Genomic DNA, 114,822 nt, shown 5'->3' with positions numbered 1-114,822 from the left:
GGAAAAGAAGTTGAAAAAAATGTGGCGGATAAACGCACTGCATCGTTATGGCGTCAGGCCATCAGGGAAGCCGCAGCCCCCTATACCTGTTCGGAAATTATGCTGGATGTCGATAAAGAGTTCGGAACCGACACAAAATCATTATGGGGTAAGATCCTCGATTTGCTGCCCACGTATGCGATTTTCAAAGCCGACAGGGAAAGCAGCGACGGGGATTCCGAAGCTAAAAACCCCTTACAGCAGGCCGTAAAAGACGCTCAGGCTGCGCTGCAGGACAAAATTACAGCGCTGGAAAATGAGATTCAGGACAGCGTCCTGGATGTCGCACAGAGAACGCTGGATAAATTACGTGAAATGGCCCCCGAACTCGCCAGTGAACTGACTCCACGATTTAAGGAGAAACCCAAGTGGACCTTCAATTTCACCCTGGACGGGGAAAATGGCATCCCCATCAATAAGCGCGGCAGCGGGATAAGGAGGCTTATCCTGTTGAATTTTTTTCGGGCTGAGGCTGAAAAGAATGTCGCGGGGACGCCCAGAAATGTGATTTATGCCATAGAGGAGCCTGAAACGTCACAGCATCCGAACTATCAGATGATGCTGATGAAAGCGTTACTGGCACTGGCAGGCCAGCCGCACCGTCAGATTATCGTCACCACCCATGTCCCGGCGCTGGCCGGATTAATCCCTGTCGAAGGCGTACGTTATGTTACCCGAAATGAGGCGGGTGAACCCGTAGTAAAAATGCCGGATGACGCAGTGCTGAAGGAAGCCACTGAAAGCCTGGGGGTGCTGCCAGAGACCGGTATGGAAAGGGCGCAGGGGATTGTTCTGGTAGAGGGAAAGTCGGATGTTACTTTCCTGAGGCATGCGGCCAGTTCATTAAAACAGTCAGGTGCGCTGCCAGCCTCTCTGGAGGACGTGAAAATAGTGCCAGTCCTCATAGGAGGGTGTGGTAGCGTCAAACACTGGGTTACATTGAATCTGGCCAAAGATCTGGGGCTTCCCTGGTGCGTATTTCTGGACTCCGATATTGGGGGAGACCCTGCACAGGTTCTGTCCATCCAGAAGCGTAAAAAAGAAGTAGAGGAGGCCGGTAAGGTATTTTTCGCTACGCGCAAACGTGAGATAGAAAACTATCTGTGCCCGGATCTTATCGAGGAAATTACTGGTGTAGCCGTCACGTTTACGGACACCTGTGACGCTAAAAAAATAATCGGCCGGGCTGTGGGAATGAAACCCGATAATGTACTAGATAAATTCTGGCCTCAGATGACATCAGAAAGAATCATCTCAAGATCAACCTATCATGACGGAACGCAGGAGAGAAGCGAGCTGGTTGAGATCCTGAGCGACATTGTATCCATGACGAGATAATGTATTAAATAAGCATCTCAGGTGCATATATTCCGGTCCTCAACAAAGGACCGGAGTACAGAGTAGTAAAAACCCGAAATTAATCGGGTTTGAATTATATAAAGATTAACCGACTCCCGCGCCCAGGAACGATGTAAAATCACGCTTGTCGTGACATTTCTACAATGTTTACTTTTGACTATCAAGCCATTTATTCATCTGCTCAATTTCACCTTTTTGAGCTTTAATGATGTCCTGCGCGAGCTTTCTCATTTTCGGATCTTTTCCGTATTTGAGCTCGGTCTCAGCCATTGCTATTGCCCCTTCATGGTGCGCTACCATGCCTTTCGCAAAAGCCTTGTCGGGATCGGACTCATTTACGGCAGCCATCATTTTGTCATGCATGTCTTTCATGCCAGCCATATATTCCTGTGACGAAGCCGAGGTAGACATATCAGTCATTTTCATTTCTGAATGTTCTGCTGAAATCGCTGGCAGGGATAACATTAATACTGCAAATAAAGTGTTTCTGGCTTTCATAAAAAATATCCTTTTAGCGTTGATGCCCGTTAACTGTAGCAGAATCTGATAAAAATGCCCCCTGTAGGGGGCAAAGATGTTGCCATATATCCGGTTACGGAAAAATCTATCAAGGAAATAAGGACAGCACAGATACTTCCCTCGCCGTCAGCCTGCACTGAGCATGCGACGATGCGCTTCGGCCATGGCCTGATGTGGGCCAGACTGACCGTTATTCATAAATTCATGGGCAACTGCAGCTCTTTCATGCTCATTCATTGCCGCTAATGACTTCGACGGCCCGGTAGGGGAAACGGTCTGACTTCCCATCATCCTCTGATGACTTTCCACCATTTTCTGGTGCGCATCCGCCGACCCGTTCGTCATGGTTTCATGAGCAATAATGGCCTGTTCATGCTGGTCCATACCGGCCATACGAGGTGCAGTCCCCTGGATCCCGACAGGAGCCGCAGCAGACTGCATCTGGTGAGCAGGTGCCTGTGCATTGTTGACCCGCTCATGGATATTCACGGTTTCAGTGGCCCAGGCCGAAGAAATTAAGCCAAAGCCCAGCAAGGATGCTAATACGATATTTTTCATGATAACTCTCCATTTCTTAATTAGTGATGTCCGGGGGAGTACAACCGGTGTTTTCAGTTCCATAACTGAAACAGGTTCGGAAGTGTTTATTTCTCCGGGAGGGGACTGGATATTCATTTCCTGGCGTCCACTGACGCCGGATATTGATAAAGCAATCCAGCCTTCCTGATAAGTTGCACTAATTATATCGAATGGCTTCTGTTTGCTGCATGACAGGCTAATGACATCTTTGTCATTTAAATCTTTATTCCCAGCACTGGGTGTCCGGAATCATTTTCTCCAGTCTGGGCACGGATAAGATAAAACGCGTTGAGTGTACGTCCGATTCCACCTGCACTCTTCCGTGATGTGCTTCCACGATTGACTTCACAATCGCAAGGCCGATGCCGCTGCCTTCTCCTTTTCGTTGTCTGGACGGATCCACCCGATAAAAACGGTCAAACAACCTTGATAAATGCTCTTCAGGGATTGGTTTCCCCGGATTTTCAATCACAAGGTCAAAAAAGCTCTCCTGCTCTCTTATTGAGACGGTGATTGCCTGTCCCTCCGGGGTATAACGCAGGGCATTGGATAACAGATTATTGATCGCCCTTCTGAACATTTGTGGATCTCCCTCAACCAGGCAGGGCATCCCGTTAAATTTGAGCGTGATATTGCGTTCTTCGGCCCAGGCTTCGAAAAACTCGAAGACTTTCATGACTTCCGCTCTGAGGTCAAACATGACCCTGTCAGGTATCAGCTGATTATTATCTGCCTGTGCCAGGAACAGCATATCGCTGACCATTTTGGTCATCCGGTTATACTCTTCAAGACTGGAATAGAGGACATCCTCAAGTTCCCTCTGTGTTCGATCCTGACTCAGTGCGATTTCAGTCTGCGTCACCAGATTGGTGATGGGCGTTCTGATCTCATGCGCGATATCGGCAGAGAAATTGGCCTGGCGGGTAAAGACATCCTCAATCTTTCCAATCATATGATTGAACGAGATAACCAGTTGCTCCAGCTCAATGGGAACGCGTGTCGGTTCCAGTCGCGCATCAAGATTCTCGGAGGTGATGTTTTTAATGGCATTGCTGACATTACGAAGGGGCAGGTGCCCCTGACGGACAGCGATTCGAATGATCAGAACAATCAACAGGCTTATCACGACGGCAATCGCAATCAGGTTCTTTTTCAGCGCATCGAGGTAATGGAGATGGAAATTAATGGATAGGCCAGTCAGCATGACATAGTTCTGCTGTTTGCCCTGAAATATCGCCTGACCAGAGGAGGCGATAATCCTGTATGTTTCCATCTTCATTTCGGACCCGGTATCCATCGGTCCCGCAGGATCCTCCACCGTCCAGAGAAAGACATCCCGTGCGCGGCTGTGCTCGCTAAAATCTGCTGAATTCACTGCCGGGCGTAGTGCCGCCCCCTGAGCTGAGCTAAAGAGCACTTCCCCCCTGGGATTGAGGAGCAAAAGGGCAACGTTGCGGTAGCTGGCAATTGATTCCTTTATTTTGCTTATTTTTTTATCATCCGGATCCACCGGGGACTGCAGTATACGGTTCAGTGTGGTGCTGATTTGTTGAAGATCGCTGACATCCTGCTCGGCAAAATGATTTTCAACAGAATGCAGCATAAACCAGGTGAATGCGATAAAAGCCAGTATCGTGGACAGGCTGATAAAAAAGGTCAGCCGCAGAGCGAGTGAGAAAGGGCGTCTGGAAGGTTTGCTATGCATCCGGGACCTCCAGCATGTAGCCCACGCCCCGGACTGTCTGGATCAGCTTTGTCTCGTAATCGTTGTCTATTTTAGCGCGGAGTCGCTTTACTGCGACATCGATCGCATTAGTGTCGCTGTCAAAATTCATGTCCCAGACCTGAGAGGCAATCAGGGAGCGGGGAAGAACCTCTCCCTGATGGCGAATGAAGAATTCCAGCAGGCTGAACTCTTTACTGGTGAGCACAATGCGGTTTCCGGCGCGACTGACTTTTCTGGATACGAGATCAATCGAGAGGTCAGCCACCTTAAACTGGCTTTCCGTGATCATCGTGTTTCCCCGCCTCAGAAGGGTTCTCACCCGGGCGAGCAGTTCGGCAAACGCAAAGGGTTTAACCAGATAATCGTCCGCACCCAGTTCCAGTCCTTTGACCCTATGTTCGATCGTGCCGAGGGCTGTCAGCAGTAAGACCGGCATACCCTTTCCGGCAGTGCGCAGCATGCGGATGATATCCCAGCCGTTCACATCAGGTAGCATGATATCCAGAATGACTAAATCATACTCGGCTGTCATGGCGAGATGATATCCGGTAAGACCATTATCAGCGTGATCCACTACGAACCCTGCCTCTGTAAGCCCTTTGCTGAGATATTCACCTGTTTTAATTTCGTCTTCGACGATCAATATTTTCATCTTGCTCCCCGGCTGGCTGCTAATGTCATTCTATTGCGCCCACGATCGTTATCAACGGATTACAGCAAAAATGACAACATTGTCATTATCCTGTCACCCGGCAAACAGAGAGCGTTAGGTAAAGTACCCCTATCAATACTCTGGACTTCATTTGAACCATTTACCAGGTCTGCCTGGACGAGAAGCGTTATGTTCAAATTAAAATTACTCAGCATTAGCACGATATTCATCCTGGCAGGCTGCGTGTCGCTTGCGCCTGAATATCAGCGGCCCGCAGCACCGGTACCCCAGCAGTTTTCACTGTCCCATAACAGCCTGACGCCAGCGGTAAATGGCTATCAGGATACGGGCTGGCGTAACTTTTTTGTCGATCCCCAGGTTACCCGGTTGATCGGTGAAGCTCTGACTAATAACCGTGATTTGAGAATGGCTGCCCTGAAGGTTGAAGAGGCCCGAGCCCAGTTCAACGTCACGGATGCAGATCGTTATCCCCAGCTGAATGCCTCATCCGGGATAACATACAGCGGTGGTCTGAAAGGTGACAAGCCGACCACACAGGAGTACGACGCGAGACTGGAGCTCAGCTATGAGCTCGATTTTTTCGGCAAACTTAAGAACATGAGTGATGCTGATCGCCAGAACTACTTTGCCAGCGAAGAAGCCCGTCGGGCCGTACACATCCTGCTGGTATCCAACGTTTCACAAAGCTATTTCAGCCAGCAACTGGCGTACGAACAACTTCGTATTGCGCGGGAAACGCTGAAAAATTATCAACAGTCCTATGCTTTCGTTGAGCAGCAGCTCGTGACCGGGAGTACGAACGTTCTGGCACTTGAACAGGCGCGAGGACAAATCGAAAGTACCCGCGCCGAAATAGCCAAACGAGAAGGCGATCTGGCTCAGGCAAACAATGCCCTGCAACTGGTGCTGGGAACGTACCGCGCACTTCCGTCAGAAAAAGGGATGAAAGGCGGGGAGATAGCCCCAGTAAAATTGCCACCAAATCTGTCTTCACAAATTTTGCTGCAGCGACCGGATATTATGGAAGCGGAATATCAGCTGAAAGCGGCTGATGCCAATATTGGCGCAGCGCGAGCGGCCTTTTTCCCCTCAATTACCCTGACCAGTGGTCTTTCCGCAAGCAGTACGGAGCTGTCCAGCCTGTTTACGTCAGGAAGTGGAATGTGGAATTTTATCCCTAAAATTGAAATTCCTATATTTAATGCTGGCAGGAATAAAGCCAATCTGAAGCTGGCTGAAATTCGCCAGCAACAGTCGGTGGTTAATTACGAACAAAAAATTCAGTCAGCCTTTAAGGATGTTTCCGACACGCTTGCGCTGCGCGACAGCCTTAGCCAGCAACTTGAGTCACAGCAGCGTTATCTTGATTCACTTCAGATAACTCTCCAGCGTGCCAGAGGATTGTATGCAAGTGGTGCTGTCAGTTACATCGAAGTGCTGGATGCAGAACGTTCCCTCTTCGCTACCCAGCAAACCATTCTCGATCTTACCTATTCCCGGCAGGTTAACGAAATTAATCTGTTTACCGCGCTGGGTGGCGGTTGGGTAGAGTAAATTTATTTAATTAATCAGGAAATTAAAATGCGTAATTCACTTAAAGCCGTTTTATTTGGTGCCTTCTCTGTCATGTTTTCTGCCGGTCTTCATGCTGAAACACATCAGCATGGCGATATGAATACTGCCAGTGATGCTTCGGTACAGCAAGTTATCAAGGGCACCGGTGTCGTTAAAGACATTGATATGAATACTAAGAAAATCACCATTTCGCATGAAGCAATTCCAGCGGTGGGCTGGCCTGCAATGACCATGCGCTTTACTTTTGTTAATGCAGACGATGCTATTAATGCCCTGAAAACAGGCAACCATGTCGATTTCTCGTTTATTCAGCAGGGCAATATCTCCTTACTCAAAAGCATTAACGTGACGCAGTCCTGATTGGCTGTCCGGAGCGATTACATCCTGTGCGCCTGTACATTCACATAGGTATATGTGTGAGTTAACCGTCAGGCGCATATGCCAGGTGTTTTGATTTTTTAGCGGAAAATTGTATGGCTTCTTTAAAGATAAAATATGCTGCAATAATTATCAGCAGCCTCATAGCAGGGGGGCTGATATCGGTTACTGCCTGGCAGTATGTAAACTCAGCACAAAAGACAGAAAAAACAGAACAAAAGGCACCGGAACGAAAGGTGCTTTTCTGGTATGACCCAATGAAACCGGATACCAAATTTGATAAACCCGGAAAATCGCCCTTTATGGATATGGACCTGGTGCCAAAATATGCTGATGACAGTGGCGATAAAAGCAGTGGCGGGATCCGTATCGACCCAACCCAGGTTCAGAATCTGGGATTAAAAACGCAAAAAGTCACGCGAGGAATGCTGAATTATTCTCAGACAATCCCGGCTAATGTCAGCTATAACGAGTATCAGTTTGTTATTGTGCAGGCGCGTTCTGACGGGTTTGTCGAAAAAGTCTACCCCATGACGATTGGCGATCATGTGAAGAAGGGGACGCCACTTATCGATATTACCATTCCGGACTGGGTGGAAGCACAGAGTGAATTCCTTCTGTTATCCAGCACCGGTGGTACTTCCACGCAAATTAAAGGCGTTCTGGAACGGCTTCGCCTGGCAGGTATGCCGGAAGAGGATATTCAGAGACTGCGTTCTACCCGGAGCATTCAGACCCGTTTTACCATTAAAGCACCTATTGATGGTGTCATTACTGCATTTGACCTGCGCACCGGCATGAATATTTCGAAAGATAAGGTGGTGGCTCAGATTCAGGGAATGGACCCGGTCTGGATCAGCGCTGCAGTGCCAGAATCTATCGCCTATCTGCTGAAAGATACGTCGCAGTTTGAAATTTCGGTACCGGCTTATCCGGATAAAACATTCCATGTCGAAAAATGGAATATTCTTCCCAGCGTGGATCAGACAACCCGTACGCTTCAGGTCCGTCTCCAGGTTTCTAATAAGGATGAGTTTCTCAAGCCGGGCATGAATGCCTATCTGAAACTGAATACCAGAAGCCAGGAGATGCTGCTGATACCAAGCCAGGCCGTTATCGATACCGGCAAAGAACAGCGCGTGATTACTGTTGATGATGAAGGCAAGTTTGTGCCGAAACAGATCCACGTTCTGCATGAGTCACAGCAACAGTCCGGCATCGGCTCCGGCCTGAATGAAGGCGATACCGTGGTGGTCAGTGGCCTGTTCCTCATTGACTCTGAAGCCAATATTACGGGCGCACTGGAACGTATGCGCCACCCTGAAAAAACAGAAAGCAGTATGCCAGCAATGTCTGACCAGCCTGTAAATATGCATTCAGGGCACTGAGGAGACGACGATGATTGAATGGATTATCCGGCGCTCTGTCGCCAACCGTTTCCTGGTCATGATGGGGGCCCTGTTTCTCAGCATCTGGGGCACATGGACGATTATTAACACGCCTGTCGATGCCTTGCCTGACCTGTCAGATGTGCAGGTCATTATCAAAACCAGCTATCCCGGCCAGGCCCCGCAGATTGTAGAAAACCAGGTCACCTATCCACTTACCACCACCATGCTGTCCGTGCCTGGCGCAAAAACCGTGCGTGGTTTTTCACAGTTCGGTGATTCGTATGTGTATGTCATTTTTGAAGACGGCACCGATCTGTACTGGGCCCGTTCCCGCGTGCTGGAGTACCTGAACCAGGTACAGGGAAAACTGCCCGCCGGTGTGAGTTCTGAAATCGGTCCGGACGCCACGGGGGTGGGCTGGATATTTGAATATGCCCTTGTCGATCGCAGCGGAAAACACGACCTTTCAGAACTGCGTTCTCTGCAGGACTGGTTCCTGAAATTTGAGCTGAAAACCATCCCGAACGTGGCTGAGGTCGCTTCGGTTGGCGGCGTGGTGAAACAGTACCAGATTCAGGTCAATCCGGTAAAATTGTCTCAGTATGGTATCAGCCTGCCCGAAGTGAAACAGGCCCTTGAATCGTCTAACCAGGAGGCCGGTGGCTCATCCGTTGAAATGGCCGAAGCTGAGTATATGGTCCGTGCCAGCGGTTATCTTCAGAGCATTGATGATTTTAATAACATCGTCCTGAAAACAGGCGAGAACGGCGTGCCGGTTTATCTGCGGGATGTTGCCCGCGTGCAGACCGGGCCTGAAATGCGGCGTGGTATTGCCGAGCTGAACGGCCAGGGCGAAGTCGCTGGCGGCGTGGTGATCCTGCGGTCGGGTAAAAATGCACGCGACGTTATCACGGCAGTGAGGGATAAACTTGAGACGCTGAAGGCCAGCCTGCCGGAAGGCGTTGAAATCGTGACCACCTACGATCGCAGCCAGCTCATCGACCGGGCGATTGATAACCTCAGTTCCAAACTTCTGGAAGAGTTTATCGTGGTGGCCATCGTCTGTGCCCTGTTCCTGTGGCACGTACGTTCTGCCCTGGTGGCGATTATCTCTCTGCCGCTTGGTCTGTGTATCGCCTTTATCGTCATGCACTTCCAGGGACTGAACGCCAATATCATGTCGCTGGGAGGGATAGCGATTGCCGTCGGTGCGATGGTGGATGCCGCCATTGTGATGATTGAGAATGCGCATAAGCGGCTTGAGGAGTGGGATCATCAGCATCCGGGTGAGCAGATTGACAACGCCACCCGCTGGAAGGTGATTACCGATGCCTCCGTTGAAGTGGGACCCGCACTGTTTATCAGCCTGCTGATCATCACCCTGTCCTTTATTCCTATCTTTACCCTGGAAGGTCAGGAAGGACGTCTGTTTGGCCCGCTGGCATTCACGAAAACGTACTCCATGGCGGGCGCGGCCGCGCTGGCCATCATCGTCATTCCGATTCTGATGGGATTCTGGATCCGGGGGAAAATTCCTGCAGAGACCAGTAACCCCCTGAACCGGGTACTGATCAAAGCGTATCATCCATTGCTGTTGCGGGTTCTCCACTGGCCAAAAACAACCCTGCTGGTTGCGGCCTTGTCCATTTTCACCGTTATCTGGCCGCTGAGCCAGGTGGGCGGTGAGTTTCTGCCGAAGATTAACGAGGGCGACCTGTTGTATATGCCGTCGACCCTGCCGGGTGTCTCTCCGGCTGAAGCTGCAGCGCTCCTGCAGACGACGGACAAGTTAATCAAAAGCGTTCCTGAAGTGGCCTCTGTATTTGGCAAGACCGGTAAAGCAGAGACCGCCACGGATTCCGCACCGCTCGAAATGGTTGAAACCACGATCCAGCTCAAACCTGAGGATCAGTGGCGTCCAGGCATGACGATTGACAAGATTATTGAAGAACTCGACAGGACCGTCCGTTTACCGGGGCTGGCAAACCTCTGGGTGCCGCCAATCCGTAACCGTATTGATATGCTCTCAACCGGGATCAAAAGCCCGATAGGTATCAAGGTGTCCGGAACGGTTCTGTCCGATATCGATGCAACGGCGCAGAGTATCGAAGCGGTCGCCAAAACCGTACCCGGCGTAGTGTCTGCTCTCGCAGAGCGACTGGAAGGCGGGCGCTACATTGATGTGGATATCAACCGGGAAAAAGCCTCCCGCTACGGAATGACGGTGGGCGATGTGCAGCTGTTCATCTCATCAGCCATCGGCGGCGCGACGGTAGGGGAAACGGTTGAAGGCGTGGCCCGGTACCCGATTAATATCCGCTATCCGCAGGATTACCGGAACAGCCCGCAGGCCCTGAAACAGATGCCGATCCTGACCCCGATGAAGCAGCAGATCACGCTGGGCGATGTTGCGGATATTAAGGTCGTTTCCGGGCCGACTATGCTGAAAACGGAAAATGCCCGTCCAGCCAGCTGGATTTACATTGACGCGCGCGGCAGGGATATGGTGTCGGTGGTTAATGACATTAAAACGGCGATCAGTCAGAAAGTGAAACTGAGACCGGGTACCAGCGTGTCATTCTCCGGACAGTTTGAACTGCTTGAGCATGCCAACAAGAAACTGAAGCTGATGGTGCCGATGACGGTGATGATCATCTTCATCCTGTTGTATCTGGCATTCCGCCGGGTTGATGAAGCCCTGCTGATCCTGATGAGCCTGCCGTTCGCCCTGGTTGGCGGGATATGGTTCCTGTACTGGCAGGGCTTCCATATGTCTGTCGCAACCGGAACGGGGTTTATCGCTCTGGCCGGGGTGGCAGCAGAGTTTGGCGTGGTCATGCTGATGTATCTGCGTCATGCCATTGAAGCGCACCCGGAATTGTCCCGTAAAGAGACGTTCACACCGGAAGGCCTTGATGAAGCCCTCTATCATGGTGCCGTACTGCGTGTCCGGCCGAAAGCCATGACCGTGGCGGTGATCATTGCGGGTCTGCTGCCAATACTCTGGGGAACCGGTGCAGGTTCAGAAGTCATGAGCCGTATCGCGGCACCCATGATTGGTGGGATGATCACGGCTCCGCTGCTGTCCCTGTTCATTATTCCTGCCGCCTACAAATTAATCTGGCTGCGCAGACATAAAAAAAGCGTGTCCTGAACCTGAAAGGGCACCCCTGTGGGTGTCCTTCTTTACTGATTCACCCTGACGTCAGGGTTTAAATCGATAATATACAGAGGTGAGTATGAAAAAAGTGGTTCTGATGGCGCTGGCTCTCGGCCTTTCACTGCCCGCGATGGCGAGTGAAAAAGTGATTGATATGTACAAATCTGAAAACTGTGGCTGTTGTTCCCTGTGGGGCAAAGCGATGGAAAAAGACGGGTTTGAAGTACGAACTCACGTCATGAATGATCAGGCGCTGTCAGCCCTGAAAGAAAAGCATGCTATTCCTGCAGGACTGCGAAGTTGTCATACCGCGGTTGCCGGTAATTTGATCATTGAAGGCCATGTGCCTGCGACAACGATACATAAGGCAATGCAGTCTGGTTCAGGTATATACGGTCTCGCCACCCCCGGTATGCCAGCAGGAAGTCCTGGAATGGAGATGGGAGCCCGAAAAGAGGCTTACGATGTTATCGCATTCTCACCGGATGGAAGTAAAAAAGTCTTCCAGCGAATCGAATAGTCAGCGGAACGGCTGATAACGGGACGCCGGTAGCAGGCACTCCTGTGCCGGCGATATTCGTGGTAATCGCATCCATGACATACCCTGAAGACAGAAGATGCTTCGGTATGCATAAGGAGAGTTACTGTGAAAAATGACAATGCAGTGCAACACAACAACCAGACTGCTTCTGAGCAGACATTATCCCCGGACGAGGGCCACGTATTGCATAAGGTGAGAGATCCCGTGTGCGGGATGGCCATCCTGCCCGACAGGGCGCACAGCAGCATTCGATACCAGGACCATCAACTTTATTTCTGCTCCGCCAGCTGTGAGAGTAAATTTAAAGCCCATCCCGATCGTTATCTTACCGAAGATGCCAGTGAACATTCCCATCACCATCACCACGATCATCACGAAGTCAGCCCTGATCAGATAAAACAGCCTCACCACCAGGCGGAAAAAGAGAATTCTGAAGGTGTGTGGACATGTCCGATGCACCCGGAGATACGCCGCAGTGGTCCCGGAAGCTGTCCTGTCTGTGGAATGGCACTGGAGCCGCTCGTAGCTACGGCATCCACGGGGCCGAGTGATGAACTTCACGACATGACAAGACGCTTCTGGCTGGGGTTGTTGCTGGCGTTTCCGGTTCTGGTACTCGAAATGGGATCTCATCTGTTTCCCGAGTTGAGGAATACAGTACCGCCACAGTACAACACATGGCTGCAGCTGCTTCTGGCCTCCCCTGTCGTGTTGTGGTGTGGCTGGCCATTCTTCGCCCGGGCCGGAATGTCGTTACGTAACCGCTCCCTGAATATGTTTACCCTTGTTGCAATGGGGACCGGCGTAGCCTGGGTTTACAGCGTCATTGCAACCGTCTTCCCCTCCTGGTTTCCTGCATCGTTCAGAAACATGGATGGCCTGGTGGCCGTTTATTTTGAAGCCGCAGCAGTTATTACGGTGCTTGTTCTGCTGGGACAGGTTCTTGAGCTGCGGGCACGGGAACAAACCTCAGGCGCCATTACTGCGCTTCTGAACCTTGCCCCCAAAACCGCCAGACGGCTGGATCATGACGGTCATGAAACGGATATTAATGCGGAAGATGTCCTGCCTGGCGATAAGCTCCGCATCAGACCTGGAGAGAGTATTCCGGTCGACGGTATCGTGATCGAAGGCAAAACAACCGTTGATGAATCGATGGTGACCGGGGAATCTATGCCGGTTACCAAAACGGAGGGTGACCCTGTCATCGGGGGGACCATTAATCAGACAGGGAGTCTCATCATCCGTGCAGAGAAAGTCGGTGATGAAACAATGCTCTCACGAATTGTTCAGATGGTCGCTGATGCACAGCGTTCGCGTGCCCCCATCCAGAGAATGGCTGACAGCGTTTCAGGCTGGTTTGTTCCTCTGGTGATACTTATCGCGGTTGTTGCTTTCGTGATCTGGTCTGTCTGGGGGCCCGAGCCCAGGATGGCGCACGGTCTCATTGCGGCTGTGTCGGTCCTGATTATTGCCTGTCCCTGCGCGCTGGGGCTGGCCACGCCGATGTCGATAATGGTGGGGGTGGGCAAAGGAGCCCAGGCCGGGGTGTTAATCAGGAATGCCGAAGCCCTTGAGCGTCTTGAAAAAGTGGACACGCTGGTTGTCGACAAAACAGGCACGCTCACGGAAGGTTCGCCTACGGTGACAGGGATTATCAGTCTCAATCCGGGTGGGGAAACATCTCTTTTGCGTGTAACAGCCGCAGTGGAAAAAGGCTCGCAGCATCCGCTGGGTATGGCAGTAGTTAAAGCAGCACAGGAAAAGGGGATCGCAATACCCGCAGTCACTCATTTCGATGCACCGTCGGGTAAAGGTGTCTCAGGCGATGTCGAAGGTCAACGGGTTGTTATTGGTAATGAACTGGCTATGCAGGAAAACAGTATAGTTATTGATAATCAAAAGGCCGTTGCGGATACGTTGCGGATGGAAGGCGCTACCGTTATCTATGTGGCCACAGACGGGGACCTTGCAGGCCTGATAGCTATCTCGGATCCCGTGAAAACAACCACGCCGGATGCGCTTAAAGCTTTGCGTCAGGCGGGGATCCGCATCGTTATGCTCACCGGGGATAACCAGCTTACTGCTGAAGCAGTCGCACGGAAACTGGGAATAGATGAGGTTGAAGCCGGAATTCTGCCGGATGGCAAAAAAGCAGTGATAACCCGACTGAAAGAGTCTGGCCATGTGGTTGCGATGGCCGGAGACGGTGTGAATGATGCCCCGGCGCTGGCAGCGGCTGACGTGGGTATAGCCATGGGAACGGGTACAGATGTGGCAATTGAAAGTGCCGGAGTCACCCTTCTCAAAGGCGACTTGATGATACTGAACAGGGCCCGTCATCTGTCAGAGATCACCATGAAAAATATCCGTCAGAATCTGTTTTTTGCATTTATCTACAACGCACTTGGCGTGCCTGTGGCTGCAGGTCTGCTTTATCCTGTGTATGGAATACTGCTGTCGCCAGTTATTGCGGCGGCGGCCATGGCTCTTTCCTCCGTCAGCGTCATTGTGAATGCGTTGCGTCTGAAAAGTGTCAGGCTCGGGAAATAACACTGAGTGAAGGGTCAGTTACGAACAGAAGGAGTCCAGTATGAAAAGTACCACCTATGCGCTTATTGCTGTCGCCGCGATCGCGGCATTTGCCCTCCTGCGCGAACACTGGTCACATGTGGCAGGTTACTGGCCATATCTGTTATTGCTGGTCTGCCCGCTAATGCATCTTTTCCACGGCCACGGAGGGCATGGAGATCATCAACATCACGGAAGTGAAAACGATAAAAAAAATTAATCCGGCAGACGGGGCCGCGTCGCGGTCCCGTTATCAGTCCAGGTATCGTTCGTAGTCTCTGGCATGCGCAAAGGCATGCTGTTCGAGTTTGTTATCAGCGGGTGCCGCTGCCCGGAACGCCAGAGAGTTAACAGGGTTGTTATTGATGACCAGCTCGTAATGCAGATGAGGACCGGATGAACGTCCGCTGTTACCGGATAACGCAATAGCACCTCCCCGTGTAACCCTGGCCCCTTTAGTAACGAGTATTTTATTGAGGTGGAGATAGCGAGTTTTAACACCGGCTTTTCCCGTTACTTCAACAAAATATCCCATGGTACTGTTGTATTCGGCCCGGGTGATTTTTCCGTCGATGACGCTGACTATTTTCGTGTTCATGGGCATGGAATAATCAATGCCATTATGGGGACTCACTTTTCCCGATACCGGGTTAAGTCTTGCAGGATTGAAAGGCGAACTGAGTCTTGCTGTGGCCGGTAACGGATAATCGAGACTGCCTTTCCCGGAAGTATCGGAAAGGTTATAGAACTTTTTATCTGATATACGATACGCCGTGTAATTAAATGAACCGGACGTAAATTTATAGGCCACGACACGTGATTTTCCCGCTTTCTTTTGCAGTACGAGTTTTAATGATTCATTTTTTTTCAAATGCCGCAGATTAAACCGGGAAGGCAAGGAGCGCTGAAGAGTAGCGATCTCGTTCGATTCCAGCCCCGAGCGGGTGGCTGAAAGGTAGGCATTTTCTTTTACGACATCGGTAGAATACATTTACTGGAATTCGCCGTTAGCATGAACACTGCGGCGTATGCTAGGGGTTTTCAGGAGGCGTGTCATCTGTCAGTTAATCGGGAGCACCGTTGATGGTCGTCATTTTTGTAACATATCTTGTTTCCCGTTTGCTCCTGAAGCTCTGGGAACTGTATGACCAGCCCGACGGTGATGATTAACGGGACTGAAACAGGTTACGGCAGAGCAATATGGGGCTCATGTCCTGCTACGTAACCCGTCAGTAAAGCCCTGCTGCGCACCTGACGCTAAGCACTAACCCGCCTGCAGTTACCTGGTCGAATACAGCCCGCGAAGCTTTCTTGCCTGCGTCTGATGTGCTTCCGCACCGGCATTATTGACCTGCTCATGCACGAGAGCGGCTTTTTCTCCGGCATTCAGTTCGTTAAAAGAAGAAGACGAGGTCTTTGAATTTGCATCACTGCCGGACAGCATTTTTTTATGTTCCTCAATCATTTTCTGATGCGCATAGGACGCGCTGTTGTTCATAAATGAATGAGCAACAATGGCCCTTTCATGTTCATTCATTTCAGAGAATGAGGGCGTGTTGTTTTTATTAACCCTGTCCGGTAAGTTTTCATGCGTCGAGGAATTCACATGACTGACGGCTGAGGCATTATTAACAAATCGATGTGCTTCATGGGCAATATCACTGGACTGAGCAAAAGCTGCCCCACAAAATAAAGCTGTAAACGCAGTGGTCGTGATTAATATATTCATGTGTAATTACCTTCTGAGGTACATAAAAGATGTCCTTATGATCATATATAAAAATAATCAACCTGTGGGGAAGATGACGTAAATGTAATACAGCTATGTACATTACACGATTGTAATGAATTTGTTTCTTAAGGTGTGCTAGATTCATTTCATTGTAAGTGGATGAACCAGTAATTTAATTTAAATCGGTTCTCGAATTCTGTCAGTAACCATACTTTAAATAAGGGAATGCGCATGCTGTTGAAAACGTCTCGACGAACTTTCCTGAAGGGGTTAACCCTCTCTGGCGTAGCCGGAAGTCTTGGCGTATGGAGTTTCAATGCGCGTTCCAGTCTGAGCCTGCCAGTTGCCGCATCCCTGCAGGGTACTCAGTTTGACCTGACCATTGGTGAAACGGCCGTCAATATCACGGGCAGTGAGCGTCAGGCCAAAACAATCAATGGAGGCCTGCCGGGGCCCGTTCTTCGCTGGAAAGAAGGTGACACCATTACCCTGAAGGTCAAAAACCGTCTTAATGAACAGACGTCCATTCACTGGCACGGCATTATTCTTCCGGCCAATATGGATGGTGTTCCGGGGCTGAGTTTTATGGGCATAGAGCCTGATGATACCTACGTTTACACCTTTAAGGTTAAGCAGAACGGGACTTACTGGTACCACAGCCATTCCGGTCTGCAGGAACAGGAGGGGGTATACGGTGCCATTATCATCGATGCCGGGGAGCCAGAACCGTTTACTTACGATCGTGAGCATGTGGTCATGTTGTCTGACTGGACCGATGAAAATCCTCACAGCCTGCTGAAAAAATTAAAAAAACAGTCGGATTACTACAATTTCAATAAACCAACCGTTGGCTCTTTTTTCCGCGACGTGAATACCAGGGGGCTGTCAGCCACCATTGCCGATCGGAAAATGTGGGCTGAAATGAAAATGAATCCGACTGACCTCGCGGATGTCAGTGGCTACACCTACACCTATCTCATGAACGGGCAGGCCCCGCTGAAAAACTGGACCGGACTGTTCCGTCCCGGTGAAAAGATACGCTTACGGTTTATCAACGGCTCGGCAATGACCTATTTCGATATCCGTATCCCCGGGCTGAAAATGACGGTCGTGGCTGCAGATGGCCAGTATGTAAACCCGGTTACCGTTGACGAATTCAGGATTGCCGTTGCCGAAACCTATGATGTCATTGTGGAGCCTCAGGGTGAGGCCTATACCATCTTCGCACAATCCATGGACAGGACCGGTTACGCTCGAGGGACACTGGCCACGAGAGAGGGGTTAAGTGCTGCCGTTCCCCCCCTCGATCCCCGTCCTCTGTTGACCATGGAAGATATGGGTATGGGGGGAATGGGACATGATATGGCAGGAATGGACCACAGCCAGATGGGAGGCATGGATAACAGCGGAGAGATGATGTCTATGGACGGTGCTGACCTTCCGGATAGCGGGACATCCTCCGCGCCCATGGATCACAGCAGCATGGCCGGTATGGATCATTCCCGGATGGCCGGAATGCCGGGTATGCAAAGTCATCCTGCGTCAGAAACGGATAACCCACTGGTTGATATGCAGGCGATGAGCGTCTCTCCGAAATTAAATGATCCGGGTATTGGTCTTCGAAATAACGGAAGAAAGGTTCTCACGTACGCGGATTTGAAAAGCCGCTTTGAGGATCCTGACGGACGTGAACCTGGCCGTACCATAGAACTGCATTTAACCGGCCACATGGAAAAGTTTGCCTGGTCATTTAACGGAATCAAGTTTTCAGATGCCGCACCGGTGCTGCTGAAATACGGTGAGCGGCTCAGGATCACGCTGATCAACGATACCATGATGACTCACCCCATTCACCTGCATGGTATGTGGAGCGATCTGGAAGATGAAAACGGTAATTTCATGGTTCGTAAACACACAATAGATGTTCCCCCTGGTACAAAACGCAGTTACAGAGTGACAGCAGATGCGCTTGGCCGCTGGGCGTATCACTGCCATTTGCTCTATCACATGGAAATGGGAATGTTTCGTGAAGTCCGGGTGGAGGAATGATGCGAATGAAGAGAAATTTGAAGGCCATACCTGTTCTGGTCGCCGGTTTGTTTACCTCACAGCTTTCTATTGCGGCGGGCTCCGTCTCTGCAGATCCCCACGCCGGGCACGACATGTCTGCCATGCAGATGCCAGCAGATGAGAATTTCACTGAGATGACGTCAATGGAGCCCATTGTAACTGAGAGCAGAACGCCAATTCCGCCTGTTACCGATGCCGACCGGAAGGCTGCATTCGGCAATTTACAGGGGCATGCGATTCACGACAGTGCGATTAATTATCTGGTTCTGCTGGATCAACTGGAATGGCAACGGTCGGATAACACCAACAATTTCAGCTGGAGTGTTAACAGCTGGATTGGAGGCGACACAGATCGGATTTGGCTAAAGAGTGAAGGTGAACGAAGCAATGGGGAAACGGAGGCGGCTGAAGCGCAGTTACTCTGGGGACATGCGGTTGGCCCATGGTGGGATTTGGTTGCGGGTGTCAGGCAGGATTTCAGACCTGCTTCTGCCCGGACCTGGGCTGCTGTCGGTTTTCAGGGGCTGGCACTCTATAATTTTGAGTCTGAAATTACGGGTTTTGTCAGTAATGGCGGAAAAGCAGCCCTTCGTCTGGGAGGAGAATACGACGTTTTACTGACTAACCGGCTCATACTCCAGCCATCCTATGAGGTGAATTTCTACAGTCAGGATGATGAATCGCGGGGTCGCGGCAGGGGACTGACTGACACAGAGCTGGGGCTCCGGCTGCGCTATGAAATACGCCGTGAGTTTGCACCCTATATAGGCGTTTCCTGGAATCAACTTTACGGGAAAACATCCGATATGGCGAAAAGAGAAGGTGAGAAAGACCATCAGGTAGTATTCCTGGCGGGAGCCAGAATCTGGTTTTAACGCACTGATATAAAACACTCAACTAAACAGGTAAATAAAATGTCGATTTTAAATAAAGCCATTCTTACAGGTGGCCTCGTTATGGGCGTTGCTTTCTCTGCTATGGCCCATCCGGAATTAAAAAGCTCTGTGCCACAGGCTGATTCAGCCGTAGCGGCCCCGGAAAAGATTCAGCTTAATTTCTCGGAAAATCTGACCGTGAAATTCTCAGGTGCAAAATTAACGATGACGGGTATGAAAGGCATGTCATCACATTCTCCGATGCCGGTCGCGGCAAAAGTGGCGCCAGGCGCTGACCCTAAATCGATGGTCATTATTCCGCGAGAGCCTTTACCCGCTGGCACTTATCGTGTTGACTGGCGCGCGGTTTCTTCAGATACGCACCCTATTACCGGTAATTACACCTTTACAGTGAAGTAATATTATGAACGACCTGATTATGATTGTTATTCGTTTTCTTCTTTATCTGGATTTGATGGTAATATTTGGATTGCCATTTTTTCAGATATATGGAATAAGCGGTGTCAGACATGAAACCTATAACCTGACTAATTTCAGGTCGTTTATAACTTTTGCTGTTGTTACAGGCATCATTCTTACTGGCATTAATATGCTCCTGGTATCTAATGCCATGAGTGGAGTAACTGACCTCAGAGAATTATCCATCCATGTTATCGAGATGGTGATAGAAGAAACTGATGTGGGTATTAGCTGGATTGTCAGGCTCTGTGCCCTGTTTACCACACTCGGTGCTTTGTTCCTTTACACTAATAAGAGAGTATTGTCCTGCCTGCTGATGACGATGAGTGGGGGCGTGGCGCTGGCTACACTTGCCTGGGGAGGACACGCCGTTATGCATGACGGTCTGCATTACTATCTCCATTTACTGAGCGATCTGACCCATCTCGGCGCTGCAGGTGCCTGGACAGGTGCTCTGGTTGCATTTGCTATCCTGCTGATGCGCAGAAACGAGCATAATGCACAGAGCGTCATTGTGATATCTGACTCCCTGGCAAAATTTGCCACGGCAGGAACGGTGATTGTTGTAGCCCTGATCCTGAGTGCGCTGGTCAACTATCTGTATATTGCTGAGGGTAACTTAACTCCCTTATTCAACAGTTCCTGGGGGAGGATATTGCTTGCCAAGACGGCTCTGTTTGTTCTGATGCTTCTTCTGGCTGCAGCAAACCGGTTTCACCTGGGTCCCCGGCTTGAAGTTATGGTCAGGGAAGGGAATTATGATCGCAGCGTTGCCCTGATGCGAAACAGCATCCTGACAGAATTCGTTGTTGCGATTATCATTCTGGGCGCCGTAGCGTGGCTCGGAATGCTTGCTCCGTCTCAGGTCAGCTAGGGGACAGCCAAAGCTCATGCGTGAGATTTTTACTTTCATATCAGCGAGTTGACCATGCAGCGTATTTTAATCGTTGAAGACGAACAAAAAACAGGTCGTTACCTGCAGCAGGGACTGGTTGAGGAAGGCTATCAGGCCGATCTCTTTAATAATGGCCGCGATGGTCTCGGGGCCGCGTCGAAGGGACAGTATGATTTGATAATACTGGACGTGATGCTGCCTTTCCTCGACGGGTGGCAAATCATCAGCGCACTGAGGGAGTCCGGGCACGAAGAACCGGTCCTGTTTTTAACCGCAAAGGACAACGTGCGGGACAAAGTGAAAGGACTGGAGCTTGGCGCAGATGACTACCTGATTAAGCCCTTTGATTTTACGGAGCTGGTTGCACGTGTAAGAACCCTACTGCGCCGGGCACGCTCGCAGGCCGCAACAGTCTGCACCATCGCCGATATGACCGTTGATATGGTGCGCCGGACCGTGATCCGTTCGGGGAAGAAGATCCATCTCACCGGTAAAGAATACGTTCTGCTTGAGTTGCTGCTGCAACGCACCGGAGAAGTGTTACCCAGGAGTCTTATCTCGTCCCTGGTCTGGAACATGAATTTTGACAGTGATACGAATGTGATTGATGTCGCCGTGAGACGTCTGAGAAGTAAAATTGATGATGACTTTGAGCCAAAACTGATCCATACCGTTCGCGGTGCCGGATATGTCCTGGAGATCAGAGAAGAGTGAGGTTCAAAATTTCCCTGACCACACGCCTGAGCCTGATTTTTTCTGCGGTGATGCTTACGGTATGGTGGTTATCAAGTTTTATCCTGATTAGCACCCTTAATGGCTATTTCGATAATCAGGACCGCGATTTTCTGACAGGTAAACTTCAGCTCACCGAAGAGTTTCTTAAAACAGAGACGTTCAGGAACAAAACGGATATTAAGTCATTATCAGAAAAAATAAACGATGCGATGGTGGGGCACAATGGCTTATTCATTTCTATAAAAAACATGGAAAATGAAAAAATTGTTGAACTCTATGCCAAAAATTCTGTTGTTCCAGCGGTCCTGCTTAATAAGTCGGGTGATATTCTCGACTATATGATCCAGACGGAAGAAAATAACACCGTGTACCGCAGTATCTCGCGGCGGGTTGCCGTGACGCCGGAACAGGGTAAAAGCAAACATGTCATCATTACGGTTGCCACGGATACTGGGTATCACACCCTGTTTATGGACAAACTCAGTACCTGGCTGTTCTGGTTCAATATCGGTCTGGTCTTTATTTCTGTTTTTCTGGGCTGGCTGACCACACGTATTGGTCTGAAACCGCTACGGGAAATGACCAGTCTGGCTTCCTCCATGACCGTACACAGCCTGGATCAGCGTCTAAATCCCGATCTGGCTCCGCCGGAAATCTCTGAGACCATGCAGGAGTTCAATAATATGTTTGATCGCCTGGAGGGGGCATTCCGGAAACTGTCAGATTTCTCGTCTGACATCGCGCATGAGCTGCGCACACCAGTCAGTAATCTGATGATGCAGACGCAGTTTGCACTGGCTAAGGAAAGGGATGTTTCGCATTACCGCGAAATTTTATTCGCTAACCTGGAAGAACTGAAAAGGTTGTCACGAATGACCAGTGACATGCTTTTTCTGGCACGTTCAGAGCATGGTCTGCTGCGGCTGGATAAACATGATGTGGATCTGGCAGCCGAACTGAATGAATTACGTGAGTTGTTCGAGCCCCTGGCAGACGAAACAGGAAAGACAATCACGGTTGAAGGAGAGGGCGTTGTTGCCGGAGACAGCGATATGCTCCGACGTGCTTTCAGTAACCTGCTTTCCAATGCAATCAAGTATTCTCCCGATAACACCTGTACAGCGATACACCTTGAGCGTGACAGTGACTGTGTGAACGTGATGATTACGAATACGATGTCCGGCCAGGTTCCCGCTAATCTGGAACGTTTGTTTGACCGGTTCTATCGCGCAGACTCATCAAGGTTCTACAACACGGAAGGCGCGGGGCTGGGATTATCAATTACAAGGTCGATCATTCATGCTCACGGCGGCGAGCTGTCAGCAGAACAGCAGGGGCGTGAAATTGTGTTCAAAGTGCGCCTGTTAATGGATTAATCCCGTTGTTCAGGAGAAACCTGGAAGGTGACAAAATTGTCATCATTCAGTCACGCGATAAACAGAGGCGGTTTTTTATAATTATTCATAAATCAGGAGCAGCGTGATAACACAATCACCTGGTTCCTGGAGTGATGATTAACCCGCCCTGAGATCAACTGCTTTCTCTGTTATAAGCCATTGATTGTTTGGGTATGTAAACACCGGAGACCCAACCATGAAAAAGATTCTCGTATCATTTGTTGCCATTATGGCTGCCGCTTCATCTGCCATGGCTGCAGAGACAATGAACATGCATGACCAGGTAAATAATGCACAGGCACCTGCCCACCAGATGCAGTCATCTGCTGAAAAAAGTGCAATTCAGGGAGACAGCATGACAATGATGGATATGAGCAGTCACGATCAGGCCGCAATGTCCCATGACATGATGCAAAACAGCAATTCTGCTGCCCACCAGGACATGGCTGAAATGCATAAAAAAATGATGAAAGCTAAACCCGGAGCTACCAACGAAACAGCAAAGTCATTTTCTGAAATGAGCGAGCATGAGAAGGCCGCAGCTGTACATGAGAAGGCGAATAATGGTCAGTCTTCCGTTGTTCACCAGCAGCAGGCTGATAAGCATCGCAGTCAGATTACCCAGAATTAACCCGCAGCTCCACTTGTTAGACCCTCATTTGACGCCGAAGTCACTGGCTTACGCTCCCGTCCGGGAGCGTTTTTTTTCCCATATATCAAACTTTAACTCTGAAGAGGTGGAAGTATCTGACCAACACTGTCACGTAACGCCAGATAACTACAAAAACACCTTTTTCCTCCTGTAAATTGCAGTTCCTGCAAGAACATCAAGGCATAATGTTGGAACAGCGTGTGATACACACTTAGCATCATGTTTTGTATGTGTTTTTTTAAAACTTTACAACTTTAAAGTCTTTTTCAGGTTAAAGGATACAACTTTAATGTCTCTACACAGCTGAGGGTAAATGACAAGCGGGCGCGGTCATTCATCATTGCATTTTAGGGGCTGACGGCGACGTCAGTCAGGTGAACAACGTCCAGAATATTGCTGGCGGCCACGGTTCCCATCTTGATGTATGACGCTGCGCTGACGCCGCCAATATGCGGCGAAATGATGACGTTATCGACGGTCTGCCACAGGTTCGGGGCGGTCAGTGGCTCGCTGGTAAAGCTGTCGAGTGCCGCGCTGTGCAAGGTTCCATCCTTCAGCGCGTGTAACAGGGCTTCATCGTTAATTAACCCGCCGCGCGCTGTGTTCACCAGAATCGCGTTACGTTTACAGTGCGCGAGCGTGTCTGCGTTGATCATTCCTCTGTTGTCGTCAGTGAGCGGACAATGCAATGAGATAACATCGGCACGGGATAAAAGGTCGGGTAAGGTGTTTGCCCGTTCACAACCAGATGGCATCGTTTTAGCGTAAGGATCATACGCCACAATCTGCATGCCGAATGCCTGCCCCACCAGCGCAACCCGCGAGCCAATCGCCCCCAGACCGATAAGCCCCAGCGTCATGCCTTCCAGCTCGATAGATTTGTGCGTGGCTTTATCCCAGTGCCCGTCGCGCAGGCGTTTATCAAGGGTGACCACGGATTTGGCACAGGCAAGAATCAATGCCCAGGTATGTTCTGCAACCGCTGCCGCATTGGCGCCGGGGGCGGAACGAACGGCGATATTACGCGCCGCTGCCGCTGGCTGGTCTATCACGTCAATGCCGCTTCCGTGTTTCGATATAACCTGTAATGCAGGGGCTGCATCCATGATCCTTGCGGTTATTTTGCCGTAACGCACCAGGATGGCCACAGGATTGTGCCGTTCGCACAGCGTAACCAGCTGATCTTCTGTGGGCTGGTGACCGGCATACACCACGTCAAAGTCTCGCAGCATGCTGACAGCCTGGTCCGCCAGGTCGCATCCCGTGACCAGTACAACGCGTTTATCTTCCATTACAGCGTCTCCCCGTCAGATAACATGCCTGCCTTACGCAGCGCGTCGTTAAGCCAGTGTGGACGTAAATCGCCCTCACGAATAGCAGCAAGACGTCGGGTCTCTGTTTCGAGTTTCCCTTTGGCCATGGCGATAACGGCCTGCACTTCATCACGCGGGATCACCACCACGCCGTCGATATCCGCGACCACCAGATCCCCGGCTCGTACCGTTGCACCAGCGATAGAGATGGGGTGATTAACCCGGCCAGGAATGGATTTTGTCGGGCCACAGGGGTTAAGACCGGCGGCGAAGACGGGGTAGTGCCCTTTACTCAGGGTATCGGCATCACGTACCGCCCCGTCAATGATGATGCCCGCAATACCGCTTGCCTGGGCCTGCGTCGCCATAATCTCACCGAGCAGCGCACAGGTCAGGTCGCCTTTCCCGTCAACAACCAACACATCGCCAGGCTGTGCTACGGCCATTGCGGCATGGATGGCCAGATTATCTCCCGGGCGCACCTCCACGGTAACTGCCGGGCCCGCAACGGCCATGTGAGGCGCGAGCGGTTTGATACGACCATGGAGTGTACCGCGGCGACCGGCAACATCCGCCAGAATGGCGGCCTGATACTCGGCAGCCTGGTGAACCTGTTCAGCCGATACGCGTTCGACCTGACGATTAATCAATGATTTTTCAGAAACGGACATATATGCCTCCATATTGTTTTACTGTGTACAATGCAGGTGTACAATACAAAACAACTATAGCGGTGTTACTTTCCCATTAGCCAGATCTGCGATGGCGTTTGTGATGTAAACACGAAGTGACTCACAAAAATTGAGGTACACTCACTGCCGAGCAGAAAAGGAGATGATGATGGGTAACGAAGGCGTTGTAGCGGTCGAAAAGGCGCTGGCTTTACTGGATTGCTTCCGTCCCGGCGATGAGAGCCTGACGCTGACCGCGCTGGCGCAGCTATCGGGTTATCACAAAACCACGGTTTACCGGTTAATGAATTCGCTTGAGCGAATGAACTATGTCGTCAGGCATGATGACGGCAATTATGCGCTTGGCCCACGTCTGCTTTACCTTGGCAAACTTTATGAACAATCTTTCCATCTTTCCCGGGTGGTGCAGCCTGAGCTTCAGGCGTTATCACAGGCCTCTCAGGAGAGCGCCAGCTGGTATGTGTTAGAAGGCGGGCAACGTCTGTGCCTGTTCCGGGCAGAAGCATCGCACGGGTTGCGTCACAGCAATCTGCCGGGTACTCAGTTTCCGCTGGACGATTCTGCCATCAGTAAAGTGCTTCGCCACTGGGGCCTTAATGACGCGCTGCCAGAGGGGGAGCCCGCTGTTCCGCTCTATACCGCAGGCGCCCGTGACCCGCATACTGCGGCGTTCGCAATGCCCGTCTTCGGCGTCAATGACAAGCTGATTGCGGCGCTGGCGTTGACCGGGCCCATCTCCAGACTGACTGAAGATCGCCGTGAACAGGGGATCAGCCAGCTAATGCATGCCACCGCCAGCCGCCTGTCACAGAAAATGGGGGCCAGTAAGCCTTTTTGCCAGCAGTTTTATGGGGAAACGCAGGATACTGCGGAAGAGAGTCTCTAAGCATAAAGCGGGACGTGCGTCCCGCTTTTGTTATGTCTAATGGGTGACCTGCTTTTCATGCAACTGAGCATTGCTGGCCTGGCGTCCCATCACCAATACCGCGATACCCCCCGTGACGCATAACGCCGCCAGAGGAAGCATGGCCAGCGTGTGGCTACCCGTCCGTTCGTTGATAATACCGTAAGCGTTGACCATCACCGCACCGCCGATAAGGTTAGCGATGGCGCCAATTGCAGCCAGGCCCGCAGCCGCCGACGTGCTGCTCATCCAGCCTGACGCCAGCGCCCAGAAAGGCCCCTTCATTGAATACGCCCCTATCAGCATGATGCTCAGGATAACAATGGTGGCGGAAAGAGAGACGCTGACAAAGGCGGCAAATACGCCTGCGGCAATAATGAAAAGGGTCAGAGCGGTATGCCAGCGGCGTTCGTTGGTTCGGTCCGAACTGCGTCCCCACACAATCATCAGTACGGATGCCAGACCGTAAGGAATGGCGTTGAACAGACCCGTCTCCAGATTATCCAGGTGGAACGATTTCAGCAGCTGCGGTGACCAGACGCTGATGGTGGTGCCCGCTGATGACGCGCCTGCGTAAATCAGCGCCAGCAGCCAGATTTGACGATGCCTGAGCAGCTGCCATGTCGTCTGGTGTCCGATATTTTTTTGCTGTTGACGCTCGGTTTCAAGCGTCGTTTCCAGCCATTTTTTCTGTTCCGCGTTAAGCCAGTTAGCCTGGTGCGGACGATCGCGAAGAACAAACCAGGCGGCAATACCCAGCAGGACGGCGGGTAAACCTTCAATGATAAACAGCAGATGCCAGCCGCGCAGACCCAGCCATCCATCCAGCGACAGAATCAACCCGGACAGCGGCGAGCCAATAAAATTGGCCAACGGGATCGCGACCATAAAGGACGCGATAATTCGCGCACGGTAGCGGGAAGGGATCCACCAGGTCAGAAAGAGTACGACGCCGGGGAAGAAGCCCGCCTCCGCGGCACCCAGCAGAAAACGCACGATATAAAGCGACGTCGTGTTTTGTACCAGTGCCATACACATGGATACCACCCCCCAGCTGATCATAATGCGGGGGATCCACAGACGTGCGCCAACTTTCTGCATTGCCAGATTGCTTGGAACTTCAAACAGAAAATACGCCACGAAATAGAGGCTACTGGCGAAGCCAAACGCCGCTTTGCTGAGACCGAGATCCTCATTCATCTGTAGCGAAGCCATGCCGATATTGCCGCGATCGATAATGGAGACCAGATAACTGACTATCAGAAACGGGAGGATACGCCAGATCACCTTGCGCATAGTCTCTCTTTCTATGTCCTCAGTGGCGGCAGTGCCATTACGAATATGTTCTGTCATGTGTTCCTCGCAGGGTCTGTTCTTGGTTTTATTAGGTACAACTCGGTTTTATTAAACAAAACCACTATAGCGTCGGCGCCTTCTTTTTATCCAGTTAATGGAAGGTTTAAATGATGTAAATAAGACGTGACTCACAGTTAACGGGCTTTACCTCGTGAGCCTAAACGACAGATGCGCCACCCCCCGTTGTGAGGTAAAGTACACACCTTGCGCAGCCAAAGAGCTGCGGTTTTGTGGGGTATAGGCGAATAACACGCTCCCCCATTCTCACTTCTGGTTTACGCCAGCCTGCATGGTGTTGTGTTTTGTCTTCTTAAAAGGGTTGTCTATGTCTGCTGCTCATCTCGGTTTCCCGACGGAAACCGTTGTTGTCTTTGTGGTGATGGCCGTTGGGGCGATGTTTATCGACCTCTTCATGCACCGTCACGATAAACCGATCTCGCTGAAAAGCGCGGCCATGTGGTCCATCTTCTGGGTCATGATGGCGATGGCGTTTGCTGGCTTCTTATACGTGCACCACGGCGCGGAGATGGCCAGTCTGTTCCTCACCGGCTATGCACTGGAAGAGGTGCTCTCCGTCGACAACCTGTTTGTGATGATGGCGATCTTCGCCTGGTTCGGCGTGCCGGATAAGTATCGTCACCGCGTGCTCTACTGGGGCGTGCTGGGGGCGATTGTGTTCCGCGGTATTTTTGTTGCCATCGGCACCAGCCTGCTGAGCCTGGGGCCATACGTTGAGGTGATTTTTGCGCTGGTCGTCGGCTGGACCGCGGTGATGATGCTGAAACGCAATGAAGAGAGTGATGAAGTCGAGGATTACTCCAACCATCTGGCGTACCGCCTGGTAAAACGCTTCTATCCGGTCTGGCCAAAAATCAGCAGCCACGCGTTTATCCTGACCCAAAAAGAGGTGGACGCCGAGCTGGAGAAGCCTGAAAACAAGGATGTGATGGTAGGTCGCGTGAAGAAGGCGAAGCGCTACGCGACGCCGCTGCTGCTCTGCGTGGCGGTGGTAGAGCTGTCCGACGTGATGTTCGCCTTCGACTCCGTTCCCGCGATCATTGCCGTCAGCCGCGAGCCGCTGATTATCTACAGCGCCATGATGTTCGCAATCCTCGGCCTGCGTACCCTCTACTTCGTGCTGGAAGCGCTGAAGCAGTATCTGGTGCATCTTGAGAAAGCGGTAGTGTTACTGCTGTTCTTCGTGGCGTTCAAGCTGGGGCTGAATGCGACCGATCACTTCTGGCATCACGGCTATAACATCGGTGCCACGGCAAGCCTGTTTGTGGTGCTGGGGGTACTGGCGCTGGGGATTATTGCGAGCGTGATGTTCCCGGGGAAACGTGAGGCCTGATGTATCGCTTTTCTCCCTCTCCCTGTGGGAGAGGGCCGGGGTGAGGGCACCGGGCCGCACCTAACCCTTAATTGGTGAGTTTCGGCGCTTGCGCGGATGATGGAAATGGCGCCAGTGCGGATCCTGCGCCGCCGCCAGCAGCTCGTGGTCGCCACGCGTGTCGCCCCAGGCGCGCAGGTGATATGCGTTCAGATCGCCATACACCTTTTCCAGCCTCGCCACTTTCTGCGCGCAGCGGCAGTTGTTACCGGTGATCCGCCCGGTCAGCTTGCCGTCTTTCACTTCCAGCTGCGTGCCAATCAGCTTAATGCCGAGCTTATCGGCCCACGGCTGCAATACCAGCGCCGGGGAGGCGGAGCAAATCGTCACTTCCGCACCGGAATTAACTTCGTTGGCGACAGCCATGACCCCTTCCGGGCGCATCAGCTTGTTCCAGTATTTTTCACAGAAGGCCTCTGCCTGCTGACGTAACCAGTGCTCATCCACCCCCGTCAGGAAGGTTTTGATCAACACCTCTTTCAGCTCATCACGCGTCAGCTTGCGACGCACGCAGTGCAGCGTAGGCAGGGCCATGCGCACCAGGCGACCCGCAAAGTAGCGCTTGCCAAAGGCAAAGCGCAGGAACGGAATAAAACTGTCGTGGTGCGTCAACGTACCATCAAAGTCAAAGACAGAGAGCACGCTGGACTTCGCCACGGCTTCGTCGGCAATCATATTGGTCATAAATACGTCTTAGCTGAAATACACATTCTGTTCACTAGTTTACCTGCTTTACCTTCACAGTCCTTCTATCCGATCTCATTTTTTCTCGAACCTGTGGCCTGACGGGTCAAACTATGTCATCCACCACGCCACCGTCAACGCGCAGCGCCGCGCCGGAAGTCGCGGAGGCCTGCATGGAACAGACATACACCACCATATTCGCCACTTCTTCTACCGTTGCAGCGCGCTGAATAACCGAGCTGGGGCGATTCTCCATCACGAACGCTTTCGCCAGCTGCTCCAGCGATTTGCCGGTTCTCTCCATCTCGTCTTTCATCATCGCGGCAAAACCGTCCGACATTGTCGGGCCCGGCAGCACGCTGTTCACCGTGACGCCGCTGCCTGCCACGAACTTCGCCAGACCGCGCGCCAGCGAGAGCTGGGCGGTTTTTGTCACGCCATAGTGGATCATATCCGCAGGAATATTGCAGGCCGATTCTGACGAGATAAACACTACCCGACCCCAGCCTTTTTGTACCATACCGGGCAGCAGGGCACGGGAGAGGCGCACGCCGGACATCACGTTGGTTTGCCAGTAGCGTTCCCAGGTCTCGTCGTCGGTGGAATAAAAATCCTGCTGGCCATAGATCCCGGCGTTATTCACCAGAATATCGACGTGCGTGGCGACCCTGAGCAGATCGTCAACGCCCTCCTGCGAGCTCAGGTCGGCGATGGCGGCACGGACCTGTACGCCTGGCACCACCTGCTGTAGCGCCTGAATGCCTTTGTTCACCGAGTCGACGCTGCGCCCGTTGACGATCACTTCTGCACCGCTCTCCGCCAGTCCGCGGGCGATGGCAAACCCAATACCGCCGGTGGACGCGGTCACCAGCGCTACTTTCCCCGTTAAATCGATTTTCATCGTTCACTCCTTGTCGTTTTATGGTTCAAAACTTAAAGCGTAGCAGTTGACGATGACGGCTCCTGTTTAAAAAGGCGCAACAGCGTCTCAACCTGCTCGTCCAGCGGGCTGAGGGAGCGTTTAACGATGAGGTGCAGCGGCGTGGCGCGTCGAACGCCGTGGCTGAGGGGCAGGATTTTGAGGATGCCCTGCTGGAGCGGGGTCTGAATGCGTTCTTCCGGTAACCAGCCATATCCAACCTGATACATCACTGCTTCGATCGCGGCATCGATGGTGGAGAATGTCCACGACTCCCCGGTGGGGCGAACGGTGGGCTGGCTGTCTGCGATCTGAATGCGCGGCCACGGTCGAAGCATCTCGTCGTTAAGCGGTGTATCCAGCGCAAACAGCGGGTGCGCGTGATGCGCGACGGCAACAAAATCGATATTCATCAGCCATTCGCCCAGGCCGGTAATGTCCTGGCGGCGGGTTAAGACCATCACGTCGGCCTCATCATTGAGCGCATCTGCGCGGCTGTTTTCCAGCACCTCGGTAAGCCGCACCTGCGTTTGCGGGTACAGCTGCTGAAACTGGCGCAAAATCGCGAACAGCCGGCTGCGCGGAAAAATACTGTCTACCATCAGGTCGATACGGGTTCGCATCCCGCTGCGCAGGGTCGCAGCGCGCGTTTCAACATAGGCGAAGGCTTTCAGCAGCGGTTTAACCTGGTTCAGCAACAGCTCACCCGCCGGGGTCAGCACGGCACGGCGTCCCTCTGTCATCAGGAGCGCTACGCCCAGCCGCTCCTGCAAAAGCGACAGGTTATAGCTGACCGAGGACTGGCTGCGATGGGTCTCTTCCGCCGCCTTAGCGAAGCTGCCAGCCTCGATGACTCTTTCCAGCAAGGCCCACTGTTCGAGCGTCGTCTTGTGCATGATTAATCTAAATTTTGGATGAATTTGATTCAAACATAGCGTTATTCATTCATTTTTTGAAGGGGTACGATCGTCTCATCAAAACAAAGGAGACATCTTATGAGCACCTTCGATAAACATGATTTAAGCGGCTTCGTCGGCAAACATCTGGTATATACCTACGACAATGGCTGGAACTACGAAATTTACGTTAAAAACGAGAACACGCTCGACTACCGTATTCACAGTGGTCTGGTGGGCAATCGTTGGGTGAAAGATCAGCAGGCCTACATTGTCCGCGTCGGGGAAAGCATCTATAAAATTTCCTGGACGGAGCCAACCGGTACCGACGTGAGCCTGATTGTGAACCTGGGCGACCGCCTGTTCCACGGCACCATCTTCTTCCCACGCTGGGTCATGAATAATCCGGAAAAAACCGTCTGCTTCCAGAACGATCACATTCCGCTGATGAACAGCTACCGTGATGCCGGGCCAGCGTATCCAACCGAAGTGATTGATGAATTTGCGACGATTACTTTTGTACGCGACTGCGGTGAGAATGACGATAGCGTTATTGCGTGTGCTGCCAGCGAGTTGCCAAAAAACTTTCCAGATAATTTAAAATAAGCTTAGCAACGCGTTAAATGCACAACGGCCATTTCGGTTTTAACCGGAATGGCCGTTTTTTATGCCGCAGAAATACCGGAGTAAGTCACCGATTCCGCCGTTAAGGTGAAAGGCGTAGGGGTACAGACCGCCAGACTCAGCGAGCCGAAGCGCAGCTGGCTGACCGGGAGCGACTGGGCGGTGCTGTCAATGCTGACAATCTGCCACGCGCTGCCGCCACGCTGTTTGACGATCGCCTCTTTGCGCGTCCAGATGCGCCAGAATGCGGAAAGCTGTTCTTCCGGCGCTTCACGCTCCAGCTCGTCATGCTCGGTGAGGCTGAAAACGGCATTCGCCAGCGCCTGCCAGTTCTCCCGCGGGCGGATCACTTCGATATCGCAGCCAACCTCGCCTTCATCGCTTATCAGCATGGCAATATCGTCCCCGCTGTGGCTCAGGTTAAACCACAGCGGATGGCCGTTAGCGAAGGCCGGTTTTCCCTGCTCGCCGTAGATTATCTCGGGAAGCGGTGAGGGGGATAAAGTTCTGGCGAGCAGCGTCCGGCCTGCAAGCCAGGAAGCGTATCGCGCACCCTGAGGTGCCATGTCTGCGAGCGTTGACGCCAGGGGGTCCGCGCTAAGGGTGGAGATCTTTCCCAGTACAAACTGGTACATAGTTACGCCCAGCGTTTAATGATTATCGAGGTATTAATGCCGCCAAAGGCAAAGTTATTGCTCTGAATAAATTCGCAATCAATCGGGCGGGTTTCCCCCATAATATAATCTAAAGCGCCGCATTGCTCATCCGGTTGTCTTAAATTGAGCGTCGGCGTGAACCAGCCCTCCCGCATCATATGCAGACTCAGCAAGGCTTCCAGCGCGCCGCAGGCACCCAGGGTATGGCCGAAATAGCTCTTTAAGGATGAAATGGGCACGCTGTCGCCGAAAATAGCGGCGGTCGCCTGACTCTCGGCGATATCCCCGCGATCGGTTGCCGTGCCGTGGGCAGAAATGTAGCCAATGTCCTGAGGGCTAAGGCCCGCCATCGCCAGCGACTGCTCCATACACACCTGCATGGTTTCACGCTGGGGCTGGGTGATGTGCGCCGCATCGCAGTTGGTGGCAAAGCCCACGATCTCACCATAGATTGTCGCCCCGCGTGCTCTGGCGTGATCCAGCGCTTCCAGCACCAGCGTGCCCGCCCCTTCGCCAATCACCAGGCCATCGCGCTGAACGTCAAACGGCGACGGCGTGGTTTTGGGCGCGTCGTTACGCTGGCTGGTGGCAAACAGGGTATCGAAAACCGCCGCTTCCGACGGGCACAGCTCTTCCGCGCCGCCTGCCACCATCACGGTCTGGTAGCCGTGACGAATCGCTTCCCAGGCGTAGCCAATCGCCTGGCTGCCAGAGGTACAGGCGCTTGAGGTGGGGATCACCCGTCCGCGCAGGCCAAAGAACAGTCCGGTATTCACCGCCGTGGTGTGCGGCATCATCTGCACGTAGGTGGTGCCGGTGATGTTGTGGGTGTGTTTTTCGGTGAGCATGGAGGCAAACTCGCTGACCGGCCCGGTGCTGCCCGTCGACGAGCCGTAGGCGATGCCGGTCTGACCGTTGGTCAGCACCGCGTCGTCGATCAGTCCCGCCTGCTCCAGCGCCAGCTCGGTGGCGCGGGTTGAGAGCAGCGACACGCGGCCCATGGCGCGAATGCGCTTACGGGTATAGTGAGCGGGCAGAGTGAAATCTTCAATCGGCGCGGCGAGCAGGGTTTGCAGGCCGTCATACGCCTGCCACTCCGTCATGGTACGTACCGCATTTTCATACTCGCGCAGACTGCGCGAGATGGTCGGCCAGTCCTCGCCGAATGCGGTGATGCCGCCCATACCCGTAATCACTACCCGGCGGGTCATAGCATGCCTCCGTTGATCGATATCACCTGTCGCGTCACATAGCCTGCTTTATCCGACATCAGGTAGCTCGCCAGCCCGGCCACTTCCTCGGCCTGGCCCATACGCTGCATCGGGATCATCGACATCGCCGCGTTCAACGCGGCTTCATCCATCTCGATCATACCGGTATCAATCAGCCCCGGAGCGATGCAGTTGACGGTGATTTTGCGTTTTGCCAGCTCGGTGGCGAGCGCTTTGGTGGCGCCGATGATCCCGGCTTTCGCCGCGCTGTAGTTCACCTGCCCACGGTTGCCCATAATGCCTGACACCGACGACAGGGTGATGATCCGCCCGCCCTTGCGGGTGCCGATCATCGGCATAATGCAGGGATGAATAACGTTATAAAAACTGTCGAGATTGGTGTGGATCACGCTGTCCCAGTCATCGTCGCTGAGCGCCGGAAATGCGCCGTCGCGGGTAATACCGGCGTTACTGACCACGCCATACCACGCGCCGTGGTCAGCGATCGCCTGTTCCAGCACCGTACGGCACTGCTCGCGGTTGCCCACGTCGAAGGTGAGTAAACGGCCCGCGCCGCCTGCCTGGACAATCGCCTCAAGCGTCTCCTGCGCGCCCGCTTCATCACGATGGTAATGCACGCCGACGGTGAAACCGTCCGCCGCAAGCTGAAGGGCGATAGCGCGGCCAATGCCTTTGCTGGCGCCGGTGACCAGTACGGATCTCATTATGGTGTTCCCTGGTTGAAAAGTGTGGTTAATTCTTCCTCGCTCGGCTGGAAGGTATTCACGCGGCCCGTGGCGAGGGAGACATTGTCCGCATGAATGGTGCACTCGAAGCTGCCAAAGCGCTCATCCTGCATCAGACGTTCGATGGTGATGGTCAGCGTGCAGCCTGCGGCAAAATGCCCTGCGTCGCACACCAGCTCGCGCGCGCCCAGCACCATACCCAGCGCACAGTGCGGCAGCCCTTTTTGCATCCGGTGCCATTCAGACCAGACGCCCACGGTCTGAGCCATCAGCTCCAGCGCAAACCAGCCGGGCAGGTTGCCGCCTGCGTCCAGAAACGGCGCCAGAACGCCCCGTTCGTTCACCGTCACGCTGCAAACGGCGCGGTCATCGGTGACGCTTTCCACGCTCTCAAGCAGCATCATCGGCGTGTCGTGAGGAAGATAATCCCCGGGTGGTAAGTAGCGCATCATACTCTCCCCAGCAGAAGGCTGGCGTTGTTGCCGCCAAACGCGAAAGAGTTTGACAGGATCACTGGTTTATTCAGCGGTGCGCTCTGGTGCAGTAGGCCGAAGGCGGGCAGGGTGTCGTCCGGCGCGTAGCGGGAAAAATCCTGCGGCGGCAGCGGCAGGTCTCGGGTCAGGATCAGCCAGCTCAGGGCGGCCTCGGTGATCCCGGCGGCACCCAGCGTGTGGCCGGTAAGATGTTTCGTGGAGCTGCACGGCACGCGGTCGCCAAAGAGATCGTGGATCACCTGCGCCTCAATGCGATCGTTCAGCGGCGTGGCGGTGCCGTGCAGGTTGATATAACCGACGTCCGCCGCCGTCATGCCCGCCTCGTTCAGCGCCTGGGTGATGGCGCGGATCGCCCCTTCGCCCTGCGGATGTGGGGCGGAAATATGGTACGCATCGCTGGATTCCCCCGCGCCCAGGAGCGCAATCTCGCCCGGCTCGCGGGTCAGTACCATCAATGCTGCCGCTTCGCCAATGGTGATCCCACGACGGTTGCGGCCAAACGGTTCGCACAGGGTCGGGGAGAAGGATTCCAGGCTGTTGAAGCCGTTGACCGGCATGCGGCTCAGGCTGTCGGCTCCGCCGACGATGGCGACGTCCACCAGACCGGCGTCGATCAGGCGACGGCCGCTGATGATCGCCCGTGCGCTGGAGGAGCAGGCGGTCGAGATGGTATACGCCGGGCCGTCCAGCGCAAGCCAGCTGGCGAGAAAGCGCGACGGATCGCCCAGCTCCTGCTGCGGATATTGCCACTGCGGACTGCGCTCGCCGTTCTGCGCGCGGCGCACGTACTCATCACCCTCGTCCAGTCCGGAGGTGCTGGTGCCCAGCACCACCGCCACGCGGTCGCGCCCCACGCGCGCAATGGCCGCATCGACGGCGGGCCGGATTTGCGCCAGCGCCGCCAGCAGCAGCTGGTTGTTGCGACTTCGATGCGCAGAAAAAGACCCGGGAACAGGGGGAAGATCACCCTCCACCCCGCCCAGCACGGCCTCGGGTAAGCCCTGTAGCCAGCCCGCACGCTGGCGCATCCCGGGGGCCACGCCAGCGTTCAGGTTTGCCGCTATTTCATCAGCCGAGTTGCCGAGCGCGTTGACCATGCCAACGGCAGAAAGGTAAATCATCTCAGTCACCCAGATATTGAATGGTGATGTGGTAGTGAAAAGCGTGCTGCACAATGCTAATCGGTTCGCGCCTGCCGTTACGGTTCAGGTAGGCAATTTCCGTGACCAGCTTGCCATCGGGGTTGCGCAGTTCGCGTCTGGTGTCAGTATCGTTCAGCGTCCAGCCTTTCGGCAACTGCGGCTGCCAGGCGCTGAGGGGCCAGTGGCTGAGCATCACGTCGGCCAGCACCTGGCTGGCGGGCGGCAGCTGCGGCATCACAACCGACTGCTCGGTGTGGATCCCGGTGTCGTCGTAGGTGGCGAGGAACAGGCGGATCCCGACGGAGGAGAGGCCGGCAAGCGTCACTTTATCGCCATCGGCGTTCAGCATCACCAGCAGCGACTGGGTCTGGCCTTTAAAACTGCCGGTAAGCAACTGCTGCGCGCGGATGGCAGGCGTGATGCCCGGCGGTGGCAGCGTGACGCGGGTGCCGGGCTGGAGCCAGGCCTGAGGGCGCGCGTCATCGCGGTTCGTCGTATGGCTACACCCCGCCAGCAACAGGGCCATCATCACTGCCGCCAGGCGAATGAAACGGGTCATGGTAAGTTCTCTTTGTTAGTCGGCATCGCCAGCGGGGCGAGCAGGAACGCGGTGAAGATACCGCTCACCAGCACAATGCCAAAGCTGCTGATGGCCTGAGTGGTGCTGAACACCAGCATCCCCAGCGTCAGCAGGGTGGTCATCATGGCGAGGGTAATCGCCAGCATGGAGGTCAGCGGCGTGCCGCGCGGGTTGCTGAAAAACAGCGTGTAGTTGATGCCAATGCCGAGGACCAGCACCAGCGCCAGCAGGGAAAACAGGTTCACCGGATGGCCCGTCACGGCCAGCGCCGCCAGCCCGCCGCCCAGCGACAGCACGGACGGCACCAGCGCCACCAGCCCTTTTCGCCAGCCGAGGCGCACCACCGCGCCGCAGGCAATCACCGCCAGCGCCACGCCCAGCAGCCCCGTCAGCAGCGCGCGGTAGAGTGCAAACAGGCTGTCGAAGCTGGCCTTACGGTCAACCCAGACGACTCCGGGATGGCGGGCGGCCAGCTCACCGAGCGCAGCGCTGTTTCTGACGCCATCGACCGGGACCAGCACACCGCTTTTGCCGTCCGGCAGCGTCAGCCACAGCAAACGCCAGCCCTCGCTGGCCGGGCTGGCGAGCCACGCCTCTACGCTGACAGGCATGGCGTTCAGATTCGGGGCGACGGCATTCAGCCCCGTGCTTTGCAGCATTTTCGTCACCGTCGGCGCGGCGTTACGCAGAAGTTGCAGATCGCTGTTCTGCCGCGCCAGCGAGTTCAGCGGCAGGGTGCGCCAGCGGGTTAATTCTCCGGCTTTTTGCGCCTGCGCCAGCGCCGGGGTAAACGCCTCCAGCCGCTCCAGCGTTTCCTGAGCCGACTCGCCATACACCACGAACCACTTCTGATCGACATTTTGCCCGGTCAGGGCGGTGATGGTTTTTTCCTGCGCCAGAATGTCCTGCGGCAGCGCCTGAAGCCGGGCGATATCGTCATCCACCCGCAGGCTGGCGATCCCGATGGCGGAGAGCAGCGCCAGTGCTACCGGCAGCCCGACGGAGAGGGCTTTGCTGTCGCGCCAGGCGTTCAGCCAGCGCTGCATCATCCCTCTAAGGGGGATCGGGCGAACCGGCATGCCACGGCACAACCACGGGTGCCAGAACATTACCGTCAGGCACGAGGCGCTCAGCCCTGCGGCGGCGAACACCGCCATCTGACGAATGCCGGGGAAGGGGGCCAGCATCATGAAGAGATACGCCACGACGGTAGTCAGCAGCGCCAGCAGCAGCGCGTTACGCACTTTTGCCAGGCTTTGCCAGGGCGAGTGTTCCGCGCCGTGCACCATCCGCTCCGTGAGGTAGTAAATCGTATAGTCCGCCGAGATGCCGATGATGCTCATGCTCATCACCAGCGTCATCAGGTGCAGCTCACCGAACAGCAGGAGCGTCACGACCGTCCCCGCCAGCGCGCCGATGGCAATGGAGAGCAGGCTCAGCAGCAGCGGACGCACGGAGCGAAACACCGACACAATCAGCAGGATCACCCCGAGCACCGTGGCGACGCCGAGCGTGGAAATATCTTTTTTAGCCTGCTGGCTGGCGTAATCGCTGTAGAACACCGTCCCGCGCGAGAGCAGCTGCGCCTGTGGATACTGGCTTTTCAGCGTCTGATGCAACGCGTTGAGGGTGGTCACCAGCTGGTGGGTTTGCTGCATGTCAAACGACGAGCCTGCCAGCTCGCCGTGCAGCAGATACCAGTAGTTCCCGGCCGCATCTTTTGTCACCAGCCAGCCGTCCATCAGCTGCATCTTCTGGCTGTTCTTCGCCAGCGCGAGCTGCGCGCCGCGCATCAGCATCAGCGGATCGTTTTGCAGCTCCTTGCCGCTCACGCCGGAAAAGGCGGAGTAGAGCTGGGACAGGATCCACTGAGCCTGCGTTTCACCGCCGTTTTGCAGGCGGGCGCGGGTGGCCGGATCGACCAGGCCATTGCGGTGCTGCCAGAAGAAATCTCCCCAGGCCTGTTGCCCGGCGGCATCCAGCGGACCTTTTACGACACTCAGCGCCTGGCTGCGTTGCAGCAGGGTTAACCACTGCTGCGCCACGCGCGGGTCCGGCTGTTTACCAGGGCTGACCAGCCAGATGAGCTGGCGGTCGAGGCGCTGCATAAATCCGTCGTTGAGGGCGGGAGGGATCGCGCCGAGCGTCTGTTTCGGCAGCATGGCGAGCACGCTGCTGTTCAGCCGCGCGCCAGGCAGCAGCGACAGCAGCACGCCCAGCAGGATCAGGCATACCGCGGCCCACAGCAGCGCCGGGCGCAGGGCGTTACGGTGCGGCAAAGCGCTGGCGTTCTGCATCGGTCAGGCGGGCGGGCGTCAGTTGGTGGCGGGAGAGGGCGATATCCGTCGTGTCGCCCTGCTTATCGTTCAGGCGAATGGATTCCAGATAGATCGCGCCCTTCAAATCAAGGGTGGAGAAAATCTTGTCCAGCGGCGTGGTAACGGGCGTCAGCACCAGCGACCAGCGGCCTTCACCCTGGTCTTTGAAATCGACGCGGAAGTTCTCTTCCAGCACCTTGCGGTCGGCCTGGAACAGCGCCCGCAGCAGATGGTTGAACTGGAACATCTGCGGGTTAGTGTCGGCGGTAATGGTCTGCGGCGGCTGACCGTTGACGATTTGCACCATCCGTTTGTCATCCAGCAGCAGCATCATCGGGAACGGCGCTTTTTGATCCCACAGCAGGCCATTGTCACGGGCGATCAGCATCTCCCCCTGCGAGCGCAGGGGCTGAGGCATGTCCTTGATCGTGCGGGTCTGTTCGAAGTGCGCGCGCACCACCGGTTGCTCCGCAAACCGCTGTTGCAGTTCATCCAGCGTGACCGCGTTCACCAGCGGGCTTACCAGCAGCGCGAGTAGCGTTATCCACTTCATGGCGCGATCCCCATGCGTTCGAACAGAATGGCCGGGCTGACAAAGCACATCTCCCGGCTTGCTTCCTCCACGGCCACCTGAATGGTGTAGCCGGTGGTGGTGCGTTTCCCGGTTTGCGCGTCGAAGATTTGATAGGCGATGCGCAGACGGTTTTCAACCTCTTCAATGTGGGCGCGGACGCGAATGCGCTGCTCGAAGGTCACCGCGTCGCGGTATTTCACCCGCGTATCCACCACCGGCCAGACGTAGCCGGACGCTTTCATCTGGCGATAGCCGTAATCAAACTGGTTGAGCAGCGCTTCGCGGGCAATCTCAAAATAGCGGAAATAGTTGCCGTGCCACACCACGCCCATCATATCGACGTCGTGGAACGGAACGGTGATTTCAACTTCAGCCGTAAAGCGGGGATCGGTCAGCACCCTTTACTCCTTCTCGTTGACCTCTGGCAGCTGCCAGAAATCGAAAAAATTAAACCAGTCGAGCGGCGACAAGAGCGCGTAATGCTCCAGCCGCTGCGCATAGCGATCGACGGTCTGCTGTAGCGCCTGCTGGCGTTCGCCGCGCGGCAGCAGCAGCGGGTCGGCAAACGGCTCGCAGTGCAGGGTCAGCTTTCCCTGCTGGCAGAGGGCAAAAATCAGCACCACCGGGCAGCGCAATAGGGACGCCAGGATAAACGGTCCCTGCGGGAACGGCGCGGGCTGGCCCATAAATTCGCTCCATATCACCCGCCAGCTGCCGCCGCGCTGCGGGGTGACGGCGATGCGATCGCCCACGATCGCCACCCATTCGCCGCGATCCAGCTTCTCTTTAATGAGGATGGCGGTCTCCGGGCCAATGTCGGTGACCGGCATCAGGTGAATGCCCGCTTGCGGCGCCATCTCCTCCATCACCTGTTTAAAACGCTGAGCATTGTCGCTAAAGACCAGCGCGTTGATGGTTTTCGCCCCTTCGCGCTGGGCCAGCGCCCGGCAGGCTTCCACATCGCCAAGATGCGACGCGAGCAGCAGTTTGCCCTGAGGATCGTCAAGACCCAGCGCCTCCTGCGCGCCTGGCGCAAAGACCAGATCGCGATGAAGCTTCATTTCGCCGCGCCAGCTGGCCACTTTGTTCAGCATGGCATGACCGAAGCGCAGGAAGTGGGAAAAACTGTTAAGCCGTACGGGTTGCGGCATTTGCCGCTGTGCCATCACCGTTTTAACCCGCGTCAGCCACTGCTGCGACGCCTGACGCGCAGCGCGGGCGGTCAGCCAGTAGACGGCCGTAACCGGCCACAGCAGGATGGTAAACGCCTTTCGCCCCAGCAACTGCCAGACGCGCAGCATCAGGCGCATGCCCCATAATCCTTTCACCTCCTGCTGCTGCGCCCAGTGCTGCGAGCGGCGACGCATCAGCAGGGAAGGAATGCGCGGCAGCATGCCGAGAAACAGACGGGTATGCATCAACGAGATGCGCACGTTGTCTTTCAGGGCATCGAAATGGGATACCCCATCCGGCGGATAGGTCACGCGGGTGGGCAGAAAATAGCTAATGTTGCCCTGCCAGTAGAGGCGCACCATCACTTCAGTATCAAAATCCATCCGCCTGCCGAGCGGCGTGCCCGCCGCCAGGCGCATTACCGGCGCTATCGGGTAAACGCGAAACCCGCACATGCTGTCTTTTAGTTGCAGGGAGAGGGTTTCAATCCAGACCCAGACGTGTGTTATCCAGCGCCCGTACAGGCGCGAACGGGGGATCGAGTCATCATAAACGGGCTGACCGGAAATGAGCGCATCGGGATGGCGTTCGGCCAGCGCCAGCAGTTTGGGGATGTCTTCAATAGCGTGCTGGCCGTCAGCGTCCACCTGAACGGCGTGGGTGAAGCCGCGATCGGCACAGGCTTTCAGCCCCTGCATCACCGCCGCGCCTTTGCCGCTGTTTTCGGCGAGGCGCAGCAGCGTGACCTGCGGACGATCCGCCGCCAGCGCTTCAAGCGTGCGGCGCGTGGTTTCATCGCTGCCGTCGTCCACCACCAGACAGGGCAGATCGAAAGGCGCCAGGCGCGCCAGCACCGAAGCCATCATCGCCCCGTGGTTGTAGCACGGGATCAGCACGCAGGGACGGAAGGTTACTGACATAAGCGAATCTTCCCGCTGCTGGCGGTGTGGCGCTCGTTACCCGCATGGCGCTGGTAGCTAAAGGTCAGCATCTGGCGTTCGGGCTGCCAGGCAAGGAGCAGCGTGACCGTGTTCTCCGGCAACAGCGGGGCGGCGAACTTTACGTTCTGAATACTGTGAAAACGGTAGCCCGGCGCCAGCGCGGCAGCGTAATGCATCACCCGGTCGAGCTGGGCTACGCCCGGCAGCAGCGGCTGTACGGCGAAATGTCCCTTAAACCAGAGCAGGTCAGGATCAAGATAAAGGGTTATCTCCAGATACCCGGGGCCAGGCTCGCGGCGTTCGATTTCAGGGATTTTCATGAAACAACTCCTGTAGCTGGGCAGTTACGCGCTTGTTCATGCTGTTGACCGGAATTTCATCAACGATCCGCCAGTAGCGCGGCACGGCAACCGGTTCAAGCCAGGGGCGAAGGGCGCGACGCCAGGCGAGCTCCTGCGCTTTTTTGCTCTGTTCGTGTTGCTGACGCACCGCTTCATTCAGCACCAGCAATACGCCAATACCCTGACGCCCGCCGCGCGTCACCGTCAGCGCGGCGGCTTCGCGGATGCCGTCCAGCGCCAGCAGGCGGCGCTCAATGTCATCGAGCGAAATGCGCTTATCTTCAATTTTGACCACCCGACCGCGGCGCCCGACGAGGCTGAACTGCCCGTCAGCCGTGAAGTGCAGGATATCATCCAGCAGGACCCCCTCCGCCTCGGGGATCAGCGGCGACGTCACGCGATCGCCGTGAAACGTCACGCCGGGGAAAGGCTGCCAGCGGATGCTTTCCTCCTGACGGTAGCGCCAGGCCATAACCCCCGTTTCTGTGCTGCCGTATATTTCATCCGGCCAGACGTTGAGCCAGGCCTGAACCGCGGCGACCTCCTGCCAGGGCAGCGCGCCGCCAGCGGAGAAGAGCAGGTTGACGGGGGGCGGCGTCAGCGACGCGTCCAGCCGCTTGAGAAACGCCGGACTGCTGATGAAAAGATAGCGTTTATCGTCGGGAAGGGCAGAGAGCTGCTCGGCATAGTTGAGCAGGCTGGCGTGCAGCGGCAGGCCGAGCGCCATGGGTAAGACGACACGAAACGTCAGGCCATACAGATGGTGCAGCACCACGGAAGCGACGACGTGGCAGCCTGCCAGACGATCGCCAAAAAGTTCCGCCAGCAGACGAGCCTCACGATCCAGGCTGACCACCGGCTTACTCACCCGCTGCGGCGTGCCGGTCGAGCCGGAGGTGTAAAGCTCGATCGTGCGCATCTCATCGATGGCAGGCAGCGGTGAAAAGGGATGGCCTGCCCGCTGAACGGAAGCCACCCGCAGCTGTCGCCCCTGAAAATCGAGCGTGGTGTCGCTCAGGACGCCGCTGAACAGCGCCCGCTGTTCGTTAAGCTGTGCCGCCCGGCTGTGCCCGGGGAGGACCGGCGTTTTATCCGCATGCAGCGTCGCCAGCAGCGCGACAATAAACAGATAGCCGTTTTCGATGCACAGCGCCCAGCGCTCGCCTTCTTCATCACGCAGCGTGTCGACCAGCTGAGTGACATCGTGGCGCAGATCGCCAAGCGTCCAGAGATGGTTGTCCTGCCAGGCGACAGGGGTGTCGTCAGGGCGGGGGGCACTGAGCCACTGGCTAAGCGGGAGAGGGTTAAGCATCGTTTTTCATCACCCGTTGTCGCACCAGCCACTCGCCGGCCATCAGCGTGCCCATCAGGAGATAGGCAATCATCCCGTTCCACAGCGTCCACAGACGGATATCGGCGTGTAATACGGTAAACAGCGCGATCGCCCCGTTAATAATAAAAAAGCCGCACCAGACCTGGGTAACCCGGCGCGTGTAACGTACCCCGACGGGGGAGAGATCCGGTTCACGCAGGCGCGCCAGCCGTTCAACGACAGGCATTGCCGTCCACAGCGAACCACCAAACACCACCAGCATCACCAGATTCACCACCACCGGATAAAACAGCACCCACTGGTGCGCGTGCAGGACGTAACTCGCCGCGCAAAGCGCTATGCCAGCCAGCGCCACGCTCACGAAAAGATAACGCAGGGGACCGCCCTGCCGACGGGCCTGGCAGACGCGTAACAGCAGCACCAGCGCCATCACGGGCAGTATCCCGTGCAGGCTATTATTCGCCAGCCCGAAGCCGATCAAAAACGGCCATGCCAGCAGCATCAGCCCCGTCAGGGCGGGAAGAACTGGAATCGAACGCACGTTACGCGTCGCGCTGAAGCTGTTCCACAACGTCCACGACGTCCTGCACCGTGCGCACCGCTTTGAAGGTTTCGGGCTTGATTTTATGGCCCGTCTTCTTTTGCAGGTGCACTACCATATCGACGGCATCAATGCTGTCGAGATCCAGATCCTCGTAAAGCCGTGCCTCAGGGGTAATATCCTCCGGGGCGACTTCAAACAGCGTAATAAGAAGCGCAGAGACTTCCTGATAAATCGTTTGTTGTTCTGTCATAGCGGTCATTCTCAGGCGCGTTGTTGATGAATAAAAGCCGCGAGCGTGGCAACGGAATAGAAGTGCTGACGCATCTCGTCACTTTCGGCAGAAAGCACTACGCCGTACTGATTTTTTACCGCCAGCCCCAGCTCAAGGGCGTCGATTGAGTCCAGACCGAGGCCGTCGCCAAAGAGCGCGGCGTCTGTATCAATATCCTCTGGGGTAAGTTCTTCCAGATTCAGCGTAGAGATAATGAGATTCTTAATTTCAAGATAGAGCGCTTGCATCTTTCGTTCCTGACAAAGATTGAAGACCGGTTGTTAACTGATGCTGCATATGCCGGTTTAACTGCCTTGCCGCCAGCGCGGGTTCGTGCTGACTCGCATCATAAAAATCATGAATGTTGATGCGTTCGCGAACATCCACGGTGAAAACAGGTTTGTTGGGGGGCACGTTATACCAGCTGCTCTGTTTATCCAGCATCCGTTCGCTACAGTGGATCACCACCACGCGCACGGCGCTGTTGCAGCGAACGGCGATATTCGCCGCCCCACGTTGCAGGGTCATGGCTTCTCCCACCCGGGTGCGGGTGCCTTCAGGGAAGATAAGCAGGGTGTCGCCCTGGGCCAGACGCTGCTGGCTTGCGGCAAGCAGCGTGTCGGCTTCGCTGTTAATCAGATAGTCCGCCGCGCGGATCACGCCGCTGACGAACGGGTTACGCAGCAACGCGCTTTTCACCAGACAGTCGGTTTCATTCATCACCGACGCCAGCAGAACGTAGTCCAGCAGCGAGGGATGGTTCGCAATCACCAGACAGCCCCGCTCGGCGCGCAAAACGTCCAGGTTGTTGAAACGGTAATCCAGTACCCCTACACCGCGTACCACCGCGAGGAACAGGCGGAAACTGGCAGAAATAGTGCGGCGTGCCAGGCGGCGACGTTGGGTGCGGTCACGCTGGAAAATCAGCAGCAGGTTAAACCACACCAGCGACAGCGTCAGCCCGCCGAGGCCGAACAGGGCGAAGCACAATCCGGTCATCAGCATGCGCCATACCCGATCGAGGCGGGAACGTAACCCTCTCATTGGCGCGTCCATTGCCACAGCAGGCGCTCGCCCGGCAGGGTAAACTGGCGCTCGTCCCGCAGGTAATGGCGCAGGAACTGCAGGCTTTGCGGCAGCGCGGGCTCTTCAGGCCTGCGGTTGGCGTGCGTTTCACAGCTGAGCGTATTTCCGGCCTCAATTACCAGCGCCAGCGCGTAGGGCCAGACGGGCATCTGCGGCGGCAGCCCGGCGTGATAAAACTCCGGCAGCCGACCGTCGAAATCTACCAGCAACACGCGTGAGTAGCCCGCATGCAGCAGGCTCAGCACCTCGCATAAGCTCTGCTGGAAGGTATCCATACCGGCGGAAACCGACGAAGAGACAACAGGCTGACGCGCGGCGATAGTGAGATTGCCGACCGCCGAGTTGTGTACCGACATGGCAAAATCGGTGGGGGAAACGGGCTGATCTGCCGCCAGGGCCTGGAGAATACGAAAATTGCGTTCCAGCTCCCCGTGACGGCTGCTGTAGACGACGGCGTCGATGCGGTGTTTGCGCAGCATCATCAGGCCAAGATCGACGGCCAGCTTGCTGCCTGAATTCAGGCGGCGGGCGGTCATCATCGGCAGATCGGTCAGTTTCGCCAGCGGTGCATCAGGATCGATGGCGTCAGACCGGCGTGACCATGCCTGCCATTCGTCGGCATCGCTGAGTCCTGGCGCTCTTGCCTGCCAGTCGATAAGGGTAAGTGTAAATTTCATCTACGCGCGTCCGCGATAAACCTGTTTCTGTGACTTTTTCTTCGCCAGCGCGATTTGCTGCGCACATCGTACAATGTTGTCGTCGCGCTGGCGAATAAACGTCACTTTTAACCCTTTCCACCCGGTTATCCCGGCAAACGGCTTTTTGGCCGACCCGGACCCAGCAGAATGGCGAGTTTACTGCCTCCTTTCGTGGTTTCCATCCAGATTTTACAGACGCTGGTGAGCGGCACGGAGAGCAGCATGCCCACCGGTCCCAGCAGCCATCCCCAGATCAGTAACGATAAAAACACCACCATCGTCGACATGCCCAGACGGTGACCCATCATGCGCGGTTCGAGAATATTGCCCAGCACCATATGCACGACGAGGAACAGCGCTCCTACCAGCATGCACTCATAAAAACCGTTAAACAGGAACGCCTGAATCATCGGCGGAACGGCAGAAAGCACCGCGCCGATATTGGGCACGTAGTTCAGTAAAAACGCCAGCACGCCCCACATCAGCGCGAACTGCACGTCCAGCAGCACCAGCCCCAGCCAGACGATCACGCCGGTCCACAGGCTTAACAGCGTTTTCAGCGCCAGATATTTGGACACACCCTTCAGCGCGCGATGCAAGCCGGCAATGTGGATCTGCGGATTGTTCAGGGCAAAACGCAGCTTATACGGCACGTGGCGCACTTCGAACAGCATAAACACCACCGTCATCACCAGCAGCAGAATGCTGGCCATTGCCCCGGAAAGCCCGGTCATCAACGTGGTGGCGTAGGTCATCACCTTCTCGGAATCCATCCGGCGCAGCATCCGTTCCGGTGAGATATGCAGATTCACGAACGGCAACATGCGCTGGAGATCGACCAGCTTGCGCGTCAGCTCTTTATTGTACTGCGGCAGCATGGTGGAAAATTCGCTCAGCGAGGCGGCGAGCACGCCGAACAGCGCCGTCAGGACAACCAGCATCACCATCACCACAATGGTAATCGCGACCGGGCGGCTGATGCCCCGGCGTAAAAACCACGTCACCAGCGGGTTGAGGACGATGGCGAAAAACAGCGCCAGCAGAAGCTGAACAATGATATCCGCCGCCGCATGGATACCCGCAAGGATAACCACCAGGCAGGCGAGTTTTAATAAAATATGAAGTCCGGCTTTGTCGGGCGGGCTGGCAGTCATAAGAATTCCTTTTTCCGGGGGGCTTGCTAATTGTAGTGCGCCGGATTCGCTTCGTCTGGAGCGTTAGTCTTAAAGTCATGGAAAAAAAATGGCCCCCGGCGCAAGCGACGGAGGCCACGTCATCCCGGTGAACGATTACTGGATCACGAGGGTGTTAATGATGTTTTCAGCGGTTGCCTGCGCTTTTTGCTGATTATCTGCAGGCAGAGTGATCTGCATGGTCAGCAGTTTATTATCTACCTTGCCGAGAACCACGGAGGAGTAAGCGGTCTGGCCTTTGGCGGAGATGATGCTGTCCAGCTGTTGCAGCGTGTGGCCTTTCAGCTCGATAGACTTATTGGTCACCACCTGAAGCTGCGGGTCGCGGCTGCGCTGCTGATCTTCCAGACGTTTGGACAGCACACCCAGATCTTCGCTGGTATCGTCACCGACAATCACAATGACTGCTTTTTGCCCGGTGGCATCGGAGTAGACGTGCATGTTGTTCGCCTGGGTGCCCAGCTTACCGCTCTGATCGGTCATGTCCGCGGGCAGAGAGAAACTGAGTTTGCCATCCATCAGGCTCACCGGCTGACCGGTGGCGTTGCTTTCTGCTGACGCGCCCTGAGCAGGCGTTTTGGTGTCGCTGTTATCACAGGCTGCAAGGCCAACAACCAGCAGGCCAATCCCGACATATTTAACCAGATTGCGCATTGACTTCTTCCTTTCGATAAACGGCCATAGCGGCTCATTCGTTCATCTTATCACAACTGATAAAGCGAACCCTTAACCTGCCTGCAATGCGGAGATTTCAGATTTATCTGCCAGTCTTTTCAGCAGCATATTCAACAGCACGCCGTACATCGGCAGGAAGAAGACCAGGCTGATAAGCACCTTAAAGGCGTAGTCCACCAGAGCGATTTCCATCCAGTGTTCTGCCATGAAGGCGTCCGGGCTGCGCCAGAAGGCAATGAAGAAGAAGGCCAGCGTATCGCTCACGTTACCGAACAGCGTGGAAGCCGTTGGTGCCATCCACCAGCGATGGTTCTGACGCAGGCGGTTAAACACGTGGACATCGAGGATCTGCCCCAGGGCATAGGCCATAAAGCTGGCGGCGGCAATACGCGCGACGAACAGGTTGAAGTGCGTCAGCGCTTCGAAGCCCTGCCAGCTTCCCATGTAAAACAGCGAGGAGATGGCGTAGGAGACAAACAGTGCCGGGATCATCACCGCAAAAATAATCCGCCGCGCCAGCGGTGCGCCAAAAATACGCACGGTTAAATCCGTCGCAAGGAAAATAAACGGGAAACTGAACGCGCCCCAGGTGGTATGGAAACCAAAAATGGAGATGGGGAGCTGTACCAGATAGTTACTGGAGATGATCACCAGCAGATGAAATAGCGAAAGCCAGAACAACGCCTTGACGCGTTGCGATTGTGTAAAGGAGTTCATATTGTACCTTTTTGATTAATATTTGGGGTGAGGGAACCCAATAAAGCCGCCGCATGATACTGCTTTAACGACACTTTGCAATGGCTAATTTTCACGCAATCGTTAACCTGGTTTGCATTGGCGATAGCGGGGCGTAAACTACAGCCGTTTTTACCTGAACGAGAAGAACATGACCGACCTGTTTTCCAGCCCAGACCACACGCTTGATGCTCAGGGCCTCCGTTGCCCGGAGCCGGTAATGATGGTGCGTAAGACCGTCCGTAACATGCAGAGCGGCGAAACGCTGCTGATCGTCGCCGATGACCCGGCTACCACCCGTGATATCCCCGGCTTTTGTACCTTTATGGAACATGAGCTGGTGGCGCAGCAAACCGAGACCTTGCCGTACCGGTATTTGATTCGTAAGGGGTAAGTGCGGCCTGACGCCCGGCGGCGCTTCGCTTGCACGGGCCTACGGGTGTAGTAGGTCGGGTAAGGCGCAGCCGCCACCCGACAAGTACTCATCACAATTTCGAACCATCGTTTCAAAATTTCGCGCTTTTTGTGAGGCGCTTCACCCTCCTTTTTCCAGCCGTAGTCTAATTTTTAAACGTCAAAAACTAAAACATCGTTTTAACGCTTATTTCACTACCCTGGAGTTGACTCAATGAAAACGACCCTCAAGCCGTTACTGGCTGCTCTGTGCCTGTCTGCTTTTGCCTGCACCGTTTCTGCCCAGACCATCAAAGCCGCCGATGTGCATCCTGAAGGCTACCCGAACGTGGTGGCGGTTCAGCAGATGGGTGAAAAACTCAAACAACAAACCGATGGCAAGCTGGAGATTAAGGTCTTCCCCGGCGGCGTGCTGGGGGATGAAAAGCAGATGATTGAGCAGGCGCAGATGGGGGCGATAGACATGATCCGCGTCTCTATGGCGCCGGTTGCCGCCATCCTGCCGGATATCGAAGTGTTTACGCTGCCCTACGTATTCCGCGATGAAGACCACATGCACAAGGTGATCGACGGGGATATCGGCAAGCAGATTGGCGACAAGCTGACCGCCAACCCGAAATCGCGCCTGGTCTTCCTCGGCTGGATGGATTCCGGCACCCGCAACCTGATCACCAAAGAGCCGATCGTTAAACCGGAAGACCTGAAAGGGAAGAAGATCCGCGTTCAGGGTAGCCCGGTGGCGCTGGCCACGCTGAAAGCGATGGGGGCGAACTCGGTGGCGATGGGCGTCAGCGAGGTTTACAGCGGCATGCAGACCGGGGTGATCGATGGCGCGGAGAACAACCCGCCAACCTTTATCGCCCACAACTACATGCCGATCGCCAAAAACTACACGCTGAGCGGCCACTTTATCACTCCGGAAATGCTGCTCTACTCCAAAGTGAAATGGGACAAGCTCAGCGCTGACGAACAGCAAAAGATCCTGACGCTGGCCCGCGAAGCGCAGTTCGAGCAGCGCAAGCTGTGGAATGCGTATAACGACCAGGCGCTGGCGAAAATGAAGGCCGGCGGCGTGCAGTTCCACGACATCGATAAAACGGTGTTTATCAAGGCGACAGAGCCGGTGCGCGCGCAGTATGGCGATAAGCATCAGGATCTGATGAAAGCCATCGCTGACGTTCAGTAAGCCGGAGTACGTATGTCCGAACTCTACCTGAAGTGGATGGATCGTCTGTACCTGCTCGCCATGGTGGTGGCGGGTCTCTCGCTACTGGTGATGACGATTGTCATCCCCATCGGCATCTTCTCACGCTACGTGCTCAATCGCGGCGAATCCTGGCCGGAACCGATCGCCATTATCTGCATGGTGACGTTTACCTTCATCGGCGCGGCGGTAAGCTACCGCGCCGGGTCGCATATCGCGGTCAACATGCTTACCGACCGCCTGCCCGCGTCGCTGCAAAGGCTGTGCGCGCGGGTAGTGGATCTGCTGATGCTGCTGATTTCTGGCCTGATGTGCTGGTACAGCTACTGGCTGTGCGTCGAGCTGTGGGAGCAGCCGGTGGCGGAGTTTCCGCTCCTGACCTCCGGCGAAAGCTATCTGCCTCTGCCTGTCGGGTCGGCCATTTTGATCCTGTTTGTGCTTGAACGCCTGCTGTTTGGCTCGCAGGAAAACCGTCCGGTCGTGCTGATCGGCAATCACAGTTAAGGGGTGAACAATGGATGCTTTTGTTTTGTTATTCACCCTCGCCATTTTGCTGGCGCTGGGGATGCCGGTGGCCTTCGCCGTCGGCTTAAGCGCCGTGGCGGGCGCGCTGTGGATTGACCTGCCGCTGGAGGCGCTGATGATCCAGATCACCAGCGGGGTCAATAAATTTACCCTGCTGGCAATCCCGTTCTTCATTCTTGCCGGGGCGATCATGGCGGAAGGGGGCATTGCCCGACGGCTGGTGAATTTCGCCTACGTGTTCGTCGGCTTTATCCGCGGTGGGCTGTCGCTGGTGAACATTGTCGCCTCGACGTTCTTCGGCGCGATTTCCGGCTCGTCGGTGGCGGATACGGCGTCTATCGGCAGCGTGATGATCCCGGAGATGGAGAAGAAGGGTTATCCGCGCGAATACGCGGCGGCGGTGACGGCCAGCGGGTCGGTGCAGGCGATTCTGATCCCGCCCAGCCACAACTCGGTGATTTACTCCCTGGCGGCGGGGGGAACGGTCTCCATCGCCACGCTGTTTATCGCGGGCGTGCTGCCGGGCCTGCTGCTGGGGGTGAGCCTGATGGTGCTCTGCCTGTGCTTCGCCCGCAAGCGCGGCTACCCGAAGGGGGACAAAATCCCGTTCAGGCAGGCGCTGAAAATTATGCTCGATGCCCTGTGGGGGCTGATGACGGTGGTGATTATCCTCGGCGGGATCTTGTCCGGGATTTTTACCGCCACCGAATCTGCCGCCGTGGCCTGCCTGTGGGCGTTCTTCGTCACCATGTTTATCTACCGCGACTACAAGTGGAGCGAACTGCCGAAGCTGATGTGCCGCACGGTGAAAACCGTCACCATCGTGATGATTTTAATCGGCTTTGCCGCGGCGTTTGGGGCGGTGATGACCTACATGCAACTGCCGATGCGCATCACCGAATTCTTCACATCGCTCTCCGATAACAAGTACGTGATCCTCATGTACCTCAACATCATGCTGCTGCTGATTGGCACGCTGATGGACATGGCGCCTATCATCCTGATCCTGACACCGGTGCTGCTGCCGGTGACCAATGCACTGGGTATCGACCCGGTGCATTTTGGGATGATCATGATGGTTAACCTGGGGATTGGGCTGATCACGCCGCCGGTCGGGTCGGTGCTGTTCGTGGCGAGCGCGGTGAGTAAGCAGAAGATCGAACACGTGGTGCGGGCGATGCTGCCGTTTTACGGTATGTTGCTGGTCGTGCTGGGGATGGTGACGTACATTCCGGCGATTTCATTGTGGTTGCCGGGGCTGTTAGGAATGCAGTGACGCGTGCGGCCTGATGCCCTCACCCCGGCCCTCTCCCGCGGGGAGAGGGGGCAAACACGAGAAACGGCAACCCGGTTGCCGTTTCACTTTTACCTTTGACGCAACAGCCGCAACGCGTTCGCCGTAACCAGCACCGTCGCCCCCGTATCCGCCAGTACCGCCAGCCACAGTCCGGTCATGCCGAGCAGCGTGGTGATCAGGAAAATCCCCTTCAGACCCAGCGCAATGCCGATGTTCTGCCGAATATTGGCGCGCGTCGCCCGCGCAAGTTCTATCATCTGCGCCAGCCCGGTCAGGCGGTTGTGCGTCAGCGCCGCGTCGGCGGTCTCCAGTGCCACGTCGGTGCCGCTGCCCATCGCAATGCCGATGCTGGAAGCTTTCATTGCCGGGGCATCATTTATTCCGTCCCCGACCATCGCCAGCGGGGCGTTGCTGTTCAGCTCGGTTACCGCGCTGACTTTATCCGCAGGCAACAATCCGGCCTTAAACTCCAGCCCCAGCTCGCCGGCAATCGCCGCCGCCGCGCGCGGATTATCGCCGGTCAGGATCACGCCCTGTACTCCCAGCCTGTGCAGTGCGTCGACGGCCTCTTTCGCATCGTCACGCAGGGTGTCGCGCAGCGCCAGCATGCCCATCGGCACACCGTCCTGCATCACGGTAATGACCGTCTGCCCGGTCTGCTCCAGCGCCTCAACCTGTGGAGTAGAGCGCGCGTCCGCCGCGGCGATCAGCACTTTTTTGCCTTCGACCACAGCCTCAATCCCTGACCCGACCAGCGCTCGCTGGGCCGTTGCCGGAGGGATGTTCAGCCCGCGCCCCTTCGCTTCACGTACAATCGCCTGCGCCAGAGGGTGGGTGGAGCCCTGCTCCACGGCAGCGGCCAGCGTCAGCAGGGCGTCTTCACTGATGTCCTGCGGATACACGCCGGTCACCTGCGGCTTGCCGACGGTCAGCGTGCCGGTTTTATCGAAGGCGATGTGCTGGACCTGGCTCAGTTGCTCCAGCGCCGCGCCGCCCTTAATCAGCGCCCCGCGACGTGCCGCCGCCGCCAGCCCGGAGGTAATCGCCGCCGGGGTGGAGATCACCAGCGCACACGGACAGCCGATCAGCAGCAGCGTCAGCCCTTTGTAAATCCAGCCCTCCCACGGTGCGCCGAAGAACAGCGGCGGGACGACGGTGACCAGCAGCGCCACCAGCATGATGGCGGGGGTGTAAATCCGGCTGAAGCGATCGATAAAGCGTTCTACCGGCGCGCGGCGCTCCTCGGCCTCTTCAATCAGCCTGAGGATGCGGTCGATGGCGCTGTCGCCCGGTTCGGAAAGGACCGTCAACTGCACCAGTCGGTCGACGCTGGTGGCGCCCGCAGGCACCTTTTCACCCACCGCGCGCGCAACCGGGATGGATTCCCCGGTCAGGGCACTTTCGTCAAAACTTGCGGTGGCGGTAACGAGGGCCCCATCGGCTGGCAGACGTCCGCCTGCGGGCACTTCAATCACGTCACCCGGGCGCAGGGTGTTGATGGCGACCGTTTCACGCTGACCATCAATAACCCGCGTGGCGGTTTCCGGCTTTAGCGCCATCAGCGCGCTCACCCCTTTACGCGCCCGGCTCGCCGCCCAGCCCTCAAGGCGTTCGCCAATTAAGAACAGCAGCAGCACCATCGCCGCTTCCGCCGTCGCGCCAATAAACAGCGCCCCGATAGCCGCCACGCTCATCAGCGTTTCGATGGCAAACCAGCTGCCGCTTCTCATCAGACGCAGCGCCTGACGGGCAATCGGGAACAGGCCAACCAGCGTGGTGGCGATAAACGCCAGGTTGCCGAACGGGTGGTTGATCTGCTCCAGCCCCCAGCTCAGGGCCATCATGATGATGAGGGTGATAAGGGGCAGATTTTCTTTTAGCGGAGACGTTTTTTCTGCGGGCGCCGTTTCGCTGCGCAGGGTATAACCCGCTTTGCTGACGGCGGCTTCAACCTGTCTGCTGACGTCGTTTTCGGCGCTGACCAGCAGCTTTTCAGTGGCGAACAGCACCTGAACGTGGTTCACACCCGGCACCTGCTTCACCGCGTTTTCCACTTTGCGGGCGCAGGCCGCGCAGTCCATGCCGTTGACGACCCAGCTGTAGTGATTGCCGCTTTCAGGCAGCGTTTGAGTTTGCGTTTCGCATGCGCCCTCGCAGCAGCAGTCCTCTTTTGGCGGAACCGGGCTGAGCTTAAGTGCCGAGAATTTGGGAGCTTTTTTAGGTATTTCTGGAGTCGACATGGCAGTCTCCGGTAATGATAATTTTCTCATTAACCGCAGCATACACTCTGGAGTCGACTCCAGAGTCAAGCGTTATTTAGATATACAGCGAACGCACAATCAGGAAGTGTCCGGCAAAGTAACAGGCGGCAGAAATCGCATTATCCGCACGGAAGCGGCGGCGATAGTGGCTGCCCAACCAGACGATGTTACCCAACAGCAACAGTGCGGCACCGAAGAACGCGGACATCGCAGGCGCTGTCGGACGGAAGAACCACAGCTCGCCCGCCAGCCACACCATCACCAGCGTCATGGCGATAAACGTACACACCGGCAGACGCATCTCTTCCAGACGCGACCAGATCACCGCGATCAGCAGGGCGCCAATCACCAGCAGCACCAGCGGCAGCGGCCAGAAGATGGAGAGCGTCATCTGGCTGGCAAAGTAGATGGTATAGAGCAGATGCGACAGGAAGAATGCCCCCACGGCGTACAGCAGACGCTGGCGCGGCAGCAGGGTTAAGGCATCGCCAATCAGGGACGCACAAAGCCCCGCGAGGACAAGATAGCTGATGGCGTTAAACATCGGTGCCTGCCAGGCAAGCAACAGCAGGAGCAATAGCGTGACGGGTTTAAACAACCAGCGCTGCCAGGCTGGGCCACGGTAAGACGCATCGACGTAAAGCCATGCGGAAAAACAGACAGCGATAAATGACCAAAGCATATTAACTCCCTGTAACTGTTGAGGCTGAATGATCAGTTTCTGATCCAGTGTAGTGACGCGAGCGGGCGTTTGGCAATGCCGGGGCAGGCGAGGTATCCTGAATTCCGCATAATCTGATGGGATTTTTCAATGAGCAAGATGCCACTGTTTTTTATTGTCGTGCTGGCGATTATCGTCATTGCCGCCTCGTTTCGCTTCGTGCAGCAGCGCCGTGAGAAGGCCGACAACGATGCCGCGCCGCTGATGCAAAAGCGCGTGGTGGTGACGAACAAGCGCGAGAAACCGCTTAATGACCGCCGATCCCGCCAGCAGCAGGTGACGCCTGCGGGCACAACGATGCGCTATGAAGCGAGCTTTAAGCCGGAAACCGGCGGGCTGGAGATGACCTTCCGACTGGAGGCGCAGCAGTACCACCAGCTGACGGTGGGGGAGAAAGGCACGCTGAGCTACAAAGGGTCGCGGTTTGAAGGGTTTGAACCGGAGCAGTAATTTTCCCCTCACCCCGGCCCACTCCCCGAAGGGGAGAGGGTGTAAGCGTCCCCTCTCCCTGTGGGAGAGGGTTAGGGTGAGGGCATCAGGCCGCACCTTACTTCTTCACCTGCGCCTTAAACTTCTTCATCCACACCAGCAGCTCAAATACGCCGAAAATAAACACCCGTAGCTGCTGCCAGCCGGTCATCGGTGGGCTATCTTTCGGCAGTCCGTTTTTCAGCATCACCATCTGCAAGGCATGCATAAACGCGGTGAAAATCAGCGCCACGTTAATGAAGATATTCAGCGGACGCGGGAACGGGTGCACCAGATTCAAAATCAAAAAAGCCCAGACGCCCAGCATCAGCAAGCGCCCTACGTTAATCAGTACTGGCATCGGATCCTCCTTGTGCCTGACGGTGATACAGACGATAAGCCACCTGGCCGGCGACCTTCTCGCGGTGCAGATCCCAGTGAACGGGAACGGGCGGCAGACCATTTTCCACTTCGCTTTCAACGTAAATCAGCGCGTCGTCTGCCAGCCAGCCATTTTTTTCCAGCAACGATAATGTCTCTTCCAGCAGCCCTTTACGGAACGGCGGGTCAACAAACACTACGTTGAACGGCGTCCCCTGTTGCGCGAGGAAGCTCAGCGTGTTGGTATTCACCACTTTGGCGTTGGTTGCTTTCAGCGTAGCCAAATTTTGCTGCAACGTCTGCGCGACGCCGCGCTCCATCTCCAGCAGCGTGGCGCTCGCAGCATAGCGCGACAGCGCTTCCAGCCCTAATGCACCGCTTCCGGCGAAGCAGTCCAGGCAATGGGCGTCTACCATTGACGGGGCGAGCCAGTTAAACAGCGTCTCGCGAACGCGGTCCGTGGTAGGGCGTAAACCGGGGCTGTCCGGCACCGGTAATTTCCGGCCTCGCCACTGACCGCCGATAATGCGAATTTGACCGGCCGGGGCGCGGGTGGGTTTCTTCATCTCAGGAAAGCTCTGTTAACAATGCCCTGCGATTGCGGGCGGTGATGTCAATTAAGTAAAGTGTTAGACTATTTCATCATTTTTTTAGCTTCCCTGTATATAGCGCCGCGAGGAGTGTAGTCGCAGATGGCAAAACAAAAAAAACGTGGCTTCTTTTCCTGGTTGGGTTTCGGTGAAAAAGAGCAAGAAACAGAACAGAAAACCGAAGAACAGCAGGTTGTAGAAGAGCAGTCACAGCCTGAAACGCCTGTCGAAACCGCTGCGGTTGTCGAAGCGGAAGAGCCAGCCCACAGCAAAGAAGAGATTGAATCCTTTGCCGAAGAGGTGGTTGAGGTTACCGAACAGGTTCAGGAGAGCGAAAAACCAGAGCCGGTTATCGTTGAAACCCTTACCGAAGCGCCGCAGGCCGCTATCGAACACGAAGCGCTGCCGCTGCCGGAAGAGGTGAAAGCTGAAGAAGTTTCTGCCGAAGAGTGGCAGGCCGAAGCGGAAACCGTTGAAATTGTTGAGGCAGTGGAAGAAGAAGCGGCCCTTGAGCCAGAGCTGACCGACGAAGAGCTGGAGGCCCAGGCGCTGGCGGCGGAAGCGGCTGAAGAAGCGGTCATCGTCGTGCCGGTGGAAGAGCAGGCCGAAGAAGAGATCGTTCAGGAGCAGGAAAAACCGACCAAAGAAGGTTTCTTCGCGCGCCTGAAGCGCAGCCTGCTCAAAACCAAAGAAAACTTAGGTTCCGGATTTATCAGTCTGTTCCGCGGCAAGAAGATCGACGACGATCTGTTTGAGGAGCTGGAAGAGCAACTGCTGATTGCGGACGTGGGCGTGGAAACCACCCGGAAAATCATCGCCAACCTGACCGAAGGGGCGAACCGCAAACAGCTGCGTGACGCCGAGGCGCTGTACGGCCTGCTGAAAGACGAGATGGGTGAAATTCTCGCAAAAGTTGACGAACCGCTTAATATTGAAGGCAAAATGCCCTTTGTTATTCTGATGGTTGGCGTCAACGGCGTGGGTAAAACCACCACCATCGGCAAGCTGGCGCGCCAGTTTGAGCAGCAGGGCAAATCGGTGATGCTGGCGGCGGGCGATACCTTCCGTGCGGCAGCGGTGGAACAGCTCCAGGTGTGGGGCCAGCGCAACAATATTCCGGTCATTGCCCAGCACACCGGCGCGGATTCCGCGTCCGTGATTTTCGATGCCATCCAGGCGGCGAAGTCGCGTAATGTGGACGTGCTGATTGCAGATACCGCAGGGCGTTTGCAGAACAAATCGCACCTGATGGAAGAGCTGAAGAAAATCGTTCGCGTCATGAAGAAGCTGGACGAAGATGCACCGCATGAAATTATGCTGACTATCGACGCCAGCACCGGACAGAACGCCATCAGCCAGGCGAAGCTGTTCAATGAAGCGGTAGGACTGACCGGGATCACGCTGACCAAGCTGGACGGCACCGCGAAAGGCGGGGTGATCTTCTCCGTGGCCGACCAGTTCGGCATTCCTATCCGTTATATCGGTGTGGGCGAGCGTATTGAGGATTTACGTCCGTTTAAAGCGGACGACTTTATTGAGGCACTATTTGCCCGAGAGGACTAACAATGATTCGCTTTGAACACGTCAGCAAGGCCTATCTCGGCGGGAGACAAGCGCTGCAGGGGGTAACATTTCACCTCCAGCCAGGCGAGATGGCATTCCTGACCGGCCATTCCGGCGCGGGGAAAAGTACCCTGCTCAAGCTGATCTGTGGGATCGAGCGGCCAAGTGCCGGGAAAATCTGGTTCAGCGGCCATGAAATTAGCCGTCTTAAGAACCGTGAAGTGCCGTTCCTGCGTCGTCAGATTGGCATGATTTTCCAGGATCACCACCTGCTGATGGATCGCACTGTTTTCGATAACGTCGCGATCCCGCTGATTATTGCCGGCGCCAGTTACGATGATATCCGCCGACGCGTTTCGGCGGCGCTGGATAAGGTCGGGCTGCTGGACAAAGCGAAGAATTTCCCGATCCAGCTCTCCGGCGGTGAGCAGCAGCGCGTGGGCATCGCCCGTGCGGTGGTGAACAAGCCTGCCGTCTTGCTGGCGGATGAACCGACCGGTAACCTGGACGATGCCCTCTCTGAAGGGATCCTGCGTCTGTTTGAGGAATTTAACCGCGTGGGGGTCACGGTACTGATGGCGACGCACGACATGGGGCTTATCTCACGCCGTTCGTACCGCATGCTGACCCTGAGCGACGGGCATTTGCACGGAGGCCACGGTGAATAAGCGTGATGCAATGAACCAGATTCGGCAGTTCAGCAACCGGTTTGACCGTTTCCGCAAGCCTCAGGGCGGCGGGGACGGCAATCGCCATGCGCCTAAGCGTGCCAAAGCGACACCGAAACCGAACTCCCGTAAAACCAACGTCTTCAACGAACAGGTGCGCTACGCCTTCCAGGGCGCGTTGCAGGATCTAAAAAGCAAACCGCTGGCGACGTTCCTGACGGTAATGGTGATTGCCATCTCCCTGACGCTGCCGAGCGTCTGCTACATGGTTTACAAAAACGTGAACCAGGCGGCGTCCCAGTACTATCCGTCGCCGCAGATTACCGTTTATCTGGATAAAGCCCTCGACGATAACGCGGCGGCTCAGGTAGTGGGGCAGATTCAGGCCGAGCAAGGCGTGGAGAAGGTGAACTATCTTTCCCGCGATGAAGCGCTGGGCGAATTCCGCAACTGGTCCGGGTTCGGCGGCGCGCTGGATATGCTGGAAGAGAACCCGCTGCCCGCCGTGGCGGTGGTGATCCCGAAGCTCGATTTCCAGGGCACCGATTCGCTCAACACCCTGCGCGACCGCATTACCCGCATCAATGGGATTGATGAAGTGCGCATGGACGACAGCTGGTTTGCCCGTCTTGCCGCCCTGACCGGGCTGGTGGGGCGCGTATCGGCGATGATCGGCGTGCTGATGGTGGCGGCGGTGTTCCTCGTCATCGGTAACAGCGTGCGCCTGAGCATCTTCGCCCGTCGCGATACCATCAACGTGCAGAAACTGATTGGCGCAACGGATGGTTTCATCCTCCGCCCGTTCCTCTACGGCGGCGCGTTATTAGGTTTTTCTGGTGCATTTCTTTCATTGATTTTGTCAGAAATTTTGGTGATGCGGCTGTCGTCTGCCGTCACTGAGGTGGCGCAGGTTTTCGGAACGAAGTTTGATATCAGTGGCTTAGGGTTCGATGAGTGCCTGCTGTTGCTGCTGGTCTGCTCCATGATCGGCTGGGTGGCGGCATGGCTGGCAACGGTTCAACATTTACGCCACTTTACTCCCGACTAATAAAAGCGTGATATAATCTTTCCCTGCACCGAGATGTTCGCTTGCAGGGAAAGCGTCCCTGTTGTCTCTTCCCCTGTAATCATCTTCATGTCACATTTTGTGCGTAATTTATTCACTGTTGCACCTGGAACTTGTGGATAAAATCACTGTCTGATAAAAGAGTGAATGCTAATCTCGTTGCTCAAACGCTTTGGCATGGTTGTTGCCTGACGGGGACAACCTGGACCAGAAGAAACATTGAGAGGAATGAATGACCAAAGAAATGCAAACTTTAGCTTTAGCCCCTGTTGGTAACCTGGAATCTTACATCCGGGCTGCGAACACCTGGCCGATGTTAACGGCTGAGGAAGAAAAGGAGCTTGCTGAAAAGCTGCATTACCAGGGCGATCTGGAAGCAGCTAAAACGCTGATCCTGTCTCACCTGCGCTTTGTTGTTCACGTTGCTCGTAATTATGCGGGCTACGGCCTGCCGCAGGCGGACCTGATTCAGGAAGGTAACATTGGCCTGATGAAGGCGGTACGTCGCTTCAACCCGGAAGTGGGTGTGCGACTCGTCTCCTTCGCCGTGCACTGGATCAAAGCGGAAATTCACGAATACGTCCTGCGTAACTGGCGTATTGTGAAAGTCGCCACGACGAAAGCGCAGCGCAAACTGTTCTTCAACCTGCGTAAAACCAAGCAGCGTCTGGGCTGGTTCAATCAGGATGAAGTGGAAATGGTGGCGCGCGAGCTGGGCGTTTCCAGCAAAGACGTCCGCGAGATGGAATCCCGGATGGCCGCGCAGGACATGACGTTTGATATGTCTGCCGACGACGATGCCTCCGACAGCCAGCCGATGGCCCCGGTCCTGTATCTGCAGGATAAAACCTCTAACTTTGCTGACGGCATTGAAGAGGATAACTGGGAAGACCAGGCGGCAAACAAGCTGACCTTCGCGATGGAAGGCCTCGACGAGCGTAGCCAGGATATCATCCGTGCCCGCTGGCTGGACGAAGATAACAAGTCCACGTTGCAGGAACTGGCCGACCGCTACGGCGTCTCCGCTGAACGTGTGCGTCAGCTTGAGAAGAACGCCATGAAAAAACTTCGCGCCGCTATCGAAGCGTAATTCCCTCGAAGTACACCGAGAACCCCTGGATGAGAGTCTGGGGGTTTTGTTTTTTTAGCGCCCGCTCTGGCGAATTTCTTCCCCCTGGCAAACACTTACTGATGCGCTAAGCAGGCGACTTTCAGAGGGTGACAGGGTGAAAAATAACGAACTGAACGACCGGCGTTTACAGGCGACGCCGCGCGGTATCGGCGTCATGTGTAACTTCTATGCCGATAAAGCCGAAAACGCCACGGTGTGGGATGTAGAAGGTAACGAGTATATTGATTTTGCCGCCGGGATCGCCGTGCTGAATACCGGGCATCGCCATCCTAAAGTTATCGCCGCCATCGAAAAACAGCTTCATGCCTTTACCCATACCGCTTACCAGATCGTCCCCTATGAAGGTTATGTGGCGCTTGCCGAGCGCATCAACCAGCGCGTACCCATAGAGGGGCCAGCCAAAACCGCCTTCTTCTCAACCGGTGCAGAAGCGGTCGAAAACGCGGTGAAAATTGCCCGCGCGTACACCAGACGTCCCGGCCTTATCACCTTCGGCGGCGCGTTCCACGGCCGTACCTTTATGACCATGGCGCTGACCGGCAAAGTGGCGCCCTATAAGCTCGGCTTCGGCCCGTTCCCCGGCTCGGTGTACCACGCGCAATTCCCCAACAACCTGCACGGCGTCAGTACCGCCGAAGCGTTAAAAAGCCTGGAGCGCATCTTCAAAGCCGATATCGCGCCCGATCAGGTGGCGGCAATCATTATTGAACCGGTTCAGGGCGAGGGCGGGTTCAACGTCGCACCCGCTGATTTTATGCAGGCGCTGCGTGCCCTGTGCGATACCCACGGGATTTTACTGATTGCCGACGAAGTGCAAACCGGCTTCGCCCGTACCGGCAAGCTATTCTCCATGGAAAACCACTGCGTGAAGCCCGATCTGATCACCATGGCGAAAAGCCTGGCGGGCGGAATGCCGCTCTCTGCCGTCTCTGGCCGGGCAGAGGTGATGGACGCGCCCGCTCCGGGCGGACTGGGCGGCACCTACGCGGGTAACCCGCTGGCGATTGCGGCGGCCCATGCGGTGCTGGACGTGATTGACGAGGAAGATCTCTGCACGCGCGCGTCTCATCTCGGCCATCATCTTGTCGAGGTGCTGAATAAAGCGAAGGATGGCTGTCCCTGGATCGCCGATATCCGTGGGCAGGGCTCGATGGTGGCGGTGGAATTTACCGATCCGCAAACCGGACAGCCGTCGCCGGAATTTACCCGTCAGGTTCAGGAACGCGCGTTGAACGAAGGGCTGCTGCTTTTGAGTTGCGGCGTCTACGGCAACGTTATCCGCTTCCTCTACCCGCTCACCATCCCCGAAGCGCAGTTCCGTAAAGCGCTGGATATTATTTCCGCCTCGCTGACACGATAAAGCCAAAAGCCCGGCTGAAATGAAGGTCGGGCTTATCATATTTTCATTTCAAATTAGCTATTCCAAAATCATAAAAATGGGGTATGTTTTAGCAGAGTATGCTGAAAAAGCGCGAACAGCACGCCTATAATTGAAATAAAGCGCTACACAACAACATCACAACAATCGTTATAACCATAATAATGGGGAATCTCAGGATGAACATGAAGGGTAAAGCGTTACTGGCAGGATGTATCGCGTTGGCATTCAGCACTATGGCGCAGGCCGATATTAAAGTGGCCGTGGTGGGCGCGATGTCCGGTCCGGTAGCACAGTACGGCGACCAGGAATTTACGGGCGCGGAACAGGCGGTTGCAGACATTAATGCTAAGGGCGGCATCAAGGGCGAAAAGCTGCAAATCGTAAAATATGACGATGCCTGTGACCCGAAACAGGCGGTCGCGGTGGCGAACAAAGTGGTAAATGACGGGATCAAATACGTTATCGGTCACCTGTGCTCCTCTTCCACCCAGCCCGCGTCTGACATCTACGAAGACGAAGGCATTCTGATGATCACGCCGGCTGCGACGGCACCAGAGCTGACCGCGCGCGGCTATAAGCTGATCCTGCGTACCACCGGTCTGGACTCCGATCAGGGGCCAACCGCCGCGAAATACATCGTGGAAAAAGTGAAGCCGCAGCGCATCGCGATTGTTCATGACAAACAGCAGTACGGCGAAGGCCTGGCCCGTGCGGTGCAGGATAACCTGAAAAAAGCGAACGCCAACGTGGTGTTCTTTGACGGTATCACCGCCGGTGAGAAAGACTTCTCGACTCTGGTAGCGCGTCTGAAGAAAGAGAATATCGATTTCGTTTATTACGGCGGCTACCACCCGGAAATGGGGCAGATCCTGCGTCAGGCGCGTGCGGCGGGTCTGAAGACACAGTTCATGGGGCCAGAAGGCGTGGCGAACGTTTCCCTGTCTAACATCGCGGGTGAGTCTGCTGAAGGGCTGCTGGTGACCAAACCGAAAAACTACGACCAGGTGCCTGCGAACAAACCTGTTGTAGATGCCATCAAGGCGAAGAAACAGGATCCAAGCGGTGCGTTCGTCTGGACCACTTACGCAGCGTTGCAGTCTCTGCAAGCGGGCCTGAACCAGTCAGCCGATCCGGCGGAGATTGCCACCTGGCTGAAAGCGAACTCGGTGGAAACCGTGATGGGGCCGCTGTCCTGGGATGAGAAGGGCGACCTGAAGGGCTTCGAGTTCGGCGTGTTTGACTGGCATGCCAACGGCACGGCGACAGACGCCAAATAAAAGCAAAAAGGCAACATAAGTTGCCTTTTTTAATGTTTTCTCCCTCTCCCCGTGGGAGAGGGCCGGGGTGAGGGCATCAGGCCGCAGAGCCCCGCTTTTGCCCGGTGGCGCTTCGCTTACCGGGCCTACAATCAGCCTGGGAAAATGCGGCAGATAATGCGGCAGACAATGTAGGCCGGGTAAGGCGCAGCCGCCACCCGGCTTTCTTTTAGCGCTTCTCCCACCCGTTCGCCTGCGCCGTAAACCCTAACGCCTGCATAAACGCCGCCATTACGCCGCGATCCTCCACGCCCACGTCGGCCATCCACCAGGAGGTCACGCTCGGGTTTTCGCGGATCACCTCTTCAATCAAATACTGCCCGACCCCGCGACGACGGGTCACGTCGCGCACGCGCAGGGAGTCCAGCGCCCCTTCCGTGCCGCTCAGCGTTACGCGGACGGCGGCCAGCAGGCGCTCGTTAAAGCGCGCGGCATAGATGCGGTGGTTCTCATCGACGGCCAGCGATGAAGAAGAATATTCCGGCCAGATCTTGCCCAGGTCGATATGATCCTGGTCGCTAAAGGTCACCAGACGCACGATAGTCAGTTTCATTAGCTGCTTGTCCAAATCAAAAAGAGTACGGCCAGTGTACTCAATTTAATTGCTCAGGCACTTTCTCTTTTTCTTCCCATTTACCAGGTGATTAGTTTTTTGGCAACGCGATGGGCAGTTTGAAAACACATGGATCGAAAAATAAGCAGAATTTTAACCTGAATGGTAGTGATTTATTCGGCGCTTTGTACCGTTATTTTATGCTGCAAACTGCGCTTTTATTTGTTTATCTCCGTCTGATTTCAGAATATTATCTTTGCTTAATCGCCTGAAAAATAGAGATATTAGTCTGGTTTTTGTTAAAAACCTGCGCTAAACCATTAAAGGCACTGGTAAAAATAGCGTTGTTCATTAAAAGTACAGAATGCTTTTTAACCATAATAAAACAAAATATAAACATCACTTCACGAATGGGGATTCTGAGATGAAAAGGAACGCGAAGACGTTAATCGCGGGGATGGTCGCACTGTCGATCTCGCATGCCGCTATGGCAGACGACATTAAAGTTGCGGTAGTGGGTGCGATGTCCGGCCCCGTTGCCCAGTGGGGCGATATGGAGTTCAACGGCGCGCGTCAGGCCATCAAAGATATCAATGCTAAAGGCGGCATCAAAGGCGACAAGCTGGTGGGCGTGGAGTATGACGACGCCTGCGATCCAAAACAGGCCGTCGCGGTCGCCAACAAAATCGTTAACGACGGTATCCAGTACGTCATCGGGCACCTGTGTTCCTCCTCCACGCAGCCTGCGTCTGATATCTACGAAGACGAAGGCATCCTGATGATCACCCCGGGCGCCACCAACCCGGAACTGACCCAGCGCGGTTACCAGCACATTATGCGTACCGCCGGTCTGGACTCCTCGCAGGGGCCAACCGCCGCCAAATACATCCTCGAAACCGTTAAGCCACAGCGCATTGCCATCATTCATGACAAACAGCAGTACGGTGAAGGCCTGGCGCGCTCCGTACAGGACGGCCTGAAAAAAGGCGGGGCGAATATCGTCTTCTTCGACGGCATTACCGCCGGTGAGAAAGACTTCTCCGCGCTGATCGCCCGCCTGCAAAAAGAGAATATCGACTTCGTTTACTACGGCGGCTACTACCCGGAAATGGGGCAGATGTTGCGCCAGGCGCGCGCCACCGGTCTGAAAACCCAGTTTATGGGGCCTGAGGGCGTCGGTAATGCCTCCCTGTCGAACATCGCGGGCGATTCTGCCGAAGGCATGCTGGTGACGATGCCAAAACGCTATGACCAGGATCCGGCGAATAAAGCTATCGTGGATGCGCTCAAGGCACAGAAGAAAGATCCGAGTGGCCCATACGTCTGGATCACCTACGCGGCCGTGCAGTCGCTGGCCACGGCCATGGATCGCACCGGCAGCAAAGAGCCGCTGGATCTGGTGAAAGATTTAAAAGCACACGGGGCGAACACCGTGATTGGGCCGCTGAACTGGGATGAGAAAGGCGATCTGAAGGGATTTGAATTTGGTGTCTTTAAGTGGCACGCCGACGGTTCGTCCTCGGTCGCCAGATAATAATCCCACCGCCCGGACCGCCGGGCGGGTATAAAAAGGTTTGCATATGTCCGAGCAGTTTCTCTACTTTTTGCAGCAGATGTTTAACGGCGTCACGCTGGGAAGCACCTACGCGCTGATCGCCATCGGCTACACGATGGTTTACGGCATTATCGGCATGATCAACTTCGCCCACGGCGAGGTGTACATGATCGGTAGCTACGTCTCCTTTATGATCATCGCCGCGTTGATGATGATGGGCATCGACAGCAGCTGGTTGCTGGTGGCCGCCGGGTTTGTCGGCGCGATTGTGATTGCCAGCGCCTACGGCTGGAGCATCGAACGGGTGGCCTACCGGCCGGTGCGCAGCTCCAAGCGCCTTATTGCGCTGATCTCCGCCATCGGTATGTCCATCTTCCTGCAAAACTACGTCAGCCTGACAGAAGGTTCGCGTGACGTGGCGCTGCCAAGCCTGTTTAACGGCCAGTGGATTGTGGGGGCCAGCGAAAACTTCTCCGCCTCTGTCACCACCATGCAGCTGGTTATCTGGATTGTGACCTTCCTGGCGATGCTGGCCCTGACCGTTTTCATCCGCTACTCCCGCATGGGACGCGCCTGCCGCGCCTGCGCGGAAGACCTGAAGATGGCGAGCTTGCTCGGGATCAACACCGACCGCGTGATTGCTCTGACCTTCGTGATCGGTGCAGCGATGGCGGCGGTGGCGGGCGTGTTGCTCGGCCAGTTCTACGGCGTAATCAACCCGTACATCGGCTTTATGGCCGGGATGAAAGCCTTCACCGCCGCGGTACTGGGCGGTATCGGCAGCATTCCGGGCGCGATGATTGGCGGCCTGATTTTGGGCGTGGCCGAAGCGCTCTCCTCGGCGTACCTGAGCACCGAATATAAAGATGTGGTGTCGTTTGCCCTGCTGATTCTGGTTCTGCTGGTGATGCCTACCGGTATTCTGGGCCGTCCGGAGGTAGAGAAAGTATGAAACCGATGCATTTTGCGATGGCGCTGCTTTCTGCCGCCATGTTCTTCGTCCTGGCGGGCGTCTTTATGGGCGTTCAGTTAGGGCTGGACGGCACGAAGCTGGTGGTGGATACCGCCCCCGATATCCGCTGGCAGTGGGTGTTTATCGGTACTGGCGTGGTGTTCCTGTTCCAGCTGCTGCGTCCGCTGTTCCAGAAGACGCTGAAGAACGTCTCCGGGCCGAAATTCGTCCTTCCGGCGATCGACGGTACAACCGTAAAGCAGAAGCTGTTCCTTGTGGCGCTGCTGGTGGCTGCCGTGGCGTGGCCGTTTATGGTATCGCGCGGGACGGTGGATATTGCCACCCTGACCATGATCTACGTGATTCTGGGGCTGGGTCTGAACGTGGTGGTGGGGCTGTCTGGCCTGCTGGTGCTGGGCTACGGCGGGTTCTACGCCATCGGCGCGTACACCTTCGCGCTGCTGAACCATTATTACGGCCTCGGTTTCTGGACCTGTTTGCCGCTGGCGGGGCTGGTCTCTGCCGCCGCGGGCTTCCTGCTCGGCTTCCCGGTGCTGCGCCTGCGCGGTGACTACCTGGCGATTGTGACCTTAGGCTTCGGCGAAATCGTCCGTATCCTGCTGCTCAACAATACCGAAGTGACCGGCGGTCCGAACGGCATCAGCCAGATCCCGAAACCGACCTTCTTCGGCCTGGAGTTCAGCCGTACCGCCCGCGAAGGCGGCTGGGATACCTTCAGCAACTTCTTTGGCATCAAATACGACCCGTCCGACCGCGTGATCTGGCTCTACCTGGTGGCGCTGCTGCTGGTGGTGATTACCCTGTTTGTGATCAACCGTCTGCTGCGCATGCCGCTGGGCCGCGCATGGGAAGCGCTGCGTGAGGATGAGATCGCCTGCCGTTCCCTGGGCCTGAATCCGACCCGTATCAAGCTGACCGCGTTTACCATCAGCGCCGCGTTTGCCGGTTTCGCCGGAACGCTGTTTGCCGCGCGTCAGGGCTTCGTCAGTCCGGAATCGTTCACCTTTGCCGAATCGGCCTTCGTGCTGGCGATTGTGGTGCTCGGCGGGATGGGTTCCCAGTTCGCCGTGATCCTCGCGGCCATCCTGCTGGTGGTCTCGCGCGAGCTGATGCGCGACTTTAACGAATACAGCATGCTGATGCTGGGTGGCTTGATGGTGCTGATGATGATCTGGCGTCCGCAGGGCCTGCTGCCGATGACGCGTCCACAGCTGAAGCTTAAGAGCGCGGAAGCGAAAGGAGAGCAGGCATGAGTCAGCCATTATTATCCGTTAACGGTCTGATGATGCGTTTTGGTGGCCTGCTGGCGGTCAACAACGTGAATCTGGATCTGCATAAGAAAGAGATTGTCTCCCTGATTGGCCCGAACGGCGCAGGGAAAACCACAGTATTCAACTGCCTGACCGGTTTTTACAAGCCGACAGGTGGCACCATCATGCTGCGCGACCAGCACCTCGAAGGGCTGCCGGGCCAGCAGATTGCCCGCATGGGCGTGGTGCGTACCTTCCAGCACGTGCGTCTGTTCCGGGAGATGACGGTGATTGAGAACCTGCTGGTGGCGCAACATCAGCAGCTCAAAACCGGCCTCTTTTCCGGCCTGCTGAAAACCCCGGCCTTCCGCCGCGCGCAGGAGGAGGCGCTCGATCGCGCCGCCACCTGGCTCGACCGTATCGGCCTGCTCCAGCACGCCAACCGTCAGGCGAGCAACCTCGCCTACGGTGACCAGCGTCGCCTTGAGATCGTGCGCTGCATGGTGACCCAGCCGGAGATCCTGATGCTCGACGAACCGGCGGCGGGCCTTAACCCGAAAGAGACCAAAGAGCTGGACGAGCTGATTGCCGAGCTTCGCGATCATCACGACACCACCATCCTGCTGATTGAGCACGACATGAAGCTGGTGATGGGCATTTCGGACCGTATCTACGTGGTAAACCAGGGCACGCCGCTGGCAAACGGCACGCCGGAAGAGATCCGCAGCAACCCGGACGTGATCCGCGCATACCTTGGTGAGGCATAAGATGGAAAAAGCGATGTTAACGTTCGACAAGGTCAATGCGCACTACGGTAAGATCCAGGCGCTGCACGACGTCAGCCTGCACATCAATCAGGGCGAGATCGTCACCCTGATTGGTGCCAACGGCGCGGGGAAAACCACGCTGCTCGGCACCCTGTGCGGCGATCCGCGCGCCACCAGCGGGCGGATTGTGTTTGACGGCAAAGATATTACCGACTGGCAGACGGCTAAGATCATGCGTGAAGCGGTAGCGATCGTCCCGGAAGGGCGTCGCGTGTTCTCGCGCATGACGGTCGAAGAGAACCTGGCGATGGGCGGTTTCTTCGCCCACCGGGATGAATACCAGACCCGCATCAAATGGGTATACGAACTCTTCCCGCGCCTGTGGGAGCGGCGAATTCAGCGCGCGGGCACCATGTCCGGCGGGGAGCAACAGATGCTGGCGATTGGCCGCGCGCTGATGAGCCAGCCGCGTCTGCTGCTGCTGGATGAACCGTCGCTCGGGCTGGCGCCTATCATCATTCAGCAGATTTTCGACACCATCGAGCAGCTGCGCAAAGAGGGGATGACCATCTTCCTCGTCGAGCAGAACGCCAACCAGGCGCTGAAGCTCGCTGACCGTGGCTACGTGCTGGAGAACGGCCGCGTGGTGCTCTCCGATACCGGCGATGCGCTGCTGGCGAACGAAGCGGTGCGGAGCGCGTATTTGGGCGGCTAAGCCGTCTGTATCGCCCGGTGGCGCTGCGCTTACCGGGCCTACGGATACCATGTAGGCCGGGTAAGGCGAAGCCGCCACCCGGCTTTTTTTCATATTAACCCCTTCACACAACCATCATCCCTCTGACGCCTGGCTGTCACCTATCTGTAAACAAACAGTTATTTTTCTGTCATTCGAGCATGTCATGTTACCTCGCGAGCACAAAACGCGTGATATCGCGCATCCGGCATAATAAGAGAGATGACAATGACATCGTTACGACACACAGCTTTGGGTCTGGCAATCGGTCTGGCTTTTGCGACGAACGCAATGGCTGTGACCACCATTCCGTTCTGGCATTCTATGGAAGGGGAGTTGGGTAAAGAGGTTGACTCCCTGGCGCAACGTTTCAACGACACCCACCCGGATTACAAAATTGTGCCGGTGTACAAAGGCAACTACGAGCAGAGCCTGAGCGCGGGCATCGCCGCCTTCCGTACCGGCAATGCGCCAGCCCTGTTACAGGTTTATGAGGTCGGCACCGCGACCATGATGGCCTCCAAAGCCATCAAGCCGGTCTATGAAGTGTTCAAAGACGCGGGCATCAACTTTGACGAATCCCAGTTCGTGCCGACCGTCTCCGGTTACTACACCGATTCCAAAACCGGCCACCTGCTGTCCCAACCATTTAACAGCTCCACGCCAGTGCTGTACTACAACAAAGATGCCTTCAAAAAAGCCGGTTTAGATCCGGAACAGCCGCCAAAAACCTGGCAGGATCTGGCGGAGTACACCGCGAAGCTGAAAGCGGCGGGGATGAAGTGCGGCTACGCCAGCGGCTGGCAGGGCTGGATCCAGATTGAAAACTTCAGCGCCTGGCACGGCCTGCCGGTTGCCACCAAAAACAACGGCTTCGATGGCACCGACGCGGTTCTGGAATTTAACAAGCCGGAGCAGGTGAAGCACATCGCGCTGCTGGCCGATCTGAACAAGAAGGGCGACTTCAGCTATTTCGGGCGCAAAGACGAATCCACCGAGAAGTTCTACAACGGTGACTGCGCCATTACTACCGCGTCTTCCGGTTCGCTGGCGGACATCCGTCACTACGCCAAATTCAACTACGGCGTGGGCATGATGCCGTACGACGCTGATGTAAAAGGCGCGCCGCAGAACGCCATCATCGGCGGGGCGAGCCTGTGGGTGATGCAGGGTAAAGACAACGGCACCTACAAAGGCGTGGCCGAGTTCCTCGACTTCCTGGCGAAGCCGGAAAACGCCGCCGAGTGGCACCAGAAGACCGGCTACCTGCCGATCACCAAAGCCGCGTACGACCTGACCCGGGAGCAGGGCTTCTACAGCAAGAACCCGGGCGCGGACATCGCGACGCGTCAGATGCTGAACAAGCCGCCGTTGCCGTTCACCAAAGGCCTGCGTCTGGGCAACATGCCACAGATCCGCACCATCGTTGATGAAGAGCTGGAAAGCGTCTGGACCGGGAAGAAAACGCCTCAGCAGGCGCTGGATTCAGCGGTAGAGCGCGGCAACCAACTGTTACGCCGCTTTGAGCAGTCGACGAAATCGTAATTAAAACCTTACCCCTCACCCTAACCCTCTCCCCATAGGGGAGAGGGGACTGCACGGAGCCGTCTTTTCTCCCTCGCCCCTATGGGGAGAGGGCCGGGGTGAGGGGCGAAAACCTACTTGAGCTAACCTATGTCATCATCCCGTCCGGTGTTCCGTTCCCGCTGGCTGCCGTACCTGCTGGTCGCGCCGCAGCTGGTCATCACCGTTATCTTCTTTATCTGGCCTGCGGGCGAAGCGCTGTGGTACTCGGTACAAAGCGTCGATCCGTTCGGGCTTTCCAGCCAGTTTGTCGGGCTGGACAACTTTACCGCGCTGTTCCATGACAGCTACTACCTGGACTCCTTCTGGACGACGATCAAATTCAGCGCGCTGGTCACCGTCAGCGGTCTTGTCGCGTCGCTGTTCTTCGCCGCGCTGGTGGATTACGTAGTGCGCGGCAGCCGTCTGTATCAGACCCTGATGCTGCTGCCTTACGCTGTGGCTCCCGCCGTGGCTGCCGTGCTGTGGATCTTCCTGTTTAACCCGGGGCGCGGGCTGATTACCCACTTCCTGGGCGAGTTTGGCTATGACTGGAACCACGCCCAGAACAGCGGTCAGGCCATGTTCCTGGTGGTGTTCGCCTCGGTGTGGAAGCAGATCAGCTATAACTTCCTGTTTTTCTTCGCCGCGCTACAGTCTATCCCGCGTTCGCTGGTGGAGGCCGCCGCGATTGACGGCGCAGGGCCAGTGCGCCGCTTCTTCCGGCTGTCGCTGCCGCTGATCGCCCCGGTGAGTTTCTTCCTGCTGGTGGTAAACCTGGTGTACGCCTTCTTCGACACCTTCCCGGTGATCGACGCCGCCACTGCGGGCGGTCCGGTACAGGCGACGACCACGCTGATTTATAAAATTTACCGCGAAGGCTTTGCCGGGCTTGATCTCTCTGCCTCTGCCGCCCAGTCCGTGGTGCTGATGTTCCTCGTCATCATCCTCACGGTGGTGCAGTTCCGCTATGTCGAAAGTAAGGTGCGCTACCAATGATTGAGAACCGTCGCGGGCTGACGATTTTCAGCCATACCCTGCTGATCCTGGGCATCCTCGTCATCCTGTTTCCACTGTACGTGGCCTTCGTCGCCGCCACGCTGGACACCAAAGCGGTGTTCGACACGCCGATGACGCTCGTCCCCGGCGGGCATCTTTTCGAGAACATGAAAACTATCTGGACCCAGGGCGTGGGGGCCAACAGCGCGCCGTTCTGGCTGATGATGCTCAACAGTTTCATCATGGCGTTCGGCATCACCGTCGGCAAAATCACGGTGTCGATGCTTTCGGCCTTCGCCATCGTCTGGTTCCGCTTTCCGCTGCGTAACCTGTTTTTCTGGATGATTTTTATCACTCTGATGCTGCCGGTGGAGGTGCGTATCTTCCCGACGGTGGAGGTGATCGCCAACCTGAAGATGCTCGACAGCTACGCGGGCTTAACCCTGCCGCTGATGGCTTCGGCGACCGCCACCTTCCTGTTCCGCCAGTTCTTTATGACCCTGCCGGATGAGCTGATTGAAGCCGCGCGTATTGACGGCGCCTCGCCGATGCGCTTCTTCCGCGACATCGTGCTGCCGCTGTCGAAAACCAACCTTGCGGCGCTGTTTGTGATCACCTTTATCTACGGCTGGAACCAGTACCTGTGGCCGCTGCTGATCGTTCAGGACGTCAACCTCGGCACCGCCGTGGCAGGCATCAAAGGCATGATCGCCACCGGCGAAGGCACCACCCTCTGGAACCAGGTAATGGCGGCGATGCTGCTCACCCTTATCCCCCCGGTCGTTATCGTTTTAGCCATGCAGCGTGCGTTTGTGCGTGGTTTAGTGGACAGTGAGAAATAAGATGGCAGGTTTAAAATTACAGGCAGTAACCAAAAGCTGGGACGGCAAAACCCAGGTCATTCAGCCGCTGACGCTCGACGTGGCGGACGGGGAATTTATCGTCATGGTCGGTCCGTCCGGCTGTGGGAAATCCACGCTGCTGCGCATGGTGGCGGGGCTGGAACGCGTGACGTCCGGGGATATCTGGATTGACCGCCAGCGCGTTACCGAGATGGAACCCAAAGATCGCGGCATCGCGATGGTGTTCCAGAACTACGCCCTCTATCCGCACATGAGCGTGGAAGAGAACATGGCCTGGGGGCTGAAAATTCGCGGCATGGGCAAAGGCCATATCGAGGAGCGCGTGAAAGAAGCCGCGCGCATTCTGGAGCTTGACGGCCTGCTCAAGCGTCGCCCGCGTGAGCTTTCCGGCGGCCAGCGTCAGCGCGTGGCGATGGGGCGCGCCATCGTGCGCGATCCGGCGGTCTTTCTGTTCGACGAACCGCTGTCAAACCTCGACGCCAAGCTGCGCGTGCAGATGCGCCTTGAGCTACAGCAGCTACATCGCCGCCTGAAAACCACGTCCCTCTACGTGACCCACGATCAGGTAGAGGCCATGACTCTCGCCCAGCGCGTGATGGTGATGAACAAAGGCATCGCCGAGCAGATTGGCACCCCGGTGGAAGTCTACGAAAAACCGGCCAGCCGTTTTGTGGCGAGCTTTATCGGCAGCCCGGCGATGAACCTGCTGGACGGGCGGATCAATGCTGCAGGAACCCATTTTGAGCTGGAAAGCGGGATGGCGTTGCCGATCAACTGGTACTATCGTGGCTACGCCGGGCGTAAGATGACGCTCGGTATCCGCCCGGAGCATATTGGTTTGACGTCTCAGGCGGACGGCGGCGTGCCGCTGGTGATGGACACGCTGGAGATGCTGGGCGCAGACAACCTGGCGCACGGACGCTGGGGCGAACAAAAGCTGGTGGTGCGCCTGCCGCATCAGGAGCGCCCGAAGGCAGGCAGCACGCTGTGGCTGCATATGCCGGAAAATCACCTGCACTTATTTGACGGTGAAACAGGACAACGAGTATGAGCAACTGGCCTTACCCCCACATTGTCGCCCACCGTGGCGGCGGTAAACTGGCGCCGGAAAACACCCTGGCGGCAATTGACGCTGGCGCGCGCTACGGCCACACGATGATCGAGTTCGATGCCAAGCTGTCGAAGGACGGCGAAATTTTCCTGCTGCATGACGACAACCTTGAACGCACCAGCAACGGCTGGGGCGTGGCGGGCGAACTGCCGTGGCGCGATCTGCTGAAGGTGGATGCCGGAAGCTGGTTCAGCGGGGAATTCAAAGGTGAACCGCTGCCGCTGCTGGCGGAAGTGGCGGACCGCTGCCGCCAGCACGGCATGATGGCTAACATCGAAATCAAACCGACCACCGGCACCGGGCCGCTGACGGGCAAAGTCATCGCGCTGGCCGCGAGTGAGCTGTGGGAAGGGATGACGGTACCGCTGCTGTCGTCGTTTGACATCGACGCGCTGGAAGCGGCACAGGCGGCCGTACCAGAGCTGCCGCGCGGGCTGCTGCTGGATGAGTGGCGAGAAGACTGGCGCGCGCTGACAGCCCGCTTAGGTTGCGTGTCGATCCACCTCAACCATAAGCTGCTGGATGAAGCGCGCGTGATGCTGTTAAAAGAGGCCGGTCTGCATATCCTGGTCTACACCGTCAACAAACCCCAGCGTGCGGCCGAGCTGCTGCGCTGGGGCGTGGACAGCATCTGTACCGATGCGATTGACCAGATCGGGCCGAACTTTATTTATTAAGCATACTGCCGTTCTGCTGGGTCGGCAGCATATGCTGCTGACCGCTGCTTTGCGACACCCCGCCCCCTAACATCCCACCGTTTGAGTTTGACAGCGGCTGCTCGCGCATCTGGCCCTGCTGCACGCGCTGGGTATTAGCGTTCATCTGGTTTTGCAGGTGCTGCTGCTGCACCTGGGTCTGCGTCTTTAACTGCTGATTAAGCATCCCTTTCTGCTGCTGTTGCTGGCTCATCATCTCCGTCTGCATACGCTGCTGGCTCGGAATGACATAGCCCTGCTGGTTCGGGTTGTTCAGCGTGTTTATCGGCTGTGCGAGCGCGGCGAACGGAAGCAACGCTATCAGGATCGGTAATCGTTTCATGGTTATCTCCTCCTTTGAGGCTTCTCTTAAGTTTATCCTGATTCCGACATAACGATGATTTTTTAAGAGTTGTGAACCAGGCTTAAGCGGGGAATATAGGCCCCTTCACCTGGAGAACAATAATGATGAAACCAACCTTTTTGCGCTGGGTCGCCATCGCTGCGCTGATGGCAGGCGGCACATTTACCGTGGCGGCCAACCCGCCCGCCGCTCCTCCGGTCTCTTACGGCGTGGAGGAGGATGTTTTTCATCCCGTGCGGGCGACGCACGGCATGGTGGCCTCGGTTGACGCGCTGGCAACTCAGGTGGGCGTCGATATTCTTAAACAGGGCGGTAACGCGGTGGATGCGGCGGTCGCGGTCGGGTACGCACTGGCGGTAACGCATCCACAGGCGGGGAACCTGGGCGGCGGCGGGTTTATGATGCTGCGCACGAAAGACGGTAAAACTACGGCCATCGACTTCCGTGAGATGGCGCCGAATCAGGCCTCCCGCGATATGTTCCTCGACGATCAGGGCAATCCGGACAGTAAAAAATCCCTGACCTCGCACCTTGCCTCCGGCACGCCGGGCACCGTTGCGGGGTTCTCGCTGGCGCTGGAAAAATACGGCACGCTGCCGCTGAATAAAGTGGTACAGCCTGCCATCAGGCTGGCGCGCGACGGCTTCGTCGTCAACGACGCGCTGGCAGACGACCTCAAAACCTACGGCAGCGAAGTTATTCCCAATCATGAAAACAGCAAGGCTATCTTCTGGAAAGACGGCGAGCCGCTGAAGAAGGGCGATAAGCTGGTGCAGAAGAACCTCGCAAAAAGTCTCGAACTGATTGCCGAAAACGGTCCGGACGCCTTCTATAAGGGGCCGATTGCCGATCAGATTGCCGATGAGATGCAGAAGAACGGCGGGCTGATCACCAAAGCGGATCTGGCGGAATATAAGGCGGTGGAGCGCGAGCCGATCAGCGGCACCTATCGCGGCTACGAGGTCTTCTCCATGCCGCCGCCGTCCTCCGGGGGCATTCACATTGTGCAGATCCTCAATATTCTGGAAAACTTCGATATGCACAAGTTCGGCTTCGGTAGTGCCGATGCCATGCAGGTGATGGCGGAGGCGGAAAAGCGCGCCTACGCGGACCGCTCGGAATATCTTGGCGATCCGGATTTCGTGAAGGTGCCGTGGCAGGCGCTGACTAACAAAGCCTATGCCAAATCGATTGCCGATGAGATCGACATCAACAAGGCTAAACCGTCCAGCGAGATCCGCCCGGGCAAGCTGGCGCCGTATGAAAGTAACCAGACCACCCACTTCTCGGTCGTGGACAAAGACGGAAACGCGGTGGCGGTGACATACACGCTCAACACCACCTTCGGCACCGGGATTGTGGCGGGCAACAGCGGTATTTTGCTGAACAACGAGATGGATGACTTCTCGGCCAAGCCGGGCGTGCCGAACGTCTACGGGCTGGTCGGCGGCGATGCAAATGCGGTCGGGCCGAAGAAGCGCCCGCTGTCGTCCATGTCGCCCACCATCGTGGTGAAAGACGGCAAAACCTGGCTGGTGACCGGCAGCCCGGGCGGGAGCCGGATTATCACCACCGTGCTGCAAATGGTAGTGAACAGCATCGACTTTGGGATGAACGTCGCCGAAGCGACCAATGCGCCGCGTTTCCATCACCAGTGGCTGCCGGACGAGTTGCGCGTGGAGAAGGGCTTTAGCCCGGATACCCTCAAGCTGCTTGAGCAGCGCGGGCAGAAGGTGGCGGTGAAGGAGGCGATGGGCAGCACCCAGAGCATTATGGTCGGGCCGGACGGGGCACTGTTTGGCGCGTCGGATCCGCGGTCGGTGGATGATTTAACGGCGGGGTATTGAGGGCTCCCCTCACCCTAACCCTCTCCCCATAGGGGAGAGGGGATTGCACGGTGCGGTCTTTTCTCCCTCGCCCCTTCCGGGAGAGGGTCGGGGTGAGGGGTTACTTCATACGCGCCATATAATACGCATCCACGTACTCGCCGTTGCGCAGGGCGTAGCGCCTGCCGGTGCCTTCAATCTCAAACCCGTGCTTTTTGTACACCGCGATTGCCGGTGCGTTATCGACAAACACCGTTAACTCGATGCGGTCGACGCGCAGCCAGTTATCGCACATATCAATCATGGTGCGTATCAGCGCGCTGGCGATGCCCCGGTTTTGCCACTGCGCACCCACACAAATTCCAAAATCGGCAACGTGGCTGCGGCGCGGACGCTGGGCTACGGCAATGCACAGATGCCCGGCGACGATATCATCAATACAGGCGACAAGCTGCTTGATACCGGGCTGATCGGTTAGCCGGTCATGCCACATCTGCTCTGAGGGATGAGGAACCTGTAGCGTGTTGTGGTACACCTCCGGCTGGGCGTGGATCTGACGAATGGCGTCGTAATCTTTCGGTTCAGCGTGGCGTATCACTATCTCACTCATTCCTTGTTCCTCAGTCAGTTAAAAGTCCCTTCCAACATCAGTGACTTTAAAAGTTGAGTCAATCGCTATTTTTTGCAAAAAATGTTGGACAAGTGCGAATGAGAATGATTATTATTGCTCTGCATTCAGGAAGACCTCCTACGGGAACCTGAAAGCACGACATTGCTCACATTGCTTCCAGTATTACTTTAGCCAGCTTCTCGCTGGCTTTTTTTTTGTTATGGTTAGACTCAGTAACCTTCCAAAAGGACTGAGCCATGACACTACATTGTGCATTTATTGGATTTGGCAAAAGCACCACGCGTTACCACCTTCCGTATGTTCTTAACCGAAAAGAGACCTGGCACGTGGCCCATATCTATCGCCGCCGCGCGAAGCCGGAAGAGCAGTCTCCGCAGTATTCCCATATTCATTTCACCAGCGATCTTGATGAAGTGTTAAATGATCCGCAGGTGAAGCTGGTGGTGGTCTGTACCCACGCCGACAGCCACTTTGACTACGCAAAACGCGCGCTGGAAGCAGGTAAAAACGTGCTGGTGGAAAAACCGTTCACCCCGACCATCGCCGAAGCGAAGGAACTCTTTGCGCTGGCGAAAAGCAAAGGGCTGACCGTCACGCCCTACCAGAACCGTCGCTTTGACAGCTGCTTCCTGACGGCGAAAAAGGCGATCGAAAGCGGCAAGCTTGGCGATATTGTGGAAATCGAAAGTCACTTCGATTACTACCGCCCGGTGTCGGAAACCAAACCCGGCCTGCCGCAGGACGGGTCGTTCTACGGTCTGGGCGTACACACCATGGACCAGATCATCTCCCTGTTTGGCCGCCCGGACCACGTGGCGTACGACATCCGCAGCCTGCGCAATAAGGCCAATCCGGACGATACCTTCGAAGCACAGCTGTTCTACGGCGACCTGAAAGCCATCGTCAAAACCAGTCATCTGGTGAAAATCGACTACCCGAAATTTATCGTTCACGGCAAGAAAGGCTCCTTTATCAAGTACGGCATCGACCAGCAGGAGACCAGCCTGAAGGCCAACATCATGCCGGGCGAACCGGGCTTTGCGGCAGATGATTCCGTGGGCGTGCTGGAGTACGTGAACGACGAGGGCCTGACGGTCAGGGAAGAGCTGAAGCCGGAAACGGGCGATTATGGACGCGTCTACGATGCGCTGTATGAAACCCTCTCCAGCGGCACGCCGAATTACGTCAAGGAATCTGACGTTCTGACGAACCTGGAAATCCTTGAACGGGCCTTCGAACAGGCTTCCCCTGCCACGGTAACCCTCGCCAGATAAGCAAAAATGGCTCCTCTGCGCTTGTTCTAAATTTTTGAACAGAGGAGTCAATTTTCACCCTCTATGATCCCTGAGCGTTTGCGTCCACACTTACTCCATCGAAACGAACTGAGGGTGAAAACAATGATCTACTTACGCAAAGCAAACGAACGTGGTCACGCGAATCATGGCTGGCTGGACTCATGGCATTCATTCTCGTTTGCCGACTACTACGACCCGAACTTCATGGGCTTCTCCGCGCTGCGCGTCATTAACGACGACGTGATTGATGCAGGCCAGGGCTTCGGTACCCACCCGCACAAGGACATGGAAATCCTGACCTATGTGCTGGAAGGGGCGGTTGAGCACCAGGACAGCATGGGCAATAAAGAGCAGGTTCCGGCGGGCGAGTTCCAGATTATGAGCGCGGGGACCGGGGTGCGTCACTCTGAGTACAACCCGAGCAAAACGGAAAAACTGCACCTGTATCAAATCTGGATCATTCCAGAAGAGACCGGCATCACGCCACGCTACGAACAGCGCCGCTTCGATGCGAAACAGGGTAAACAGCTGGTGCTCTCCCCGGATGCGCGTGAAGGTTCCCTGAAAGTGCATCAGGATATGGAGCTGTACCGCTGGGCGCTGGCGAAAGATGAACAGTCTGTGCACCAGATCGCCGCCAACCGCCGCGTGTGGATCCAGGTGGTGAAAGGCGAGGTGTCCATCAACGGCACCAATGCCACCACCGCCGATGGCCTGGCAGTCTGGGATGAGCAGGCGCTCTCCGTGCATGCCGACAGCGAAAGTGAAATTCTGCTGTTTGATCTGCCGCCGGTCTAAATAATTTCTCAACCTTCCCTTTAAACGGGGAAGGTTGAGCTTTGTCCGTGATAAACTGAGCAAATCTCTCACTTCAAGATTTCTCAGGACGATGAAAAAGAAACGCCCCGTACTTCAGGATGTCGCCGATCGCGTCGGTGTGACCAAAATGACGGTCAGCCGTTTTTTACGTAACCCGGAGCAGGTTTCCGTGGCGTTGCGTGGCAAGATTGCCGCCGCCCTTGATGAACTGGGTTATATCCCCAACCGCGCGCCCGATATTCTCTCTAATGCGACCAGCCGTGCGGTGGGCGTCCTGCTTCCTTCCTTAACCAACCAGGTTTTCGCTGAAGTGCTGCGTGGCATCGAAAGCGTGACCGATGCCTTTGGTTATCAGACCATGCTCGCCCACTATGGGTACAAGCCGGAACTGGAAGAGGAACGTCTTGAATCGATGCTTTCCTGGAACATCGACGGCCTGATTTTAACGGAACGTACTCACACCCCGCGCACGCTGAAAATGATTGAAGTGGCAGGCATTCCGGTGGTGGAGCTGATGGACAGCCAGTCGCCGTGCCTCGACATCGCCGTGGGGTTCGATAACTTTGAAGCGGCGCGTCAGATGACGGCGGCGATCATCGCCCGCGGTCATCGCCATGTGGCCTATCTGGGTGCGCGTCTGGATGAACGTACTATCATCAAACAGAAGGGATACGAGCAGGCGATGCTCGACGCCGGTTTAACCCCGTACAGCGTGATGGTGGAGCAATCTTCCTCTTATACGTCGGGTATTGAGCTGATGCGTCAGGCGCGACGCGAGTATCCGCAACTGGACGGTATTTTCTGTACCAACGATGACCTTGCGGTCGGCGCCGCGTTTGAGTGTCAGCGTCTGGGTTTAAAAATCCCGGATGATATGGCGATTGCCGGCTTCCACGGCCACGACATTGGCCAGGTGATGGAGCCGCGTCTGGCAAGCGTCCTGACCCCGCGTGAACGCATGGGCCGCATTGGTGCAGAACGCCTGCTGGCGCGCATTCGTGGTGAGGCAGTTACCCCTAAAATGTTAGATTTAGGTTTCACCTTGTCACCGGGTGGATCTATTTAATCCGACAAATTTGAAGTAGCTCACACTTATTCACTTCACGCACGTTTGGATATTGCTTCTCTTATGCCCCGGCAGGACAATGTTACCGATAACTGTTACCCGTAACAATTGACTGAGGGACACCCTTTGAGCACGACTAATCACGATCACCACGTTTACGTCCTGATGGGCGTGTCCGGTAGCGGTAAATCTGCCGTGGCGAGCGAAGTGGCGCATCAACTCCAGGCTGCGTTTCTTGATGGTGACTTCCTCCATCCGCGCAGCAACATCATGAAAATGGCTTCCGGCGAGCCGCTGAATGACGACGACCGCAAACCCTGGTTGCAGGCGCTGAATGATGCCGCGTTCGCGATGCAGCGCACCAATAAAGTCTCCCTGATAGTCTGTTCCGCGCTGAAAAAAACCTATCGCGACCTGCTGCGCGATGGCAACCCGAACCTCTCTTTCATCTACCTGAAAGGCGATTTCGGGGTAATTGAAAGCCGCCTGAAGGCGCGTAAAGGCCACTTCTTCAAAACCCAGATGCTGGTAACGCAGTTCGAAGCGTTGCAGGAGCCGGGGGCTGACGAGCAGGATGTCTTAGTGGTTGATATCGATCAGCCGCTGGAAGGTGTTGTTGCCAGCACCATCGAGGTTATTAATAAAAGGCAGTAAGTTTTGAGTACATTAACGCTAGTTTTGACAGCAGTGGGTTCCGTATTGCTGCTGCTGTTTTTAGTGATGAAGGCACGTATGCACGCCTTCGTTGCTTTGATGGTGGTTTCTATTGGTGCCGGTCTCTTTTCCGGAATGCCGCTCGACAAAATTGCGGCGACGATGGAAAAAGGGATGGGCGGCACGCTCGGCTTCCTGGCCATCGTAGTCGCGCTCGGCGCGATGTTTGGCAAGATTTTGCACGAGACGGGCGCGGTCGATCAGATTGCCGTCAAGATGCTGAAATCCTTCGGACACAGCCGTGCGCACTACGCGATTGGTCTGGCTGGTCTGATTTGCGCGCTGCCGCTGTTCTTTGAAGTGGCGGTGGTGCTGCTGATTAGCGTGGCGTTCTCCATGGCACGCCATACCGGTACCAACCTCGTGAAGCTGGTCATTCCGCTGTTTGCGGGCGTGGCGGCGGCGGCGGCGTTTCTGCTGCCGGGGCCTGCGCCGATGCTGCTGGCTTCCCAGATGCATGCTGACTTTGGCTGGATGATCCTGATTGGCCTGTGTGCGGCGATCCCGGGGATGATTATCGCCGGTCCGCTGTGGGGCAACTTCATTAGCCGTTACGTTGAGCTGCACATTCCGGATGACATCTCCGAGCCGCACCTGGGCGAGGGCAAAATGCCGTCCTTCGGCTTCAGTCTGTCACTGATCCTGCTGCCGCTGGTGCTGGTGGGCCTGAAAACCATCGCTGCCCGCTTTGTGCCGGTGGGGTCAACCGCTTACGAATGGTTCGAATTTATTGGCCATCCGTTCACTGCGATCCTGGTGGCGTGTCTGGTCGCGATTTACGGCCTGGCGATGCGTCAGGGCATGCCAAAAGATCGCGTGATGGAGATATGCGGTGCCGCGCTACAACCGGCGGGGATTATTCTGCTAGTGATCGGGGCGGGCGGCGTGTTCAAGCAGGTGCTGGTGGATTCCGGCGTTGGCCCGGCGCTGGGCGAAGCGCTGACCGGAATGGGCCTGCCGATTGCGGTCACCTGCTTCGTGCTGGCCGCGGCGGTGCGTATCATTCAGGGCTCCGCGACCGTGGCGTGCTTAACCGCGGTGGGGCTGGTGATGCCGGTGATTGAACAGCTGAACTACTCCGGCGCGCAGATGGCGGCGCTCTCTATCTGTATCGCGGGTGGTTCAATTGTGGTATCTCACGTGAACGACGCAGGCTTCTGGCTGTTCGGTAAATTTACCGGCGCAACCGAAGCGCAAACCCTCAAAACCTGGACGCTGATGGAAACCATCCTCGGCACGACGGGTGCGGTTGTCGGGATGATTGCGTTTACGCTGCTGAGCTAACGAGACCGTATTTTATCGGGTGGCGGCTTCGCCTTACCCGACCTACAAAAAAATCAGGTCCCGTAGGCCGGGTAAGCGTAAGCGCCACCCGGCTTTTTTACATCTTCACCCTTTCATCCATGCCCGGATCCCATCCAGGAACATCTGCGTCGCCATCATCACCAGAATCAGCCCCATCAGGCGCTCGAGGGCGTTCACCCCTTTCTCGCCCAGCAGGCGCAGGAACAGCGATGACTGCAATAGGATAATAAATGTCCCGCCCCAGGCGATCAGCAGGGCAATGACCAGGTGGCTCATCTGATTCGGGTACTGATGCGACAGCAGCATCAGCGTCGCCAGAATCGTTGGCCCGGCGACCAGCGGAATCGCCAGCGGCACGATAAACGGTTCTTCACCCGCAGGCAGGCCGCTGCTGCTGCCTTCCGCGCTCGGGAAAATCATCTTTATGGCAATCAGGAACAAAATGATCCCGCCGGAAATGGAGACCGTTTCGGCACGTAAGTTCAGGAAAGCGAGGATTTTTTCACCGGCGAACAGGAAGATAAACATCACCAGCAGGGCGATGAGCAGCTCGCGGATCATGATCGCCCGACGGCGCTTCGGCTCGGTGTGCTTCAGCACCGACATGAAGATCGGCAGATTACCGAGCGGATCCATAATCAGGATCAATAAAACCGCTGCGGAAATGATTTCACTCATCTTAAATTATCCCTGATACTTATTGTGGTCATTGCGATGATTAGCACTTTTTCTGATTGCCGGGCAATCATCGATTAATTTCGCTTGCGACTTTGGCAGCATTTTGTAATGTGAAGCATATCCCAGTTCAATACTGGCTTGCACAATCAGCACACACCCCTTGCAGGAAAAAAATGCTATGAAAAACGTTGGTTTTATCGGCTGGCGCGGTATGGTCGGCTCTGTACTCATGCAACGCATGGTTGAAGAGCGCGATTTCGACGCCATCCGCCCGGTCTTCTTCTCCACTTCCCAGCTCGGCCAGGCTGCACCGTCCTTTGGTGGTACCACAGGCACGTTGCAGGATGCTTACGATCTGGAAGCGCTGAAGGCACTCGACATTATTGTGACCTGCCAGGGCGGCGATTATACCAACGAAATTTATCCGAAGCTGCGTGAAAGCGGCTGGCAGGGCTACTGGATTGACGCGGCCTCTTCGCTGCGTATGAAAGACGATGCCATCATCATTCTCGACCCGGTTAACCAGGATGTCATTACCGACGGCCTGAACAACGGCGTGAAAACGTTTGTTGGCGGTAACTGCACCGTCAGCCTGATGCTGATGTCCCTCGGCGGCCTGTTCGCACAGGATCTGGTGGAGTGGGTCTCCGTAGCGACCTACCAGGCGGCGTCCGGCGGCGGCGCGCGTCATATGCGCGAGCTGCTGACCCAGATGGGCCAGCTGCACCAGAGCGTCGCGACTGAGCTGGCAAACCCGGCGTCCGCGATCCTCGATATCGAGCGTAAAGTCACTCAGCTCACCCGCAGTGGCGAATTGCCGGTGGATAACTTTGGCGTACCGCTGGCCGGCGGTCTGATCCCGTGGATCGACAAACAGCTGGATAACGGCCAGACCCGCGAAGAGTGGAAGGGCCAGGCTGAGACCAACAAAATCCTCGCCACCGCGAACACCATTCCGGTTGACGGTCTGTGCGTGCGTATCGGCGCGCTGCGCTGCCACAGCCAGGCTTTCACCATTAAACTGAAAAAAGATGTGTCTATTCCGACCGTGGAAGAGCTGCTGGCCGCGCACAACCCGTGGGCGAAAGTGGTGCCAAACGATCGCGATATCACCATGCGCGAACTGACCCCGGCAGCCGTTACCGGCACGCTGACCACTCCGGTTGGCCGCCTGCGCAAGCTGAACATGGGACCGGAGTACCTCTCCGCGTTCACCGTTGGCGACCAGCTTCTTTGGGGTGCCGCCGAGCCGCTGCGCCGCATGCTGCGCCAGCTGGCGTAATAATTTGTTAAACACCGGGGGTGAATGTCACCCCCTTTTTTTGCGTACTACATGGAGTAAAACGCAGATGTCTTATTTTTTATCAGGAGGGCCCACGACGTTGGCTATGCTTTAAGGAAGATTTATTTCTCACCTGAGGGTAGGGCGGAGCAGAGAGGATTAACTGCACCGTTTAGGTCACATTAAAAGTCGTCCCGGAGCGCGTAAAAAGGGCGACATAAAAAAACAGGATGAATACCATGTCCGATCGTATTTCGAGAGACGTGATTAATGCGCTTATTGCGGGTCACTTTGCCGACCCCTTTTCTGTGCTAGGGATGCACCGTACAGAGGCCGGACTGGAAGTTCGGGCGCTGTTACCGGATGCAACAGAAGTGTGGGTTATCGAACCCAAAACCGGCCGCAAGGTGGGTAATCTGGAATGCCTCGACTCGCGTGGCTTCTTCTCGGGCGTCATGCCCCGCCGTAAAAATCCTTTTCGTTATCAGCTTGCCGTTATCTGGCACGGTCAGCAAAACCTGATTGATGATCCCTATAGCTTCGGCCCGCTCTTAAAAGAGATGGACGCCTGGCTGCTGTCCGAAGGGACCCATTTACGCCCCTACGAAACGCTGGGTGCCCATGCGGATACCATGGACGGTATCACCGGCACTCGCTTTGCCGTATGGGCGCCAAACGCCCAGCGCGTCTCCGTCGTCGGGCAGTTCAACTACTGGGACGGTCGTCGTCACCCCATGCGCCTGCGCCGGGAAACCGGTATCTGGGAGCTGTTTATCCCCGGCGCGCACAACGGTCAGCTCTACAAATTCGAGATGATCGATGCCAACGGCAAGCTGCGTATTAAATCCGACCCGTACGCCTTTGAGGCCGAACTGCGCCCGAATACCGCCTCGCTGATTTGCGGCCTGCCGGAGAAGGTTGTCCAGAGCGAGGAGCGCAAGCAGGCCAACCGCTTTGATGCGCCGATCTCCGTCTATGAAGTGCATCTCGGCTCCTGGCGTCGCCACACCGATAACAACTTCTGGCTGAGCTATCGCGAGCTGGCGGACCAGCTGGTGCCGTACGCCAAATGGATGGGCTTTACCCATCTGGAGCTGCTGCCAATCAACGAACACCCGTTCGACGGTAGCTGGGGCTATCAGCCGACCGGGCTATATGCGCCTACGCGCCGCTTCGGCACGCGCGATGACTTCCGCTATTTCATTGATGCCGCGCACGCCGCCGGACTGAACGTGATCCTCGACTGGGTGCCGGGCCACTTCCCGTCGGATGATTTTGCGCTGGCAGAGTTTGACGGTACGAAGCTGTACGAGCACAGCGATCCGCGCGAAGGCTATCACCAGGACTGGAACACGCTGATCTACAACTACGGTCGCCGTGAAGTGTCAAACTACCTGGTCGGGAACGCGCTGTACTGGATCGAACGTTTCGGCATTGATGCCCTGCGCGTCGATGCGGTGGCGTCGATGATCTACCGCGACTACAGCCGCAAAGAGGGTGAGTGGATCCCAAACGAGTATGGCGGGCGTGAAAACCTCGAAGCGATTGAGTTTCTGCGCAACACCAACCGCATTATCGGCGAGCAGGTGGAAGGCGCCGTGACCATGGCGGAAGAGTCAACCGACTTCCCGGGCGTTTCCCGTCCACCGGCAATGGGCGGCCTGGGCTTCTGGTACAAGTGGAACCTCGGCTGGATGCACGACACGCTCGACTACATGAAGCTTGACCCGGTTTATCGTCAGTATCACCACGATAAGCTCACCTTCGGGCTGCTCTACAACTACACCGAAAACTTCATGCTGCCGCTGTCGCACGATGAAGTGGTACACGGCAAGAAATCCGTTCTCGACCGCATGCCGGGGGACGCGTGGCAGAAGTTTGCCAACCTGCGCGCCTATTACGGCTGGATGTTCGCCTTCCCGGGCAAAAAGCTGCTGTTTATGGGCAACGAATTTGCGCAAGGGCGCGAATGGAACCACGACACCAGCCTTGACTGGCATCTGCTGGAAGGCGCGGACAACTGGCACCACGGCGTGCAGCGTCTGGTTCGCGACCTGAACCTGACCTATCGCCACCATAAAGCGCTGCACGAGCTGGACTTCGATCCGTACGGCTTTGAGTGGCTTGTGGTGGACGACCACGAGCGCTCGGTGTTTGTCTTTGTACGACGTGATAAAGCCGGTAACGAGATCATCGTCGCCAGCAACTTCACGCCGATACCGCGCGAACACTACCGCTTCGGCATAAACCAGCCGGGCAAATGGCGCGAAATCCTTAACACCGACTCCATGCACTACCACGGCAGCAACGCCGGTAACGGCGGGCTGGTACAGAGCGACGCCATCGAAAGCCACGGTCGTCCGAACTCCCTTGGCCTGACGCTGCCGCCGCTGAGCACAATCTGGCTGGTGCGGGAGGGAGAATGACGCAGCTCTCGGCAGGTAAACCCGAACCGCTCGGGGCGAGTTTTGACGGAAAGGGGGTGAACTTCACGCTCTTTTCTGCCCATGCTGAGCGGGTGGAACTCTGTGTGTTTGACGGGGAAGGTAACGAACACCGTTACGATTTACCGGCGCGCACGGGGGATACCTGGCATGGCTACCTGCCCGGAGGACGGCCGGGGATGCACTACGGTTTTCGCGTACACGGCCCCTGGGAGCCCTCTCAGGGGCACTGGTTTAACCCGGCGAAGCTGCTGATTGACCCATGTGCGCACCGCGTGGACGGCGAGTTTAAAGACGACCCGCTGTTCCACGTTGGCTACGGCGAACCAGACCACCGCGACAGCGCACCCGTCGCGCCCAAAAGCGTAGTGGTACACGATCTCTACGATTGGGAAGACGATGCCCCGCCGCGCACGCCGTGGGGCAACACCGTTATTTATGAAGCCCACGTCAAAGGGCTGACGTATCTGCATCCGTCAATCCCCAAAGAGATGCGCGGTACCTACAAAGCGCTTGGGCATCCGACGATGGTCGCGTACCTGAAGCACTTAGGGATCACCGCCCTGGAGCTGTTGCCCGTGGCGCATTTTGCCAGCGAGCCGCGGCTGCAGCGTCTTGGGTTAAGCAACTACTGGGGCTACAACCCGCTGGCGATGTTCGCCCTCGACCCGCGCTACGCGGTGCATCCGGAGAAGGCGCGGGATGAGTTTCGCGATGCGGTGAAGGCGCTTCACGCGGCGGGTATCGAGGTCATTCTGGACGTGGTGTTGAACCACAGTGCAGAAAGCGATCTTGATGGCCCGACGCTCTCACAGCGCGGAATCGATAACCGTAGCTATTATTGGATCAGGGACGACGGCGATTACGAGAACTGGACCGGGTGCGGTAACACCCTCAACCTCAGTCATCCGGCCGTTACGCATTACGCGTACGCGTGCCTGAAATACTGGGTTGAGACGTTCCACGTGGACGGTTTTCGTTTCGACCTGGCGCCGGTAATGGGGCGCACCCCGGCGTTCAGCCAGCAGGCGCCGCTGTTTGAGGCCATCAAAAACTGTCCGGTGCTTTCAAAGGTGAAGCTGATTGCGGAGCCCTGGGACATCGGCGAGGGCGGCTATCAGGTGGGGAACTTCCCGCCGCTGTTTGCCGAGTGGAACGACCACTTCCGCGATGCCGTCCGCCGCTTCTGGCTGACGCGCGATCTGTCGCTGGGGGAGTTTGCCGGTCGCTTTGCCGGCTCCAGCGATCTCTTTAAGCGTGACGGCAAACGTCCGTCGGCCACCATTAATCTGGTGACGGCGCACGACGGTTTTACGCTGCGCGACTGCGTTTGTTTCAATCAGAAACACAATGAGGCAAACGGCGAAGAGAATCGCGATGGGACTAACAACAACCATAGCTTTAACCATGGTATAGAAGGGTTAGGCGGAAGTCTGGATGTGATCGAGCGGCGACGCGCCAGCGTTCATGCGCTGCTGACGACGCTTTTGTTGTCGCAGGGCACGCCGATGCTGCTGGCGGGCGATGAGCACGGTCACAGCCAGCACGGCAACAACAACGCCTATTGCCAGGACAACACCCTGACCTGGCTCAACTGGGAAGAAGCGAACAGCGGGTTGACCCATTTCACCGCGGCGCTGATCCATCTTCGCCAGCACATCCCCGCGCTCACCGCCGACTGCTGGTGGGAAGAGGGCGACGGCAACGTTCGCTGGCTGAATAAAGACGCGCAACCGTTAAGCGCGCAAGAGTGGCAACACGGCATACCCTGTCTGCAAATCCTGCTTTCGGATGCGTGGCTGGTGACGCTGAACGCGACGGATGACGTCGCAGAGATTGTTTTACCTGACGGGGAATGGCGAGCCATTCCTCCCTTTGCCGGAGCGGATAATCCGGTTGTTATGGCTGTCTGGCACGGGCCTGCGCACGGAGTGTGCGTATTCCAAAGATGATAAAAAAGGAGTTAGTCATGGTTAGATTAGAGAAGAACGATCCGTTAATGTTGGCGCGCCAGCTACCATTAAAAACAGTTGCCCTGATCCTCGCGGGCGGGCGTGGTACCCGTCTGAAAGATTTGACCATCAAGCGCGCCAAACCGGCCGTTCACTTTGGTGGTAAGTTCCGTATTATCGATTTTGCACTGTCCAACTGCCTGAACTCAGGCATTCGCCGTATTGGCGTCATTACCCAGTATCAGTCGCACACGCTGGTGCAGCACATTCAGCGCGGCTGGTCATTCTTCAGCGAAGAGATGAACGAGTTTGTCGATCTGCTCCCGGCGCAGCAGCGCGTTCACGGGGAGAACTGGTACCGCGGCACGGCGGATGCCGTGACCCAGAACCTCGACATCATTCGCCGCTACAACGCGGAATACATCGTTATCCTCGCCGGGGACCACATCTACAAGCAAGATTACTCCCACATGCTGATCGACCACGTCGAAAAAGGTGCGCGCTGCACCGTGGCGTGTCTGCCGGTGCCTGTTGCAGAAGCAACCGCGTTTGGCGTGATGCATGTAGATGGCGACGACAAGATTATCGACTTTGTCGAAAAACCGGCGAATCCGCCAACCATGCCGGGAGACGACACCAAATCGCTCGCCAGCATGGGGATCTATGTCTTTGATGCCGATTATCTTTATGAGCTGCTGGAAGAAGACGACAAAGACGAAAACTCCAGCCACGACTTCGGTAAAGACATCATCCCGAAAATTACCAAAGCTGGCATGGCGTATGCACATCCTTTCCCATTGTCCTGCGTGCAGTCCGATCCAAATGCGGAACCTTACTGGCGCGACGTCGGCACGCTGGAAGCCTACTGGAAAGCCAACCTCGATTTGGCATCTGTGACGCCTGAACTGGATATGTACGACCAGAACTGGCCGATTCGCACCCATATGGAATCGCTGCCGCCGGCGAAGTTCGTCCAGGATCGCTCCGGCAGCCACGGTATGACGCTGAACTCGCTGGTCTCTGGCGGGTGCATTATCTCCGGTTCGGTGGTGGTGCAGTCCGTGCTGTTCCCGCGCGTGCGTATAAACTCATTCTGTAATATCGATTCGGCAGTCCTGCTGCCGGATGTCTGGGTAGGGCGCTCATGTCGTCTGCGTCGCTGCGTTATCGACCGTGCCTGCGTCATTCCCGAAGGGATGGTGATTGGGGAAAACGCGGAAGAAGATGCACGTCGTTTCTACCGATCGGAAGAGGGGATCGTGTTAGTAACACGGGAAATGTTGCGGAAGCTGCAAATCAAACAGGAGCGATGATGCAGGTTTTACACGTATGTTCTGAGATGTTCCCGTTGTTAAAAACGGGCGGACTGGCGGATGTTCTTGGTGCATTACCGGCGGCGCAAATTGCCGGAGGGGTGGATACCCGCGTGTTGTTACCCGCTTTTCCGGATATCCGGCGGGGTATTCCCGATGCGAAGGTTGTTACCCGCCGCGAGACCTTCGCGGGACGTATCACCCTGCTGTTTGGACATTACAATGGCGTAGGGATTTACCTGATTGATGCGCCGCATTTATACGACCGACCCGGCAGCCCGTATCACGATACCAACCTGTACGCCTATACCGATAACGTGCTGCGCTTTGCCCTGCTCGGCTGGGTGGGGGCGGAGATGGCCGTCGGGCTGGATCCGTTCTGGCGTCCGAACGTGGTGCACGCGCACGACTGGCATGCGGGGCTGGCTCCTGCGTATCTGGCGGCGAAAGGACACCCGGCGAAATCGGTGTTTACGGTGCACAACCTGGCGTATCAGGGCATGTATTACGCGCATCATATGAATGACATCGATCTGCCATGGTCGTTCTTTAACATGCACGGACTGGAGTTTAACGGACAGATTTCGTTCCTGAAGGCCGGTCTGTACTACGCCGACCACATCACGGCGGTCAGCCCAACCTACGCGCGGGAAATTACCCAGCCGGAGTTCGGTTACGGTATGGAAGGGCTACTGCAACAGCGCCACCGTGAAGGTCGTCTGTCGGGCATTCTGAACGGCGTGGATGAACAGATCTGGAATCCGGAAACGGACCTCCTGCTGGCAGCGCGCTATGGTCGCGACTCCGTGGAGGACAAAGCGGAGAACAAGCGTCAGCTACAGATTGCGATGGGGCTGAAGGTCAACGACAAGGTACCGCTGTTTGCGGTGGTCAGCCGCCTGACCAGCCAGAAAGGGCTGGATCTGGTGCTGGAAGCGCTGCCGGGATTACTGGAGCAGGGTGGGCAGCTGGCGCTGCTCGGCGCGGGCGACCCGGTATTGCAGGAAGGTTTCCTCGCGGCCGCGGCGGAACATCCGGGGCAGGTGGGCGTGCAGATTGGCTATCACGAAGCGTTCTCGCACCGCATCATGGGCGGCGCAGACGTGATTCTGGTGCCGAGCCGTTTCGAGCCCTGCGGCCTGACGCAGCTCTATGGTCTGAAATACGGCACGCTGCCGCTGGTACGCCGCACGGGCGGGCTGGCGGATACGGTGTCTGACAGCTCCCTGGAAAACCTGGCGGATGGTATCGCCAGCGGGTTTGTTTTCGAGGACAGTAATGCCTGGTCGCTACTTCGGGCGATCCGGCGTGCTTTCGTCTTGTGGTCCCGTCCATCCCTGTGGCGTTACGTACAACGTCAGGCGATGTCCATGGACTTTGGCTGGCACGTTGCGGCGCAGTCCTACCGCGACCTTTATCAACGCTTGATGTAACGAGGCGAAGTTACTGATATGAATGCTCCATTTAGCTACTCTTCCCCCACGCTCAGCGTTGAGGCGTTGAAACACTCCATCGCCTATAAGCTGATGTTTACCATTGGGAAAGATCCCGTTATTGCCAACAAACATGAGTGGCTGAACGCCACGCTGTTTGCGGTGCGTGACCGTATGGTCGAACGCTGGCTGCGCTCCAACCGCGCCCAGCTCTCGCAGGAGACGCGACAGGTGTATTACCTGTCGATGGAGTTTTTGATTGGTCGCACCCTCTCCAATGCGCTGTTATCGCTCGGGATTTATGACGACGTCAAAAACGCACTGGAAGAGATGGGGCTGGACTTAGAAGAGCTGATTGACGAAGAGAACGACCCGGGGCTGGGTAACGGTGGTCTCGGGCGTCTTGCCGCCTGCTTCCTCGATTCACTGGCGACGCTGGCGCTGCCGGGACGCGGGTACGGTATTCGCTACGACTACGGCATGTTCAAGCAGAACATCGTTGATGGGCGTCAGAAAGAGTCGCCGGACTACTGGCTGGAGTACGGTAACCCGTGGGAGTTCAAGCGCCACAACACGCGCTACAAGGTGCGTTTTGGCGGGCGTATTCAGCAGGAAGGGAAAAAATCCCGCTGGGTGGAAACCGAAGAGATCCTCGCCGTGGCCTATGACCAGATTATCCCCGGCTACGACACCGATGCGACCAACACGCTGCGCCTGTGGAACGCGCAGGCCAGTAGCGAGATCAACCTCGGTAAATTCAATCAGGGTGACTACTTCGCGGCGGTGGAAGATAAAAACCACTCTGAGAACGTGTCCCGCGTCCTGTATCCGGATGACTCGACCTACTCGGGCCGCGAGCTGCGCCTGCGTCAGGAGTATTTCCTCGTCTCGGCAACGATTCAGGATATCCTTAGCCGTCACTATCAGCTGCACAAAACCTATGCGAATCTGGCGGAAAAAACCGCGATTCACCTCAACGATACCCATCCGGTGCTGTCGATCCCTGAGCTGATGCGCCTGCTGATTGACGAGCATAAGTTCAGCTGGGATGACGCGTTTGAAGTGACCTGCCAGGTGTTCTCGTACACCAACCATACGCTGATGAGTGAAGCGCTGGAGACGTGGCCGGTGGATATGCTCGGCAAAATTCTGCCGCGCCACCTGCAAATCATCTTCGAGATCAACGACTACTTCCTCAAGACCTTGCAGGAGCAGTACCCGAACGATACCGGCCTGCTGAGCCGCGCCTCGATCATTGATGAATCCAATGGTCGCCGCGTACGCATGGCCTGGCTGGCGGTGGTGATCAGCCATAAGGTTAACGGGGTTTCAGAGCTGCATTCGAACCTGATGGTGCAATCCCTGTTTGCGGACTTTGCGAAGATCTTCCCGACGCGTTTCTGCAACGTGACCAACGGCGTCACCCCGCGCCGCTGGCTGGCGCTGGCGAACCAGCCGCTGTCTGACGTGCTGGACGAAAATATCGGCCGCACCTGGCGCACCGATTTGAGCCAGCTGAGCGAGCTTGAGCAGCACATTGATTTTCCGACGGTGAACAAAGCCGTACGGGAAGCCAAGCTGCTGAACAAGAAACGGCTGTCAGTCTGGCTGGCGATGCATCTCAACGTGGTGGCGAACCCGAAAGCGCTGTTCGACGTGCAGATCAAACGTATCCACGAGTACAAGCGTCAGCTGATGAACGTCCTGCACGTCATCACTCACTACAACCGCATTAAGGCTGACCCGACGGCGGAGTGGGTGCCGCGCGTGAAAATCTTTGCCGGTAAGGCGGCCTCCGCGTACTACATGGCGAAGCACATCATTCATCTTATCAACGATGTGGCGAAGGTAGTGAACCAGGATCCGGACATTGGTGACAAGCTGAAAGTGGTGTTTATCCCGAACTACAGCGTAAGCCTGGCGCAGCTGATTATTCCGGCGGCGGATCTCTCAGAGCAGATTTCCACGGCGGGGACGGAAGCATCCGGCACCAGCAACATGAAGTTTGCCCTGAACGGCGCGCTGACCATCGGCACGCTGGACGGCGCAAATGTCGAAATGCTGGAGCATGTGGGCGCGGAGAATATCTTTATCTTCGGGAATACGGCGGAAGAGGTAGAGGCGCTTCGCAAGCAGGGCTACTCGCCGCGTGAGTATTATGAAGAGGATGAAGAGTTACGCCAGGTGCTGACGCAAATCGCCACCGGGGTGTTTAACCCTGAGGAGCCTGGGCGCTATCGTGACCTGGTGGACTCGCTGATTAACTTTGGCGATCACTATCAGGTGCTGGCGGATTACCGCAGCTACGTGGATTGTCAGGATAAGGTGGACGAACTGTACCGTCAGCAGGAGAAGTGGACCAGCGCCGCGATGCATAACATCGCCAACATGGGATACTTCTCGTCAGACAGGACCATCAAAGAGTATGCCGAGAATATCTGGCATATTGATCCGGTGAGGTTGTAAAACAAAGCCGGGTGGCGGCTCCGCCTTACCCGGCCTACTCGATCCTGTAGGCCCGGTAAGCGCAGCGCCACCGGGCATTTTTTGTCACCCTCAGGACGCCAGTGACAATTCACGCTTTCCCGCATGTTGTTGCAACCACTGCGCCACGCGAGACTGCTGCTCGGCATTCAGCCACATCCCTTCTTTAGTACGACGCCAGATGGCATCGTCCAGACGGCGCACCCACTCGTGTTCCACCAGGTAGCGCAGTTCCGCTTCGTACAGCTCATGGCCAAAATGCTCGCCCAGATCGGCAATCTCTTTTGCGTCACCGAGGAACAGTTCGGTATTGCTGCCGTAGGTGCGGGCGTAGTGGCGCGCCATTCCTTCGGTAATGAACGGGAAGCGGCGACGCAGCTTCGCGGCGTAATCGTCGCGGTTATTGCCGATATCGCCGCCAGGCAGCACGGCGCCTTTCGTCCACGCCGGGCCGATGCCTTTGTAATACGGCGCCAGTTTCTCCAGCGCATGCTCCGCCAGTTTACGGTAGGTGGTGAGCTTACCGCCAAACACCGACAGCAGCGGCGCCTGACCGTCCACGTCATGAATATCAAGCGTATAGTCACGAGTGATGGCCTGCGGTGAGTCAGACTCGTCATCACACAGCGGACGCACGCCGGAGTAGGTCCAGACCACGTCATCGCGCGCCAGCTGTTTCTTAAAGTGTGCGTTGTACACTTTCAGCAGGTAGTTGACTTCGCTCTCTTCAATCTCAACGTTTTTCGGATCGCCCTTGTACTCCACGTCAGTGGTGCCGATGATGGAGAACTCGTCCATCCACGGGATCACAAACACGATGCGCTTGTCTTCGTTTTGCAGGATATAAGCCTGCTTCTGGGTATGCACGCGCGGCACCACAATGTGGCTGCCCTTGATCAGGCGGATGCCGTACGGAGAAGGCAGGTGCATACCGTCATCGAAGAACTGTTTTACCCACGGGCCGGTGGCATTCACCAGGCCGCGCGCTTTCCAGCTAAACTTCTCACCGGTATCTACGTCTTCCGCTTCTACAATCCACAGGCCGTTTTCGCGGCGCGCGGCGGTCGCGCGGGTACGGGTTTTCACCTCGCCGCCTTTCTTCTCGACCATCTGCGCGTTAGCCAGCACCAGACGCGCATCGTCCACCCAGCAGTCGGAATATTCGAAACCGCGCACGATTTCAGGCTTAAGGACCGATTCTGAGCCAAAACGCAAACCGGTCGAACCCGGCAGGCTGGTGCGTTTACCCAGATGATCGTACATGAACAGGCCGATGCGGATCATCCACGCCGGACGCAGGTGCGGGCGGTGAGGCAGGCGGAAGCGCATCGGGATCGCCAGATGCGGAGCCATTTTCAGCAGCACTTCGCGTTCGGCCAGCGCTTCGCTGACCAGGCGGAATTCGTAGTGTTCCAGGTAGCGCAGGCCTCCGTGGATCAGCTTGGAGCTGGCGGACGACGTCGCGCAGGCGAGATCGTTAGCTTCCAGCATCAGCACGGATAAACCGCGTCCTGCGGCATCAACCGCAATACCGGCACCGTTGATGCCCCCGCCTATCACAATCAGATCTTTGGTTTCCATAACACCCTCATGCACTTTCGTTAAAGCTCAAAAATGTTCGATATCGCTCATAATAGCAAAGGAACGCGCTTTTGGTAACATCAAAAAAACAATTTAGAGTGATATGGATAACATAATGGCGTTTACCCGCCGCCAGGACGTACACTACGGGGTAAAATCGTGCGACTAACTTTTCTCCCTCTCCCTGTGGGAGAGGGCTGGGGTGAGGGCACCAGAGCGCACCCAACCAGAACAACAGAAAGAGAACACCATGGATCAGTTTGAATGTATTAACGTAGAAGAAGCCCATCAGAAGATGCACCAGAAAACCGCGGTGCTGGTGGATATCCGCGATCCGCAGAGCTTTGCGATGGGCCACACGCCGGGCGCGTTCCATCTCACCAACGACACGCTGGGCGCGTTTATGCGCGATAACGACTTCGACACGCCGGTGATGGTGATGTGCTATCACGGCAACAGCAGTAAAGGCGCGGCGCAGTATCTGCTCCAGCAGGGTTACGACGCGGTATACAGCGTCGATGGCGGCTTCGATGCATGGCATCGTCATTTCCCGGCAGAAGTTGAATACGCGTTTGAGCGCTGATCCCGCTATACTGTCCCCTTTTGTGTGGAAATAAGCGACCGCTGCCCATGTTGATGATCACCTCTTTTAGCAACCCGCGCGTCGCCCAGGCGTTTGTCGACTATATGGCGACGCAGGGCATTATCCTGACTATTCAGCAGCATACACAGACGGATGTCTGGCTGGCAGACGAAAGCCAGGCTGGGCGCGTGAACGCCGAGCTGGCGCGTTTCCTGGAAAACCCGGGCGACCCGCGTTATCTGGCAGCAAGCTGGCAATCCGGCCAGACCGACAGTGGCCTGCACTATCAACGTTTTCCGTTTCTCGCCACCCTCCGCGAGCGCGCAGGACCGTTTACGCTGCTTTTGATGGCAGCCTGCATCATCGTCTTCATTATTATGAGCGTGGTGGGCGACCAGAGCGTGATGATTGCCCTCGCATGGCCGTACGATCCCTCTCTGCAATTTGACGTCTGGCGCTACTTCACGCATGCGCTGATGCACTTCTCGGTGATGCATATCCTCTTTAACCTGCTGTGGTGGTGGTATCTCGGCGGGGCGGTGGAGAAGCGGCTCGGCAGCGGCAAGCTGATTGTGATCACCCTTATCAGCGCCCTGTTAAGCGGCTATGTGCAGCATAAATTCAGCGGTCCGTGGTTTGGCGGGTTATCCGGCGTGGTGTACGCCCTAATGGGTTACGCCTGGCTCAGAGGCGAGCGCGACCCGGAAAGCGGCATCTATTTACAACGTGGATTAATAACCTTTGCGTTAATATGGCTTATTGCCGGATGGTTTGATCTGTTTGGTATGTCTATCGCCAATGGTGCGCACGTTACCGGCCTGGCGGTCGGGCTGGCGATGGCGCTGGCCGATACGCTCCATGCGCGAAAACGAACATAATTCCCAGGGATATTTCATGAAACAAACACAACGTCATGACGCCATTATCGAACTGGTAAAAAAACAGGGATACGTCAGTACTGAAGAGCTGGTGGAGCAGTTTGCCGTCAGCCCGCAAACCATCCGTCGTGACCTCAACGACCTGGCCGATCAGAACCGTATTCTGCGCCATCACGGCGGCGCGGCGCTGCCGTCCAGCTCGGTGAACACCTCATGGCATGACCGTAAGGCGACGCAAACGGCAGAGAAAGAGCGTATCGCCCGTAAAGTGGCGAGCCAGATCCCGAACGGCGCGACGCTGTTTATTGATATCGGCACCACGCCGGAAGCGGTCGCCCATGCGCTGCTGAACCATGAGAACCTCCGCGTGGTGACCAACAACCTGAACGTGGCCAACACGTTGATGCAGAAAGACGATTTTCGCATCATCCTCGCGGGCGGCGAACTGCGCAGCCGCGACGGGGGCATTATCGGCGAAGCGACGCTCGATTTTATCTCTCAGTTCCGCCTCGACTTCGGCATTCTGGGGATCAGCGGCATCGACACCGACGGCTCGCTGCTGGAGTTTGATTACCACGAGGTGCGCACCAAGCGCGCGATTATTGAGAACTCGCGCCACGTGATGCTGGTGGTGGATCACTCGAAATTTGGCCGCAATGCGATGGTCAACATGGGCAGCATTAGCATGGTTAATGCGGTCTACACCGACGAGATGCCGCCGGCGGGCGTGTTGCAGGTGATTAAGGATAACAATTTGCAGCTGGAGTTGTGCTAGCGGTTGTGTCGGGTGGCGCTGCGCTTACCCGACCTACAAATTGTTCTCCCTCTCCCTGTGGGAGAGGGCCGGGGTGAGGGCATCAGGCCGCACAAAACTAAACTCCGTACCCCATCATCTTCAACAACTGCTGCGCATGCTGCACCGCGTCCTGACGGTGCGCCACGCCCAGCTTCTGATACAGATTGCGAATGTGCGTTTTGATGGTGGTTGCCGCCACCGCCAGCTCACCGGCTATCTGCTCGTTGCTGTAGCCTGAATAGATCAGCCCCAGCACCTGCCATTCACGCTGTGTGAGCGGGCTGGTGCGGATAAGCTCCGGTACTTCCGGATGGTTCAGCAGACGTTCAACAAAGTTCTCATCGAAGTGCGCAAACTTGTGGCGATGGTGCTGGTTGATCTCGCGCAGAATGCGCTGGGCGCGATGCTGATCGAGTTCCGGCAGCGTGTTGAGCTGAATCAGCTGGCGCAACTGCTGGGCCATCACTTCACCCTCAATCACAAAGTGGCTGATAAACCCGGTGCGGTTCGCCAGCTGCAACGCTTCCAGCAGCACGCGCTGGGCATCGTTTTTACGTCCCGCCTGCCAGTAAAGCTGGTTTAACAGCAGCAGGTTGCGGTTTAAATCGCTCATCAGGCGCAGGCTACGGGCGTTTTCGTTTAACTCTTCCAGCACGATTTCGGCAGGCTCGAAGTCACCCAGCAGGATCTGCACGCGGGCAATATTGCGCCACTGGCTTTGCAGGAAGTGGTTATTGGCAAATTCTGGTTTAGGCGTGTGACGCAGCCAGTTGGCGGCGGACTTTTTATCGCCGGTCATCTGCCAGTAAATCACCCGGACCTTATCGGCGTTGGAGACCCAGTCGCTATGGTACTGTCCGTTGCCAAGCAGGTTTTCCAGGCGGTTAAGGTGGTTGCGGGCATTATCCAGGTCGCCTCGCGCCAGCGAGCACTGCACCAGCAGGGCCAGGCACTGGAGTTGCTGCTGCGGCTGGAAGCTCGAAAGCACATTCAGGCCCTGGCGGGCGCAGCTTTCTGCTTCATCCAGACGCGACCATGCCCAGAGCAGCTGAGCGCGAATACGCAACAGGAACTCGTGCATCGGCAGCTGTTCCAGATGCTGTTCACGGATCAGCTGGAACGCTTTCTCCTGGTTTTCCCAGGCGGCCTGCAGGAACCCCTGAGCAAATAAAATCTCGCTTTGCTGGATCAGGCTCCAGAGGGCGTAATGCCAGACATCGTGGCGGCGGGCCATCTGTTCGGTTTGCTGCATGAGCGAAAGCGAACGCGTGAGGTCGCCCTTACAGTGCAGCACTTCGCCGTGTACCGAGGTGGCCACAATACGGCTGTAGAAATTCGCCAGCGGCAGCTCATCCAGCGCGACCATCGCCAGCCGTTCGGCTTCTTCCGGGTCGCCGTCGTTAATCGCCACCTGCGCACGCAGGGCGTTAAATTCGCCGTGCAGGGTGGCATCCATCTCGCTTTCCATCTCCTGCTCGGCGCGCGCCAGCAGGGTGTTCACTTCGCTGTAGCGATGCTGGCTCTGCATCAGCCAGGCCTGGAGCAGCACCAGACGCGGATTCTCCAGCAGGCTCTCCCACGGCAGCGCTTTTAACGACTCTTCCAGCAGCGTCAGTTCGCTGTGGTTGAACAGTCCCCACGCGTGGTTGAGCAGAATATCGCGCAGCATACCGGCATCTCCGGCGGCCAGCGCATGGTGGATAGCCTCGCTCGGGAAACCTTGCGCCATCCAGCTTTCGGCGGCGGCGCGGTGAATTTCTGGCAGCTCTGCGGCCATCTCCCACTGGCAACGCTGGCGCAGGAAGCTGCCAAACAGCGGATGGTAGCTAAACCATTCGCCGGGATCGTCCATTCGCGTCAGGAACAAACCCTGACGTTCAATCTCTTCGAGCTGAAGCTGCCCGTTTTCAATACCGGTGACGCGCACAATCAGCGCATCGTTCATCGAACGTAGCAGGGAGCTTTTCAGCAGGAAATGGCGGGTAGTGAGGTCTACGCTGTTGAGTACCTCATCCACCAGATAATCCGACAGGTGGCTGGCGTTGATGCCCGCCAGGCGGCGCGCGGACTGGTGCGTCGGGCTGTTGTTTTGCCGCGCGGAAAGGGCAATCAGCTGAAGCGCCGTGGCCCAGCCTGCAACGTCATCACACAGGCGGCTGCTTTCCGACGCCTCAATCGGAGAAGTCAGACGGCAGTCAAAGAACTGTTTCGCTTCCTGATGGGTAAAGGCCAGCTGCTGACTGCCAATTTCCAGTAGCTGATCGCGCACCCGCAGGTTGGCAATGCCCAGCTGCGGAAGGTTGCGCGACAGGACGACCAGCGTCAGGTTTTCCGGCTGATGGCGCAGGAAGAACCGCATGGACTCGTGAATAACCGGGTTGGTGATCAGATGATAATCATCAATCACCACATACAGCGGGCGATGCCATTCGGCCAGTTCGATAAACAGCTGGGAGAACAGAGAGGACAGGCTGGCGTACTGGCGCTTTTGCACCATCACCTCGCTGGTGACGCAATGTCCGTTGGTTGCCTGCTGAATCGCGGCAATTAAATAGCTGGCAAAACGCTCCTGCTGGTTATCACCTTCATCCAGGGAGTACCAGCCAAGATCGCTTTTACCTGCCGCCCATTGCGAAATGAGCGTTGTTTTTCCATAACCCGCAGGACTCGTAACCAGCGCCAGTCGGAAATTATGCGCACCGGAAAGTTTAGCCAGCAGGCGCTCGCGGACCACAGTATGGTCAAGACGAACCGGGCGACTTAATTTGGACGGAATCAACATAGTTTTCACTTCACTGTGGGGAACGAGAGAATTTATTTTTTTTGCGCTTCGTAATTAATATCTATAAGTTCGGCCAATAGAGGAACTATTGCAAGTTATGTCTGGGTTTGGAGGCTCTGAATTTGCACTCTGTCACAAAACATTCTCATCATTGGTGGAACTTTTCATAAATGGCTGGATGCCGCGCTGTTACTGGCTTGTCTGCATGGCGCGCGGTTGCGCTGAAACTGGTTTCAGAAAGAGATAATGACGGTGAAGTTAATTAACTTTGGGGAAAGTTGCTCTGGCTTAATAGTGTTGCTGGAAAGCCGCTGTACGTTAGAAATATTATTCTACGTAAGTAATCATTTCAGCGATGATTAATTTCCTCCGAAACTGCATTTCATTTCTTTGACGCTCTTCCGGGATCGCTTTTTCAGCGAAGTGCACACTTACACAGTGGCCTCGATCACACTTTTATGCTCATCCCCGCTACTCCTCCCTGCCTAATCCCCGACAGGAGGAGGAAGAGGCGCAATGAGCCAGGCACACTAGCGCCAAATGTGTTTTCTCTCTACAGGATGCCGATTCCCTATGCCACAGCCTACTTTCAACAAAGCTCAATTCCAGGCTGCCCTGACGCGTCAGTGGCAGCGTTTTGGCCTTCATGCTGCAAACGAGATGACGCCTCACCAGTGGTGGCAGGCGGTGAGCGGGGCGCTCGCAGAGCAGCTGGACGCTCAGCCCGCGACGAAGCCTGTGAAAGGCCAGCGTCACGTCAACTACATTTCGATGGAGTTCCTGATTGGCCGTCTGACGGGTAACAATCTGCTGAACCTTGGCTGGTATCAGGACGTCGGCGACGTGCTGAAAGAACACGACATCAACCTGACCGATCTGCTGGAAGAAGAGATTGATCCGGCGCTGGGTAACGGCGGTCTGGGACGTCTGGCAGCCTGCTTCCTGGATTCCATGGCAACCGTGGGCCAGTCGGCCATTGGCTATGGTCTGAACTACCAGTACGGTCTGTTCCGCCAGTCGTTCGCTGACGGCCACCAGATGGAAGCGCCGGACGACTGGCATCGTAATACTTACCCGTGGTTCCGCCACAACGCACAGCTGGATGTGCAGGTCGGGATTGGCGGGAAAGTCACGAAGCAGGGGCTCTGGGAACCAGCGTTCACCATTACCGGTGAAGCCTGGGATCTGCCGGTGCTCGGCTACCGTAACGGCGTGGCGCAGCCGCTGCGTCTGTGGCAGGCGAAGCACGCGCATCCATTCAACCTGACTAAATTCAATGACGGTGATTTCCTGCGCGCCGAGCAGCAGGGTATCGACGCCGAGAAGCTGACCAAAGTGCTCTACCCGAACGACAACCATCTGGCGGGTAAAAAGCTGCGCCTGATGCAGCAATACTTCCAGTGCGCCTGCTCCGTGGCGGACATTCTGCGCCGCCACCACCTGGCGGGCCGCAAGCTGGCGCAGCTGCCGGACTTCGAAGTTATTCAGCTCAACGACACGCACCCAACCATTGCCATCCCGGAACTTCTGCGCGTGCTGATCGACGAGCATCAGCTGAGCTGGGACGACGCCTGGGCCATCACCAGCCGCACCTTCGCCTACACCAACCACACCCTGATGCCGGAAGCGCTGGAATGCTGGGATGAGAAGCTGGTGAAAACGCTGCTGCCGCGCCATATGCAGATCATCAATAAGATTAACGACCAGTTCAAAACGCTGGTGGAGAAAACCTGGCCGGGCGATAAGGCCGTTTGGGCGAAGCTGGCCGTGGTACACAACAAACAGGTGCGCATGGCGAACATGTGCGTGGTAAGCGGCTTTGCGGTGAACGGCGTGGCCGCGCTGCACTCGGATCTGGTGGTGAAAGATCTCTTCCCGGAATACCACCAGCTGTGGCCGACCAAATTCCACAACGTGACCAACGGCATTACGCCGCGTCGCTGGATCAAACAGTGCAACCCGCTGCTGGCCGGCCTGCTGGACAAGACCCTGAAGAAAGAGTGGGCCAACGATCTGGACCAGCTCATCAACCTGGAAAAATACGCTGACGACGCGAAGTTCCGCGAGCAGTACCGCGCCATTAAGCTGGAGAACAAGGTACGTCTGGCCGAGTTCGTGAAAATGCGTACCGGAATTGAAATTAACCCAAATGCGATTTTCGATATCCAGATCAAACGCCTGCACGAGTACAAACGTCAGCACCTGAACCTGCTGCACATTCTGGCGCTGTACAAAGAGATCCGCGAGAACCCTCAGGCCGACCGCGTCCCGCGCGTGTTCCTGTTCGGTGCGAAAGCGGCGCCGGGCTACTACCTGGCGAAAAACATTATCCTTGCCATTAATAAAGTGGCGGCGGCGATCAACAACGATCCGAAAGTGGGCGACAAGCTGAAGGTGGTGTTCCTGCCGGACTACTGCGTCTCTGCGGCTGAAATGCTGATCCCGGCGGCGGATATTTCCGAGCAGATCTCTACCGCCGGTAAAGAAGCGTCCGGCACCGGCAACATGAAGCTGGCCCTGAACGGCGCGCTGACCGTCGGCACGCTGGACGGTGCGAACGTTGAAATCGCCGAGAAGGTCGGTGAAGAGAACATCTTTATCTTCGGCCATACTGTTGAAGAAGTGAAAGCCATCAAAGCCAAAGGGTACGACCCGGTGAAATGGCGTAAAAAAGACAAAGTGCTGGATGCGGTGTTGAAAGAGCTGGAAAGCGGGAAGTACAGCGACGGCGACAAGCACGCGTTTGACCAGATGCTGCACAGCATGGACAAACAGGGCGGCGACCCGTACCTGGTGATGGCGGACTTCACCGCTTACGTTGAAGCGCAGAAGCAGGTCGACGTGCTGTATCGCGACCAGGATGCCTGGACCCGCTCGTGTATCCTGAACACCGCGCGCTGCGGTATGTTCAGCTCTGACCGCTCAATCCGTGATTATCAGGCTCGTATCTGGCAGGCAAAACGCTAAGGAAGCGCGATGGAGAGTAAACGTCTGGACAGTGCCGCGCAGGCGGCGGGAATTAGCCTCAGTTACATCAATGCGCACGGCAAACCGCAGTCTATTGGTGCGGACACCAAAAGACGTTTGCTGGATGCCATGCACAAAACCGACGCGAAAGCGTCGGGAGCGCCGGTGCCGAACGTGAAGGTCTTTACCGCGGGCAAAAAGATGCCGCTGGCGGTGGAAGGACGCGGCGAGTTCAGCTGGCTGCTCACCACCGAAGAGGGGCATCAGCATAAAGGCCATGCCACCGGCGGTAAAACCCTCACCCTTCCGGCGAAGCTGCCGGAGGGCTATCACAGCCTGACGCTCACCCAGAATGACAGCCGCTTCCACTGTCGGGTGATCGTCGCGCCGAAGCGCTGCTATGAGCCGCAGGCGCTACTCGAAGGCAAAAAGCTGTGGGGCGCCTGTGTGCAGCTTTACACATTGCGTTCAGACAGCAACTGGGGCATTGGCGATTTTGGCGACCTGAAAAAGATGCTGGCATCTGTTGGTGAGCGCGGCGGGGCATTTATCGGTCTCAACCCGATCCACGCCCTCTATCCGGCGAATCCGGAAAGCGCCAGCCCGTACAGCCCGTCTTCCCGCCGCTGGCTGAACGTGATCTACATCGACGTTAACGCGTTAGACGATTTCAAAAACAGCAAAGAGGCGCAGGCGTGGTGGAAGCTGGACACCACCCAACAGATGCTGAAACAGGCCCGCGATGCGGACTGGGTCGATTATGCCTCCGTGACCGCGCTGAAAATGGCGGCGCTGCGTCTGGCCTGGAAGGGCTTTGCGAAGCGTGACGACGAGCAGATGGCAGCCTTCCGCCAGTTTGTGATGCAGGAAGGCGAGAGCCTTTACTGGCAGGCGGCGTTTGATGCGCTGCATGCGTATCAGGTCCAGGAGGATGAGATGCGCTGGGGCTGGCCGGTGTGGCCGGAAGCGTATCAGTCCGTGGATACCCCGGAAGTGAAGGCGTTCTGTGAGACGCATGCCGACGAGGTGGATTTCTATCTCTGGTTGCAGTGGCTGGCGTACAGCCAGTTTGCTGCCTGCTGGCAGGTGAGCCAGGGCTATAACATGCCGATCGGTCTGTATCGCGATCTGGCCGTCGGCGTGGCGGAAGGTGGGGCGGAGACCTGGTGTGACCGTGAACTTTACTGTCTGAAAGCCTCCGTCGGTGCGCCGCCGGATATTCTGGGCCCGCTTGGTCAGAACTGGGGCTTGCCGCCGATGGATCCACACGTGATGGCGGCGCGTGCCTACGAGCCGTTTATCGATCTGCTGCGCGCTAACATGCAGAACTGCGGCGCGTTGCGTATCGACCATGTCATGTCTGTGCTGCGTCTGTGGTGGATCCCGTACGGTGAAACGGCCGATCACGGGGCGTACGTGCAGTATCCGGTGGACGATCTGCTCTCAATCCTCGCGCTGGAGAGTAAACGTCATCAGTGCATGGTGATTGGCGAAGATCTCGGTACCGTGCCGGTTGAGATTGTCAGCAAGCTCCGCGACAGCGGGGTTTACTCCTACAAAGTGCTCTATTTTGAAAACGACCATGAGAAAACCTTCCGCGCGCCGAAAGCGTACCCTGAACAGTCAATGGCAGTCGCGACGACGCATGATCTTCCTACGCTCAGAGGCTACTGGGAAAGCGGCGACCTGACGCTCGGCAAAACGCTGGGTCTCTACCCGGATGAAGAGGTTCTGCGTGGGTTGTATCAGGATCGCGAGCTGGCGAAACAGGGGCTGCTGGATGCGCTGCATAAGCATGGCTGTCTGCCGAAGCGCGCCGGGCATAAGGCGTCGCTGATGTCGATGACGCCAACGCTTAACCGTGGCTTACAGCGCTATATTGCCGACAGCAACAGCGCGTTGCTCGGTCTGCAACCGGAAGACTGGATTGATATGGCGGAGCCGGTAAACATTCCCGGCACCAGCTATCAGTACAAAAACTGGCGGCGCAAGCTGTCCACTACGCTTGAAGCGATGTTCGCCGATGACGGGGTGAACAGGCTGATTAAGGATTTGGATAAACGGCGAAAAGCAGCCGCGAAGAAATAATAAAAAACCCGCCAGTGGCGGGTTTTTTATTATCAGGTCGTGCTCATGTAGGTCGGGTAAGGCGTAGCCGCCTCCCGACTCATGGCATTAAATCACCATATTCAACAGCAGCACCCCGACCAGACCGCACACCGAAATAATGGTTTCCAGCGCGGACCAGGACTTGATGGTTTCACCGATGGTCAGGTTGAAGTACTCCTTGAACAGCCAGAAGCCCGGATCGTTCACGTGGGAGAAAATCACGCTGCCCGAACCGACCGCGATAACCATCAGCTCAGGGCTTACGCCCGTGGTCGCAATCAGCGGCGCAACGATACCACCCGCGGTAATCGCCGCAACGGTTGCAGAGCCCAGCGCGATACGCAGCACCGCGGCAATAGACCATGCCATCAGGAGCGGCGATACGTTGGTTTCATGCATCATGGCAGCAATGTATTTATCCACGCCGCTGTCGACCAGCACCTGCTTAAACGCGCCGCCACCGCCGATGATCAGCAGCATCATGGCAATGATTTTGATGGAAGAGGTCAGCGTGTCGTTGATCTGATCCATGGAACGACCACGGTTAAGACCGAAGGTGAACATGGCGATCAGGACCGCAATCAGCGTTGCCATCACCGGGTCGCCCAGGAACTCCGCAACGGACAGGAACGCGTGACCTTTCGGCAGAACCATCTCTGCTACGGCACGCATTGCCATCAGGATCACCGGCACCAGAGAGGTCCAGACGCTGACGCCAAAGCCAGGCATCTCTGCATCTGTGAAGGTTTTGGCGCTGTACAGGCCTTCCGGGATGGGCTTATCAATGCCTTTCAGGAAGCGCGCATAAACAGGACCGGCCAGGATAACCGTTGGGATCGCCAGAATCGTACCGAACAGCAGGGTTTTACCCATGTCGGCATGGAAGATGGTGGCGATAGCCGTTGGACCCGGATGCGGCGGCAGGAAGCCGTGGGTGACGGACAGCGCCGCAGCCATCGGTACGCCTACGAACAGCAGCGGGATGTTGGCGGCAGCGGCGATGGTGAACACCAGCGGCAGCATCAGGACGAAGCCCACTTCATAGAACAGTGCGAAACCGACGGTAAAACCGGTTAACACCACCGCCCACTGGATGTGCTGCTTGCCAAATTTATCGATAAGGGTAGTGGCAATACGCTGCGCGCCACCGCAGTCCGCGAGCATTTTACCGAGCATGGCGCCGAAGCCCATGATCAGCGCCAGGCTGCCGAGCGTACCGCCGACACCGGCTTTAATGGAGCTGATAACTTTAACCAGCGGCATTCCCTGCATCAGACCGACTGCAAGTGCCACCAGAACCAGAGCGATAAATCCGTTCATTTTGAAGCGGATCATCAAGAGCAGTAATAACACAACACCGATAGCGACGATGACTAATGGCATGATTGACCTGGCCTTTGAATTGTTATGGGTAACGTCATTGTTTCAACGACAAATTCCGGTTGTCCCAACTGGGAACAGAGTATTAACGGCACTCATACTGATGCCTGCGAAAACGATAAGTTTAGTCGGCTGTTATAAGGGTGTTGAGTGCCCATGGGAATGATACGGGTAACATGGCGTGATTGAGAATCACCCAGGGAGGCAAAATTTGAATTATGAGACGCAGGTCAACATATAGAGGGGGAGGCAAGAAAAAGCAGGCCCGGTAAGCGCAGCGCCACCGGGCAATACAGACGGGCACTGAATTAGTAGTAAGAGTGCTCGCCGCGCTGGTGTTCGGTCAGATCGCGCACGCCTTTCAGTTCCGGGAATTCGTTCAGCAGCTGCTTCTCGATCCCTTCTTTCAGGGTTACATCGACCATGGAGCAGCCGTTACAGCCGCCGCCGAATTGCAGGATCGCCAGACCATCTTCGGTGATTTCCATCAGGGAAACACGTCCACCGTGGCCGGCCAGCTGCGGGTTGATCTGCGATTGCAGCAGATATTCCACACGCTCCATCAGCGGGGCATCGTCAGAGACTTTACGCATCTTCGCGTTTGGCGCCTTCAGCGTCAGCTGAGAACCCAGCTGGTCGGTGACGAAATCAATCTCCGCATCTTCAAGATACGGCGCGCTCAGCTCGTCAACGTACGCGGTGAGCTGTTCAAATTTAAGGGCAGTGTCAGTTGCTTCCACAGCATCCGGAGGACAATAAGAGACACCACATTCTGCATTCGGAGTGCCTGGATTGATCACAAACACGCGGATCTGCGTCCCTTCTTCCTGATTTGCCAGCAGTTTGGCAAAGTGCGCTTGTGCAGAATCGGAAATACGGATCATAGCTTTGGCCTAATAGTTGACTAAATTACCTGGGTATAATCATACGCCCATTGAAGAAGGGCTACAAGGTACGGCACAGACACCATACCTGAACTGACGCGGCGCCGCTTTGCAAAAGCAGTCGGGAAAGTTCAGCCACGGTACTGCCCGTGGTGACGACATCATCCACAATCGCGATATGGAGACCGTTGACCGGCAATTCAAGGCGAAAGGCGTTTTTCAGGTTTCTTTTGCGCGACCGGGCGTTGAGCCGGTGCTGAACGGCAGTGGCATGAATACGTTTCAGCGCAGAGGCGGGGTACCGGCAACCCAGCCAGCGGGCGAGCGGACGGCACAGCAGGTCGCTCTGATTGTATCCCCGCCGCCAGTGCCGACGCTGAAAGAGTGGCACGTTCACGAGCGTGTCGACCGACGGTAGCCCACGCGTTCTTCGCGCCTGCAATACCGCCAGTAATAACAGGCGTGCCAGTGGCTGCGCCAGCGCGAACTGGCTGGAAAACTTAAACTGATGAACCAGACGACTCAGCGGCAAAACGTAATCATCCACCGCCACCAGCGCGCTCCACGGCGGCGCTTTTTTCAGGCATCGACCACAGGGGAGCGTCTGGCTTACGGCAGGCAAGCCGCATTGCGGACAGCCCTTCAGGTAACCCAGCGCTCCCGTGCAAACGGAACAGACGCCCCACGCGCTCAGCGCAAGTGGCATTCGGCATAGCCAGCACAAGCCGGGCACTGTTAGCATACGCAACCTCCATGTGAAAAAAGAGAACGTTAACTGATGAAGACGCTGTGGTGGCAGACCGTTGGGACGGGAAATTGTCATCTTGTGCTGCTGCACGGATGGGGACTGAACGCCGAAGTGTGGCGTTGCATAAGTGAGGAACTGGCCTCGCAATTTACGGTACACCTGGTGGATCTGCCGGGGTATGGCCGTAGCCACGGCTACGGCGCGATGACGCTCGAGGACATGGCGGAGCAGGTTCTGGAAGCGGCACCGCAAAAAGCCGTCTGGCTCGGCTGGAGCCTGGGCGGGCTGGTGGCAAGCCAGATTGCGCTGCGCCATCCTGAGCGGGTGCAGGCGCTGATCACCGTTGCCTCATCACCCTGTTTCAGCGCCCGCGAGGCGTGGCCGGGCATCAAACCTGAGGTGCTGGCCGGGTTCCAGCACCAGTTGAGCGAAGATTTCCAGCGGACGGTGGAGCGTTTCCTGGCGTTGCAGACGATGGGAACTGAAACCGCCCGTCAGGACGCGCGGATGCTGAAGCAGACGGTGCTTTCCCTGCCGATGCCGGAGGTTGAGGTGCTGAACGGTGGACTGGAGATCCTGAAAACGGCCGATCTGCGTGAGCCGCTGGCGTCACTGACGGTGCCGCATCTGCGTATTTATGGCTATCTGGATGGGCTGGTCCCGCGCAAGGTGGTTCCGCTGCTGGATGCGCTGTGGCCGGAGAGTGAATCAATGGTGGTTGCCAAAGCGGCACATGCGCCGTTCATCTCTCATCCTGCTGAGTTTTGTTCGGCGCTGTCCAATTTTATCAGCGAAGCGTCCACCACTCCCTGAGGCAGGCTTTACCTTCCGGACAACTTTTACAACTGCCGGACAGACAACTGTCCGGCTCTTCCTGAATGCGCACGGCTTTCCCCATCGCCTCCAGCCTTTCCAGCATGGCATCGATCATCGGCTGCGGCGTATGCAGGCTGAGGCTGAGCTGCTTCGCCTCCATTCGTCCCTGTAACGCCAGTAGGTCACGGACCTGAATCAACGATGCCATCTTTTTTCCCCTCAGTGACAGTCGCCCGCAGGGCTACTACAGCAGGTCGTTGGGGTTTTGCGCGTTGCCAGCAGGTTAACGTCAACGCGGCTACGCGCCCGGCGCAGCAGGCCAATCACCATCACGTTAAACAGGATCACCGCGAGGATACAGACCAGGCTGTAGCGCGGATGCTGGCTGTAATTGACGGTTTGATAAAACACGGTCGCCAGCGAGTAGGCAATGTTCAGCCCCCACAGAATGGAGAAGCCCATCCAGCCGCGGCTGGACTCACGGGCAATGGCGCCCATGACCGAGATGCACGGAATATAGAGCAGGACGAAGATCAGGTAGCTGTAGGCCGCCGACGCGCTGCCAAATTTCTGGCCCATCACGCCCATTGCTCCGGTCGCCATTACGCCGTCGCCTTTGCTGGCTTCAATCGGGTTCGCCAGCACGCTCAGGCTGAAGGTGTCTTTCAGGCTCTGCCAGGTCTCTTCTACTGCACCCAGAAGTTCGTCACCGAGGCTGAACTCTGCCGGGTTGAACTCCTCTTCCTGGATGTTTTCCGCGGTGTAGAGCGTGTTCAGGGTGCCGACAACCACTTCTTTTGCCATCGCGCCGGTGAACAGGCCCACGGTTGCCTGCCAGTTGTCTTCCTGTACGCCAATCGGTTTGAAGACCGGCGTAATGATCCGGCTAACGGAGGCAAGGGCAGAGTCATTAATGTTGTCCGCTGCCTGGCCGCTCAGGGTGAAGCTGTTCAGGGCGCTCAGGAAAATGCTGACCACTACAATCACCTTACCGGCGCGCAGAACAAAGCCCTTCAGGCGTTGCCAGGTTTGGATAATCAGGCTTTTCAGGTGCGGAACGTGATAAACCGGCAGTTCCATCACGAACGGCGACGCTTCGCCACGCATGATGGTGTGCTTCAGCATCAGGCCGGTGAGAATAGCCATCACGATACCCAGCACATACAGGGAGAAGACGGCCAGCGCCCCTTCCTGACCAAAGAACGCCGCGGCAAAGACCGCGAAGATCGCCAGACGTGCGCCGCAGGACATGAACGGCGCCATCATGATGGTCATCAGGCGTTCGCGCGGTGCGTCCAGCGTACGCGCGCCCATGACTGACGGCACGTTACAGCCAAAACCGACAATCAGCGGCACGAAGGATTTCCCCGGCAGCCCCAGCGCCTGCATCAGGCGGTCCATCACGAAGGCGGCGCGTGCCATGTAACCGGAATCTTCAAGGAAGGAGAGGAACAGGTACATCATGCCGATCTGCGGCACCAGCGGCAGGACGGTGTTGATCCCGCCGCCGATCCCCTGCGCAAGGAAGATGGTCAACCATTCCGGGAAGTGGAGGGTGTAGCCCAGCCACTGAATACCGTGCACGAAGATAGCGACAGAGCCGCCATCAAAGATGGGTTGTAATGCACCGCCGATGTTTATAGCGAGCAGGAACATTACGTACATCACCAGTAAAAAGATTGGCAAACCGAGGAAGCGGTTGAGCACAATCTTATCCACGGCGGCGGTGAAGCGGCTGGGTTCAGCGGTTAATGCATTACTGACCACGTCACAGATAGCGGCGATGGCCTGATAGCGCGCATCCGCAATATGCAGGGCCGGGTCGTCGAGCTCGTCGCTCAGGCGAGCCTGTGCAACGCTCAGTTTATCCGCCGCATCGCCTGCGTAGGCGCGGCTGTAGATATCGCCTTCCAGCATTTGCAAGCCAAGCCACAGGCGCTGTCTGGCGGGCATGGCGTTGTCCATCTCCTGCGCCAGCTGCCCGGCCTCGCGCAGCAGCGGCTGGGCGTAGTGCACCAGTTCGACGTCGGCATTGCCCGTGTGGCGGTCAATTGCCAGCTTCAGGGCGTCAATGCCGCGCGCGCGGGTAGAAACCAGCGGGACCACCGGGCAGCCCAGACGGGCGGAGAGGGCGTCGACGTCGATGCGCAGCTTTTGCTTCTCGGCGATGTCGAGCATGTTAAGCGCTACGATGCAGGGGATCCCCAGCTCCAGCAGCTGTAGCGTGAGGTACAGATTTCGTTCGAGATTGGAGGCATCCACCACATTGATGAGCAGATCCGCGTCGCCGCTCAGAATATAGTGGCAGGCAATTTGCTCATCGAGAGAGGTCTGAGATGAAATTGTGGTGAGTGAATAGGTCCCCGGTAAATCAACCAGCGTGACCTGATTATCTGTCGTGGTGAACAGGCCTTCTTTGCGTTCAACCGTTACGCCTGCCCAATTTCCCACACGCTGGCGTGCGCCGGTTAACTGATTAAATAAGGTTGTCTTGCCGGAATTAGGATTGCCAATTAAGCCAATAGTTAATTTTTTCATTGTTTTAGACTCACTGAAACCGCTGGCTTGTTAACGGGATAAAGATTCAACTTCAATTAATGCGAGGTCTTTTTTACGCAGAACCAGATTAACGCGTCGGGTTTCGATATGAACAGGATCGCCCAACGGCGCCACGCGCACCACCTGGAATGATGAGCCGGGTAGCATGCCCAGTGACAGTAGCTTCTGCCGATAGGCCGGGCTTATCTCACGGGTAAAACCGATAATTTTCCACGCACTTTCTGGAGTGAATTGCATAGCGCCTGATTCCACGAGAGGTTAAATAATCAACACTGCGATGATAATGAGAATAGTTTTTATCAGCAATAATAAAAATGTGACGGGATGTTGTTAATCGTATTAATTTGCGGTCTGCTTGACCTTGCTCAATATTTGCGGGAATACCCGGGAAGGAATAAAAAGCGTATTTGTTAATGGAGTGATAAATAGCGGTTTAAATATGGATATGCAATCGGTTTCATATTTTACGATATAATTTTTCCCCTCACCCCGGCCCTCTCCCCAAAAGGGCGAGGGTGTTCAAGTTCCCTCTCCCCTTTGGGGAGAGGGTTAGGGTGAGGGGCATTTACAGGATTAGCGTTTCTTACCCATCGCCGCTGCCAGAGCATCCATCATCGCGCTGTTGCCTGCTGGCTGTGCGTCACGTCCGCGTGGCTTCGCGGCTTTCGCTGCCGGACGCTGCTGTTCACGGCCACCGCCATTACCGCCACGGCGCGCGTTAGTGTCGCCCGGCTGCTCGTCCAGACGCATGGTCAGGGCGATACGCTTACGCTGAAGATCCACTTCCAGCACTTTCACCTTCACGATGTCGCCCGCTTTGACCACGGTGTGCGGATCTTCAACGAACTTGTCGGCGAGGGAAGAGATATGCACCAGACCGTCCTGATGCACGCCGATATCCACAAACGCGCCAAAGTTGGTGACGTTGGTTACCGCCCCTTCCAGCACCATGCCCGGCAGCAGGTCGTTCATGGTTTCCACGCCGTCAGCAAAGGTCGCGGTTTTAAACTCAGGACGCGGATCGCGGCCCGGTTTTTCCAGCTCTTTGATGATGTCAGTGACCGTCGGCACGCCGAACTGTTCGTCGGTAAAATCCACCGCTTTCAGGTTACGCAGCGCGCTGCTGTCGCCCATCAGGTCTTTCAGCGCCTGCTGGGTGGCGGCCAGGATACGCTCGACAACCGGATAGGCTTCCGGGTGAACGGTAGAGGCATCCAGCGGGTTATCGCCGTGGTTGATGCGCAGGAAGCCCGCGCACTGCTCAAAAGCTTTCGGCCCCAGACGGCTCACCTTCAGCAGCTGCTGGCGGTTCTGGAACTGACCGTTCTCATCACGCCAGGCGACGATATTCTGCGCCATCATACGGGTCAGGCCTGCTACGCGGGTCAGCAGCGGAACGGAAGCGGTGTTCAGGTCCACGCCGACGGCGTTAACGCAGTCTTCCACCACCGCATCCAGCTTGCGCGCCAGCTGCGTCTGGCTCACGTCGTGCTGATACTGGCCCACGCCGATGGATTTCGGGTCAATTTTCACCAGCTCCGCCAGCGGATCCTGCAAACGACGGGCGATAGAGACCGCACCGCGCAAGGAAACGTCCAGTTCCGGGAACTCCTGCGCTGCCAGCTCAGAGGCGGAATAGACAGATGCCCCCGCTTCGCTGACGATCACTTTCTGCGCCGTCACTTTCGGGAACTGCTTCTGCACGTCGAGATAGAAACGTTCGGTTTCGCGGGACGCCGTACCGTTACCGATGGCAACCAGCTCAACGTTGTACTTCTCGCACAGCGCGGCGACCACGATAGCCGCTTTCGCTGCCTGACCGGTGTGCGGGTAAATGGTGTCGGTGGCAACCAGCTTGCCGGTGCCGTCAACCACGGCCACCTTCACGCCGGTGCGCAGACCCGGATCGAGACCCATGGTGGCGCGCAGGCCAGCCGGCGCAGCCATCAGCAGGTCGTGCAGGTTACGGGCGAAGACGTTGATCGCTTCGTCTTCGGCGCGCTCGCGCACGGTGCCCATCAGCTCGGTTTCGAGGTGCATGAGCACCTTGATGCGCCAGGTCCAGCTCACCACGCCTTTGCGCCAGCTGTCCGCCGGGGCGTTGTTCAGGCGCAGACCGAGGTGATCCATAATGATCTGCTCACAGTGGCTCTCTTTAGGCGGCTCGTCAAACTGCGGATCGGCATTCAGGGAGAGCTGCAGCATGCCTTCGTTACGACCGCGGAACATCGCCAGCGCGCGGTGAGAC

The 114,822-nt window shown here is 56.4% G+C and carries 106 protein-coding genes (2 of these 106 only partly in view); 57 read left to right on the top strand and 49 right to left on the bottom strand.

The window, feature by feature from the left end; translation table 11 throughout:
- Window positions 1-1,377, top strand: partial view of an AAA family ATPase gene (locus ACQG0S_RS21310; RefSeq protein WP_001239419.1) — the 3' portion only. Its footprint begins 450 nt before the window's first position; 1,377 of the gene's 1,827 nt are visible here — the last part of the coding sequence; its start codon lies off the left edge, out of view; it ends in the stop codon at window positions 1,375-1,377.
- Between the two features lie 168 nt (window positions 1,378-1,545).
- Here the strand turns inward: ACQG0S_RS21310 and copM are convergent, their stop codons facing one another.
- The 4 genes from copM to silR all read right to left on the bottom strand — a co-directional run bounded on the left by copM (window position 1,546) and on the right by silR (window position 4,874).
- The gene (gene copM / locus ACQG0S_RS21305) at window positions 1,546-1,896 is read right to left on the bottom strand and encodes a CopM family metallochaperone (RefSeq protein WP_000647571.1); all 351 of its coding nucleotides are present in this window, start codon (window positions 1,894-1,896) and stop codon (window positions 1,546-1,548) included.
- Between the two features lie 147 nt (window positions 1,897-2,043).
- Entirely contained in the window at window positions 2,044-2,475 is a 432-nt protein-coding gene (silE, locus tag ACQG0S_RS21300; RefSeq protein WP_000790485.1) for a silver-binding protein SilE, read from the bottom strand.
- A 244-nt stretch (window positions 2,476-2,719) separates the two neighbouring features.
- Entirely contained in the window at window positions 2,720-4,201 is a 1,482-nt protein-coding gene (gene silS / locus ACQG0S_RS21295; RefSeq protein ID WP_000555736.1) for a copper/silver sensor histidine kinase SilS, read from the bottom strand.
- A complete protein-coding gene (gene silR, locus ACQG0S_RS21290; RefSeq protein WP_000697968.1) occupies window positions 4,194-4,874 on the bottom strand; it encodes a copper/silver response regulator transcription factor SilR in 681 nt (226 codons plus the stop codon). The genes silS and silR overlap by 8 nt, the downstream gene beginning before the upstream one ends.
- A 189-nt stretch (window positions 4,875-5,063) precedes the next feature.
- On the opposite strand from silR, the gene silC reads away from it, so the two are divergent.
- The 7 genes from silC to ACQG0S_RS21255 all read left to right on the top strand — a co-directional run bounded on the left by silC (window position 5,064) and on the right by ACQG0S_RS21255 (window position 14,731).
- Complete coding sequence (silC, locus tag ACQG0S_RS21285) at window positions 5,064-6,449, top strand: Cu(+)/Ag(+) efflux RND transporter outer membrane channel SilC (protein WP_000475506.1); 1,386 nt, start codon at window positions 5,064-5,066, stop codon at window positions 6,447-6,449.
- Between the two features lie 27 nt (window positions 6,450-6,476).
- Window positions 6,477-6,830, top strand: coding sequence for a cation efflux system protein CusF (gene cusF / locus ACQG0S_RS21280; RefSeq protein ID WP_001246155.1), 354 nt, complete (start codon window positions 6,477-6,479; stop codon window positions 6,828-6,830).
- Window positions 6,831-6,943: 113 nt separating this feature from the next.
- Window positions 6,944-8,236 (top strand): Cu(+)/Ag(+) efflux RND transporter periplasmic adaptor subunit SilB, encoded by a 1,293-nt coding sequence (silB, locus tag ACQG0S_RS21275; RefSeq protein ID WP_000157620.1) that lies wholly within the window; start codon window positions 6,944-6,946, stop codon window positions 8,234-8,236.
- A 10-nt stretch (window positions 8,237-8,246) separates the two neighbouring features.
- Window positions 8,247-11,393 (top strand): Cu(+)/Ag(+) efflux RND transporter permease subunit SilA, encoded by a 3,147-nt coding sequence (gene silA, locus ACQG0S_RS21270; protein ID WP_000574029.1) that lies wholly within the window; start codon window positions 8,247-8,249, stop codon window positions 11,391-11,393.
- An 85-nt stretch (window positions 11,394-11,478) separates the two neighbouring features.
- Window positions 11,479-11,919 (top strand): DUF411 domain-containing protein, encoded by a 441-nt coding sequence (locus ACQG0S_RS21265; protein ID WP_000758228.1) that lies wholly within the window; start codon window positions 11,479-11,481, stop codon window positions 11,917-11,919.
- A 126-nt stretch (window positions 11,920-12,045) separates the two neighbouring features.
- Entirely contained in the window at window positions 12,046-14,493 is a 2,448-nt protein-coding gene (gene silP, locus ACQG0S_RS21260) for an Ag(+)-translocating P-type ATPase SilP (protein WP_001353604.1), read from the top strand.
- A 40-nt stretch (window positions 14,494-14,533) separates the two neighbouring features.
- Window positions 14,534-14,731 (top strand): DUF2933 domain-containing protein, encoded by a 198-nt coding sequence (locus tag ACQG0S_RS21255; RefSeq protein ID WP_000843494.1) that lies wholly within the window; start codon window positions 14,534-14,536, stop codon window positions 14,729-14,731.
- A 33-nt stretch (window positions 14,732-14,764) separates the two neighbouring features.
- Here ACQG0S_RS21255 and ACQG0S_RS21250 read toward each other — a convergent pair whose 3' ends face one another.
- Both ACQG0S_RS21250 and ACQG0S_RS21245 read right to left on the bottom strand, forming a co-directional pair.
- The gene (locus tag ACQG0S_RS21250) at window positions 14,765-15,502 is read right to left on the bottom strand and encodes a peptidoglycan DD-metalloendopeptidase family protein (RefSeq protein ID WP_000287501.1); all 738 of its coding nucleotides are present in this window, start codon (window positions 15,500-15,502) and stop codon (window positions 14,765-14,767) included.
- Window positions 15,503-15,790: 288 nt separating this feature from the next.
- Window positions 15,791-16,240 carry a copper resistance protein gene (locus tag ACQG0S_RS21245; protein WP_001023257.1) on the bottom strand — a complete coding sequence of 150 codons (450 nt, stop codon included), beginning with the start codon at window positions 16,238-16,240 and terminating at the stop codon, window positions 15,791-15,793.
- A gap of 234 nt (window positions 16,241-16,474) precedes the next feature.
- Between ACQG0S_RS21245 and pcoA the strand changes: the two genes are divergently transcribed.
- The 7 genes from pcoA (at window position 16,475) to pcoE (ending at window position 23,326) form a co-directional block, all read left to right on the top strand.
- Window positions 16,475-18,292 (top strand): multicopper oxidase PcoA, encoded by a 1,818-nt coding sequence (gene pcoA, locus ACQG0S_RS21240; protein WP_000925240.1) that lies wholly within the window; start codon window positions 16,475-16,477, stop codon window positions 18,290-18,292.
- Window positions 18,293-18,297: 5 nt separating this feature from the next.
- Window positions 18,298-19,188 carry a copper resistance outer membrane transporter PcoB gene (gene pcoB, locus ACQG0S_RS21235; protein ID WP_001378118.1) on the top strand — a complete coding sequence of 297 codons (891 nt, stop codon included), beginning with the start codon at window positions 18,298-18,300 and terminating at the stop codon, window positions 19,186-19,188.
- A gap of 39 nt (window positions 19,189-19,227) precedes the next feature.
- Window positions 19,228-19,608 (top strand): copper resistance system metallochaperone PcoC, encoded by a 381-nt coding sequence (pcoC, locus tag ACQG0S_RS21230; RefSeq protein WP_000025662.1) that lies wholly within the window; start codon window positions 19,228-19,230, stop codon window positions 19,606-19,608.
- A gap of 55 nt (window positions 19,609-19,663) precedes the next feature.
- The gene (gene pcoD / locus ACQG0S_RS21225) at window positions 19,664-20,542 is read left to right on the top strand and encodes a copper resistance inner membrane protein PcoD (RefSeq protein WP_229692861.1); all 879 of its coding nucleotides are present in this window, start codon (window positions 19,664-19,666) and stop codon (window positions 20,540-20,542) included.
- A 54-nt stretch (window positions 20,543-20,596) separates the two neighbouring features.
- Complete coding sequence (gene pcoR, locus ACQG0S_RS21220) at window positions 20,597-21,277, top strand: copper response regulator transcription factor PcoR (protein ID WP_001188930.1); 681 nt, start codon at window positions 20,597-20,599, stop codon at window positions 21,275-21,277.
- The gene (pcoS, locus tag ACQG0S_RS21215) at window positions 21,274-22,674 is read left to right on the top strand and encodes a copper resistance membrane spanning protein PcoS (RefSeq protein WP_001211180.1); all 1,401 of its coding nucleotides are present in this window, start codon (window positions 21,274-21,276) and stop codon (window positions 22,672-22,674) included. The genes pcoR and pcoS overlap by 4 nt, the downstream gene beginning before the upstream one ends.
- 217 nt (window positions 22,675-22,891) lie before the next feature.
- Window positions 22,892-23,326 (top strand): copper resistance system metallochaperone PcoE, encoded by a 435-nt coding sequence (gene pcoE, locus ACQG0S_RS21210; protein ID WP_000723069.1) that lies wholly within the window; start codon window positions 22,892-22,894, stop codon window positions 23,324-23,326.
- Between the two features lie 368 nt (window positions 23,327-23,694).
- Here pcoE and ACQG0S_RS21205 read toward each other — a convergent pair whose 3' ends face one another.
- The gene (locus ACQG0S_RS21205; RefSeq protein ID WP_045622202.1) at window positions 23,695-24,639 is read right to left on the bottom strand and encodes a hydroxyacid dehydrogenase; all 945 of its coding nucleotides are present in this window, start codon (window positions 24,637-24,639) and stop codon (window positions 23,695-23,697) included.
- A complete protein-coding gene (locus ACQG0S_RS21200) occupies window positions 24,639-25,331 on the bottom strand; it encodes an RraA family protein (protein ID WP_022649701.1) in 693 nt (230 codons plus the stop codon). The genes ACQG0S_RS21205 and ACQG0S_RS21200 overlap by 1 nt, the downstream gene beginning before the upstream one ends.
- 169 nt (window positions 25,332-25,500) lie before the next feature.
- Here ACQG0S_RS21200 and ACQG0S_RS21195 point away from each other — a divergent pair, with 169 nt between their 5' ends.
- The gene (locus ACQG0S_RS21195) at window positions 25,501-26,238 is read left to right on the top strand and encodes an IclR family transcriptional regulator (protein WP_032674096.1); all 738 of its coding nucleotides are present in this window, start codon (window positions 25,501-25,503) and stop codon (window positions 26,236-26,238) included.
- A gap of 36 nt (window positions 26,239-26,274) precedes the next feature.
- Here the strand turns inward: ACQG0S_RS21195 and ACQG0S_RS21190 are convergent, their stop codons facing one another.
- On the bottom strand, window positions 26,275-27,609 hold the full coding sequence (locus tag ACQG0S_RS21190) for an MFS transporter (protein WP_022649699.1): 1,335 nt from the start codon (window positions 27,607-27,609) through the stop codon (window positions 26,275-26,277).
- 328 nt (window positions 27,610-27,937) lie between these two features.
- On the opposite strand from ACQG0S_RS21190, the gene ACQG0S_RS21185 reads away from it, so the two are divergent.
- On the top strand, window positions 27,938-28,963 hold the full coding sequence (locus ACQG0S_RS21185; RefSeq protein ID WP_023298822.1) for a TerC/Alx family metal homeostasis membrane protein: 1,026 nt from the start codon (window positions 27,938-27,940) through the stop codon (window positions 28,961-28,963).
- 60 nt (window positions 28,964-29,023) lie between these two features.
- Here ACQG0S_RS21185 and ACQG0S_RS21180 read toward each other — a convergent pair whose 3' ends face one another.
- From ACQG0S_RS21180 to ACQG0S_RS21170, 3 genes are all read right to left on the bottom strand, one after another.
- Entirely contained in the window at window positions 29,024-29,686 is a 663-nt protein-coding gene (locus ACQG0S_RS21180; RefSeq protein WP_022649697.1) for an HAD family hydrolase, read from the bottom strand.
- 106 nt (window positions 29,687-29,792) lie between these two features.
- Window positions 29,793-30,587, bottom strand: a complete 795-nt coding sequence (locus ACQG0S_RS21175) for an SDR family NAD(P)-dependent oxidoreductase (RefSeq protein ID WP_048966274.1) — start codon at window positions 30,585-30,587, stop codon at window positions 29,793-29,795.
- 32 nt (window positions 30,588-30,619) lie between these two features.
- Window positions 30,620-31,501 carry a LysR family transcriptional regulator gene (locus ACQG0S_RS21170; protein WP_023298821.1) on the bottom strand — a complete coding sequence of 294 codons (882 nt, stop codon included), beginning with the start codon at window positions 31,499-31,501 and terminating at the stop codon, window positions 30,620-30,622.
- 99 nt (window positions 31,502-31,600) lie between these two features.
- Between ACQG0S_RS21170 and ACQG0S_RS21165 the strand changes: the two genes are divergently transcribed.
- Window positions 31,601-32,107, top strand: coding sequence for a phenolic acid decarboxylase (locus tag ACQG0S_RS21165; protein ID WP_048966275.1), 507 nt, complete (start codon window positions 31,601-31,603; stop codon window positions 32,105-32,107).
- A 59-nt stretch (window positions 32,108-32,166) separates the two neighbouring features.
- Here ACQG0S_RS21165 and acpT read toward each other — a convergent pair whose 3' ends face one another.
- From acpT to ACQG0S_RS21065, 20 genes are all read right to left on the bottom strand, one after another.
- Complete coding sequence (gene acpT / locus ACQG0S_RS21160; protein ID WP_022649693.1) at window positions 32,167-32,760, bottom strand: 4'-phosphopantetheinyl transferase AcpT; 594 nt, start codon at window positions 32,758-32,760, stop codon at window positions 32,167-32,169.
- A 2-nt stretch (window positions 32,761-32,762) separates the two neighbouring features.
- On the bottom strand, window positions 32,763-33,992 hold the full coding sequence (locus ACQG0S_RS21155) for a beta-ketoacyl-ACP synthase (protein ID WP_048966276.1): 1,230 nt from the start codon (window positions 33,990-33,992) through the stop codon (window positions 32,763-32,765).
- Entirely contained in the window at window positions 33,989-34,720 is a 732-nt protein-coding gene (locus tag ACQG0S_RS21150) for a 3-ketoacyl-ACP reductase FabG2 (RefSeq protein ID WP_032626847.1), read from the bottom strand. Before ACQG0S_RS21150 ends, ACQG0S_RS21155 begins: the two co-directional genes overlap by 4 nt.
- Window positions 34,717-35,187: a 3-hydroxy-fatty acyl-ACP dehydratase gene (locus tag ACQG0S_RS21145; RefSeq protein WP_048966284.1), complete on the bottom strand. Its 471-nt coding sequence runs from the start codon at window positions 35,185-35,187 to the stop codon at window positions 34,717-34,719. The genes ACQG0S_RS21150 and ACQG0S_RS21145 overlap by 4 nt, the downstream gene beginning before the upstream one ends.
- The gene (locus ACQG0S_RS21140) at window positions 35,187-36,353 is read right to left on the bottom strand and encodes a beta-ketoacyl-[acyl-carrier-protein] synthase family protein (RefSeq protein ID WP_046620697.1); all 1,167 of its coding nucleotides are present in this window, start codon (window positions 36,351-36,353) and stop codon (window positions 35,187-35,189) included. Before ACQG0S_RS21140 ends, ACQG0S_RS21145 begins: the two co-directional genes overlap by 1 nt.
- Window position 36,354: 1 nt before the next feature.
- Window positions 36,355-36,933 (bottom strand): DUF3261 domain-containing protein, encoded by a 579-nt coding sequence (locus ACQG0S_RS21135; RefSeq protein ID WP_023307143.1) that lies wholly within the window; start codon window positions 36,931-36,933, stop codon window positions 36,355-36,357.
- Entirely contained in the window at window positions 36,930-39,251 is a 2,322-nt protein-coding gene (locus ACQG0S_RS21130; protein WP_048966277.1) for an MMPL family transporter, read from the bottom strand. Before ACQG0S_RS21130 ends, ACQG0S_RS21135 begins: the two co-directional genes overlap by 4 nt.
- Entirely contained in the window at window positions 39,220-39,825 is a 606-nt protein-coding gene (locus tag ACQG0S_RS21125; RefSeq protein WP_048966278.1) for an outer membrane lipoprotein carrier protein LolA, read from the bottom strand. Before ACQG0S_RS21125 ends, ACQG0S_RS21130 begins: the two co-directional genes overlap by 32 nt.
- A complete protein-coding gene (locus ACQG0S_RS21120) occupies window positions 39,822-40,244 on the bottom strand; it encodes an acyl-CoA thioesterase (RefSeq protein ID WP_006812302.1) in 423 nt (140 codons plus the stop codon). The genes ACQG0S_RS21125 and ACQG0S_RS21120 overlap by 4 nt, the downstream gene beginning before the upstream one ends.
- 3 nt (window positions 40,245-40,247) lie before the next feature.
- Window positions 40,248-41,939, bottom strand: a complete 1,692-nt coding sequence (locus ACQG0S_RS21115) for a glycosyltransferase family 2 protein (protein ID WP_045622195.1) — start codon at window positions 41,937-41,939, stop codon at window positions 40,248-40,250.
- Window positions 41,930-42,280, bottom strand: a complete 351-nt coding sequence (locus ACQG0S_RS21110) for a (3R)-hydroxymyristoyl-ACP dehydratase (protein ID WP_022649683.1) — start codon at window positions 42,278-42,280, stop codon at window positions 41,930-41,932. Before ACQG0S_RS21110 ends, ACQG0S_RS21115 begins: the two co-directional genes overlap by 10 nt.
- On the bottom strand, window positions 42,267-43,613 hold the full coding sequence (locus tag ACQG0S_RS21105; RefSeq protein ID WP_048966279.1) for an AMP-binding protein: 1,347 nt from the start codon (window positions 43,611-43,613) through the stop codon (window positions 42,267-42,269). Before ACQG0S_RS21105 ends, ACQG0S_RS21110 begins: the two co-directional genes overlap by 14 nt.
- Window positions 43,606-44,205, bottom strand: coding sequence for a hypothetical protein (locus tag ACQG0S_RS21100; protein ID WP_045622193.1), 600 nt, complete (start codon window positions 44,203-44,205; stop codon window positions 43,606-43,608). Before ACQG0S_RS21100 ends, ACQG0S_RS21105 begins: the two co-directional genes overlap by 8 nt.
- Window positions 44,177-44,428, bottom strand: a complete 252-nt coding sequence (locus ACQG0S_RS21095; protein ID WP_022649680.1) for an acyl carrier protein — start codon at window positions 44,426-44,428, stop codon at window positions 44,177-44,179. Before ACQG0S_RS21095 ends, ACQG0S_RS21100 begins: the two co-directional genes overlap by 29 nt.
- 11 nt (window positions 44,429-44,439) lie before the next feature.
- Window positions 44,440-44,697 (bottom strand): phosphopantetheine-binding protein, encoded by a 258-nt coding sequence (locus ACQG0S_RS21090; RefSeq protein WP_003861263.1) that lies wholly within the window; start codon window positions 44,695-44,697, stop codon window positions 44,440-44,442.
- Window positions 44,678-45,493 (bottom strand): lysophospholipid acyltransferase family protein, encoded by an 816-nt coding sequence (locus ACQG0S_RS21085; RefSeq protein WP_048966280.1) that lies wholly within the window; start codon window positions 45,491-45,493, stop codon window positions 44,678-44,680. The genes ACQG0S_RS21090 and ACQG0S_RS21085 overlap by 20 nt, the downstream gene beginning before the upstream one ends.
- Window positions 45,490-46,212 carry a beta-ketoacyl synthase chain length factor gene (locus ACQG0S_RS21080; protein WP_048966281.1) on the bottom strand — a complete coding sequence of 241 codons (723 nt, stop codon included), beginning with the start codon at window positions 46,210-46,212 and terminating at the stop codon, window positions 45,490-45,492. Before ACQG0S_RS21080 ends, ACQG0S_RS21085 begins: the two co-directional genes overlap by 4 nt.
- A gap of 125 nt (window positions 46,213-46,337) precedes the next feature.
- Window positions 46,338-47,387 carry an AI-2E family transporter gene (locus ACQG0S_RS21075; RefSeq protein WP_003861270.1) on the bottom strand — a complete coding sequence of 350 codons (1,050 nt, stop codon included), beginning with the start codon at window positions 47,385-47,387 and terminating at the stop codon, window positions 46,338-46,340.
- Between the two features lie 135 nt (window positions 47,388-47,522).
- Window positions 47,523-48,080: a DcrB family lipoprotein gene (locus ACQG0S_RS21070; protein ID WP_022649677.1), complete on the bottom strand. Its 558-nt coding sequence runs from the start codon at window positions 48,078-48,080 to the stop codon at window positions 47,523-47,525.
- Between the two features lie 72 nt (window positions 48,081-48,152).
- On the bottom strand, window positions 48,153-48,818 hold the full coding sequence (locus ACQG0S_RS21065) for a 7-cyano-7-deazaguanine/7-aminomethyl-7-deazaguanine transporter (RefSeq protein ID WP_022649676.1): 666 nt from the start codon (window positions 48,816-48,818) through the stop codon (window positions 48,153-48,155).
- Between the two features lie 169 nt (window positions 48,819-48,987).
- Here ACQG0S_RS21065 and tusA point away from each other — a divergent pair, with 169 nt between their 5' ends.
- The 4 genes from tusA to ACQG0S_RS21045 all read left to right on the top strand — a co-directional run bounded on the left by tusA (window position 48,988) and on the right by ACQG0S_RS21045 (window position 52,255).
- On the top strand, window positions 48,988-49,230 hold the full coding sequence (tusA, locus tag ACQG0S_RS21060; RefSeq protein ID WP_000130627.1) for a sulfurtransferase TusA: 243 nt from the start codon (window positions 48,988-48,990) through the stop codon (window positions 49,228-49,230).
- 234 nt (window positions 49,231-49,464) lie between these two features.
- Complete coding sequence (locus tag ACQG0S_RS21055) at window positions 49,465-50,436, top strand: TRAP transporter substrate-binding protein (RefSeq protein ID WP_058677291.1); 972 nt, start codon at window positions 49,465-49,467, stop codon at window positions 50,434-50,436.
- Window positions 50,437-50,448: 12 nt separating this feature from the next.
- Complete coding sequence (locus ACQG0S_RS21050; protein ID WP_048966283.1) at window positions 50,449-50,958, top strand: TRAP transporter small permease; 510 nt, start codon at window positions 50,449-50,451, stop codon at window positions 50,956-50,958.
- Window positions 50,959-50,968: 10 nt separating this feature from the next.
- Window positions 50,969-52,255, top strand: a complete 1,287-nt coding sequence (locus tag ACQG0S_RS21045) for a TRAP transporter large permease (RefSeq protein WP_022649674.1) — start codon at window positions 50,969-50,971, stop codon at window positions 52,253-52,255.
- 89 nt (window positions 52,256-52,344) lie between these two features.
- Here ACQG0S_RS21045 and zntA read toward each other — a convergent pair whose 3' ends face one another.
- A complete protein-coding gene (gene zntA, locus ACQG0S_RS21040; protein ID WP_169440813.1) occupies window positions 52,345-54,516 on the bottom strand; it encodes a Zn(II)/Cd(II)/Pb(II) translocating P-type ATPase ZntA in 2,172 nt (723 codons plus the stop codon).
- Window positions 54,517-54,592: 76 nt separating this feature from the next.
- A complete protein-coding gene (locus ACQG0S_RS21035) occupies window positions 54,593-55,219 on the bottom strand; it encodes a lysoplasmalogenase (protein ID WP_022649672.1) in 627 nt (208 codons plus the stop codon).
- 129 nt (window positions 55,220-55,348) lie between these two features.
- Here ACQG0S_RS21035 and ACQG0S_RS21030 point away from each other — a divergent pair, with 129 nt between their 5' ends.
- Entirely contained in the window at window positions 55,349-55,708 is a 360-nt protein-coding gene (locus tag ACQG0S_RS21030; RefSeq protein WP_022649671.1) for a DUF2500 domain-containing protein, read from the top strand.
- Window positions 55,709-55,805: 97 nt separating this feature from the next.
- Here ACQG0S_RS21030 and ACQG0S_RS21025 read toward each other — a convergent pair whose 3' ends face one another.
- Window positions 55,806-56,087, bottom strand: coding sequence for a DUF1145 family protein (locus ACQG0S_RS21025; RefSeq protein ID WP_022649670.1), 282 nt, complete (start codon window positions 56,085-56,087; stop codon window positions 55,806-55,808).
- Entirely contained in the window at window positions 56,071-56,673 is a 603-nt protein-coding gene (rsmD, locus tag ACQG0S_RS21020; protein ID WP_022649669.1) for a 16S rRNA (guanine(966)-N(2))-methyltransferase, read from the bottom strand. The genes ACQG0S_RS21025 and rsmD overlap by 17 nt, the downstream gene beginning before the upstream one ends.
- Before the next feature lie 126 nt (window positions 56,674-56,799).
- Here rsmD and ftsY point away from each other — a divergent pair, with 126 nt between their 5' ends.
- The 6 genes from ftsY (at window position 56,800) to livJ (ending at window position 63,784) form a co-directional block, all read left to right on the top strand.
- A complete protein-coding gene (gene ftsY, locus ACQG0S_RS21015) occupies window positions 56,800-58,260 on the top strand; it encodes a signal recognition particle-docking protein FtsY (protein WP_023298805.1) in 1,461 nt (486 codons plus the stop codon).
- Between the two features lie 2 nt (window positions 58,261-58,262).
- Window positions 58,263-58,928 carry a cell division ATP-binding protein FtsE gene (ftsE, locus tag ACQG0S_RS21010; protein ID WP_006812284.1) on the top strand — a complete coding sequence of 222 codons (666 nt, stop codon included), beginning with the start codon at window positions 58,263-58,265 and terminating at the stop codon, window positions 58,926-58,928.
- Window positions 58,921-59,976 (top strand): permease-like cell division protein FtsX, encoded by a 1,056-nt coding sequence (gene ftsX, locus ACQG0S_RS21005; protein WP_022649667.1) that lies wholly within the window; start codon window positions 58,921-58,923, stop codon window positions 59,974-59,976. Before ftsE ends, ftsX begins: the two co-directional genes overlap by 8 nt.
- A gap of 250 nt (window positions 59,977-60,226) precedes the next feature.
- On the top strand, window positions 60,227-61,084 hold the full coding sequence (rpoH, locus tag ACQG0S_RS21000; protein WP_000159624.1) for an RNA polymerase sigma factor RpoH: 858 nt from the start codon (window positions 60,227-60,229) through the stop codon (window positions 61,082-61,084).
- A gap of 136 nt (window positions 61,085-61,220) precedes the next feature.
- Window positions 61,221-62,486: a 4-aminobutyrate--2-oxoglutarate transaminase gene (locus ACQG0S_RS20995; RefSeq protein WP_032626831.1), complete on the top strand. Its 1,266-nt coding sequence runs from the start codon at window positions 61,221-61,223 to the stop codon at window positions 62,484-62,486.
- Window positions 62,487-62,683: 197 nt separating this feature from the next.
- On the top strand, window positions 62,684-63,784 hold the full coding sequence (gene livJ, locus ACQG0S_RS20990; RefSeq protein ID WP_015571474.1) for a branched chain amino acid ABC transporter substrate-binding protein LivJ: 1,101 nt from the start codon (window positions 62,684-62,686) through the stop codon (window positions 63,782-63,784).
- Between the two features lie 208 nt (window positions 63,785-63,992).
- Here the strand turns inward: livJ and panM are convergent, their stop codons facing one another.
- Complete coding sequence (gene panM, locus ACQG0S_RS20985) at window positions 63,993-64,376, bottom strand: aspartate 1-decarboxylase autocleavage activator PanM (protein WP_022649664.1); 384 nt, start codon at window positions 64,374-64,376, stop codon at window positions 63,993-63,995.
- 424 nt (window positions 64,377-64,800) lie between these two features.
- Here panM and livK point away from each other — a divergent pair, with 424 nt between their 5' ends.
- The 10 genes from livK (at window position 64,801) to ugpQ (ending at window position 74,867) form a co-directional block, all read left to right on the top strand.
- Complete coding sequence (gene livK, locus ACQG0S_RS20980) at window positions 64,801-65,910, top strand: high-affinity branched-chain amino acid ABC transporter substrate-binding protein LivK (RefSeq protein ID WP_023307130.1); 1,110 nt, start codon at window positions 64,801-64,803, stop codon at window positions 65,908-65,910.
- 46 nt (window positions 65,911-65,956) lie between these two features.
- Window positions 65,957-66,883: a high-affinity branched-chain amino acid ABC transporter permease LivH gene (livH, locus tag ACQG0S_RS20975; protein WP_022649662.1), complete on the top strand. Its 927-nt coding sequence runs from the start codon at window positions 65,957-65,959 to the stop codon at window positions 66,881-66,883.
- Window positions 66,880-68,157 carry a high-affinity branched-chain amino acid ABC transporter permease LivM gene (locus ACQG0S_RS20970; protein ID WP_006812275.1) on the top strand — a complete coding sequence of 426 codons (1,278 nt, stop codon included), beginning with the start codon at window positions 66,880-66,882 and terminating at the stop codon, window positions 68,155-68,157. Before livH ends, ACQG0S_RS20970 begins: the two co-directional genes overlap by 4 nt.
- Window positions 68,154-68,921 (top strand): high-affinity branched-chain amino acid ABC transporter ATP-binding protein LivG, encoded by a 768-nt coding sequence (gene livG / locus ACQG0S_RS20965; protein WP_022649661.1) that lies wholly within the window; start codon window positions 68,154-68,156, stop codon window positions 68,919-68,921. The genes ACQG0S_RS20970 and livG overlap by 4 nt, the downstream gene beginning before the upstream one ends.
- A 1-nt stretch (window position 68,922) precedes the next feature.
- Window positions 68,923-69,636: a high-affinity branched-chain amino acid ABC transporter ATP-binding protein LivF gene (gene livF, locus ACQG0S_RS20960; RefSeq protein ID WP_023298801.1), complete on the top strand. Its 714-nt coding sequence runs from the start codon at window positions 68,923-68,925 to the stop codon at window positions 69,634-69,636.
- Between the two features lie 246 nt (window positions 69,637-69,882).
- Window positions 69,883-71,199 (top strand): sn-glycerol-3-phosphate ABC transporter substrate-binding protein UgpB, encoded by a 1,317-nt coding sequence (gene ugpB / locus ACQG0S_RS20955; RefSeq protein WP_022649659.1) that lies wholly within the window; start codon window positions 69,883-69,885, stop codon window positions 71,197-71,199.
- A gap of 129 nt (window positions 71,200-71,328) precedes the next feature.
- Complete coding sequence (gene ugpA, locus ACQG0S_RS20950; RefSeq protein ID WP_003861551.1) at window positions 71,329-72,216, top strand: sn-glycerol-3-phosphate ABC transporter permease UgpA; 888 nt, start codon at window positions 71,329-71,331, stop codon at window positions 72,214-72,216.
- Complete coding sequence (ugpE, locus tag ACQG0S_RS20945; RefSeq protein ID WP_023298800.1) at window positions 72,213-73,058, top strand: sn-glycerol-3-phosphate ABC transporter permease UgpE; 846 nt, start codon at window positions 72,213-72,215, stop codon at window positions 73,056-73,058. The genes ugpA and ugpE overlap by 4 nt, the downstream gene beginning before the upstream one ends.
- A gap of 1 nt (window position 73,059) precedes the next feature.
- Window positions 73,060-74,130 carry a sn-glycerol-3-phosphate import ATP-binding protein UgpC gene (locus ACQG0S_RS20940; RefSeq protein WP_022649656.1) on the top strand — a complete coding sequence of 357 codons (1,071 nt, stop codon included), beginning with the start codon at window positions 73,060-73,062 and terminating at the stop codon, window positions 74,128-74,130.
- Window positions 74,127-74,867, top strand: coding sequence for a glycerophosphodiester phosphodiesterase (gene ugpQ / locus ACQG0S_RS20935; RefSeq protein ID WP_048966831.1), 741 nt, complete (start codon window positions 74,127-74,129; stop codon window positions 74,865-74,867). Before ACQG0S_RS20940 ends, ugpQ begins: the two co-directional genes overlap by 4 nt.
- Here ugpQ and ACQG0S_RS20930 read toward each other — a convergent pair.
- The gene (locus ACQG0S_RS20930) at window positions 74,857-75,228 is read right to left on the bottom strand and encodes a DUF2756 family protein (RefSeq protein WP_023298798.1); all 372 of its coding nucleotides are present in this window, start codon (window positions 75,226-75,228) and stop codon (window positions 74,857-74,859) included. The two genes, ugpQ and ACQG0S_RS20930, sit on opposite strands and share 11 nt — an antisense overlap.
- 122 nt (window positions 75,229-75,350) lie before the next feature.
- On the opposite strand from ACQG0S_RS20930, the gene ggt reads away from it, so the two are divergent.
- Window positions 75,351-77,096 (top strand): gamma-glutamyltransferase, encoded by a 1,746-nt coding sequence (gene ggt, locus ACQG0S_RS20925; RefSeq protein ID WP_072201895.1) that lies wholly within the window; start codon window positions 75,351-75,353, stop codon window positions 77,094-77,096.
- Between the two features lie 100 nt (window positions 77,097-77,196).
- Here the strand turns inward: ggt and yhhY are convergent, their stop codons facing one another.
- On the bottom strand, window positions 77,197-77,685 hold the full coding sequence (gene yhhY / locus ACQG0S_RS20920) for an N-acetyltransferase (protein WP_038416861.1): 489 nt from the start codon (window positions 77,683-77,685) through the stop codon (window positions 77,197-77,199).
- A 257-nt stretch (window positions 77,686-77,942) separates the two neighbouring features.
- Here yhhY and ACQG0S_RS20915 point away from each other — a divergent pair, with 257 nt between their 5' ends.
- From ACQG0S_RS20915 to gntU, 5 genes are all read left to right on the top strand, one after another.
- The gene (locus ACQG0S_RS20915; RefSeq protein WP_048966830.1) at window positions 77,943-78,980 is read left to right on the top strand and encodes an oxidoreductase; all 1,038 of its coding nucleotides are present in this window, start codon (window positions 77,943-77,945) and stop codon (window positions 78,978-78,980) included.
- A 123-nt stretch (window positions 78,981-79,103) separates the two neighbouring features.
- Window positions 79,104-79,799, top strand: a complete 696-nt coding sequence (locus ACQG0S_RS20910; RefSeq protein ID WP_048966829.1) for a pirin family protein — start codon at window positions 79,104-79,106, stop codon at window positions 79,797-79,799.
- Between the two features lie 91 nt (window positions 79,800-79,890).
- Entirely contained in the window at window positions 79,891-80,886 is a 996-nt protein-coding gene (gene gntR / locus ACQG0S_RS20905) for a gluconate operon transcriptional repressor GntR (RefSeq protein ID WP_003861567.1), read from the top strand.
- A gap of 126 nt (window positions 80,887-81,012) precedes the next feature.
- Window positions 81,013-81,540, top strand: a complete 528-nt coding sequence (gntK, locus tag ACQG0S_RS20900) for a gluconokinase (RefSeq protein ID WP_003861569.1) — start codon at window positions 81,013-81,015, stop codon at window positions 81,538-81,540.
- Between the two features lie 3 nt (window positions 81,541-81,543).
- Window positions 81,544-82,884, top strand: coding sequence for a gluconate transporter (gene gntU / locus ACQG0S_RS20895; protein WP_017693851.1), 1,341 nt, complete (start codon window positions 81,544-81,546; stop codon window positions 82,882-82,884).
- A gap of 105 nt (window positions 82,885-82,989) precedes the next feature.
- Here the strand turns inward: gntU and yhgN are convergent, their stop codons facing one another.
- Window positions 82,990-83,583 carry an NAAT family transporter YhgN gene (gene yhgN, locus ACQG0S_RS20890; RefSeq protein WP_003861574.1) on the bottom strand — a complete coding sequence of 198 codons (594 nt, stop codon included), beginning with the start codon at window positions 83,581-83,583 and terminating at the stop codon, window positions 82,990-82,992.
- Between the two features lie 178 nt (window positions 83,584-83,761).
- On the opposite strand from yhgN, the gene asd reads away from it, so the two are divergent.
- The 6 genes from asd to glgP all read left to right on the top strand — a co-directional run bounded on the left by asd (window position 83,762) and on the right by glgP (window position 94,473).
- A complete protein-coding gene (gene asd / locus ACQG0S_RS20885; RefSeq protein ID WP_022649649.1) occupies window positions 83,762-84,865 on the top strand; it encodes an aspartate-semialdehyde dehydrogenase in 1,104 nt (367 codons plus the stop codon).
- A 239-nt stretch (window positions 84,866-85,104) separates the two neighbouring features.
- The gene (gene glgB / locus ACQG0S_RS20880) at window positions 85,105-87,291 is read left to right on the top strand and encodes a 1,4-alpha-glucan branching enzyme (RefSeq protein ID WP_023298793.1); all 2,187 of its coding nucleotides are present in this window, start codon (window positions 85,105-85,107) and stop codon (window positions 87,289-87,291) included.
- Window positions 87,288-89,261 (top strand): glycogen debranching protein GlgX, encoded by a 1,974-nt coding sequence (gene glgX / locus ACQG0S_RS20875; protein WP_023307124.1) that lies wholly within the window; start codon window positions 87,288-87,290, stop codon window positions 89,259-89,261. The genes glgB and glgX overlap by 4 nt, the downstream gene beginning before the upstream one ends.
- A gap of 17 nt (window positions 89,262-89,278) precedes the next feature.
- Window positions 89,279-90,574, top strand: coding sequence for a glucose-1-phosphate adenylyltransferase (glgC, locus tag ACQG0S_RS20870; protein ID WP_003861582.1), 1,296 nt, complete (start codon window positions 89,279-89,281; stop codon window positions 90,572-90,574).
- Window positions 90,574-92,007: a glycogen synthase GlgA gene (gene glgA, locus ACQG0S_RS20865; protein WP_022649646.1), complete on the top strand. Its 1,434-nt coding sequence runs from the start codon at window positions 90,574-90,576 to the stop codon at window positions 92,005-92,007. The genes glgC and glgA overlap by 1 nt, the downstream gene beginning before the upstream one ends.
- 18 nt (window positions 92,008-92,025) lie before the next feature.
- A complete protein-coding gene (gene glgP, locus ACQG0S_RS20860) occupies window positions 92,026-94,473 on the top strand; it encodes a glycogen phosphorylase (RefSeq protein WP_023307123.1) in 2,448 nt (815 codons plus the stop codon).
- Between the two features lie 90 nt (window positions 94,474-94,563).
- Here glgP and glpD read toward each other — a convergent pair whose 3' ends face one another.
- Window positions 94,564-96,072, bottom strand: coding sequence for a glycerol-3-phosphate dehydrogenase (glpD, locus tag ACQG0S_RS20855; RefSeq protein WP_045308768.1), 1,509 nt, complete (start codon window positions 96,070-96,072; stop codon window positions 94,564-94,566).
- A gap of 250 nt (window positions 96,073-96,322) precedes the next feature.
- Here glpD and glpE point away from each other — a divergent pair, with 250 nt between their 5' ends.
- The 3 genes from glpE to ACQG0S_RS20840 are packed head-to-tail and all read left to right on the top strand — an operon-like array spanning window position 96,323 to window position 98,308.
- Entirely contained in the window at window positions 96,323-96,655 is a 333-nt protein-coding gene (gene glpE / locus ACQG0S_RS20850; protein ID WP_022649643.1) for a thiosulfate sulfurtransferase GlpE, read from the top strand.
- A gap of 47 nt (window positions 96,656-96,702) precedes the next feature.
- Window positions 96,703-97,533 carry a rhomboid family intramembrane serine protease GlpG gene (glpG, locus tag ACQG0S_RS20845; RefSeq protein WP_022649642.1) on the top strand — a complete coding sequence of 277 codons (831 nt, stop codon included), beginning with the start codon at window positions 96,703-96,705 and terminating at the stop codon, window positions 97,531-97,533.
- A gap of 16 nt (window positions 97,534-97,549) precedes the next feature.
- Window positions 97,550-98,308: a DeoR/GlpR family transcriptional regulator gene (locus ACQG0S_RS20840; protein WP_022649641.1), complete on the top strand. Its 759-nt coding sequence runs from the start codon at window positions 97,550-97,552 to the stop codon at window positions 98,306-98,308.
- Between the two features lie 97 nt (window positions 98,309-98,405).
- Here the strand turns inward: ACQG0S_RS20840 and malT are convergent, their stop codons facing one another.
- Complete coding sequence (gene malT / locus ACQG0S_RS20835; RefSeq protein ID WP_022649640.1) at window positions 98,406-101,111, bottom strand: HTH-type transcriptional regulator MalT; 2,706 nt, start codon at window positions 101,109-101,111, stop codon at window positions 98,406-98,408.
- A gap of 573 nt (window positions 101,112-101,684) precedes the next feature.
- Here malT and malP point away from each other — a divergent pair.
- A complete protein-coding gene (malP, locus tag ACQG0S_RS20830) occupies window positions 101,685-104,078 on the top strand; it encodes a maltodextrin phosphorylase (RefSeq protein WP_169440811.1) in 2,394 nt (797 codons plus the stop codon).
- Between the two features lie 9 nt (window positions 104,079-104,087).
- The gene (malQ, locus tag ACQG0S_RS20825) at window positions 104,088-106,166 is read left to right on the top strand and encodes a 4-alpha-glucanotransferase (RefSeq protein ID WP_023298789.1); all 2,079 of its coding nucleotides are present in this window, start codon (window positions 104,088-104,090) and stop codon (window positions 106,164-106,166) included.
- An 87-nt stretch (window positions 106,167-106,253) separates the two neighbouring features.
- Here the strand turns inward: malQ and gntT are convergent, their stop codons facing one another.
- From gntT to gntX, 3 genes are all read right to left on the bottom strand, one after another.
- Entirely contained in the window at window positions 106,254-107,570 is a 1,317-nt protein-coding gene (gntT, locus tag ACQG0S_RS20820; protein WP_023298788.1) for a gluconate transporter, read from the bottom strand.
- A gap of 305 nt (window positions 107,571-107,875) precedes the next feature.
- Window positions 107,876-108,451, bottom strand: coding sequence for a Fe-S biogenesis protein NfuA (gene nfuA / locus ACQG0S_RS20815; RefSeq protein ID WP_003861601.1), 576 nt, complete (start codon window positions 108,449-108,451; stop codon window positions 107,876-107,878).
- 61 nt (window positions 108,452-108,512) lie between these two features.
- Window positions 108,513-109,193: a DNA utilization protein GntX gene (gene gntX / locus ACQG0S_RS20810; protein ID WP_023298787.1), complete on the bottom strand. Its 681-nt coding sequence runs from the start codon at window positions 109,191-109,193 to the stop codon at window positions 108,513-108,515.
- A 36-nt stretch (window positions 109,194-109,229) separates the two neighbouring features.
- Between gntX and bioH the strand changes: the two genes are divergently transcribed.
- Window positions 109,230-110,012, top strand: coding sequence for a pimeloyl-ACP methyl ester esterase BioH (gene bioH, locus ACQG0S_RS20805; protein WP_023298786.1), 783 nt, complete (start codon window positions 109,230-109,232; stop codon window positions 110,010-110,012).
- Here the strand turns inward: bioH and feoC are convergent.
- The 4 genes from feoC to ACQG0S_RS20785 all read right to left on the bottom strand — a co-directional run.
- Window positions 109,987-110,223 carry a [Fe-S]-dependent transcriptional repressor FeoC gene (gene feoC / locus ACQG0S_RS20800; protein ID WP_015571443.1) on the bottom strand — a complete coding sequence of 79 codons (237 nt, stop codon included), beginning with the start codon at window positions 110,221-110,223 and terminating at the stop codon, window positions 109,987-109,989. The genes bioH and feoC overlap by 26 nt on opposite strands.
- A gap of 11 nt (window positions 110,224-110,234) precedes the next feature.
- Window positions 110,235-112,553: a Fe(2+) transporter permease subunit FeoB gene (gene feoB, locus ACQG0S_RS20795; RefSeq protein WP_058645894.1), complete on the bottom strand. Its 2,319-nt coding sequence runs from the start codon at window positions 112,551-112,553 to the stop codon at window positions 110,235-110,237.
- Between the two features lie 30 nt (window positions 112,554-112,583).
- Window positions 112,584-112,811: a ferrous iron transporter A gene (gene feoA, locus ACQG0S_RS20790; protein ID WP_022649633.1), complete on the bottom strand. Its 228-nt coding sequence runs from the start codon at window positions 112,809-112,811 to the stop codon at window positions 112,584-112,586.
- Between the two features lie 336 nt (window positions 112,812-113,147).
- A protein-coding gene (locus tag ACQG0S_RS20785) for a Tex family protein (RefSeq protein WP_048966618.1) crosses the window boundary here: on the bottom strand, window positions 113,148-114,822 show its 3' portion. 656 nt of this gene lie beyond the right edge of the window; only the last 1,675 of its 2,331 coding nucleotides appear in the window; its start codon lies off the right edge, out of view — the gene reads right to left on this strand; it ends in the stop codon at window positions 113,148-113,150.

The organism is Enterobacter cloacae complex sp. 418I7 (genome assembly GCF_050030705.1).
In the GTDB taxonomy this organism is placed as follows: domain Bacteria; phylum Pseudomonadota; class Gammaproteobacteria; order Enterobacterales; family Enterobacteriaceae; genus Enterobacter; species Enterobacter intestinihominis.
Note: the sequence above shows the minus strand (reverse complement) of the source record. Positions and strands in the feature narration are given on the sequence as shown.

Bases quoted from the DNA above. Each gene is read 5' to 3' on its own strand.
- copM (WP_000647571.1), bottom strand. From the start codon at position 1,896: ATGAAAGCCAGAAACACTTTATTTGCAGTATTAATGTTATCCCTGCCA.
- silE (WP_000790485.1), bottom strand. From the start codon at position 2,475: ATGAAAAATATCGTATTAGCATCCTTGCTGGGCTTTGGCTTAATTTCT.
- silS (WP_000555736.1), bottom strand. From the start codon at position 4,201: ATGCATAGCAAACCTTCCAGACGCCCTTTCTCACTCGCTCTGCGGCTG.
- silR (WP_000697968.1), bottom strand. From the start codon at position 4,874: ATGAAAATATTGATCGTCGAAGACGAAATTAAAACAGGTGAATATCTC.
- silC (WP_000475506.1), top strand. From the start codon at position 5,064: ATGTTCAAATTAAAATTACTCAGCATTAGCACGATATTCATCCTGGCA.
- cusF (WP_001246155.1), top strand. From the start codon at position 6,477: ATGCGTAATTCACTTAAAGCCGTTTTATTTGGTGCCTTCTCTGTCATG.
- silB (WP_000157620.1), top strand. From the start codon at position 6,944: ATGGCTTCTTTAAAGATAAAATATGCTGCAATAATTATCAGCAGCCTC.
- silA (WP_000574029.1), top strand. From the start codon at position 8,247: ATGATTGAATGGATTATCCGGCGCTCTGTCGCCAACCGTTTCCTGGTC.
- ACQG0S_RS21265 (WP_000758228.1), top strand. From the start codon at position 11,479: ATGAAAAAAGTGGTTCTGATGGCGCTGGCTCTCGGCCTTTCACTGCCC.
- ACQG0S_RS21255 (WP_000843494.1), top strand. From the start codon at position 14,534: ATGAAAAGTACCACCTATGCGCTTATTGCTGTCGCCGCGATCGCGGCA.
- ACQG0S_RS21250 (WP_000287501.1), bottom strand. From the start codon at position 15,502: ATGTATTCTACCGATGTCGTAAAAGAAAATGCCTACCTTTCAGCCACC.
- ACQG0S_RS21245 (WP_001023257.1), bottom strand. From the start codon at position 16,240: ATGAATATATTAATCACGACCACTGCGTTTACAGCTTTATTTTGTGGG.
- pcoA (WP_000925240.1), top strand. From the start codon at position 16,475: ATGCTGTTGAAAACGTCTCGACGAACTTTCCTGAAGGGGTTAACCCTC.
- pcoB (WP_001378118.1), top strand. From the start codon at position 18,298: ATGAAGAGAAATTTGAAGGCCATACCTGTTCTGGTCGCCGGTTTGTTT.
- pcoC (WP_000025662.1), top strand. From the start codon at position 19,228: ATGTCGATTTTAAATAAAGCCATTCTTACAGGTGGCCTCGTTATGGGC.
- pcoD (WP_229692861.1), top strand. From the start codon at position 19,664: ATGGTAATATTTGGATTGCCATTTTTTCAGATATATGGAATAAGCGGT.
- pcoR (WP_001188930.1), top strand. From the start codon at position 20,597: ATGCAGCGTATTTTAATCGTTGAAGACGAACAAAAAACAGGTCGTTAC.
- pcoE (WP_000723069.1), top strand. From the start codon at position 22,892: ATGAAAAAGATTCTCGTATCATTTGTTGCCATTATGGCTGCCGCTTCA.
- ACQG0S_RS21205 (WP_045622202.1), bottom strand. From the start codon at position 24,639: ATGGAAGATAAACGCGTTGTACTGGTCACGGGATGCGACCTGGCGGAC.
- ACQG0S_RS21200 (WP_022649701.1), bottom strand. From the start codon at position 25,331: ATGTCCGTTTCTGAAAAATCATTGATTAATCGTCAGGTCGAACGCGTA.
- ACQG0S_RS21195 (WP_032674096.1), top strand. From the start codon at position 25,501: ATGGGTAACGAAGGCGTTGTAGCGGTCGAAAAGGCGCTGGCTTTACTG.
- ACQG0S_RS21190 (WP_022649699.1), bottom strand. From the start codon at position 27,609: ATGACAGAACATATTCGTAATGGCACTGCCGCCACTGAGGACATAGAA.
- ACQG0S_RS21185 (WP_023298822.1), top strand. From the start codon at position 27,938: ATGTCTGCTGCTCATCTCGGTTTCCCGACGGAAACCGTTGTTGTCTTT.
- ACQG0S_RS21180 (WP_022649697.1), bottom strand. From the start codon at position 29,686: ATGACCAATATGATTGCCGACGAAGCCGTGGCGAAGTCCAGCGTGCTC.
- ACQG0S_RS21175 (WP_048966274.1), bottom strand. From the start codon at position 30,587: ATGAAAATCGATTTAACGGGGAAAGTAGCGCTGGTGACCGCGTCCACC.
- ACQG0S_RS21170 (WP_023298821.1), bottom strand. From the start codon at position 31,501: ATGCACAAGACGACGCTCGAACAGTGGGCCTTGCTGGAAAGAGTCATC.
- ACQG0S_RS21165 (WP_048966275.1), top strand. From the start codon at position 31,601: ATGAGCACCTTCGATAAACATGATTTAAGCGGCTTCGTCGGCAAACAT.
- acpT (WP_022649693.1), bottom strand. From the start codon at position 32,760: ATGTACCAGTTTGTACTGGGAAAGATCTCCACCCTTAGCGCGGACCCC.
- ACQG0S_RS21155 (WP_048966276.1), bottom strand. From the start codon at position 33,992: ATGACCCGCCGGGTAGTGATTACGGGTATGGGCGGCATCACCGCATTC.
- ACQG0S_RS21145 (WP_048966284.1), bottom strand. From the start codon at position 35,187: ATGCGCTACTTACCACCCGGGGATTATCTTCCTCACGACACGCCGATG.
- ACQG0S_RS21140 (WP_046620697.1), bottom strand. From the start codon at position 36,353: ATGATTTACCTTTCTGCCGTTGGCATGGTCAACGCGCTCGGCAACTCG.
- ACQG0S_RS21135 (WP_023307143.1), bottom strand. From the start codon at position 36,933: ATGACCCGTTTCATTCGCCTGGCGGCAGTGATGATGGCCCTGTTGCTG.
- ACQG0S_RS21130 (WP_048966277.1), bottom strand. From the start codon at position 39,251: ATGCAGAACGCCAGCGCTTTGCCGCACCGTAACGCCCTGCGCCCGGCG.
- ACQG0S_RS21125 (WP_048966278.1), bottom strand. From the start codon at position 39,825: ATGAAGTGGATAACGCTACTCGCGCTGCTGGTAAGCCCGCTGGTGAAC.
- ACQG0S_RS21115 (WP_045622195.1), bottom strand. From the start codon at position 41,939: ATGTCAGTAACCTTCCGTCCCTGCGTGCTGATCCCGTGCTACAACCAC.
- ACQG0S_RS21110 (WP_022649683.1), bottom strand. From the start codon at position 42,280: ATGAAAATCCCTGAAATCGAACGCCGCGAGCCTGGCCCCGGGTATCTG.
- ACQG0S_RS21105 (WP_048966279.1), bottom strand. From the start codon at position 43,613: ATGCTTAACCCTCTCCCGCTTAGCCAGTGGCTCAGTGCCCCCCGCCCT.
- ACQG0S_RS21095 (WP_022649680.1), bottom strand. From the start codon at position 44,428: ATGACAGAACAACAAACGATTTATCAGGAAGTCTCTGCGCTTCTTATT.
- ACQG0S_RS21090 (WP_003861263.1), bottom strand. From the start codon at position 44,697: ATGCAAGCGCTCTATCTTGAAATTAAGAATCTCATTATCTCTACGCTG.
- ACQG0S_RS21085 (WP_048966280.1), bottom strand. From the start codon at position 45,493: ATGAGAGGGTTACGTTCCCGCCTCGATCGGGTATGGCGCATGCTGATG.
- ACQG0S_RS21080 (WP_048966281.1), bottom strand. From the start codon at position 46,212: ATGAAATTTACACTTACCCTTATCGACTGGCAGGCAAGAGCGCCAGGA.
- ACQG0S_RS21075 (WP_003861270.1), bottom strand. From the start codon at position 47,387: ATGACTGCCAGCCCGCCCGACAAAGCCGGACTTCATATTTTATTAAAA.
- ACQG0S_RS21070 (WP_022649677.1), bottom strand. From the start codon at position 48,080: ATGCGCAATCTGGTTAAATATGTCGGGATTGGCCTGCTGGTTGTTGGC.
- ACQG0S_RS21065 (WP_022649676.1), bottom strand. From the start codon at position 48,818: ATGAACTCCTTTACACAATCGCAACGCGTCAAGGCGTTGTTCTGGCTT.
- tusA (WP_000130627.1), top strand. From the start codon at position 48,988: ATGACCGACCTGTTTTCCAGCCCAGACCACACGCTTGATGCTCAGGGC.
- ACQG0S_RS21055 (WP_058677291.1), top strand. From the start codon at position 49,465: ATGAAAACGACCCTCAAGCCGTTACTGGCTGCTCTGTGCCTGTCTGCT.
- ACQG0S_RS21050 (WP_048966283.1), top strand. From the start codon at position 50,449: ATGTCCGAACTCTACCTGAAGTGGATGGATCGTCTGTACCTGCTCGCC.
- ACQG0S_RS21045 (WP_022649674.1), top strand. From the start codon at position 50,969: ATGGATGCTTTTGTTTTGTTATTCACCCTCGCCATTTTGCTGGCGCTG.
- zntA (WP_169440813.1), bottom strand. From the start codon at position 54,516: ATGTCGACTCCAGAAATACCTAAAAAAGCTCCCAAATTCTCGGCACTT.
- ACQG0S_RS21035 (WP_022649672.1), bottom strand. From the start codon at position 55,219: ATGCTTTGGTCATTTATCGCTGTCTGTTTTTCCGCATGGCTTTACGTC.
- ACQG0S_RS21030 (WP_022649671.1), top strand. From the start codon at position 55,349: ATGAGCAAGATGCCACTGTTTTTTATTGTCGTGCTGGCGATTATCGTC.
- ACQG0S_RS21025 (WP_022649670.1), bottom strand. From the start codon at position 56,087: ATGCCAGTACTGATTAACGTAGGGCGCTTGCTGATGCTGGGCGTCTGG.
- rsmD (WP_022649669.1), bottom strand. From the start codon at position 56,673: ATGAAGAAACCCACCCGCGCCCCGGCCGGTCAAATTCGCATTATCGGC.
- ftsY (WP_023298805.1), top strand. From the start codon at position 56,800: ATGGCAAAACAAAAAAAACGTGGCTTCTTTTCCTGGTTGGGTTTCGGT.
- ftsE (WP_006812284.1), top strand. From the start codon at position 58,263: ATGATTCGCTTTGAACACGTCAGCAAGGCCTATCTCGGCGGGAGACAA.
- rpoH (WP_000159624.1), top strand. From the start codon at position 60,227: ATGACCAAAGAAATGCAAACTTTAGCTTTAGCCCCTGTTGGTAACCTG.
- livJ (WP_015571474.1), top strand. From the start codon at position 62,684: ATGAACATGAAGGGTAAAGCGTTACTGGCAGGATGTATCGCGTTGGCA.
- panM (WP_022649664.1), bottom strand. From the start codon at position 64,376: ATGAAACTGACTATCGTGCGTCTGGTGACCTTTAGCGACCAGGATCAT.
- livK (WP_023307130.1), top strand. From the start codon at position 64,801: ATGAAAAGGAACGCGAAGACGTTAATCGCGGGGATGGTCGCACTGTCG.
- livH (WP_022649662.1), top strand. From the start codon at position 65,957: ATGTCCGAGCAGTTTCTCTACTTTTTGCAGCAGATGTTTAACGGCGTC.
- ACQG0S_RS20970 (WP_006812275.1), top strand. From the start codon at position 66,880: ATGAAACCGATGCATTTTGCGATGGCGCTGCTTTCTGCCGCCATGTTC.
- livG (WP_022649661.1), top strand. From the start codon at position 68,154: ATGAGTCAGCCATTATTATCCGTTAACGGTCTGATGATGCGTTTTGGT.
- livF (WP_023298801.1), top strand. From the start codon at position 68,923: ATGGAAAAAGCGATGTTAACGTTCGACAAGGTCAATGCGCACTACGGT.
- ugpB (WP_022649659.1), top strand. From the start codon at position 69,883: ATGACATCGTTACGACACACAGCTTTGGGTCTGGCAATCGGTCTGGCT.
- ugpA (WP_003861551.1), top strand. From the start codon at position 71,329: ATGTCATCATCCCGTCCGGTGTTCCGTTCCCGCTGGCTGCCGTACCTG.
- ugpE (WP_023298800.1), top strand. From the start codon at position 72,213: ATGATTGAGAACCGTCGCGGGCTGACGATTTTCAGCCATACCCTGCTG.
- ACQG0S_RS20940 (WP_022649656.1), top strand. From the start codon at position 73,060: ATGGCAGGTTTAAAATTACAGGCAGTAACCAAAAGCTGGGACGGCAAA.
- ugpQ (WP_048966831.1), top strand. From the start codon at position 74,127: ATGAGCAACTGGCCTTACCCCCACATTGTCGCCCACCGTGGCGGCGGT.
- ACQG0S_RS20930 (WP_023298798.1), bottom strand. From the start codon at position 75,228: ATGAAACGATTACCGATCCTGATAGCGTTGCTTCCGTTCGCCGCGCTC.
- ggt (WP_072201895.1), top strand. From the start codon at position 75,351: ATGATGAAACCAACCTTTTTGCGCTGGGTCGCCATCGCTGCGCTGATG.
- yhhY (WP_038416861.1), bottom strand. From the start codon at position 77,685: ATGAGTGAGATAGTGATACGCCACGCTGAACCGAAAGATTACGACGCC.
- ACQG0S_RS20915 (WP_048966830.1), top strand. From the start codon at position 77,943: ATGACACTACATTGTGCATTTATTGGATTTGGCAAAAGCACCACGCGT.
- ACQG0S_RS20910 (WP_048966829.1), top strand. From the start codon at position 79,104: ATGATCTACTTACGCAAAGCAAACGAACGTGGTCACGCGAATCATGGC.
- gntR (WP_003861567.1), top strand. From the start codon at position 79,891: ATGAAAAAGAAACGCCCCGTACTTCAGGATGTCGCCGATCGCGTCGGT.
- yhgN (WP_003861574.1), bottom strand. From the start codon at position 83,583: ATGAGTGAAATCATTTCCGCAGCGGTTTTATTGATCCTGATTATGGAT.
- asd (WP_022649649.1), top strand. From the start codon at position 83,762: ATGAAAAACGTTGGTTTTATCGGCTGGCGCGGTATGGTCGGCTCTGTA.
- glgB (WP_023298793.1), top strand. From the start codon at position 85,105: ATGTCCGATCGTATTTCGAGAGACGTGATTAATGCGCTTATTGCGGGT.
- glgX (WP_023307124.1), top strand. From the start codon at position 87,288: ATGACGCAGCTCTCGGCAGGTAAACCCGAACCGCTCGGGGCGAGTTTT.
- glgC (WP_003861582.1), top strand. From the start codon at position 89,279: ATGGTTAGATTAGAGAAGAACGATCCGTTAATGTTGGCGCGCCAGCTA.
- glgA (WP_022649646.1), top strand. From the start codon at position 90,574: ATGCAGGTTTTACACGTATGTTCTGAGATGTTCCCGTTGTTAAAAACG.
- glgP (WP_023307123.1), top strand. From the start codon at position 92,026: ATGAATGCTCCATTTAGCTACTCTTCCCCCACGCTCAGCGTTGAGGCG.
- glpD (WP_045308768.1), bottom strand. From the start codon at position 96,072: ATGGAAACCAAAGATCTGATTGTGATAGGCGGGGGCATCAACGGTGCC.
- glpE (WP_022649643.1), top strand. From the start codon at position 96,323: ATGGATCAGTTTGAATGTATTAACGTAGAAGAAGCCCATCAGAAGATG.
- glpG (WP_022649642.1), top strand. From the start codon at position 96,703: ATGTTGATGATCACCTCTTTTAGCAACCCGCGCGTCGCCCAGGCGTTT.
- ACQG0S_RS20840 (WP_022649641.1), top strand. From the start codon at position 97,550: ATGAAACAAACACAACGTCATGACGCCATTATCGAACTGGTAAAAAAA.
- malT (WP_022649640.1), bottom strand. From the start codon at position 101,111: ATGTTGATTCCGTCCAAATTAAGTCGCCCGGTTCGTCTTGACCATACT.
- malP (WP_169440811.1), top strand. From the start codon at position 101,685: ATGCCACAGCCTACTTTCAACAAAGCTCAATTCCAGGCTGCCCTGACG.
- malQ (WP_023298789.1), top strand. From the start codon at position 104,088: ATGGAGAGTAAACGTCTGGACAGTGCCGCGCAGGCGGCGGGAATTAGC.
- gntT (WP_023298788.1), bottom strand. From the start codon at position 107,570: ATGCCATTAGTCATCGTCGCTATCGGTGTTGTGTTATTACTGCTCTTG.
- nfuA (WP_003861601.1), bottom strand. From the start codon at position 108,451: ATGATCCGTATTTCCGATTCTGCACAAGCGCACTTTGCCAAACTGCTG.
- gntX (WP_023298787.1), bottom strand. From the start codon at position 109,193: ATGCTAACAGTGCCCGGCTTGTGCTGGCTATGCCGAATGCCACTTGCG.
- bioH (WP_023298786.1), top strand. From the start codon at position 109,230: ATGAAGACGCTGTGGTGGCAGACCGTTGGGACGGGAAATTGTCATCTT.
- feoC (WP_015571443.1), bottom strand. From the start codon at position 110,223: ATGGCATCGTTGATTCAGGTCCGTGACCTACTGGCGTTACAGGGACGA.
- feoB (WP_058645894.1), bottom strand. From the start codon at position 112,553: ATGAAAAAATTAACTATTGGCTTAATTGGCAATCCTAATTCCGGCAAG.
- feoA (WP_022649633.1), bottom strand. From the start codon at position 112,811: ATGCAATTCACTCCAGAAAGTGCGTGGAAAATTATCGGTTTTACCCGT.